This is a genomic window from Massilia sp. Root351 (genome assembly GCF_001425045.1).
Taxonomy (GTDB): Bacteria; Pseudomonadota; Gammaproteobacteria; order Burkholderiales; family Burkholderiaceae_D; genus Rugamonas.
On record NZ_LMDJ01000035.1, the window covers coordinates 169634 to 284593 of the forward strand.

The 114960-nt window shown below is 66.9% G+C and carries 95 protein-coding genes, 1 tRNA gene and 1 riboswitch (2 of these 97 only partly in view); of the genes, 52 read left to right on the forward strand and 44 right to left on the reverse strand.

Translation table 11 applies throughout. The annotated features are described in order from the left end of the window. The 6 genes in view from ASD15_RS29120 to ASD15_RS29145 are tightly spaced (at most 11 nt apart) and all read left to right on the forward strand, a layout consistent with a single transcriptional unit that may run on beyond the window. Positions 1-646, forward strand: the 3' portion of a protein-coding gene (locus ASD15_RS29120; protein WP_057158512.1) for a GNAT family N-acetyltransferase. Its footprint begins 440 nt before the window's first position; the window shows 646 of its 1086 coding nt (coding positions 441-1086); its start codon lies off the left edge, out of view; the stop codon is at positions 644-646. A gap of 3 nt (positions 647-649) precedes the next feature. Next, positions 650-898 carry an acyl carrier protein gene (locus ASD15_RS29125; RefSeq protein ID WP_057158513.1) on the forward strand — a complete coding sequence of 83 codons (249 nt, stop codon included), beginning with the start codon at positions 650-652 and terminating at the stop codon, positions 896-898. A gap of 8 nt (positions 899-906) precedes the next feature. After that, on the forward strand, positions 907-1821 hold the full coding sequence (locus ASD15_RS29130; RefSeq protein WP_082552227.1) for a hydrolase 2, exosortase A system-associated: 915 nt from the start codon (positions 907-909) through the stop codon (positions 1819-1821). Next, positions 1811-2722, forward strand: a complete 912-nt coding sequence (locus tag ASD15_RS29135; protein WP_057158514.1) for a hydrolase 1, exosortase A system-associated — start codon at positions 1811-1813, stop codon at positions 2720-2722. Before ASD15_RS29130 ends, ASD15_RS29135 begins: the two co-directional genes overlap by 11 nt. Then, positions 2716-3978, forward strand: coding sequence for a glycosyltransferase (locus ASD15_RS29140; RefSeq protein ID WP_229418380.1), 1263 nt, complete (start codon positions 2716-2718; stop codon positions 3976-3978). Before ASD15_RS29135 ends, ASD15_RS29140 begins: the two co-directional genes overlap by 7 nt. Before the next feature lie 11 nt (positions 3979-3989). Continuing rightward, a complete protein-coding gene (locus ASD15_RS29145; RefSeq protein ID WP_162249955.1) occupies positions 3990-4859 on the forward strand; it encodes a type IV pilus biogenesis/stability protein PilW in 870 nt (289 codons plus the stop codon). Here ASD15_RS29145 and ASD15_RS29150 read toward each other — a convergent pair. The 7 genes from ASD15_RS29150 to ASD15_RS29180 all read right to left on the reverse strand — a co-directional run bounded on the left by ASD15_RS29150 (position 4856) and on the right by ASD15_RS29180 (position 15233). Next, positions 4856-6175 carry a VanZ family protein gene (locus ASD15_RS29150; RefSeq protein WP_057158516.1) on the reverse strand — a complete coding sequence of 440 codons (1320 nt, stop codon included), beginning with the start codon at positions 6173-6175 and terminating at the stop codon, positions 4856-4858. The two genes, ASD15_RS29145 and ASD15_RS29150, sit on opposite strands and share 4 nt — an antisense overlap. An 8-nt stretch (positions 6176-6183) precedes the next feature. Continuing rightward, complete coding sequence (gene prsR / locus ASD15_RS29155) at positions 6184-7539, reverse strand: PEP-CTERM-box response regulator transcription factor (RefSeq protein ID WP_057158517.1); 1356 nt, start codon at positions 7537-7539, stop codon at positions 6184-6186. 40 nt (positions 7540-7579) lie between these two features. Continuing rightward, positions 7580-9667, reverse strand: a complete 2088-nt coding sequence (gene prsK, locus ASD15_RS29160) for an XrtA/PEP-CTERM system histidine kinase PrsK (RefSeq protein ID WP_057158518.1) — start codon at positions 9665-9667, stop codon at positions 7580-7582. A 13-nt stretch (positions 9668-9680) separates the two neighbouring features. Further along, positions 9681-11084 (reverse strand): TIGR03013 family XrtA/PEP-CTERM system glycosyltransferase, encoded by a 1404-nt coding sequence (locus ASD15_RS29165; protein WP_057158519.1) that lies wholly within the window; start codon positions 11082-11084, stop codon positions 9681-9683. A gap of 83 nt (positions 11085-11167) precedes the next feature. Next, on the reverse strand, positions 11168-12217 hold the full coding sequence (locus ASD15_RS29170; RefSeq protein WP_373888210.1) for an SDR family oxidoreductase: 1050 nt from the start codon (positions 12215-12217) through the stop codon (positions 11168-11170). Next, positions 12214-13503, reverse strand: coding sequence for a nucleotide sugar dehydrogenase (locus tag ASD15_RS29175; protein WP_057158521.1), 1290 nt, complete (start codon positions 13501-13503; stop codon positions 12214-12216). The genes ASD15_RS29170 and ASD15_RS29175 overlap by 4 nt, the downstream gene beginning before the upstream one ends. A gap of 293 nt (positions 13504-13796) precedes the next feature. Continuing rightward, entirely contained in the window at positions 13797-15233 is a 1437-nt protein-coding gene (locus tag ASD15_RS29180) for a UbiA family prenyltransferase (protein WP_057158522.1), read from the reverse strand. A gap of 152 nt (positions 15234-15385) precedes the next feature. Here ASD15_RS29180 and ASD15_RS29185 point away from each other — a divergent pair, with 152 nt between their 5' ends. Genes ASD15_RS29185 through ASD15_RS29195 form a run of 3 tightly spaced genes read left to right on the forward strand, consistent with a single transcriptional unit; the run spans position 15386 to position 18783 of the window. After that, the gene (locus ASD15_RS29185) at positions 15386-16045 is read left to right on the forward strand and encodes a bifunctional 2-polyprenyl-6-hydroxyphenol methylase/3-demethylubiquinol 3-O-methyltransferase UbiG (RefSeq protein ID WP_057158523.1); all 660 of its coding nucleotides are present in this window, start codon (positions 15386-15388) and stop codon (positions 16043-16045) included. 26 nt (positions 16046-16071) lie between these two features. Next, the gene (locus ASD15_RS29190) at positions 16072-17295 is read left to right on the forward strand and encodes a glycosyltransferase family 4 protein (RefSeq protein WP_057158524.1); all 1224 of its coding nucleotides are present in this window, start codon (positions 16072-16074) and stop codon (positions 17293-17295) included. A gap of 15 nt (positions 17296-17310) precedes the next feature. Beyond that, entirely contained in the window at positions 17311-18783 is a 1473-nt protein-coding gene (locus ASD15_RS29195; RefSeq protein ID WP_157201188.1) for a lipopolysaccharide biosynthesis protein, read from the forward strand. Here ASD15_RS29195 and ASD15_RS29200 read toward each other — a convergent pair. Beyond that, positions 18780-19745, reverse strand: coding sequence for a glycosyltransferase (locus ASD15_RS29200; protein WP_057158526.1), 966 nt, complete (start codon positions 19743-19745; stop codon positions 18780-18782). The genes ASD15_RS29195 and ASD15_RS29200 overlap by 4 nt on opposite strands. 166 nt (positions 19746-19911) lie before the next feature. On the opposite strand from ASD15_RS29200, the gene ASD15_RS33715 reads away from it, so the two are divergent. Both ASD15_RS33715 and galE read left to right on the forward strand, forming a co-directional pair. Next, on the forward strand, positions 19912-20862 hold the full coding sequence (locus ASD15_RS33715) for a methyltransferase domain-containing protein (RefSeq protein WP_057158527.1): 951 nt from the start codon (positions 19912-19914) through the stop codon (positions 20860-20862). A 54-nt stretch (positions 20863-20916) separates the two neighbouring features. Further along, entirely contained in the window at positions 20917-21918 is a 1002-nt protein-coding gene (gene galE, locus ASD15_RS29210) for a UDP-glucose 4-epimerase GalE (RefSeq protein ID WP_057158528.1), read from the forward strand. Positions 21919-21934: 16 nt separating this feature from the next. Here galE and ASD15_RS29215 read toward each other — a convergent pair whose 3' ends face one another. From ASD15_RS29215 to ASD15_RS29230, 4 genes are read right to left on the reverse strand one after another with little or no spacing between them, the layout of a single operon-like run. Beyond that, positions 21935-23821 (reverse strand): hypothetical protein, encoded by a 1887-nt coding sequence (locus ASD15_RS29215; protein WP_057158529.1) that lies wholly within the window; start codon positions 23819-23821, stop codon positions 21935-21937. 59 nt (positions 23822-23880) lie between these two features. Beyond that, positions 23881-26019 carry a 3-hydroxyacyl-CoA dehydrogenase NAD-binding domain-containing protein gene (locus tag ASD15_RS29220; protein WP_057158530.1) on the reverse strand — a complete coding sequence of 713 codons (2139 nt, stop codon included), beginning with the start codon at positions 26017-26019 and terminating at the stop codon, positions 23881-23883. A gap of 9 nt (positions 26020-26028) precedes the next feature. Next, complete coding sequence (locus ASD15_RS29225) at positions 26029-27234, reverse strand: acetyl-CoA C-acetyltransferase (protein ID WP_057158531.1); 1206 nt, start codon at positions 27232-27234, stop codon at positions 26029-26031. Between the two features lie 13 nt (positions 27235-27247). Further along, positions 27248-28384, reverse strand: a complete 1137-nt coding sequence (locus tag ASD15_RS29230) for an acyl-CoA dehydrogenase family protein (protein ID WP_057158532.1) — start codon at positions 28382-28384, stop codon at positions 27248-27250. A gap of 82 nt (positions 28385-28466) precedes the next feature. Between ASD15_RS29230 and ASD15_RS29235 the strand changes: the two genes are divergently transcribed. Together ASD15_RS29235 and guaD are read left to right on the forward strand one after the other, a co-directional pair. Beyond that, positions 28467-29090 carry a TetR/AcrR family transcriptional regulator gene (locus ASD15_RS29235; protein ID WP_057158533.1) on the forward strand — a complete coding sequence of 208 codons (624 nt, stop codon included), beginning with the start codon at positions 28467-28469 and terminating at the stop codon, positions 29088-29090. Between the two features lie 122 nt (positions 29091-29212). Then, positions 29213-30652, forward strand: a complete 1440-nt coding sequence (gene guaD, locus ASD15_RS29240; protein ID WP_082552229.1) for a guanine deaminase — start codon at positions 29213-29215, stop codon at positions 30650-30652. Here guaD and ASD15_RS29245 read toward each other — a convergent pair. The 3 genes from ASD15_RS29245 to ASD15_RS29255 are packed head-to-tail and all read right to left on the reverse strand — an operon-like array spanning position 30649 to position 33924. Then, positions 30649-31485: a hypothetical protein gene (locus ASD15_RS29245; RefSeq protein WP_157201189.1), complete on the reverse strand. Its 837-nt coding sequence runs from the start codon at positions 31483-31485 to the stop codon at positions 30649-30651. The two genes, guaD and ASD15_RS29245, sit on opposite strands and share 4 nt — an antisense overlap. Before the next feature lie 28 nt (positions 31486-31513). Further along, entirely contained in the window at positions 31514-32884 is a 1371-nt protein-coding gene (locus ASD15_RS29250; protein WP_057158535.1) for an MFS transporter, read from the reverse strand. Continuing rightward, positions 32884-33924 carry a LacI family DNA-binding transcriptional regulator gene (locus tag ASD15_RS29255; protein ID WP_057158536.1) on the reverse strand — a complete coding sequence of 347 codons (1041 nt, stop codon included), beginning with the start codon at positions 33922-33924 and terminating at the stop codon, positions 32884-32886. The genes ASD15_RS29250 and ASD15_RS29255 overlap by 1 nt, the downstream gene beginning before the upstream one ends. A 240-nt stretch (positions 33925-34164) precedes the next feature. Here ASD15_RS29255 and ASD15_RS29260 point away from each other — a divergent pair, with 240 nt between their 5' ends. Genes ASD15_RS29260 through ASD15_RS29280 form a run of 5 tightly spaced genes read left to right on the forward strand, consistent with a single transcriptional unit; the run spans position 34165 to position 43264 of the window. Further along, the gene (locus tag ASD15_RS29260; RefSeq protein WP_057158537.1) at positions 34165-37014 is read left to right on the forward strand and encodes a TonB-dependent receptor; all 2850 of its coding nucleotides are present in this window, start codon (positions 34165-34167) and stop codon (positions 37012-37014) included. Between the two features lie 22 nt (positions 37015-37036). Continuing rightward, positions 37037-38392: a BNR repeat-containing protein gene (locus tag ASD15_RS29265; protein WP_229418381.1), complete on the forward strand. Its 1356-nt coding sequence runs from the start codon at positions 37037-37039 to the stop codon at positions 38390-38392. A gap of 25 nt (positions 38393-38417) precedes the next feature. Beyond that, the gene (locus ASD15_RS29270) at positions 38418-39584 is read left to right on the forward strand and encodes a glycoside hydrolase family 88 protein (RefSeq protein ID WP_057158538.1); all 1167 of its coding nucleotides are present in this window, start codon (positions 38418-38420) and stop codon (positions 39582-39584) included. A gap of 3 nt (positions 39585-39587) precedes the next feature. Next, the gene (locus ASD15_RS29275; RefSeq protein ID WP_057158539.1) at positions 39588-41969 is read left to right on the forward strand and encodes a beta-galactosidase; all 2382 of its coding nucleotides are present in this window, start codon (positions 39588-39590) and stop codon (positions 41967-41969) included. 8 nt (positions 41970-41977) lie between these two features. After that, the gene (locus ASD15_RS29280; RefSeq protein ID WP_057158540.1) at positions 41978-43264 is read left to right on the forward strand and encodes a DUF2264 domain-containing protein; all 1287 of its coding nucleotides are present in this window, start codon (positions 41978-41980) and stop codon (positions 43262-43264) included. Between the two features lie 18 nt (positions 43265-43282). Here the strand turns inward: ASD15_RS29280 and ASD15_RS29285 are convergent, their stop codons facing one another. Together ASD15_RS29285 and ASD15_RS29290 are read right to left on the reverse strand one after the other, a co-directional pair. Beyond that, entirely contained in the window at positions 43283-44341 is a 1059-nt protein-coding gene (locus ASD15_RS29285) for a hypothetical protein (RefSeq protein WP_157201190.1), read from the reverse strand. Positions 44342-44405: 64 nt separating this feature from the next. Beyond that, positions 44406-45635, reverse strand: coding sequence for a sugar MFS transporter (locus ASD15_RS29290; protein WP_082552230.1), 1230 nt, complete (start codon positions 45633-45635; stop codon positions 44406-44408). 246 nt (positions 45636-45881) lie between these two features. Between ASD15_RS29290 and ASD15_RS29295 the strand changes: the two genes are divergently transcribed. After that, complete coding sequence (locus tag ASD15_RS29295) at positions 45882-46562, forward strand: hypothetical protein (RefSeq protein ID WP_057158542.1); 681 nt, start codon at positions 45882-45884, stop codon at positions 46560-46562. 5 nt (positions 46563-46567) lie between these two features. On the opposite strand, the gene ASD15_RS29300 is transcribed toward ASD15_RS29295, so the two are convergent. Together ASD15_RS29300 and ASD15_RS29305 are read right to left on the reverse strand one after the other, a co-directional pair. Beyond that, entirely contained in the window at positions 46568-48793 is a 2226-nt protein-coding gene (locus tag ASD15_RS29300) for a tetratricopeptide repeat protein (protein WP_057158543.1), read from the reverse strand. 141 nt (positions 48794-48934) lie between these two features. After that, positions 48935-49528 (reverse strand): TetR/AcrR family transcriptional regulator, encoded by a 594-nt coding sequence (locus ASD15_RS29305; RefSeq protein WP_082552231.1) that lies wholly within the window; start codon positions 49526-49528, stop codon positions 48935-48937. Positions 49529-49654: 126 nt separating this feature from the next. Here ASD15_RS29305 and ASD15_RS29310 point away from each other — a divergent pair, with 126 nt between their 5' ends. Together ASD15_RS29310 and ASD15_RS29315 are read left to right on the forward strand one after the other, a co-directional pair. Then, positions 49655-51859 (forward strand): TonB-dependent receptor, encoded by a 2205-nt coding sequence (locus ASD15_RS29310; protein WP_057158545.1) that lies wholly within the window; start codon positions 49655-49657, stop codon positions 51857-51859. 9 nt (positions 51860-51868) lie between these two features. Further along, positions 51869-53191: a M14 family zinc carboxypeptidase gene (locus ASD15_RS29315; protein WP_157201191.1), complete on the forward strand. Its 1323-nt coding sequence runs from the start codon at positions 51869-51871 to the stop codon at positions 53189-53191. A gap of 266 nt (positions 53192-53457) precedes the next feature. On the opposite strand, the gene ASD15_RS29320 is transcribed toward ASD15_RS29315, so the two are convergent. After that, positions 53458-53533 (reverse strand) — tRNA-Arg (locus ASD15_RS29320). 207 nt (positions 53534-53740) lie between these two features. On the opposite strand from ASD15_RS29320, the gene ASD15_RS29325 reads away from it, so the two are divergent. Next, entirely contained in the window at positions 53741-54301 is a 561-nt protein-coding gene (locus ASD15_RS29325) for a cytochrome c5 family protein (RefSeq protein ID WP_057158547.1), read from the forward strand. A 93-nt stretch (positions 54302-54394) separates the two neighbouring features. Here ASD15_RS29325 and ASD15_RS29330 read toward each other — a convergent pair whose 3' ends face one another. The 3 genes from ASD15_RS29330 to ASD15_RS29340 all read right to left on the reverse strand — a co-directional run bounded on the left by ASD15_RS29330 (position 54395) and on the right by ASD15_RS29340 (position 59386). After that, the gene (locus ASD15_RS29330; RefSeq protein ID WP_057158548.1) at positions 54395-56452 is read right to left on the reverse strand and encodes a M13 family metallopeptidase; all 2058 of its coding nucleotides are present in this window, start codon (positions 56450-56452) and stop codon (positions 54395-54397) included. Between the two features lie 125 nt (positions 56453-56577). Continuing rightward, on the reverse strand, positions 56578-58614 hold the full coding sequence (locus ASD15_RS29335) for a M13 family metallopeptidase (RefSeq protein WP_200954125.1): 2037 nt from the start codon (positions 58612-58614) through the stop codon (positions 56578-56580). A 187-nt stretch (positions 58615-58801) separates the two neighbouring features. Beyond that, positions 58802-59386, reverse strand: a complete 585-nt coding sequence (locus tag ASD15_RS29340; protein WP_057158550.1) for a hypothetical protein — start codon at positions 59384-59386, stop codon at positions 58802-58804. A gap of 322 nt (positions 59387-59708) precedes the next feature. On the opposite strand from ASD15_RS29340, the gene ASD15_RS29345 reads away from it, so the two are divergent. From ASD15_RS29345 to ybaL, 3 genes are all read left to right on the forward strand, one after another. Further along, positions 59709-61154 carry a S41 family peptidase gene (locus ASD15_RS29345; RefSeq protein WP_057158551.1) on the forward strand — a complete coding sequence of 482 codons (1446 nt, stop codon included), beginning with the start codon at positions 59709-59711 and terminating at the stop codon, positions 61152-61154. Between the two features lie 133 nt (positions 61155-61287). After that, positions 61288-62409, forward strand: a complete 1122-nt coding sequence (locus ASD15_RS29350; RefSeq protein ID WP_057158552.1) for a beta-ketoacyl-ACP synthase III — start codon at positions 61288-61290, stop codon at positions 62407-62409. A gap of 404 nt (positions 62410-62813) precedes the next feature. Continuing rightward, on the forward strand, positions 62814-64553 hold the full coding sequence (gene ybaL, locus ASD15_RS29355) for a YbaL family putative K(+) efflux transporter (protein ID WP_057158553.1): 1740 nt from the start codon (positions 62814-62816) through the stop codon (positions 64551-64553). A gap of 11 nt (positions 64554-64564) precedes the next feature. On the opposite strand, the gene ASD15_RS29360 is transcribed toward ybaL, so the two are convergent. Then, positions 64565-66607 carry an NADPH-dependent 2,4-dienoyl-CoA reductase gene (locus ASD15_RS29360; protein WP_057158554.1) on the reverse strand — a complete coding sequence of 681 codons (2043 nt, stop codon included), beginning with the start codon at positions 66605-66607 and terminating at the stop codon, positions 64565-64567. A 258-nt stretch (positions 66608-66865) separates the two neighbouring features. On the opposite strand from ASD15_RS29360, the gene ASD15_RS29365 reads away from it, so the two are divergent. Beyond that, positions 66866-67354: an SRPBCC family protein gene (locus ASD15_RS29365; protein ID WP_229418382.1), complete on the forward strand. Its 489-nt coding sequence runs from the start codon at positions 66866-66868 to the stop codon at positions 67352-67354. A 14-nt stretch (positions 67355-67368) separates the two neighbouring features. Here ASD15_RS29365 and ASD15_RS29370 read toward each other — a convergent pair whose 3' ends face one another. The 8 genes from ASD15_RS29370 to ASD15_RS29405 all read right to left on the reverse strand — a co-directional run bounded on the left by ASD15_RS29370 (position 67369) and on the right by ASD15_RS29405 (position 74037). Further along, the gene (locus ASD15_RS29370) at positions 67369-67821 is read right to left on the reverse strand and encodes a hypothetical protein (RefSeq protein ID WP_057158556.1); all 453 of its coding nucleotides are present in this window, start codon (positions 67819-67821) and stop codon (positions 67369-67371) included. A 15-nt stretch (positions 67822-67836) separates the two neighbouring features. Beyond that, the gene (locus tag ASD15_RS29375) at positions 67837-68283 is read right to left on the reverse strand and encodes a DUF2721 domain-containing protein (protein ID WP_057158557.1); all 447 of its coding nucleotides are present in this window, start codon (positions 68281-68283) and stop codon (positions 67837-67839) included. A 78-nt stretch (positions 68284-68361) separates the two neighbouring features. Then, positions 68362-69318, reverse strand: a complete 957-nt coding sequence (pip, locus tag ASD15_RS29380; protein ID WP_057158558.1) for a prolyl aminopeptidase — start codon at positions 69316-69318, stop codon at positions 68362-68364. A gap of 9 nt (positions 69319-69327) precedes the next feature. Beyond that, entirely contained in the window at positions 69328-70668 is a 1341-nt protein-coding gene (locus ASD15_RS29385) for an amino acid deaminase (protein WP_057158559.1), read from the reverse strand. Positions 70669-70759: 91 nt separating this feature from the next. Further along, complete coding sequence (phbB, locus tag ASD15_RS29390; RefSeq protein WP_057158560.1) at positions 70760-71500, reverse strand: acetoacetyl-CoA reductase; 741 nt, start codon at positions 71498-71500, stop codon at positions 70760-70762. Between the two features lie 74 nt (positions 71501-71574). Next, the gene (locus ASD15_RS29395) at positions 71575-72753 is read right to left on the reverse strand and encodes an acetyl-CoA C-acetyltransferase (protein ID WP_057158561.1); all 1179 of its coding nucleotides are present in this window, start codon (positions 72751-72753) and stop codon (positions 71575-71577) included. Positions 72754-72808: 55 nt separating this feature from the next. After that, positions 72809-73042, reverse strand: a complete 234-nt coding sequence (locus tag ASD15_RS29400) for a hypothetical protein (protein WP_057158562.1) — start codon at positions 73040-73042, stop codon at positions 72809-72811. Between the two features lie 86 nt (positions 73043-73128). Continuing rightward, on the reverse strand, positions 73129-74037 hold the full coding sequence (locus ASD15_RS29405; RefSeq protein ID WP_057158563.1) for a LysR family transcriptional regulator: 909 nt from the start codon (positions 74035-74037) through the stop codon (positions 73129-73131). 127 nt (positions 74038-74164) lie between these two features. Here ASD15_RS29405 and metE point away from each other — a divergent pair, with 127 nt between their 5' ends. From metE to minE, 4 genes are all read left to right on the forward strand, one after another. After that, the gene (gene metE / locus ASD15_RS29410) at positions 74165-76534 is read left to right on the forward strand and encodes a 5-methyltetrahydropteroyltriglutamate--homocysteine S-methyltransferase (protein ID WP_229418383.1); all 2370 of its coding nucleotides are present in this window, start codon (positions 74165-74167) and stop codon (positions 76532-76534) included. 202 nt (positions 76535-76736) lie between these two features. Next, a complete protein-coding gene (gene minC / locus ASD15_RS29415) occupies positions 76737-77522 on the forward strand; it encodes a septum site-determining protein MinC (protein ID WP_057158717.1) in 786 nt (261 codons plus the stop codon). A 27-nt stretch (positions 77523-77549) separates the two neighbouring features. Next, positions 77550-78365 (forward strand): septum site-determining protein MinD, encoded by an 816-nt coding sequence (gene minD, locus ASD15_RS29420; RefSeq protein ID WP_056400829.1) that lies wholly within the window; start codon positions 77550-77552, stop codon positions 78363-78365. A 1-nt stretch (position 78366) separates the two neighbouring features. Then, positions 78367-78618: a cell division topological specificity factor MinE gene (minE, locus tag ASD15_RS29425; protein ID WP_056400827.1), complete on the forward strand. Its 252-nt coding sequence runs from the start codon at positions 78367-78369 to the stop codon at positions 78616-78618. Between the two features lie 15 nt (positions 78619-78633). Here minE and ASD15_RS29430 read toward each other — a convergent pair whose 3' ends face one another. Next, complete coding sequence (locus ASD15_RS29430; protein WP_057158565.1) at positions 78634-79149, reverse strand: hypothetical protein; 516 nt, start codon at positions 79147-79149, stop codon at positions 78634-78636. A gap of 226 nt (positions 79150-79375) precedes the next feature. Between ASD15_RS29430 and ASD15_RS29435 the strand changes: the two genes are divergently transcribed. The 7 genes from ASD15_RS29435 to ASD15_RS29465 all read left to right on the forward strand — a co-directional run bounded on the left by ASD15_RS29435 (position 79376) and on the right by ASD15_RS29465 (position 86763). Beyond that, positions 79376-80065, forward strand: a complete 690-nt coding sequence (locus ASD15_RS29435) for a response regulator transcription factor (RefSeq protein WP_057158566.1) — start codon at positions 79376-79378, stop codon at positions 80063-80065. Positions 80066-80174: 109 nt separating this feature from the next. Beyond that, the gene (gene hemA, locus ASD15_RS29440; protein WP_057158567.1) at positions 80175-81449 is read left to right on the forward strand and encodes a glutamyl-tRNA reductase; all 1275 of its coding nucleotides are present in this window, start codon (positions 80175-80177) and stop codon (positions 81447-81449) included. 88 nt (positions 81450-81537) lie between these two features. Beyond that, entirely contained in the window at positions 81538-82614 is a 1077-nt protein-coding gene (prfA, locus tag ASD15_RS29445) for a peptide chain release factor 1 (protein ID WP_057158568.1), read from the forward strand. An 88-nt stretch (positions 82615-82702) separates the two neighbouring features. Beyond that, positions 82703-83176, forward strand: a complete 474-nt coding sequence (locus tag ASD15_RS29450) for a disulfide bond formation protein B (RefSeq protein ID WP_057158569.1) — start codon at positions 82703-82705, stop codon at positions 83174-83176. Continuing rightward, on the forward strand, positions 83173-84012 hold the full coding sequence (gene prmC, locus ASD15_RS29455; protein WP_057158570.1) for a peptide chain release factor N(5)-glutamine methyltransferase: 840 nt from the start codon (positions 83173-83175) through the stop codon (positions 84010-84012). Before ASD15_RS29450 ends, prmC begins: the two co-directional genes overlap by 4 nt. A gap of 99 nt (positions 84013-84111) precedes the next feature. Then, positions 84112-85704 (forward strand): glutamate--cysteine ligase, encoded by a 1593-nt coding sequence (gene gshA / locus ASD15_RS29460; RefSeq protein ID WP_057158571.1) that lies wholly within the window; start codon positions 84112-84114, stop codon positions 85702-85704. 15 nt (positions 85705-85719) lie between these two features. Further along, a complete protein-coding gene (locus ASD15_RS29465) occupies positions 85720-86763 on the forward strand; it encodes a histone deacetylase family protein (RefSeq protein ID WP_057158572.1) in 1044 nt (347 codons plus the stop codon). Here ASD15_RS29465 and ASD15_RS29470 read toward each other — a convergent pair whose 3' ends face one another. After that, positions 86764-87471 (reverse strand): transcriptional regulator, encoded by a 708-nt coding sequence (locus ASD15_RS29470; RefSeq protein ID WP_057158573.1) that lies wholly within the window; start codon positions 87469-87471, stop codon positions 86764-86766. A 99-nt stretch (positions 87472-87570) separates the two neighbouring features. Here ASD15_RS29470 and ASD15_RS29475 point away from each other — a divergent pair, with 99 nt between their 5' ends. The 3 genes from ASD15_RS29475 to ASD15_RS29485 are packed head-to-tail and all read left to right on the forward strand — an operon-like array spanning position 87571 to position 90548. Then, positions 87571-88056, forward strand: coding sequence for a RidA family protein (locus tag ASD15_RS29475; RefSeq protein WP_082552233.1), 486 nt, complete (start codon positions 87571-87573; stop codon positions 88054-88056). Then, positions 88005-89213, forward strand: coding sequence for a dipeptidase (locus ASD15_RS29480; RefSeq protein WP_082552234.1), 1209 nt, complete (start codon positions 88005-88007; stop codon positions 89211-89213). The genes ASD15_RS29475 and ASD15_RS29480 overlap by 52 nt, the downstream gene beginning before the upstream one ends. Before the next feature lie 21 nt (positions 89214-89234). Further along, positions 89235-90548, forward strand: a complete 1314-nt coding sequence (locus ASD15_RS29485; protein WP_057158574.1) for an amidohydrolase family protein — start codon at positions 89235-89237, stop codon at positions 90546-90548. Between the two features lie 21 nt (positions 90549-90569). On the opposite strand, the gene rnk is transcribed toward ASD15_RS29485, so the two are convergent. After that, entirely contained in the window at positions 90570-90977 is a 408-nt protein-coding gene (gene rnk, locus ASD15_RS29490) for a nucleoside diphosphate kinase regulator (protein WP_157201192.1), read from the reverse strand. 283 nt (positions 90978-91260) lie between these two features. After that, positions 91261-92025, reverse strand: a complete 765-nt coding sequence (locus tag ASD15_RS29495; RefSeq protein ID WP_057158575.1) for an SDR family NAD(P)-dependent oxidoreductase — start codon at positions 92023-92025, stop codon at positions 91261-91263. A 124-nt stretch (positions 92026-92149) separates the two neighbouring features. Between ASD15_RS29495 and ASD15_RS29500 the strand changes: the two genes are divergently transcribed. Continuing rightward, entirely contained in the window at positions 92150-93049 is a 900-nt protein-coding gene (locus tag ASD15_RS29500) for a LysR family transcriptional regulator (RefSeq protein ID WP_057158576.1), read from the forward strand. 52 nt (positions 93050-93101) lie between these two features. On the opposite strand, the gene ASD15_RS29505 is transcribed toward ASD15_RS29500, so the two are convergent. Further along, positions 93102-94031, reverse strand: a complete 930-nt coding sequence (locus tag ASD15_RS29505; protein ID WP_057158577.1) for a LysR family transcriptional regulator — start codon at positions 94029-94031, stop codon at positions 93102-93104. A 118-nt stretch (positions 94032-94149) separates the two neighbouring features. Here ASD15_RS29505 and ASD15_RS29510 point away from each other — a divergent pair, with 118 nt between their 5' ends. Together ASD15_RS29510 and ASD15_RS29515 are read left to right on the forward strand one after the other, a co-directional pair. Then, entirely contained in the window at positions 94150-94899 is a 750-nt protein-coding gene (locus tag ASD15_RS29510) for a 3-oxoacyl-ACP reductase family protein (protein WP_057158578.1), read from the forward strand. A 27-nt stretch (positions 94900-94926) separates the two neighbouring features. After that, entirely contained in the window at positions 94927-95526 is a 600-nt protein-coding gene (locus tag ASD15_RS29515; protein ID WP_057158579.1) for an NADPH-dependent F420 reductase, read from the forward strand. A gap of 52 nt (positions 95527-95578) precedes the next feature. On the opposite strand, the gene ASD15_RS29520 is transcribed toward ASD15_RS29515, so the two are convergent. From ASD15_RS29520 to ASD15_RS29540, 5 genes are read right to left on the reverse strand one after another with little or no spacing between them, the layout of a single operon-like run. Continuing rightward, positions 95579-97039 (reverse strand): PepSY domain-containing protein, encoded by a 1461-nt coding sequence (locus ASD15_RS29520; protein ID WP_057158725.1) that lies wholly within the window; start codon positions 97037-97039, stop codon positions 95579-95581. Between the two features lie 11 nt (positions 97040-97050). Then, the gene (locus tag ASD15_RS29525; RefSeq protein WP_057158580.1) at positions 97051-99150 is read right to left on the reverse strand and encodes a TonB-dependent siderophore receptor; all 2100 of its coding nucleotides are present in this window, start codon (positions 99148-99150) and stop codon (positions 97051-97053) included. Between the two features lie 10 nt (positions 99151-99160). Beyond that, complete coding sequence (locus ASD15_RS29530) at positions 99161-99481, reverse strand: DUF2149 domain-containing protein (protein WP_057158581.1); 321 nt, start codon at positions 99479-99481, stop codon at positions 99161-99163. Beyond that, positions 99478-99933 (reverse strand): MotA/TolQ/ExbB proton channel family protein, encoded by a 456-nt coding sequence (locus ASD15_RS29535; protein WP_057158582.1) that lies wholly within the window; start codon positions 99931-99933, stop codon positions 99478-99480. The genes ASD15_RS29530 and ASD15_RS29535 overlap by 4 nt, the downstream gene beginning before the upstream one ends. A 9-nt stretch (positions 99934-99942) precedes the next feature. After that, on the reverse strand, positions 99943-104391 hold the full coding sequence (locus tag ASD15_RS29540) for a cobaltochelatase subunit CobN (RefSeq protein WP_057158583.1): 4449 nt from the start codon (positions 104389-104391) through the stop codon (positions 99943-99945). Positions 104392-104458: 67 nt separating this feature from the next. Beyond that, positions 104459-104677: riboswitch (cobalamin riboswitch) on the reverse strand. 98 nt (positions 104678-104775) lie between these two features. Between ASD15_RS29540 and ASD15_RS29545 the strand changes: the two genes are divergently transcribed. The 6 genes from ASD15_RS29545 (at position 104776) to ASD15_RS29570 (ending at position 108632) form a co-directional block, all read left to right on the forward strand. Beyond that, the gene (locus ASD15_RS29545; protein WP_157201193.1) at positions 104776-106383 is read left to right on the forward strand and encodes a hypothetical protein; all 1608 of its coding nucleotides are present in this window, start codon (positions 104776-104778) and stop codon (positions 106381-106383) included. Then, positions 106355-106759, forward strand: a complete 405-nt coding sequence (locus ASD15_RS29550; protein WP_057158585.1) for a thiol-disulfide oxidoreductase DCC family protein — start codon at positions 106355-106357, stop codon at positions 106757-106759. The genes ASD15_RS29545 and ASD15_RS29550 overlap by 29 nt, the downstream gene beginning before the upstream one ends. Positions 106760-106914: 155 nt before the next feature. Beyond that, the gene (locus ASD15_RS29555) at positions 106915-107340 is read left to right on the forward strand and encodes an organic hydroperoxide resistance protein (protein ID WP_057158586.1); all 426 of its coding nucleotides are present in this window, start codon (positions 106915-106917) and stop codon (positions 107338-107340) included. Between the two features lie 105 nt (positions 107341-107445). Beyond that, complete coding sequence (locus ASD15_RS29560) at positions 107446-107757, forward strand: DUF4148 domain-containing protein (RefSeq protein WP_057158587.1); 312 nt, start codon at positions 107446-107448, stop codon at positions 107755-107757. A 70-nt stretch (positions 107758-107827) separates the two neighbouring features. After that, positions 107828-108139, forward strand: coding sequence for a DUF4148 domain-containing protein (locus ASD15_RS29565; RefSeq protein ID WP_057158588.1), 312 nt, complete (start codon positions 107828-107830; stop codon positions 108137-108139). A gap of 40 nt (positions 108140-108179) precedes the next feature. Next, positions 108180-108632: a GNAT family N-acetyltransferase gene (locus ASD15_RS29570; RefSeq protein ID WP_057158589.1), complete on the forward strand. Its 453-nt coding sequence runs from the start codon at positions 108180-108182 to the stop codon at positions 108630-108632. Positions 108633-108704: 72 nt separating this feature from the next. Here the strand turns inward: ASD15_RS29570 and ASD15_RS29575 are convergent, their stop codons facing one another. Both ASD15_RS29575 and ASD15_RS29580 read right to left on the reverse strand, forming a co-directional pair. Beyond that, entirely contained in the window at positions 108705-110057 is a 1353-nt protein-coding gene (locus ASD15_RS29575) for a PAS domain-containing sensor histidine kinase (protein ID WP_057158590.1), read from the reverse strand. Next, positions 110047-111468: a sigma-54 dependent transcriptional regulator gene (locus ASD15_RS29580; RefSeq protein WP_057158731.1), complete on the reverse strand. Its 1422-nt coding sequence runs from the start codon at positions 111466-111468 to the stop codon at positions 110047-110049. Before ASD15_RS29580 ends, ASD15_RS29575 begins: the two co-directional genes overlap by 11 nt. 228 nt (positions 111469-111696) lie before the next feature. Here ASD15_RS29580 and ASD15_RS29585 point away from each other — a divergent pair, with 228 nt between their 5' ends. The 3 genes in view from ASD15_RS29585 to ASD15_RS29595 are tightly spaced (at most 29 nt apart) and all read left to right on the forward strand, a layout consistent with a single transcriptional unit that may run on beyond the window. After that, complete coding sequence (locus tag ASD15_RS29585; protein WP_229418384.1) at positions 111697-112980, forward strand: efflux RND transporter periplasmic adaptor subunit; 1284 nt, start codon at positions 111697-111699, stop codon at positions 112978-112980. A 29-nt stretch (positions 112981-113009) separates the two neighbouring features. Further along, positions 113010-113690, forward strand: a complete 681-nt coding sequence (locus ASD15_RS29590) for an ABC transporter ATP-binding protein (protein ID WP_057158592.1) — start codon at positions 113010-113012, stop codon at positions 113688-113690. Beyond that, positions 113687-114960: the 5' portion of an ABC transporter permease gene (locus ASD15_RS29595; protein ID WP_057158593.1), read on the forward strand. Its footprint extends 1159 nt past the window's final position; 1274 of the gene's 2433 nt are visible here — the first part of the coding sequence; it begins with the start codon at positions 113687-113689; its stop codon lies off the right edge, out of view. Before ASD15_RS29590 ends, ASD15_RS29595 begins: the two co-directional genes overlap by 4 nt.

A 114960-nucleotide genomic window follows, 5' to 3' on the forward strand; every position in this document is an offset into this window, starting at 1 on the left:
CTTCGACGAATACTGGGCCGCGCGCGGCAAGAACCTGCGCGCCAACCTGAAAAAGCAGCGCGCCAGGCTGGCCAAGGAAGGCATCGTGGCGCGCATGGACGTGCTGCGTGCGCCGGCCGACATGGCCCAGGCCGTGGCCGACTACGGCGTGCTGGAAAGCGCCGGCTGGAAGGCCGAGCTCGGCACGGCAATCCACCCGGACAACGCCCAGGGCCGCTTCTACCGCAGCATGCTGGAGAATTTCGCCCAGCGCGGCGAAGCCAGCGTGTACCGCTACTGGTTCGACGACCGCCTGGTGGCGATGAATTTGTGCATCGAGGGCGGCGGCGCTAAGATCGTGCTGAAAACCACCTATGACGAAAGCCTGAGCAGCCACTATTCGCCGGCCTTCCTGATGCGCGAAGACACCTGCCACCAGTTGTTCGAAGACCGCCTGTTCGAGCGCCTGGAGTTCTACGGCAAGGTGATGGAGTGGCACCTGCGGTGGACTGACGAGGTGCGCAGCATGTACCATATCACCCACTACCGGTGGCCGGCCCTGAAAAGCCTGCACACCCTGGTCAAGAACCTCAAGGGCGGACGCGCGCCGGCGCAGCCCGCTGCACAGCCCGTCCCCGCCCGCCATACCGAACCATCCACGGAGTAAGCAATGTATCTGCAAGAAGTGAAGAATATCCTGGCCGACGTGCTCAGCCTGGGCGCCGCCGCCGACACGCTCACCGCGCAATCGCCGCTGCTGGGCGCCATTCCCGAACTCGATTCGATGGCCGTGGTCCAGCTGATCGCCGCCATGGAAGACCAGTTCGGCTTCAGCGTGGACGACGACGAGATCGACGCCGCCACCTTCGCCAGCGTCGGCAGCCTGACCGCCTTTGTCGAGCACAAACTGACCGCCTGAACTGAACAATGAGTCTGTTTTCCCCTGCCGCGCACGCCCAGCCCTTCTTCCTGAAGGCCGCTGCGGGGGAGCGCTACTGCCTGTTCCATCCTGCCGTCGGCGCCTGCCGCGGCGGCCTGGTGTATGTCCCGCCGTTCGGCGAGGAAATGAATAAATCGCGCCGCATGGCCGCGCTGCAAGCGCGCGCGCTGGCCGCGCAGGGCATTGCCGTGCTGCAGATCGACCTGTACGGCACCGGCGAGAGCAGCGGCGACTTCGCCGACGCGCGCTGGGAACTGTGGCTGGCCGACGTGGCGCTGGGCTGCCAGTGGCTGGCGGCCCGCCTCGGCCGCCCGGTAGGGCTGTGGGGCTTGCGCCTGGGCGCGCTGCTGGCGCTCGACTATGCGCGCGCGCAGCAGGCGCTGGGCGCGCCGGCCCCGCAGCGCATGCTGCTGTGGCAGCCGGTGCACAGCGGCAGTTCCTATTTGACCCAGTTCCTGCGCCTGCGCATGGCCAGCGACATGCTGGGCACGGACGGCAGCCAGAAGACCGGCACCGCCGCGCTGCGCGAACAGCTGCGCGAGGGCCAGGCGCTGGAAGTGGCCGGCTACGAACTGGCGCCGGAGCTGGCCGACGCGCTGGACGCGCTGGAGCTGGCGAAGATCGCGCCGCCGCCGTGCCCGCTGCACTGGCTGGACGTGGTGGCGGCTGAAGGCCGGCCGCTGACGGCGGCATCGGCCAAGCTGGTGACCGCCTGGCAACAGCAAGGCGCCGAGCTGGACGCGCAAGCGGTGGCCGGCCCGCAGTTCTGGGGCACGCAGGAAATCGCCACCTGCCCGGCGCTGCTGGAGGCCAGCAGCGCGATCTTCAGCGATGGCGCGCACCGCGCCGGCATCGACAGCAGCGGCAACGGCGACAACAGCGAGGCCATCCATGCAGTTTGAAGAACGCGCCCTGAGTTTCGACTGCGGCGGCGACTGCCTGTTCGGCGTCGCCAGCGTGCCGGCCCGGCCGGCCGAACGCGGCGTGGTGGTGGTGGTCGGCGGCCCGCAGTACCGGGGCGGCAGCCACCGCCAGTTCACCCTGCTGGCGCGCCACCTGGCCGCGCAGGGCATCGCCGTGCTGCGCTTCGACTACCGCGGCATGGGCGACGCCGAAGGCGAGCAGCGCGACTTCGAAATGGTGGGCGAGGACTTGCGCTGCGCCATCGACCGCTTCCAGGCCAGCGTGCCGGCGGTGCGCGAAGTGGTGCTGTGGGGCCTGTGCGACGGCGCCTCGGCCGCGCTGTTTTACGCCGCGCACGACGCGCGCGTGCAGGGCGTGGTGCTGCTCAACCCCTGGGTGCGCACCGAGGGCGGACTGGCCAAGGCCACGCTGAAACACTACTACCGCGACCGGCTGCTGCAGCCGGCACTGTGGAAAAAGATCTTTACCGGGCAGTTCAACTACGGCGCCGCGCTGCGCTCGTTCACCGGCCTGCTGGGCGCCGCGTCCGGCAAGGCCGCGCCCGCGGAACCCACGGCGGCGCCGTCCGCCCCCGCGGCGCCCAGCATCAGCGCCGCGCCGGTGCCGCGCATCGCCGACCCCGACCTGCCGCCGCTGCCCGGGCGCATGCACGACAGCCTGGCCGCGTTCCAGGGCAAGGTGCTGCTGATCCTCAGCGGCGCCGACCTGACGGCGCAGGAATTCCGCGACGCGGTGCAAGCTTCGCGGCCCTGGCAGCAGCTGCTGGCCGCGCCGCGCGTGACCCGATACGAATTGGCGCAAGCCGACCACACTTTCTCGCGCCGTGCCTGGCGCGACCAAGTAGCAGACTGGACCGGAGAATGGATGCGTTCATGGTAAACAAACGCGTGCTGATGATTGCCTACCACTACCCGCCGATGCGGGGCAGCAGCGGCATCCAGCGCACCCTGAAGTTTTCGCAATACCTGCCGCAGTCGGGCTGGGGGCCGGTGATGCTGTCGGCCCATCCGCGCGCCTACGCCAACCCGGGCGACGACCAGATGGGCGACATTCCCTCCAGTGTGCCGGTCACGCGCGCCTTCGCGCTCGACACCGCGCGCCACCTGGCGATCGGCGGACGCTACGCCGGCTTCATGGCGCTGCCGGACCGCTGGGCCAGCTGGTGCCTGGGCGCCATCCCGGCCGGCTGGCGGCTGATCCGCCGCCACCGTCCGGCCGTGATCTGGTCGACCTACCCGATCGCCAGCGCGCACCTGATCGGGCTGGTGCTGCGGCGCCTGACCGGCCTGCCCTGGGTGGCCGACCTGCGCGACCCGATGACCGACGTCAGCTATCCGTCCGACCCGCGCACGCGCCGCGTATTCCAGTGGATAGAACGCAAGACCATCGAGCACTGCACGGTGGCCGTGTGCACCACGCCGGGCGCTATCAAGACCTACGAGAACCGCTTCCCGGCCATCCCGCGCGACCGCTTCCGCCTGATCGAGAACGCCTACGACGAGGAGAACTTCGCCGACGCCGAGCGCGGCGGCGCGGCGGCCGCGCCGGGCGCGCACGGCGGCCCGCTGACCCTGGTGCACAGCGGCATCATCTACCCGTCCGAGCGCGACCCGGTGCCGCTGTTCCAGGCGCTGGCCGCGCTCAAGCAGCGCGGCGCCGTCAGCGGCGCCACCTTGCGCGTGGTGCTGCGCGCCACCGCGCACGACGACTACCTGGCGGGGCTGATCGCCGAGCACGGCATTGCCGACCTGGTGCAGTTGGCGCCGCACGTGCCCTACCGCACCGCGCTGGCAGAAATGCTGAGCGCGGACGGCCTGCTGATCCTGCAGGCCACCAACTGCAACCACCAGGTGCCGGCCAAGCTGTACGAATACCTGCGCGCGCGGCGCCCCATCCTGGCGCTGACCGACAGCGACGGCGACACCGCCGCCACCTTGCGCCAGGCCGGCGTCGACAGCATTGCCCCGCTGGACCAAAAAGATGCGATCATCGACGCGTTGCCGCGTTTTCTGGACCAGGTGCGCAACGGCACCGCGCCGCTGGCGTCGGCCGCCGTGATCGCCGCCCACTCGCGGCGCGCGCGCACCGAGCAGCTGGCGCAGCTGCTCGACCAGGTCGCCGCACACCACGCATGATGGAGATGGACATGAGCAAGCACACTTTGACGCACCACCGCCGCCCGCGCACCGCGCTGGCCGCCGCCCTGCTGGCCATGACGGCTGCAGCCAGCCTGGCCCTGCCCGCCCACGCGGCCCGCAAGGAGCCATACTGCGGCAACCTGGACAATGCCTACGGCCCCTATGACTACCGCAAGGGCGCCACCGAGCTGGAGTTCAACCTGAAACTGGTGGAAGGCGCCCACTTCACCGCCGACGTGGAAAACGGCATCAAGGGCCGCAGCAGCACGCTGGCCGGCGACATCGACTACACCCTGCGCGCCTTCCCCAACCACGCGGTGGCGCTCAGCACGGTGATCCGGGTAGCCTCGCGCGACAAGAAGAGCCTGTTCCTGCCGGGCGGCACGCGGCCGGTGGAATGCTACTTCGACCGCGCCGTGCGTTTCGCGCCGGACGATCCGTCCACGCACACGCTGTACGGCAGCTACCTGCTGTCGGTCGGCCGCGAGGCCGAGGCGCTGCTCAAGTACCAGACCGCAGTGCAGCTGGACCCGGACAATCCCAGCACCAACTACAACCTGGGCCTGGTCTACTACAAGAACAAGGACATGGTGAACGCCAACAAGTACGCGCAGATCGCGTATGCGCTGGAGTTCCCGCTGCCGGGCCTGAAGAACCTGCTGGTGCAGGCCGGCAAATGGGACCCGTCGGCCGCGCCGGCGCCGGAGTCGCTGAAGAAAAAGGGCAAGGGCGAGGAAGCTGCAGCGGCCGAAGAGGGCAAGGCGCCGCCGGCGCCGGACGCAGGCAAGGCCGACGCGCCGGGCCAGGCGGCGCCGGCCACGCCGGCCGCCGCGCCAGCCACTCAGCCAGCCCCGGCAGCGCCGGCCAAGACCAACTAGGCTGGCGCCCCGGCGCCCGGCGGGTGCGCCAGCACCCATTCCTCCACCAGCCACGGCGCGGCCCAGCCCGCGCAAGCCAGCAACACTTGCGTGACATCGGCCGAACGGCCGGGCACGTACAGCTGCGCCCACTCCATGCCGAACATGGCTGCCGCCAGCGCCACGCCGCCGACGGCCGCGATCGCATGGTGGCGCGCGGGCGGCGCCACCTGCCGCGCCAGCCAGGCCATGCCCATGAAGGGCCACAGGAATTCCAGGATGTTGGTAAAGCCCTGCAGGCTGCGCATGTGGCCGCGGAACGGCACCCAGTTGAAGCCGCCGCCGCGCCAGTTGCCGTGCGCCGGCGTCAGTTCGCTGGCCACCAGGGCCAGCGCCAGCAGCGCGATCGCGGCGCAGGCGGCGGCCATCGCCTGCGCGCCTTGTTCCGCATGCGTGGCCAGGTCCGGCCGCGCCGGGCGCGGCCAGCGCAGCCAGCGCAGGGAGCGCGACCATCGGGCCCACTGCGCCGCCTGCGCCGGTCCGCGCACCAGCGCCAGCACCAATGCCAGCAGCGGCAGCGACAGCAGCGCCGCGGCCACCTCCTCCAGCCGCAGCGCGTGCCCCTCGATCAGGAACTGGCCCGCCAGCACCGCCAACAGCAAGGCGCCGTGCAGGCGCCACCAGGGCTTGCCCGGCTTGATCAGCGCCCGCAGCAGCAGGCCCAGCGCGGTGAAATTGCAGGCCAGCGAGAACAGCAGGGCGGCGCTGAGCGGCGCATACCCGCGCAGCTGGAAATACACGGGCAGCAGCGCCTGCTTCCAGCGCCCCAGGCCGAACACCGGCATCAGCGGACTGGTCTGCGAGAGCAGCCACAGCGCCACCACCACCAGGCCGGTATTGGCGATGGCGCCGCGCGCGAACCAGCAGTCGCGCCAGCCCTGCAGGCGCGCCCCGCTGTGGGTGTCGCGCCGCAGCAAGCCGGCCAGCAGCGCGCCGCACAGGGTGCCCAGCAGGTTCATGGCCACGTCGGCCGCCGACGACACCCGGGCGGGCAGCCACAGCTGCACGATCTCGGCGCCCACGCTGAACAAGGTGCCGGCCGCCACCGCCAGCGGCAGCGCGGTCCAGTAGCGGTGGCGGCGCGCCCACCACACCGCGAGCAGCAGGCCGAACGGCATGTAGACCAGCACGTTCTGCACTAGGTCGACCTTGCCCAGGTAGGCGTCGCCCGGGTGCAGCAGGAAAGCGAACAGCGGCTCGGTGCGGGCCGCCCACTGGAAGGGATACAGGCTGCCGTAGAACAGCAGGAAAGCGTAGACGACAACTGCCTGGCGCATGGCGCCGGTCAGGAGCCGGATTTGATGGCGTGCCGGCTCATCAGGTCATACAGGGTGGGCCGGCTCACGCCCAGCAGCTCGGAAGCCTTGACGATGTTGCCGTCCACCCGCGCCAGCACCTTGACGATGGCCTTGTACTCGGCCTCGTCGCGCACCTGGCGCAGGTTCAGCGGCTCTTCCGGCAGCAGCGCACCGGACAGGCCCAGGTCCTCGGCCACGATGTGCGGCCCGTCGGCCATGATGACGGCGCGCTTGATGCAGTTCTCCATCTCGCGCACATTGCCCGGCCACGGATACGCTTCGATCACGTTCATCGCTTCCTGGCTGAAATGCAGCGCGGGGCGCGACTCGGCCGCGCAGAACTTGTTCTTGAAGTGGTGCGCCAGCAGCGCAGCGTCGCCCACCCGGTTGCGCAGCGGCGGAATGGTGACCACGATTTCCGACAGGCGGTAGTACAAATCCTCGCGGAAGCGGCCGGCCGTGGCCAGCTCCTTCAGGTTCTGGTGCGTGGCACAGACGATGCGCACGTCGACCGGGATTTCCTCGTGCCCGCCGATGCGCTCGATGACACGCTCCTGCAGGAAGCGCAGCAGCTTGGCCTGCAGCGCCATCGGCAAGTCGCCCACTTCGTCGAGGAAGAAGGTGCCGCCGTGCGCCAGCTCGACCTTGCCCTTGGTCTGCTTGGCCGCGCCGGTGAACGCGCCCTTCTCGTAGCCGAACAGCTCGGACTCCAGCAGGTTTTCCGGGATGGCCGCGCAGTTGATAGCCATGAAGCGCTCCTTGGAACGCGGGCTGAGCTGGTGCAGCGCGCGCGCCAGCACTTCCTTGCCGGTGCCGCTCTCGCCCAGCAGCATCACCGAGGCCGAGGTGGGCGCCACTTTTTCGATGCTGCGGCAAATCTTCTGCAAGCCGGCGTCGCGGCTGATCACGCCGGCCAGCGGCGAATCGGCCTGGGCCTGCTGCATGCGGCGGTTCTCGCGCTGCAGCGCGTGCAGGTAGAAGGCGCGCTGGATCACCAGGCCCAGCAGGTCGGGGTCGGCCGGCTTCTGGTGGAAGTCGTAGGCGCCCAGGCCGATGGCGGCCACCGCGTGCGCGTGGTCCTGGTTGCCCGTGAGCACCACCACCTTGGTTTCCGGCGCCAGCGCCAGGATTTGCTGCAAGGTGGCCAGGCCCTCGGTGGCGCCGTCCGGGTCGGGCGGCAGGCCCAGGTCGGTGATCACCACTTCCGGCTCGTGGCGGCGCACTTGCGCCAGCGCCGCCTCGCGGTCGCCCGCCACCAGCACTTCATAGGCGTCAAAGCTCCAGCGCAGCTGCTTTTGCAGGCCGGGGTCGTCTTCGATGATCAACAGCTTCGATTTGCTCACAATATTCCTTTTGCCATCCGTTTTGACGCGTCCGCCGCCATCAGGCGGCGCGCTCTGCGGACATTGCATTGTACAGCGGCAGGGTGACCTGGAAGGTCGTGCCCTGCTGCGGGCGGCTGCTCACTTCCAGCGTGCCGCCCAGCTCATGGATGTACTCGCGGCTTTCAAACGCGCCTATGCCCATGCCGGCCGGCTTGGTCGACTCGAACGGCTTGTACAGCCGGTCGCGGATGAATTCCTCCGTCATGCCGGCGCCGCTGTCGCTGATTTCCACCAGCACGCTGTCGCCGCCGGCGCCGCTGCTGCTGCGCAGCGCGATGACGACCTGGCCGTCCAGCGGCGTGGCCTCGATCGCGTTCTGGATCAGGTGTCCCAGCACCCGTTCCAGGCGCTCCCAGTCGGCCAGCACGCGCAGTCCGGGGGTTTCCACCTTCAATTGCGGACGCGGTTCGAACGCTGCCTTCAAGGATACGGCTTGTTGCAACAGTTGGTCAATAAACAATGGCGCCGGACGGGCCGGCGCGTCGTTGCGGCTCAGTTTTTGCAGCATCAGCTTCATCTTCTGCACCGAATGGGTGACCGTGTCGAGCATGTCCTGCTGGAATTCGGGGTTGTTGCGGTGCTTGTGCGCGTTCGGGATCAGCAGCGACAGCTGGGCCACCAGGTTTTTCAGGTCGTGCACCACGAAGGTCGACATGCGGTTGAACGATTCGAACTGGCGCGCCACCATCAGCGCCATGGCCGCGTCCTGCTGGGCCAGGTAGCTGGCGGCCTGGCTGCAGGCGATCTTGAGCAAGTCGATCACTTCCCAGTTCAGCTGGATGGCGCTGCGCGGCAGCTGCAGCAGCATGAAGCCGGACAGGCGGCCCTGCATCACCAGCGGCAGCACCAGCCACACGCGCGGGAAGTTGCGCACCCAGTGCGGGATCACGATGTCGTCATACAGGCTGGGGCTGCGCTCGTATTCCTGCATGTCGATCACCCACTGTTTGCTTTCCAGGAACTGGCACAGCGCCGACTCGGCCGGCTCGGTCTCGCTCACCAGCGGCATATGCCATTGCGCCACCGGCTCGAACTGGCCCGACTCGCGCCGCAGCCACAGCGCGCCGCCCGGGCTTTCCACCAGCCCGGCCACGGCCTGGATGGCGCGCTCGGCCAGGTTGGGGCCGTCCGCCGACAGCATGCGGGTAAAGCCCATCCACTCTTCGCGGTAGTCGTAGTTATAGCTGTAGAAATGCTTGCTGATGAACACCTTCAGCCAGGCGCGGAAAGAACCGGAAAACAACACCCCGGCCAGCAGCACCGTGGCGCCGAACAGGAAGGCCACCTGCATCACCGAGCCCCAGCTGCCGCCAAAGAAACGCAGGTAGTAGCCGGCCGAGCTCATCACCAGCAGGTAGGCGGCCGAACCGGCCAGCGCGGCCGAGTGGAACAGCACCCGGCGCGACACCGACAGCTCGCTCGACCAGGCCTTGCTGCGCGAGACGGCCAGCGCGATCAGCGGCATGGTCAGCGCGTGCACGAAGCCGCGCGCGGCCCAGATGTCCGGGTTGAGCTGGCGGAACAGCATGCTGTCGCTGTACAGGTAGAAATCGTAGGCGTACATGCCGCCTATGCCGAGGCAGGCGTATTTCAGCGCCCAGCGCTCCTGCAGCGGCTTGTTGCGGTACAGCTGTTCGACCAGGATCATGCCCAGCACGGCCGCGCCGGCGCGCAGCATCACCAGCGGCAGCATGCCGCCCACGCTGGCCAGCAGCGCCGGCGCCCAGTTGGCCACCGCCTCGGCCGCCAGCAGCAGCGCGTAAAAGCCGGCCACCAGGCGCAGCAGGCGGTTGTGGCGCAGCGCTTGCCAGCCGGCCCCGCGCTGGAAAAAGCCCAGCAGCGCCAGCAGGAATACCGACCAGGCCCCGTTGCGGCAGATGTCGAGCGCGTCGTTCCAGTCGGACAGGCCCGGCGCGTAGGCCGCCTCCCAGGCATTCAGGCCGGCCCACAGCGCGGTGGCCAGCGCCGCCACGGCCAGCGCGGGCGCGTGCGCGCGGCCGCGCCACACGCTCAGCTGCAGCACGAACAGCAGCGCGAAGGCCAGCGCCGCCGCGCCGTAGCTGAAGACGGCGACGCTGCTCAGCATGCCGGCCCCGCCATCAGCGGCCGCTGCCGAACAACACCACCTTGAGGGTATCGATCAGCACCAGCAGGTCCAGGAACAGGCTGTTGTTCTTCACGTAGTACAGGTCGTACTGCAGCTTTTGCACCGCGTCCTCCACCGAGGCGCCGTAGCCGTAGCGCACCTGGGCCCAGCCGGTGATGCCCGGCTTGATGCTGTGGCGCACGTTGTAGTACGGGATGTCGGCGCACAGCTGCTCGACGAAGTAGGGCCGCTCCGGGCGCGGGCCGACAAAGCTCATCTCGCCCTTGAACACGTTCCACAGCTGCGGCAGTTCGTCGACGCGCAGCTTGCGGATGATGCCGCCCACGCGCGTCACGCGCGGGTCGTTCTGCGCCGCCCACTGCGGCTTGCCGCCTTTTTCCGCGTCCGTGCCCATGCTGCGGAACTTGAGCACCTTGAAGGTGCGCCCGCCCTTGCCGACCCGCTCCTGGCTGTAGATCAGCGCGCCGCCGTCCTCCAGCTTGATGCAGATGGCGGTAAACAGCATGACCGGCAGCGCCAGCAGCAGGATGATGATGGACACGATGATGTCGAAAGTGCGCTTCATGAAGGTGCGCATGAAGCTCTGGTCGAAGCCGCCGCCGAAGACCAGCCAGCTCGGCTGCAGCGACTCGACCCGGATCTGGCAGGTCTCGCGCTCGAAGAAGGTGGCCGCGTCGGTCACCTTGACGCCGAACAGCTTACATTCCAGCAACTCACGGATGGGGAAGGTGCCGCCGCGCCGGTTCTGCACCGACACCACGATTTCGCGCACATTGTATTTCTGCGCCAGCGCCACCAGCGACATGCCCGGCTCCATGGCCAGCACCGAATTGGCGGCCACCCGCGACTCCTCTTCCGGCATGGCCACGTAGCCGGCCACGTCGTACTTGTGGTAGCTGTTCGAGTGCAGCGCCAGGTCGCCGCACTCCTTGGCCAGCGCGCCGTTGCCGAGGAAAATGATGCGCGACTCGAGGAAGCGGAACTTGGAGCTGGTGAAGAAGATGGCGCGCACCACCAGGATGCCGCCGGCCGAGATGGCGAACACCAGCAGCAGGATGCCGCGCCCGAAATACAGGTCCGGCGCCACGTAGAACACCAGCGTCAAAATGCCGAAACCCATGGCGAACGACGGCACCAGCTGCAGGAAGAAGGGATTGCGCAAGCCTTCGCTGAAATTGAGCTGGTACATGCCCAGCGCGCTCATGGAGAACACGATGGCGGCGGTAAACACGCAGGCCGACAGCAGGAAATGGTCGAGCCGCGGCAGCAGGAAGTCGTCGCCGTCGAAGAAACGGATGGCGGAGCCGGCGTAGAAGGCGCCGATCAAAATCAGGATCTCCACGAACAGCAGGCTGAACGCGACCTTGGACACGTAGTGATTGGCAATTTTTAACATATTGTTTTCCTTCCCCAGTGCGTACTACTCGCGGCGACGGATGACGGGGCGGGCCGTACGCAGGCCTTACCGTTCTATAGTGTTTACCTGGCTGTCAGGCTGCCGACATACCAATCCATCGCCACGGCCAAGCCGTCCTCTATGCGGTGCGTGGGCGCAAACCCCAGCAGTTGCACCGCCTTGCCGATGTCCGCCTGCGAGTGGCGCACATCGCCGGCCCGGAAGCCGGCATACTGCGGCCGGTGCTGGTCAAGATGCGGGCAGCGTTCCCGCAGCAGGGCCACCATCATGCCGTACAGCTGATTCAAACTGGTGCGCTGGTTCAGCGCCACGTTGTAGACCTGGTTGGCCGCGCCCGGCGCGGTGGCGGTGGCGGCCAGCACATTGGCCTGCACCACATTGTCGATAAAGCAGAAATCGCGGCTGGTTTCGCCGTCGCCGTTGATGAACAGCGGCTCGTTGCGGATCAGCGCCGCCACCCATTGCGGGATCACCGCGGCATAGGCGCCGTGCGGGTCCTGGCGCGGGCCGAACACGTTGAAATAGCGCAGGCCCACCGTCTCGGTGCCGTAACAGCGCGCGAACACGCCGGCGTACAGCTCGTTGACATACTTGGTGACCGCGTAAGGCGACAGCGGATTGCCGATGCGCTCTTCGATCTTGGGCAGGTCCGGATGGTCGCCGTAGGTGGAGCTGGAGGCGGCGTACACGAAGCGCCGCACCCCGGCGTCGCGCGCGGCGGCGATCATGTTGAGGAAACCGGTGATGTTGACGTCGTTGGTGGTCTGCGGATCGGCGATCGAGCGCGACACCGAACCGAGCGCGGCCTGGTGCAGCACGTAGTCGGCGCCCTCGCAGCCCTGCGCGCAGTCGGCCGGCACGCGGATGTCGCCGCGCAGGAAGCGGAACTGCCGCCAGGCCGCTTCGCCGACGGCGGCGCGCACCTGGTCCAGGTTGTGCTGGTGGCCGGTGGCAAAATTGTCCAGCCCGGTAACCCGCTGGCCCAGCTTGAGCAGCGCCTCGACCAGGTTGGAGCCGATGAAGCCGGCCGCGCCCGTCACCAGCCAGTGGCGCGGCTGCTCGCGCAGCTGCTGCTGCCGCTCCAGGTAGGCCGCCGGCGCCACGCTCATCATAGCCTCCACACCGCGTGGCCGGCCGCGCTGATCGGCGCCAGGTCGAAGGCCGACTTGACGTCGATAAAGCAGCCCAGCGGAGTCAGCCTGGCGCACAGCTCGCCGTGCGGAATGGCCAGCAGTTCGGCGTGCGGCACGGCGGCCACGATGGCGTCGGCGCGCGGCAGGTCGTCCCAGCGCTGCAGTTCGACGCCGTACTCATGCACCGCCTCGTCCGGTTCGGCCACCGGGTCGTGCACGTGCACTTCCACCCCGTAGCTCTTCAGTTCGGTGATGATGTCGGCCACTTTCGAGTTGCGCAGGTCGGGGCAGTTTTCCTTGAAGGTCAGGCCCAGCACGATCACGCGCGACCCCTTGACGTGGCAGCCGGCCGCGATCATGGTCTTGACCGTTTTTTCCGCCACGAACTTGGCCATGCCGTCGTTGATGCGGCGCCCGGCCAGGATCACCTGCGGGTGGTAGCCGACCATGTCGGCCTTGTGGGTCAGGTAATACGGGTCGACGCCGATGCAGTGGCCGCCCACCAGGCCCGGACGGAAGGGCAGGAAATTCCACTTGGTGCCGGCCGCCTGCAGCACTTCCAGCGTGTCGATGCCGATCTTGTCGAAGATCAGGGCCAGCTCGTTCATCAGGGCAATATTCAGGTCGCGCTGGGTGTTCTCGATCACCTTGGCGGCCTCGGCCACCTTGACGCTGGAGGCGCGGTAGACGCCGGCCGTGATCACCGATTCGTACAGCGCGGCCACCTCGTCCAGGGTGGCGGCGTCGTCGCCGGACACCACCTTCAGGATGGTGGTCAGGGTGTGCAGCTTGTCGCCCGGGTTGATGCGCTCGGGCGAGTAGCCGACATGGAAGTCCTGCTTCCACGTCAGGCCCGACTCGCGCTCCAGGATGGGCACGCACACTTCCTCGGTGGCGCCCGGGTACACGGTCGATTCGAACACCACGATGCTGCCCTTCTTCATGTGGCGCCCGACCGTGGCGCTGGCGCCGGCCAGCGGCGCGAAGTCGGGATTGTGGGCGGTGTCGACCGGGGTCGGCACGGCCACCACGATGTAGTCGGCCCGTGCCAGCTCGGCCGGATCGGTGGTCACCCGGAGCTGCGTGGCGGCCTGCAGTTCGGCCGGCGACACTTCGCCGGTCGGGTCGCAATGGCGGCGGTAGCTGTCGATCTTGCGTTCGGACAAGTCAAATCCGATGGTGGGCCGCTTCTTGCCAAACTCCACCGCCAGCGGCAGCCCCACATAGCCCAGACCGACAACCGCAACTACCTTGGCATTGTTCATTTCAAACCCATACAGAAATAAAATATCTTGCTAGAGAATAACAAGTTCGTGTTGCGGCGCGCGGGTCAGCCGGGGCGGGCATTCATTTTAGCGCTACTGCGCAGTCATGGATCATGCCGCCGCTGACGCCAGGCTGAACTGTTGGGCCAGCGCCACACAGTTCCAATGCAGAATTAACAATTGAAAACTCTACACGAACCATGTACTAGAATACAATACTTGTTGCAATTTTCATAGCGGTATTTCAATCCCGCCGCTGGCGTCAGGCTATTCCGGCAGGAAATAATTCGCATTCACAGTTGCAGGAAGCGCGCCGCCAGCGCCAGCGCCACGATGGCCAGGATGGCGGCGCGGCTGCCGCCGTCACGCACCGCGTACACCACCGGGTCGTCGTGCATCTCGCCGCGCGAGGTCTTGATCCAGAGCCGGCCCAGCCAGTAGATCATGCCGAACGCGGCCAGCCACAGCAGGTCCGGCGTGTGGTAGCGCGCCTGCGTTTCCGGCGCGCTGATGAACAGGCCCAGCACCACCACCGCGCTCAGCGCCGCGCCCACGCCCAGCGGCCACAGCACCACCAGGTCGTCGACCCGGTAGTCGCGCCCGCGCGTGACGGTGCGGCCTTCCTGCTGCAGCAGCACCAGTTCGGAGCAGCGCTTGATCAGCGCCAGGCTGAGGAAGACGAACACGGAGAAGGCCAGCAGCCAGGAGCTGTTGGTGATGCCGGTGGCCACCGCGCCGGCGTGGATGCGCAAGGTATACAGCAGCGACAGCATCAGCACGTCGACCAGCATGTATTCCTTCAGTACCCAGCTGTAGGCGCTGGTGAGCAGCAGGTACAGCAGCAGCACCAGCAGGAAGCCCTTCGACACCAGCGCCGCCAGCCCCAGCGCCACGGCCAGCGCCGCCCCGGCCACCACCAGCCCCTGCAGGATGGGCAGCTGGGCGCTGGCAAAGGGCCGCAGCTTCTTGCGCGGGTGGGCGCGGTCCGACTCCAGGTCCCACAGGTCGTTGACCACGTAGGTGGCCGAGGCTGCCAGCGAGAAGGCCACGAAGGCCAGCGCCAGGTGGCCCAGCTTGGCCAGGTCGAGGAAGGAGAAGGCGGCGAACAGCGGCACGAACAGCAGCAGGTTCTTCAGCCACTGGTGGGCCCGCAGCGCGCGCAGCCACACTTTCAGCGAGCGGCTGTGGCCGTTGAATTCGCGCTCCACCGGCACCGTGCCGCCGCGCACGATGCCGCTGGTGCGGGCGCTGGCGCCCACCAGGATGGCGCCGCGCGCGCCCTGCCACACCGGCAGGTCGGCCCGGCTGTCGCCGGCATAGACGAAGTCGGCGCCCACTTCGCGCTGGATCATGCTGAGCTTGGTGGAACCCTTCAGGTTGTCGCCGGCGCCGGTGGCCAGCACCTGGTCGAACAGGCCCAGGTGGCCGGCGACCTGGTCGGCGATGCTGCTGTGGGCGGCGGTGGCCAGCACGATGCGGCGCCCGCGCGCCTTTTCGGCACGCAGGTACTCGAGCAGCGGCTGGTGATAGGGCAGGCTGTGGGCCGTGATGCCGCAGCGCTCGGCGACGGCGCGCTTGAAGCCGGCGCGCCCGGACAGCAGCCAGAACGGCATGCGCAGCAGCGCCCCGGGCGAACTCCGGATCAGCTTGATACCGGATTCGACCAGCGTGTCGGTCGGCGTCAGCGTGCCGTCCAGATCGACGACCAGCGGGTGGTTTGCTTGTTCCATGGGAATTCCCTGCGTGTATCGCAATTTGTCATTATATTAAAGTTTCCGGGCCCGGCGGCAAGCGTCAAATAATAATAAAAAGTAATTGAAAAGTTGAGCCCGCCGCGTTTTATAATGGCCCGGGTTCTGGACGCGAAACCAGTGAGGCCGCCATGGAAACGGAAAGCTCGTCGACGCCGTATCAAGACTTTGCCCGGGTACAAATGCTGCCCTTCGTGCCGCAGCAGGCGCGCCGCGTGCTCGACGTCGGCTGCCATATGGGCGGCTTCGGCCGGGCCCTGAAGGCGCGCGGCCAGACCGAGGTGTGGGGCGTGGAGCCCAATCCGGACACGGCCAGCGTGGCGGCGCGCTCGCTGGACCGGGTGCTGACCGGCTTGTTCAGCGCCGAGCTGGCGCTGCCGGATCATTACTTCGATGCGGTGGTGTTCAACGATGTGCTGGAGCACATGCCGGACCCGTGGGCCGCGCTGAAACTGGCGGCCGGCAAGCTGGCGCCGCAGGGCAGCATCGTGGCGTCGATCCCGAACCTGCGCCACATCGACAATTTGCTGCACATCGTGCGGGACCGGGACTTCAACTACGAAGCCACCGGCATCCGCGACCGGACCCATCTGCGCTTCTACACCAGGAAGAGCTTGCCCCGCCTGTTTGAGGAAAGCGGCCTGGAGATCCTGGCGCTGGAGGGCATCAACGAGGACTGGTGGACGCCGTCGCTGCCGCGCCGGCTGGCGTTCCGGGTATTTAAGAGTTTTCTGGCGGACACCCGGCACATCCAGTATGCCGTGGTCGCCAGGCCGATTAGCGGCGCCTGAGGGCGCCCCGTTTTAAGAGGAATGGTTTGCTTAACCCACCCGAGTCACTCGAGCGCTTCGCCGAGCGCGGCGCCGCCCCGGTCTATCTGTTTGTTTTGCCCTGGTCGCTGACCGGCGTGGGCGGCGTCAACCAGGTTGTCATCAACCTGGCGCGCGAGATGCAAAAAGCGGGCCATTTCGAGCCGCTGATCCTGATCACCGACTGGGACGCGCAGTCGCCGCAAGCCGGCACCGAGTGCGGCCTGCCCACGCTGCGCTGGCGCGTGCGCGCCTACCACAGCGGCATGGGCCTGAAGGAAACGCTGGCTTACCGGCTGTGGGAGCGCGGCTTCGGGCGCGCGCTGGAACAGCTGTGCCGCACGCGCCGCGTGGCCGCCATCAATGTGCACTATCCCGGCGCCAGCGCGCTGGCCCTGCAGCGCTGCGTGGCGGCCATGGCGCGGCCGGTGCCGCTGATCCTGTCCTTCCACGGCGCCGACCTGGGTGCGCTGCGGCGCGCGCCGGCCGCCGAGCGGGCACTGTGGGCGGCCGCGCTGCCGCGCGCCAACGCGCTGGTGACCTGCTCGCGCGACCTGCGGCGCGAACTGCTGGACACCTGCGGCGCGCAGCTGAACGTGTCGGTCATCCACAACGGCCTGGACGCGGCCGGCTTTGCCGCCATGGCCGCGCCGGCCGGCGCCGCGCCGGGCGCCGGGCGCACCATCCTGAACGTGGCCAAGTTCGAGCACAAGAAGGGCCAGGACGTGCTGCTGGACGCCTTTGCCAGCCTGGCCGCCGATTTTCCCGACCTGACGCTGACCCTGGCCGGCGCCAGCGACCAGGCGCTGCCCGGCCTGGAACAGCAGGCCGCGCGGCTGGGCCTGGCAAGCCGCGTGCGCCTGCTGCGCGACGTGCCGCACGCGGCGGTCGCGCAGCTGTTCGCCAGCGCCACCGTATTCGCGCTGCCCAGCCGCCAGGAACCGTTCGGCATCGTGCTGCTGGAAGCCGGCGCATTCGGCTTGCCGGTGGTGGCCTCGGCGGTGGGCGGCGTGCCGGAAATCCTCGACGACGGCGTGACGGCCCGGCTGGTGCCGCCGGACGACGCGGCCGGCCTGGCCGAGGCGCTGCGCGCCGTGCTGCGCAACCCGGACGCCGCGCAAGCGATGGGGGCGCGCCTGCGCCAGCACGTCCAGAACCGTTTTTCCTGGCACGCCAGCAGCGCCGGCTACGCCGCGCTGCTGCCGGCGTCCTCCCTTCCTTCCCTTTCCTGACAGGCTAATCTTGTATTGCAAATTGAACTTGGGCTGCGCATGGCCACGCTGAACCGCCGCATGGCCAATGGCATCTTCTGGATGGTGGGCGCGCGCCTGATCGACCGCAGCATCGGCATCGTCAGTACGCTGATCCTGGCGCGCCTGCTGGTGCCGGGCGACTTCGGCCTGGTGGCCATGGCCACCGCCGTGGGCGGCGTGCTGGATCTGATGAGCGCCTTCAGCTTCGACCTGGCGCTGATCCAGAACGCCAACGCCACCCGCCGCCACTACGACACCGTGTGGACTTTCAACGTCATCTTCGGCCTGGTGTGCGGCAGCTTGCTGCTGGCCCTGGCCGGGCCGGCGGCCGGTTTCTACAGCGAGCCGCGCCTGGAACTGGTGATGTACGTGCTGTCGCTGTCGTATTTCGTGGGCGGCTTCGGCAACGTCGGCGTGGTGGCCTTCCGCAAGGAACTGAACTTCCGCCAGGAGTTCAACTTCGTGCTGGCGCGGCGCGTGGTGACCTTCGTGGTGACCATCGTGGCGGCCTTCACGCTGCGCTCCTATTGGGCGCTGCTGATCGGCATGACGGTGGGCCGCGTGGTGGGCGTGTGGATCAGCTACCGCATGAACGGCTACCGGCCGCGCCTGGACCTGTCGGCGGCCAAGGAACTATTCCATTTTTCCAAATGGCTGCTGGTCAACAACGTGCTGTTCTTCCTGCTGCACGACGGCTGCACCTTCATCATCGGCCGCATGTTCGGCGCCAACGAACTGGGCATTTATGCGATTTCCTACGAAATCTCCAACCTGCCGTCGACCGAGCTGGTGGCGCCCATCAACCGCGCCACGCTGCCCGGCTTCTCGAAGATGGAAAACGCGGCGGAGATCAGCCAGTCCTACCTGAAACTGCTGGGCACCATCTCGACCATCATCCTGCCGGTCGGCCTGGGCATCGCGGCGGTGGCCGAGCCGCTGGTGCTGGCCTTGCTGGGCACAAAGTGGGGCGACGCCATCCCGCTGATCCAGCTGATGGCCATCCACGGCGCCATCGGCGCCACGCAGGGCAACAACAGCACCGTCTGGATGGCGCTGGGCAAGCCACGCAACACCACGCTGCTGGCCGGCGGCTTCCTGCTGGTGCTGTTCCCGGCGCTGTACTTCCTGCTCAAGCAGTTCGGCATCGTCGGCGCCGGCTACGCGTATCTGCTGGCCACGGCGGCCACGCTGCCCTACACCATCACGGTGACCAAGCGCCTGCTGGGCTTCCGCTGGTCCGCCATGCTGGCCATGATCGCGCGCCCGGCCGCCAGCGTGGCGCTGATGTACGCCGGCGTGCAGCTGCTCGACAGCCAGCTGCACGGCGCCGCGCCGCTGCTGCGCCTGCTGGCCGACGCCGCCGCCGGCGCCGTCCTGTACGTGCTGGTGCTGCTGGGCCTGTGGCAGCTGGCGGGCCGCCCGGTGGGCGCCGAGCGCTACCTGATCGACAAGGCGCTGCGCCGCTAGCGGCCCAGCAGCTGCAGCAGCCAGCTCTTGCCGATGCCGCGCAGCGCGCGCAGCGAGGGGCCGGCGCGCAGCATGTCGCGGTAGACGGCGCGCGCGTCCGCGTAGCGCCCGGCCCGGTTCAGGCCGTAGCCCAGCGAATTGCGGTAGGACAGGATCTTCCTGCGGTAGGCCGCCATTTCCGGCGGCCGCAAGCGCTCTTGGGCGCGCAGGTAGTTGTCCTCGTGCAGCGCCACGGCATTGGCCGTCATGGCCACGTTGTCCGAACTGAGGTTGGAGCCGTGCTGGCGGTAATAGGCCAGCACCTGGTCCAGGTAGCCCAGCTGGCCCTGGAAGCCGACCCGCAGCCACAGATCCGTATCGTCCGAACCGCGGAAGCGCGCGCGGAAGCTGACCGGATCGCGCAGCAAACGGCCCGGCGCCAGGATCACCGAAATGGTGTGCATGGCGGCGTAGCGCAGCGACATGAATTCATAGAAGCGCTCGCCGCAGCCGTACCAGTCCCCGCCCAGCGGCGCCAGGTGGGCAGCGGCGATCTGCCTGAAGGCGGCGTTCGACAGGTAAGTGCCGCGGTGCGGCTGGCCGTCTTCCGCCACCAGCTGTACGTCATGGAAGGCGGCCACCCACTCCGGGTGCGCATCCATGCCCTCGCACAGCCGGGCCAGCTTGTCGGGGTGGAAGTAGTCGTCGTGGTCGAGGAAGCAGACGTAGGGCGCGCTGGCCAGCGCCAGGCCCATGTTCTTTGGCACGGTCGGGCCGCCGGACGCTTGCTCGCGCTGCACCAGGCGGATGCGCGGATCGCGCGCCGCGTAGTGCTGCAGCATGGCCGCCGTGCCGTCGGTGGAGCCGTCGTTGATGATGATGTACTCGAAATCGGCCAGCGACTGCGCCAGCACCGAATCGATGGCGGCGGCAAGGTAGCGGGTGCCATTGTAGGTGGCGGTAATGACGGTGACGCGGGGCATGGCGGGTCTTTCCTGGTGGGCGTGTGAGTTTCCTGCAAGAGCCTAGTTGATATAAAACCAAGTGTCAACGCGGGCGGAGAAATATGGCGCCGCTTTGACGCAAGCCAGAACGGCCGCCGCGCCGCCTTGCTATGGTCGTCTTCTCAGCCCACGCGAGGGAGTCGCCATGAACGACGCGGCCTGCCGTCCCACAACGTATGCCTGCCCGGTGCACAAGACCGCGCTGTCCAACCTGCATTGCGCGCACTGCGGCCGCAGCTATCCGGCCGTGCGCGGCATTCCCATCCTGCTGCACCACAGCAACAGCGTGTTCCGCGAAGCCGACTACCTGCCGCAGCAGGGCAGCCACGGCGGCTACGACGGCGCCAGCGGCTATGCCGGCAGCCTGGACCGCAGTAGCGGCCTGCGCCGCCTGTACCGGCGCGCCATGATGGTCCTGATGGACGCCGAACCGCCGCGGCGCGACTTCGGCGTGGCCGACGCGCTGGCGGCCATCCTGCGCGAGCAGCCGCAGGCCCGCATCCTGGTGATCGGCGCCGGCGAGCGCACGCTGGCGGGCGACGCGGTCTACACCGACGTGGCGTTCGGCAAGCACGTCAGCTGCATCGCCGACGCGCACGACCTGCCCTTCGAGGCGCGCAGCTTCGACGCCTGCGTGGCGTGCGCCGTGCTGGAGCATGTGCTCGACCCCTACCGCTGCGTGGAAGAAATGCGCCGCGTGCTGCGGCCAGGCGGCTTCGTGTACGCGGAAACGCCCTTCATGCAGCCGGTGCACATGCGCCAGTATGACTTCACCCGCTTCACCCACCTGGGGCACCGCCGCCTGTTCCGCCACTTCGCCGAGCTGCGCAGCGGCCCCACGGCCGGCACCGGCGTCAGCGCCGGACAGATGCTGCGCTACGCGCTGGCCGCGCTGTCGGACCGCCCCGGCGCGCGCCGCTGGCTCAAGCTGGCCGGCTTGCTGGCGGCGTGGCCGCTGCGCTGGCTGGACTACCTGGTGCACGCCAACCGCAGCAACTACGACGCCGCGTCCGGTTTCTATTTCTTCGGCCGGCTGCAGGGCGAGCCGCTGTCCGACCAGGAATTGCTGCAGGGATTCAGGGGCTCGGTTTGCTAAAAAAAGCATATCAATTTATTATCACCGTTGCACTGCACTCACTTGGGACATGTTATGAAAATTCTGGTCACCGGCGGCCTGGGCTATATCGGTTCGCACACTTGCGTCGAACTGCTGGCCGAAGGCCACGACGTCGTCGTGCTCGACAACCTGAGCAACGCGCAGCCCGCCGTGCAGCAGCGCGTCGAGCGCATTGCCGGGCGCAGTTTCCCGCTGGTGCGGGCCGACGTGCGCGAGCGCGCCGCGCTGCGCGCGGTGTTCCGCGAACACGCGATCGGCGCGGTGATCCATTTCGCCGGACTCAAGGCGGTGGGCGAATCGGTCAGCAAGCCGCTGGAGTACTACGACAACAATGTGGCGGGCAGCCTGGTGCTGTTCGAGACCATGGCCGAGTTCGACGTGCGCACCCTGGTGTTCAGCTCGTCGGCCACCGTCTACGGCGACCCGGCCAGCGTACCCATCACCGAGGACTTCCCGCTGTCGGCCACCAACCCGTACGGGCGCAGCAAGCTGATGGTGGAAGAGATGTTGCGCGACCTGTGCCGTTCCGATCCGCGCTGGCGGGTGGCCTTGCTGCGCTACTTCAATCCGGTGGGCGCCCATGAAAGCGGCCTGATCGGCGAGACGCCGAACGGCATCCCCAACAACCTGCTGCCCTACGTGGCGCAGGTGGCGGCCGGCGAGCGCCCGCTGCTGTCGGTGCATGGCAACGACTACCCGACGCCGGATGGCACCGGCGTGCGCGACTACATCCACGTGACCGACTTGGCGCTGGGCCACGTGCGTACCCTGGCGCGGCTGGCGCAGGCGCCCGGCCTGCTGACCTACAACCTGGGTACCGGGCGCGGCTACAGCGTGCTGGAAATGGTGCAGGCTTTCGCCGCCGCCAGCGGCCGGCCGGTGCCCTACCAGATCGGCCCGCGCCGGCCCGGCGACGTGGCGCAGTGCTACGCCGACCCGACCCGCGCCGAACGCGAACTGGGCTGGAAAGCCGAGCGCGCCATCGACCAGATGTGCGTGGACGCGTGGCGCTACCAGAGCGCCGGCCTGGCTTGACTGCGCAGCACCGCCGCTAGCGGCCCAGCGACACCGTAAACGACGCCGGCGGATTGCGCACCCGGATGAATGGCGGGAAGCCCGGCGCCGAGGGCGCCGGCTCCAGCACGGCGCCGTTGCTGGCGACCAGGCCCGGCAGCCAGTGGTAGCGCAGCACCAGTTCGCCGCCGGCCGCACCGGCCAGTTCCAGCCGGTTCACGCCGCGGCCGGCGATGCGGGCCTGGCCGGCCGCCACGAAGGACAGCGGCCGGTCCAGCTGGTACATGCGCACCGGGCCGATATCCGCCACCGCGCGGGCGCGCGGCAGCGCCGCCATGGCCCGCTGCAATTCCGGTGAATGCGCCGCCACCCAGCCCACGTTGTACAAGTCCAGCCCCTGCCACAGCTGCGCCGGCGTCACCTCCGCGATGGGCCGGCCGAACACGCTGCGGTCCCAGAGCGACACTTCCGGCAGCGAAAACGGATAGCCGGCGCCGATCAGTTCGCGGCCCGACTTGAGCGCCACCAGCCCGGCCACGTGGCCGCCGCCGTGCACGCGGCCCAGGGACGTTTCAAACGCGATGCGGCCCTGCGCCGTGGTGTTGGCGCGCAGCCAGTCCACCAGTTCCGCCACCGCGCGCGGCTGCCCCCCCAGCTCCGCAGCGGACGGCCCGTAATGGCCATGCGGTCCCGGCGTCGCCTCGCGCAGCGTCTCGCGGCAGGCGTACAGCAGCACCGCGCCGGCGGCCAGCGCCAGGCCGATCTTCAGGTAGCGCCCGCCCGCGCTGCGCAGCCAGGGCACGCCGGCGCCCACGCAATAGGCGCCCGCCAGCGCAATGCACAGGAAGGCCGGCGCCACGAAGCGGTTCGGCTGCGCCTGGGCCAGCCCCGGAACAGCCGCGCCGAACGACGCGAACGCCAGCAGCAGCAAGCCCCCCAGCAGCAAGGGCAGCATGCGCCGGCGCTGCGCGGCGGGCAGGAAATACGCACCGGCGGCGCAGGCCAGCAGCAACAAGGGATTGAGCGGAATGCCTTGCGAATCGGCGCCCCAGATGCCCAGTGCGGGCTTGAGCGCGAACAGCAAGCCGACCGCCTTCTGATAGGGGTGCAAGGCCAACACATTGGCCGACACGTCGCGCTGGCCCTGCAGCACCGCCAGCCAGGGCAGGTTGACCAGCAGTGCGATGGCGGCCACGGCGGCGCCGCGCAGCAGCAGGCGGGGCAGCGCCGGGCGCTCCCCGGAGCCGGCCGCATAGCCGATGAAGGCCAGCCCGGCGATCACCGGAAACAGCGGATGCAGCCAAATCCCCAAGCCTCCCAGCAGGCCGGCTCCCGCCAGGCCCGCCGCCAGCCGCGCACGCGCCATGGGCGCGCCGCACAGCTGCCAGACCCAGGCCGCATACGGCAAGCCCATGTAGCAGCAGAACACGAAGCTGACCATGCCCGCCGTGTGGTACCAGCGCAGTGCGCCCACCCACCAGAACACCAGTCCCAGCATGGAGGCCAGCGCAGCGGTACGCGCGGGCCAGCGCAACAGGCCCGCCAGCACCGCCACCGCCAGCGGGCCGCACAGCGCGCAGATCAGCACATACAGGGTGTACACCTGTCCCGCAGGCAGCGAAGACGGCAGCACGGCCGCCAGCATCACCGCGCCCCGCGCGCTGAGGTTTTCATTGGCCCCGCCCAGGTGGCCGCCGCCCAGCGTCGTGTCGTAGCCGGTCAGCCGCCCCTGCCCGAGCAATTCGCGGCCGCCCTCCAGCTGGTAGACGTGGTAGGGATTGTCGATGTAATAGCTATGCTCGCCGCTCAGCACTTTGCTGAGCGGCATGCTCACAGCCAGCAGGGCCAGCTGCACCGCCAGCAGGCAGGCGGCAATCAGCAAGAGCGCGGAACGGCGCGCGGCGTCATCGTTTGGCATGGTCATGAAGAAAAAGGCGCAAGCCGCGCCTTGCTGGCAAAATGACAATGCTACAGGATGCGGCCTCAGCCACCGTAGAATTTTTTGCCCGACGCCGCCATGCTGCACAGCAGCGCCGGCGGCGCAAAGCGCTCGCCGTGGCGCGCGGCCAGGCGTTCGCAGCGCGCCAGGAAGGCCGCCGTGCCGTCCTTGTCCACCTCGCTCAGCGGGCCGCCACGGAAAGCCGGGAAACCCCAGCCGAGGATGGCGCCCACGTCCGCGTCGCGCGCGGTGGTGAGCACGCCTTCCTCCATGCAGCGCACGGTTTCCACCGCCTGCACCGCGATCAGGCGCTCCACCAGTTCCGCCACGCCGGGCTGCGCGGCCGCGCGCGGGAAGTGTTCGGCCAGCCCCGGCCACAGGCGCTTCCTGCCGCCCTCTGGATAGTCGTAATAACCCTGCCCCGCTTTCTTGCCGATGCGCCCCAGCTGCACCATGCGCGCCGCCACCGCGTGGCCGGGACGGCCCCGGTAGGCCTCGCCCAGGTCGCGCCGCGTCTGGCGGTCGATCTTGTCGATCAGCTCGCTCGACACCTCATCCGTCAGCGCCAGCGGCCCGAGCGGCATGCCCGCCTGCAGGCCGGCGTTCTCGATCAGCGCCGGCGCAATGCCTTCGGCCAGCATGGCCAGGCCTTCCAGCACATAGGTGGAGAACACGCGGCTGGTGTAGAAGCCGCGCGCATCGTTGACGACGATGGGCGTCATGCCCAGCGCCTTGACCAGGTCCAGCGAGCGCGCCAGCGTGGCTGCGCTGGTCTGCTTGCCGACGACGACTTCCACCAGCGGCATCCTGTCCACCGGGGAAAAGAAGTGCAGGCCGATGAAGTTGGACGGGCGCGCGCTCGCCTCGGCCAGGCCGCCGATCGGCAAGGTGGAGGTGTTGGAGGCGAAGATGGCGTCCGGCGCCAGCACCGCTTCGGCCTGCGCCGTCACGGCTGCTTTCAGCGCGCGGTCCTCGAACACCGCTTCGATGACGATGTCGCTGCCGGCCAGCAGCGCGTAGTCGGTGGTGGCGGTGATGCGCGCCAGCAGTGCTTCTGCCTGCTGCGGCGTGGCCTGGCCGCGCGCCGCCTGCTTCTCGAGCAGCGCCTGCGAATAGGCCTTGCCCTTGTCGGCATCGGCTTGCGAGCGGTCGACCAGCACCACCTGCAGGCCCGCCTTGGCGGCCACGTAAGCGATACCGGCGCCCATCATGCCCGCGCCCAGCACGCCGACTTTTGCGTACTTCTGCTGCGGCACGCCGGCCGGGCGCGCGGCCAGTTTTTTCGCCTCGCCCATGCTGAAGAACAGGGTGCGTATCATGGCTTTCGCCTCCGGCGACAGCACGGTCTGCGCAAAGTAGCGCGCCTCGGTCATCAGGCCGGTGTCGATGTCCGTGATCAGCCCTTCGTAGACGCAGGACAGGATGTTCATCGGCGCCGGGTAATTGCCCCAGGTCTTGGCGTGCACCATGGCATTGGCCGCCATGATGGCCTGCTGCACCGCCGGCGCGGCCACCGCGCCGCCCGGCACCTTGTAGCCCTTGGCGTCCCACGGCTGCTGCACGCGTTCGGAAGGCGCGGCCAGCATGGCGTCCCGCAGCCAGGCGCGCGCGGCTTCCTGCTCGCCGCCCGGCGCCACCACGGCGTGCAGGATGCCGGCCTTGAGCGCGTCGGCCGCCTTCAGGCGCTTGCCCTCCAACAGCAGCGGCAGCGCTTTCTGGATGCCGATCAGGCGCGGCAAGCGCTGCGTGCCGCCGCCGCCGGGCAGCAGGCCAAGCGTCACTTCCGGCAGGCCGAAGCAGGCTTCCGGATTGTCCGCCGCCACGCGGTAGTGGCCGGCCAGCGCCACTTCCAGGCCGCCGCCCAGGGCGGAACCCGGCAACGCCATGGCCACCGGCTTGCCGCAGGTTTCCAGCTTGCGCAGCGCGCGGTGCAGCCGCATCACGCGCTCGAACAGCACGCCCGCGTCGCTGGTGTCCAATAGCCATTCCAGGTCGCCGCCGGCGATGAAGTCCGGCTTGGCGGAGGTCATCAGGACCGCCTTCACGGCGCCGTCTTCGGCCGCCTCGTCGACCAGGTCGCACAGCATCTGGCAGCTTTCCGCGTTCAGCACATTCTGGCTGCGGTCCGCCATGTCCCAGCTCAGCGTGGCGATGCCGTCAGCGTCGATATTCACATTGATCATGGCTGCTCCTCACATGCGTTCGATGATGGTGGCCGTGCCCATGCCGGCGCCCACGCACAGCGTGGCCAGGCCGGTGGACACGCCGCGGCGTTCCATTTCATCCAGCAGCGTGCCCAGGATCATGGCGCCGGTGGCGCCCAGCGGATGGCCCATGGCGATGGCGCCGCCATTCACGTTGATCCTGTCGTGCGGCACCGACAGCACTTCCATGAAGCGCAGCACCACCGAGGCGAAGGCTTCGTTCAGTTCCCACAAATCGATGTCGGCGGGCGCCATGCCGGCGCGCTTGAGCGCCTTCTCCGCCGCGTAGCTCGGGCCGGTGAGCATGATGGACGGCTCGCAGCCTATGGAGGCGAAGGAACGGATGCGCGCGCGCGGGTTCAGCCCGGCGCGTTCGCCCGCCGCGCGGTTGCCGATCAATACGGCGGCCGCGCCATCCACAATGCCGGAGCTGTTGCCGGCGTGGTGGATGTGCTGCATCTGCTCGATTTCCGGGTAGCGTATGCGGATCACGGCGTCGAACCCGAACTGCTCGCCCATGTCGGCAAAGGCCGGCTTCAGCGCGGCCAGCGAGGCGGCCGTGGTTCCCGGCTTGATGAATTCATCGCGCGCCAGGATGGTCAGGCCGTTGCGGTCAACCACCGGCACCACGCTGCCATCGAACCAGCCCTGCTGCTGCGCGTGGTGCGCGCGGCGCTGGCTTTCGGCGGCGTAGGCGTCCGCGTCGGCGCGGCTGTAGCCGTGCAGGGCGGCGATGGCGTCGGCCGATATCCCCTGCGGCACGAAGTGGGTCTTGAACGCCACTTGCGGGTCCACCGGCCAGGCCCAGCCGCTGGCGCCCATGGGCACGCGCGACATGGCTTCCACGCCGCCGCCGATGGCCATGTCGGACTGGCCGGCCATCACCTGCGCCGCCGCCATGTTGACCGCTTCCAGGCCGGAGGCGCAGAAGCGGTTGATCTGCACGCCCGCCACCGACTCCGCGTAGTCCGCCGCCAGCACCGCAATGCGGCCGATGCAGGCGCCCTGCTCGCCCACCGGCTCCACGCAGCCCAGCACCACATCGTCCACCAGCGCGGTGTCGAGCGCGTTGCGCGACGCGATGGCGCGCAGCGCCGTTTCGGCCAGCCGGATCGGCGTAACGCCGTGCAGCGAACCGTCCTTTTTTCCCTTGCCGCGCGGGGTGCGCACAGCGTCGTAGATGTATGCTTCCATGACTGACTCCAGATTAAAGGCTGCGGCTAATGAGTTCTTTCATGATCTCGCTGGTGCCGCCGTACACACGCTGCACGCGGGCGTCGGCCCAGGCGCGCGTGATCGGGTATTCCCACATGTAGCCATAGCCGCCGTGCAGCTGTACGCAGCGGTCCAGCACCTTGAACTGCATCTCAGTGGCGGCCAGCTTGGCCATCGAGGCGGTGGCCGCGTCCAGCTTTTTCTCCAGCAGCAGCCCGATGCAGCGGTCCACGAATACCCGCATGCAGGTGATTTCGGTCTTGATCTCGGCCAGCGTGTGCGCCACGGTCTGGAACTCGGCCAGCGCGCGCTTGAAAGCCTTGCGTTCGCGCGTGTATTGCAACGTCCAGTCCAGGCCCGCTTCGGCCGAGGTTACCGCCATGATGGCGATCTGCAGGCGTTCCCACGGCAGTTCCTGCATCAGGTAGGCGAAGCCGCGCCCCTCCTCGCCCAGCAAGTTGGCGGCCGGCACGCGCACGTTGTCGAAGAACAGCTCGGACGTGTCCTGCGCTTTCATGCCAGCCTTCTTCAGGCGCTTGCCTTTCGAGAAGCCGGCCATCGCGGTGTCGACCACGAACAGGCTGATGCCCTTGGCGCCCGCCGCCGGGTCGGTCTTGGCGACCACGATCACCAGGTCCGCGTGCCAGCCATTGGTGATGAAGGTCTTGGATCCGTTCAGCAGGTAATGATCGCCAGCGCGGATGGCGGTGGTCTGCACGCCCTGCAGATCCGAACCGGTGCCCGGCTCGGTCATGGCGATGGCGCCCACCATCTCGCCGCTGGCCAGCTTGGGCAGGTAATGCGACTTCAGGTGCTCGCTGCCGTAGTGCAGGATGTAGGGCGCCACGATTTCCGAGTGCAGACCGAAACCGAGGCCGGTGGCGTTGATGCGCGCCTGTTCCTCGATCAGCACCACGCTGTAGAGCTGGTCCGCGCCCGCGCCGCCGTACTGCTCCGGCATGCTGGCGCACAGGAAGCCGGCGGCGCCCGCCTTTTGCCACACTTCGCGGTCCACATAGCCCTGCTCTTCCCAGCGTTCGTGGTGCGGCAGCACCTCGGTTTCCATGAAGCGGCGCGCCGATTCGCGCAGCATGTCGTGTTCTTCGGTAAACAAAGTGCGGGGGATCATACTGGTCTCCTTGTATTTTTAGGTCATCCGACCTATTATTTGCAGGTATGTTGACCTATTTCCCGGAAAAGCGCAATCCGCCATGACCATGCCACGCAAGGAATCGCACACCACCACCAAGGGCCACGAGCGGGCCGGCGCCATCCTGTGCGTGGCGCGCGAGCTACTTGGCACCGAGGGCTACGGCGCGCTGTCGATGCGCAGCGTGGCGCAGCGGGTAGGCGTCAGCCTGTCCACCGTGCAGCATTACTATCCCAGCCGGGAGGTACTGCTGGAGGCACTGCTGAACCAGGCCTTCGACGGCTACCAGGCCGGCATCGACCAGCGCCTGGCGCAGCGCACCGGCAGCGACAGCGACAGCGGCAAGGCCGTGTTCCAGTCCATCATCGACTACTTCCTGGACGACTTGCGCGACCAGATTTCCAGCGGCCTGTTTTTCGAGATCGCCGCGCTGGCCAACCGCCATCCCTACGCCTCGAAAATGTTCGACACCATGCTGACGCGCGCGCGCCGCACCTTGCGCAACCTGATGCGCGACATCGCACCGGAACTGGCGCCTGGCCAGTGCGAAATCCGCGGTGCGCTGATCGTGTCGCAGATGATAGGCCTGATGATTTTCCTGTCGGACACCCGCCCCAAGCACGGAGAACTGGCCGCGCTGCAACAGGAAGCCACTGCCGCCATCATGCGCACCGCTTTCAGCTAAGCTGGCAAGCGCATCGGACAAATAGACACATAGCCCGTTTCATATAGTACCTACGCGGCCCTCCTTTTAGATTCTGTATCGGCATATACCTCTGCCGAAATAATTTCTATACGGAGACTTTTATGAAACTAGTAGCAGCAGTGTGCACCGCCGCGCTCGCGGCGGCCTTCCCGGCAATCGCCCAGAACCAGGATCAGAACCAGTACCAAAGCACCGCCTACCGCGGCTCGGTGCTGCACTTCGTGGCCGACCCGGCCACCAGCGAGCATCCCTACGAATACTACGAAGACGGCGTGCTGCTGGTGGGCGCGGACGGCAAGGTGAAAGCCGTCGGCCCTGCCGCGCAAGTGCTGGGCAACTACCAGCAGGTAAACGTGGTCGACTACTCCGGCAAGCTGATCATGCCCGGCTTCATCGACAGCCACGTGCACTATCCGCAGACGGAGATGATAGGCTCCTTCGGCCAGCAACTGCTGCAATGGCTGGAGACCTATACCTTCCCCACCGAGCGGCAGTTCGCCGACAAGACCTACGCCAAGGGCGTGGCCAAGGTGTTCCTGAACGAGCTGGCGCGCAACGGCACCACCACCGCGCTGGTGTTCGGCACCGTGCACCCGCAGTCGGTGGACGCGCTGTTCGAGGAAGCGCAGACGCGCAATATGCGCATCATCGCCGGCAAGGTGATGATGGACCGCAACGCGCCGAGCTGGCTGCTCGACACCCCCGCCACCTCCTACGCCGACAGCAAGGCACTGATCCAGCGCTGGCACAACAAGGGCCGCGCGCTGTACGCGGTCACGCCGCGCTTCGCGCCCACCTCCACCTCGGCGCAGCTGACCGAGGCCGGCCGCCTGCTGCAGGAGTACCCGGACGTCTACATGCACACCCACCTGTCCGAGAACAAGGGCGAAGTGGCGTGGGTGCAGGAGCTGTTCCCCGAGTCCACCGGCTACCTGGACGTGTACAACCGGCACGGCCTGTCGCGCAAGCGCTCGGTGTTTGCCCACGGCGTGCACCTGCGCGACGATGAATTTGCCTCGCTGGCGCAGACCCAGTCCGCCGTGGCCTTCTGCCCCACCTCCAACTTCTTCCTGGGCAGCGGCCTGTTCGACCTGCAGAAGGCGGAAGCCTACGGCGTGCATGTGGGCCTGGGCACCGACGTGGGGGGCGGCACCAGCTTCTCGGCGCTGCAGACCATGAACGAGGCTTACAAGGCAATCCAGCTGCACAAGGCCTTTAGCGACACGCCGGACCAGCAGCGCCCGCTCACCGCGCTGAAGGCCTACTACCTGGCCACGCTGGGCGCCGCGCGGGCGCTCGACCTGGACAGCAAGATCGGCAGCTTCAAGGCCGGCAACGAGGCCGACTTCATCGTGCTCAACCCGAACGCCACCGACCTGCTGCGCTTCCGCATGCAGCGCGCCGCCAGCATCGAGGACAAGCTGTTCGTGCTGCAAACGCTGGGCGACGACCGCGCCGTGGAAAAGACCTATCTGATGGGCAAGCGCGTCTACGTCACCACCGGGAACGCCGGCTACGACTACGGCTCCGGCTACAACTAAGCGTTGAGGTTAACCGCCTTGCACCAGTAAATCTGGCGCGCATCGACCCTTAGGTGCAAGTCCAGTTCGCCGTCCGCAATCAGCCAACCCTGGTTGCGGATCGCATCCGGATCGGCCACCAGATAGATCGCCCAGACATTGACCTGGCCCATGCTCTTCATGACGCTGCGCCGGTATACCTGCAGGTTGAACGGATACTTGACGATGCCCTTGGCCAGCAGGCGCATGGCCACCACGTCATCGCGGTCATTGCGCGCCACATAGCCGATGGGCTGCATCATGGCCGGCACGTTGCCTGCCCGCGCATGCGCCGGCAACGCCGCGACCACGTCCAGCGCCGGCGGCACGGAAGTCCAGCGCACGGCGGGCCAGCTGCGGAACACGGCCTGCACCGGCGCCGATACCATCAACTCCTTCAAGCGGGCCTGGTGCTCCTGGCCGTAGCAGAACAAGTACACCTTGTAGCCCGCCGCCCTGGCGCCGATGTCGCCCACGATGTCGGTATTGCGCGCATCGCTGCCCGAGCTAAACCGGGTGGTTTCCAGCGGCTTCTCCTGCACCACATTGTCCGGAACGGCCAGTCCCGGCAGGGGCATGCCGCGCTCCAGCACCACCATCAAGCCCTCCTCGCCCAGCAACTGGGCCATCACAAGCCTGCGGCGCTCGATGTCATACGGCGTATTGTGCTGCTCGCCGAGGAAGAACACCGCCGCGCCGGTCGCACCGGGCAACCGGCTCGCGCGGATGGCGTCGCGCACGCTGGCGACAATGGCTGCCACGTCCAGATCGACTACCCATTGGATGTCGTACGTTGACTCGATCAATACCGCCACGTTGCCTCCTATCAATGAATGCTTACGCTCAAGATGTTGACTTTAGCACAATGCATCCGCCGCATTCACGGCAGCGCAGCAAGCGCAGCAAACAGAGAATGGCCAGCAGCGCAAAGGACGCGCCGCTGAGCAGGGTGAGGCGGTAGTCGTGCCCCGAAAAATCGAGAATGGGGCCTTGCGCGCTGCTGACCAGGATGTTGCCAAACACCACCATCAAGTCCTTGGTCGAGTTGTACTGCACGAAGCGCGCGCGCGGGAACAGCGCCATCGGCATCGAGGCGGCCGCCGTGAAGTAAGCGCCGGAAATGATGATGTGCGCCATGTAGAACAGGCGGAAGCTGCCTTCATCGCGCACCGTCAGATAGCCCACGGCAGCCGCAGCGCAGTACAGCACCATGAAGATGGCCGACACGCGCACCGCGCCGTAGCGGTCGGCCAGCCAGCCCACGCCGAAGGCGGAGGCGATGGAGAACATGTAGCCGTAGGCCGTCATGCTGCCCAGCGCGGCCTTGGAAATGCCCATCGATTGCGCGTAGTACTGGCAGAAGGTGTTGAAGGGGCTGAAGGTCACGCAGGCGAACACGAAGGCCGCCACGATCCACAAATAGGGCCGGTAGCCGAAGCACTCGAGGATGTGGGCGCGCGGCACCAGCAGCGTGCAGCGCCCGCGCGGCGCGGCATGCATCTCGCCCGGCGGGCAGGCTTCCCTGACCGTGGCGCACATGACCAGGATGGCCAGCGCGAACACCACGCCGATGGCGGCCAGGATCTCGGCCAGGTAGTGGTCGGTGAGCGCGAACACCCAGGTGTGGAAGGCAATGCCCAAGCTGAGCCCGACGATGCGGAAGCCGGCGAAAAAACGCCCTAGCAGGCCGGCCGGCACCACGTCGTTGACCAGGCCGGTAAACAGCGAGGCGGCGCTGATGGCGGCGCACTCGAACACGGTCCAGAACAGGCAGAACCAGCCCAGGTTGCAGATGCGCGCACCGGGCGAAGCGGCGCCCAGCATGGCATGGGTCCACGCGCCCAGCACCGGCGAGACGGCCAGTCCCAGCATGGCGGCGCAGCCGATCGGCGCGATCACCAGCAGGAAAGGACGGCGCCGGCCCCAGGCGCTGCGGAAGCGGTCCGAATGGTAGCCGATGAAGGGCACCAGCAGCACGCTCAGCACCGCCGGCACGGTGGCCAGCAGCAGCGAGGTGGTGGTGTCGGAGGCGGCGTTGCGGCGCAGCAGTTCCAGTCCGCTGGGCAGGGCCACGCGTTCGCGCATGGCAATGCCCAGGTCGCCCAGCATCAGCCAGCAGCCGACCGCGAACAGGCCGGCTGCCGTCAGCGGCAGCGCAGCGCTGCGGCCGCGTGGGGGCGGTGCGGCGGTCAGCGCTGCGCCGTCGGCGGACATCAGGCCGCCGTGGCGACGCCGGCTGGCGCAGCGGGACCCGGGCCGGTGGAGTTGCGCACCACCAGTTCCATCGGGAAGGCCAGCTTCTTCGACGCGGCGGGCGCGCCCTGGATCATCTCCACCACCTCGCCCACCGCGCGCGCCGCCATTTCCTGCAGCGGCTGGCGCATGGTGCTCAGGGTGGGGAACTTCCCGGCGGCGGTGGGAATGTCGTCGAAGCCCATTACCGAGATGTCGCCCGGCACCTTCAGGCCCTTGCTGTGGATGGCGTCGATGGCGCCGAAGGCCATTTCATCGTTGGCGGCGAAGATGGCGGTGGGCAGCTGCGCCAGCGCCAGCAACCGTTCCGCGGCCGCGTAGCCGCCGGCCTGCACGAAGCGGCCCACTTCCATCAACTCCGGCAGCACCGGCAGGCCGGCGGCGGTGAGCGCGTCGATATAGCCTTTCTCGCGCTGCGCGCTCTGGCCGGTGCCCTTGGAGCCGGCGATGAAGGCGATGCGCCGGTGGCCCAGCCCGATCAAATGCTCGACCGCGGTGCGCGCTGCCTGGCGGTTTTCCACCGCCACCACCGGCACGCTCACGTCGCGCGCCTCGAAGCTGAAGAACACGGCGGGGATGCGCTGCTTTTCGATCACCTCCAGGTAGCCGTCTTCGGCATTGGGCAGCAGCAGCACCAGGCCGTCGCACAGCTTGCTCAGCATGTCGCAGGTGGGCGCGCGGCCGGGGCCGTCGAAACGCTCGGCGTTGAAGATCAGGATGTCGTAGCCGATGCGGCGCGCTTCCTGGCTGATGGCCTTGGTGATCTCGTGCAGCACCAGGGACCCGTAGTTGTTGACGAAGATGCCGATCAGGTTGCTCTTGTCGCCGCGCATGCGGCGCGCCAGCATGTCCGGCGTGTAGTTGAGCTGGGCCGCCGCCGCCATCACGCGCGCGCGCGCCGCCTCCGACACATAGCCGGTGCCCCTTATCGCACGCGATGCCGTGATCGGCGACACGCCGGCGGCCTTGGCCACTTCACTCAGTTTGCTCGTCTTACCCATGTTTTCTCACCGCCGCCCAGTTGTCTGTTCCGCCAATGTGGTCACGATACCACATGACCCAAATTCGTTTCAATAATAAATTCATTATAAAAATCAATCGCTTATGACAATGATCAAAAAGTTGAGCAAAACAACGGTCGTATGACGACTAGCAAGGTGGTAACGTGACCACATGGTACTGACAACAATATCAAAAGTACCTGGGGAGATGGTCTGACTGTCGTTCACTTGGAGGAGCACATGAATAAGAAGATTTTGGCCGCGCTGCTGCCGGCGGCCCTGGCCGCCGCTTACGGGGGCACTGCCATGGCGCAGGACGCCACGGCCGCACAAGCGCAGGCGCCCGCCGCCACGCCGGAAGTCGCCACGGTGGTGGTCACCGGTTTCCGTTCCAGCCTGCAAAAAGCGCTGAACCTGAAGATGCAAGCCATCGGCGTGCGCGATTCCATCGTGGCTGAAGACATCGGCAAATTCCCCGAGGCCAATGTGGCCGAATCGCTACAGCGGGTCCCGGGCGTAATCCTGAACCGCGACGAAAGCTCGGCCGAGGGCCAGCGCATTTCCATCCGCGGCCTGCCCACCGAGTACTCGGTGACCACGCTGAACGGCGCGCCGGTCAACACCACCTCCACCAGCACCATCGGTTCGGCCGCGCGCGGCTTCAACTACGACGTGTTCGCCTCCGAACTGTTCGGCCGGGTGGACTTCTACAAGTCGCCGCTGGCCGAGCTGACCGAAGGCGGCCTGGGCGGCATCGTCGACCTGCAGACGCCGCGCCCCTTCGACAATCCGAAGCGCACCGTGCGCTACGCGCTGTCCGAGTCCTACAACACCATGTCCAAGAAAGCCGACCCGAGCGGCTTCGCGCTGTATTCCAACACCTGGAACGACGTCGGCTTCCTGATCGGCGCAGCGCACTCGTCCAGCGTAAACAACCGCTCCGGCTTCGAAGCCACCGGCGGCTACAACAGCTCGGCGCGCGGCAGCCAGAGTCCGGTCAAGGGAAACTTCGCCGTCACGCTGGACTACGACGATCCGCGCGCCAACCTGGGCGGCCTGACGCGCTCCCAGGTCGACAATGCGCTGCTGCCGCGCATCTACCGCTTCTACGGTTCGGCCAACGACCGCACCCGCGACGGCCTGGTGTCGTCCCTGCAGTACAAGAGCGGCGGCCTGAACCTGAGCCTGGACACCTTGTACTCCAAGCTGAAGAATACGCGCGACGAAATGTACTTCGGCCTGCTGGTGCGCAACAGCAAGACCACCAACCGCGCCGCGCCCGCCGGCCAGGCCGGCCACAACGGCTTCGTGCCGATCAACGTGAAGGTGGACCCGGACTCGAACCTGCTGACCGGCACTTTCGGCAACACCTCGTACAGCAGCGGCGTGACCTACAGCGAAGACGAGACCAAGTTCGGCTACACCTCGCTGAACGGGCGCTGGGCCGCCAGCGACACCCTGGTGCTGAGCGGCCAGCTGAGCGTCAACAACAGCAAGGCGCTGAGCTACCAGGACACGCTGTCCGGCCAGATCTTCGGCGTGACCTCCACCATCGACTACGGTGACGACCATGTGTATCCATCGCTGTCCTCGAGCTCCAGCTACACCGACCTGAACAACTACCAGGGCTTCGACATCGGCACCGGCTGGACCCGCGAAACCGACAAGGCCAAGCAGGGCCGCCTGATCGCCGACTGGGACTACCAGCTGCCGGGCGAATGGAAGGGCCACCTGAAGGCGGGCGTCAGCTATGTCGACACCACCAAGGGCATCAACAAGCGCAACGGCACCGCGCTGGCCAAGGCCAAGATGAACCAGCTGGGCACCGCCGGCATCCGCAGCGGCATGACCACGCAGCTGCCGATCGGCAACCTGGACATGGGCGCCGGCTGGCCGAGCGCATGGGGCACGTTCACGCGCGACTACGCCTACTCCACCTTCGATCCGCTGGCCAACAACGTGGAATCGACCTTCACGCCGGCGCAAAGCTTCACTGCGGGCGAGAAAGTGACCACCGGCTTCGTGCAGTCCGACTTCGTCGGCAAGGTGATGGAGCACGAGCTGCGCTTCAACGCCGGCGTGCGCTACTCGCGCACCGAGACCCAGATCGACAACTTCAAGCAGCAGGGCGCCAGCCTGACCTATGCGCCGAACCAGGAGTCCGGCGCCTACCACAACCTGCTGCCGGCCTTCAGCGCCGCCTTCGACGTGACGGACAACCTGATGTGGCGCGCCTCCTGGGGCAAGACCATCAGCCGCGCTTCGCTGTCCATCATCGCCGCGCAGACCGTGATCCCGAATCCGTTCGACAACACGGCCACCGCCGGCAACCCCGGCCTGCGTCCGCAGCAGTCGAAGAACATGGACACCAGCCTGGAGTGGTACTTCCAGCCGGGCAGCCTGCTGTCGGCCGCCTACTTCAAGAAGGACCTGACCGACGCCACCGTGGCCAACACCAGCAACACCACCTTCGGCGCGCTGGGCTTGCCGGACACGGCGCTGGGCGCGATCTTCCAGAACGCGCAAGGCCGGGTCGACCCCAACCTGCCGATGACCTTGCGCAGCTTCACCAACGCCGGCCAGCAGACGCTGAAAGGCTACGAGCTGGCTTACCAGCAAGCCTTCACCTTCCTGCCGGAACCGTTCAAGGGCTTCGGCGCGCTGGCCAGCTACACCCACATCGATCCGTTCAACAGCGCCAAGTGGATCACCAATGCGGGCAAGGAGATCCAGGTCAACTCGGTGCCGAAGTACGCCTACAGCACCACGGCCTACTACGAAAACGGCCCGCTGGCGGTGCGCCTGTCGTACAACTACAAGGGCCGCTCGCTGCACGGCGACAACCCGCGCAACCTGGGTGACGACCTGATCCGCTGGCGCGCCGCGCGCGGCTACCTGGACGGCAACATCAGCTACAAGATCAATGACATGCTGGAACTGCGCATTGACGCGATGAACCTGTCCAACACGCTGAGCTACGATTACTTCGAAGACGCCTCCGGCCAGTTCGGCAGCGGCAAGAAGAGCCGCATGGACTACGCCAAGTACGACGGCCGCACCATCAAGATCGGCATTCGCGGCAAGCTGTAAAGAGCAGAAACGGAAACCACCCATGACCATGATCGCCCGCCTCGCCGCGTTCGCCACACTCAGCTTCGCGGCCGCCGCAGGCCAGTCGCATGCGCCGCCGGAGACCCCGGAGCGCGCGGCGGACCAGGTCCGCATCGTCGATGTGGCGCCGGGCTGGGCAGGCAACTCGGTCAATGCGGTGGTGTTCCGTAAAAACGCCCTCGTCACGCACGGCGACACGCAGTACATCGCCTTCTACGACAAGGACGCCTACGTGGTGCTGGGCAAGCGCAAGCTGGGCGGCGCCGCGTGGGAACTGCAGCGCAGCCAGTACCAGGGCAATGTGCGCGACGCCCACAACAGCATCAGCCTGATGGTGGACGGGGCCGGCTTCCTGCACCTGGCCTGGGACCTGCACAACCAGCCGCTGCGCTACGCGCGCAGCGTGCGTCCCGGCGCGCTGGCCATGTCGGACACCATGCCGATGACGGGCACGCAGGAAAAGTCGGTCTCCTACCCCGAGTTCTACCGCCAGCCGGACGGCAAGCTGCTGTTCCTGTACCGCGACGGCGGCTCCGGGCGCGGCGACCTGGTGATGAACCGCTACGATCCGGCCGCAGCCGATGGTCCCCGCTGGAGCCGGCTGCACAGCAAGCTGATCAGCGGCGAAGGCCAGCGCAGTGCCTACACGCAGGCCTTTCTCGACCACCTTGGCACGCTGCACCTGTCCTGGGTGTGGCGCGAAACGCCGGACGTGGCCAGCAACCACGACCTGGCCTACGCCCGCTCGCGCGACGGCGGCCTGACATGGGAAAAGTCGACCGGCGAGCGCTACACGCTGCCGATTACGGCAGCCACCGCCGAGTACGCAGCACGCATCCCGCAAAACAGCGAGCTGATCAACCAAACGTCGATGTCCGCCGACCGGCAGGGCAATCCCTACATCGCCACCTACTGGCGCGACGCGGCCTCGCCGGTGCCGCAGTACCGCGTGGTCTACCTGGGCGGCGGCGCCTGGCGGCGGCTGGACCTGGACTTTCGCAAGCAGCCGTTCTCGCTGAGCGGCGTGGGCACCAAGGCCATTCCCATCGCGCGCCCGCAGATCATGGTCAACATCCAGCGCGAGCAACCGTCCGGCCTGCTGATCTTCCGCGATGCCGAACGCGGCAGCAAGGTGTCGGCGGTGCGCATCGCGGACTTCGGCAAGGCGCAGTGGCGCGTACTCGACCTCGACAGCGCCTCCGTGGGCGCCTGGGAGCCCAGTTTCGACACCGAACTTTGGCAGCGCAGCGGCGAACTGAACTTGTATTTGCAAACCGTGCAGCAGATCGACGGCGAAGGCGTGGCCAAGGCCGCTCCTTCCCCGGTGCGGGTGCTGCAATGGACACCGGACTTCTGACCCCATCCACGCAAGGATCAAGAACATGATGAGAAGACGACTTTGTTTGAAGGCGGCGCTGGCCAGCGTGGCGGCGATCTCCGCAGGCTGCACCTTGGGCGGCGTGGCAAGCTCCGCCGCCGTAACCCGATCCGACGTGCTGGCTTCCCTGCGCCTGGCCAACGACTACTGGCAGCGCAGCAATTCGCCCGCGCTGTGGTCGTTCTGGGACGTGGCCGCCTACCACACCGGCAACATGGAAGCCTACTTCCTCACCGGTGACGAACGCTACCGCCAATATTCCACCGCATGGGCCGAACACAACCAGTGGAGCTCGGCGCGCTCCGACGTGAAAGCGGCGTGGAAATACACCTACGGCGAAACCAACGAGCATGTGCTGTTCGGCGACTGGCAAGTGTGCTTCCAGACCTATGTCGACCTGTACAACCTGGACCCGGCCAAAGACCCGCGCAAGATCGCCCGCGCGCGCGAGGTGATGGAATACCAGCTCAGTACGCCCAATGACGATTACTGGTGGTGGGCCGACGGCCTGTACATGGTGATGCCGGTGATGACCAAGCTGTACAAGGTGACCGGCGACCAGCGCTACCTCGACAAGCTGTACGACTACTTCCAGTTCGCCGACCAGTTGATGTACGACGCCGACGCCGGCCTGTACTACCGCGACGCCAAGTACATCTACCCCAGGCACAAGAGCAGCAACGGCGGCAAGGACTTCTGGGCGCGCGGCGACGGCTGGGTGTTCGCCGGCCTGGCCAAAGCGCTGGCCGACCTGCCCGCCGGCCACCGCTGCCGTCCGCTGTTCGTGGCGCGCTTCCAGCGCATGGCGCAGGCCCTGAAGGCGGCGCAGCGGCCGGAAGGCTACTGGACCCGCAGCCTGCTCGACCCGGCGCACGCGCCCGGCCCGGAGACCAGCGGCACCGCCTTCTTCACCTACGCCTACCTGTGGGGCATGAACCACGGCCTGCTGGAGCGGGCCGAGTATGCGCCGGTGGTCAGGCGCAGCTGGCAATTCCTGAGCAAGACCGCGCTGCAGGCGGACGGCAAGCTGGGCTATGTGCAGCCGATCGGCGAGCGCGCCATTCCCGGCCAGGTGGTGGACAAGAACTCCACCGCCTCGTTCGGCGTGGGCGCCTTCCTGCTGGCGGCCGCCGAGCTGGCGCGTTTCCTCGACCAGCACACCCTGGATTAATCGATGACGACCAAGTTCTCTCGCCGCCGGCACCTGCAAGGTGCGGCGGTTGCAGCAGCCAGCGCGCTGCTGCCTTTTTCTGCCGGCGCACAGGTCCCCGCCTCCGGGCCTGCCGCGCGCTTCGCCATCGGCCAGGACGACTTCCTGCTCGACGGCAAACCGGTCCAGATCCGCTGCGGCGAAATGCATTTCGCCCGCGTGCCGCGCGAATACTGGACGCACCGCCTGCAGGCCATCAAGGCCATGGGCTTGAACACGGTGTGCGCCTACCTGTTCTGGAACTATCACGAATGGCGCGAAGGACAATACGACTGGCGCGGCCAGCGCGACGCGGCCGAGTTCTGCCGCCTGGCGCAGCAGGCCGGGCTGTGGGTGATCCTGCGGCCCGGTCCATACGCCTGCGCCGAATGGGAAATGGGCGGCCTGCCGTGGTGGCTGCTGAAGCAGCCCGGTGACGCCTTCCTGCGCACCCGCGACGAGGCCTACGTGCAGCCGGCGCGGCGCTGGCTGCGCGAAGTCGGCCGCGTGCTGGCGCCGATGCAGGCGACGCAGGGCGGCCCCATCCTGATGGTGCAGGTGGAGAATGAATACGGTTTCTTCGGCGAAGACCTGGACTATATGCGCGCGATGCGCCAGGCCCTGCTGGAGGCGCGCTTCGACGTGCCGCTGTTCCAGTGCAATCCGACCAACGCGGTGGTGAAGTCGCACATCCCCGAGCTGTTCTCGGCGGCCAACTTCGGCAGCGATCCGGCCACCGGCTTCAAGGAACTGGCCAAGGTGCAGCGCGGCCCGCTGATGTGCGGCGAATACTATTCCGGCTGGTTCGACACCTGGGGCGCGCCGCACCGGCGCGGCTCGGCCGACAAGGCAGTGGCCGACATCCAGGCCATGCTCAAGGCCAATGGTTCCTTCAGCCTGTACATGGCGCACGGCGGCACCACCTTCGGCCTGTGGGGCGGCTGCGACCGCCCCTTCCGCCCCGACACCACCAGCTACGACTACGACGCGCCCATCGGCGAAGCCGGCTGGACCGGCGACAAGTTCAAGGCCTACCGCGACGGCATCGCGCCACTGCTGCCGGCCGGCGACCAGCTGCCGGACGCGCCGGCGCGCATGCCCGTCATCACCATCCCGCCGTTCGCCTTGCAGGAGACGGCCGCCGTGATGGCCAACCTGCCGCCGCGCACCATCGGCGACGTGTCGCCCAAGCCGATCGAGCAGTACGACATCAGCCGCGGCCTGGTGGCCTACCGCGTGACCTTGCCGGCCGGCCCGCCCGGCACGCTGGCGGCGGCCAAGGTGCGCGACCTGGCCTGGGTGTTCGTGGACGGCAAGCAAGTGGGCACCATGGACACGCGCCACCGCCGCTTCAAGGTGGCGCTGGCCGCGCGCAGCAAGCCGGTGACGGTGGACATCCTGCTGTACACCATCGCGCGCGTGAACTTCGGCGTGGAAATCCATGACCGCAAGGGCTTGCACGGCCCGGTCACCTTCACGCCGAAGGACGGCGCAGGGCCGGCCCAGGCGGTGGAAAACTGGGCCATCCGCGCCATCGACTTCGACGCCGACGGCACGCTGCCGCCGCTGCAATGGAAACGCAGCCGCGCGCAAGGCCCGGCGTTCTGGCGCGGCGGTTTCGACGCCGCGCAGACCGGCGACACCTTCCTCGACATGGCCGGCTGGGGCCAGGGCATCGTGTGGATCAACGGCCGCTGCCTGGGCCGCTACTGGAGCATCGGCCCGACGCAGACCATGTACCTGCCCGGCCCGTGGATCAAGCGCGGCCGCAACGAAGTGGTGGTGCTGGACCTGACCGGCCCGCGCAGCGCGCGCATCGCCGGCCTGGCCATGCCGGTGCTGGACCGGCTGCGCCCCGAACTCGACCTGGCGCGTCCGCCCAGCACCGCCAGGCTGCAGCTGGACGGCGTGGTGCCGGTGCACGCGGCCGAATTCGCGCCCGGCCCGGCCACCCAGGACGTGATGTTCGCCGCGCCCGCCAGCGGCCGCCAGTTCTGCCTGGAGTCGCTGAACGCCTTCGACGGCAAGCGCTACGCGGCGGTGGCCGAAATCGCCCTGCTGGACCAGGCCGGCAAGCCGCTCAACCAGTCCAGCTGGACCATCGCCTACGCCAGCAGCGAGGAAGCGCGCAAGGAAGACGGTTCGGCGCTGAACGCCATCAACGGCCAGAACACCGACTACTGGCACACCGCCTACAGCGGCGCGGCCGCCAGCCTGCCGCATCCGCACCGTATCATTATCGACCTGGGCAAGGCGGTGGAAGTGGCAGGCCTGCGCTACGTGCCGCGCCAGGGCACGGCCGAGGTGACCGGCCGCATCAAGCAATACCGTATCTATATCGGCGACCAGCTCGTCACGGGCAACTAGGAGAACACATGCAACGACGCAATTTCATGCGCACGCTGGCGGCCGGCACGGCTGGTTCGGCGATGAGCGGACTGATCACCGCCAGCGGTACGCTGGCCGCAGGCAGCGCGGCCGCCGCCACGGCAGCGGCCGCGGGCGGCGACCGCGCCTACCTGCTCGGCCTGCTGCAAAAAATGTCCGACCCGGTGCTGTCGGCTATGTCGCAGGGCCAGCTGCACAAAAAATTCGCGCTCGAGCTGAGCCCCACCTGGGACGGCCGCGACTCCAAGGTGGCTTACCTGGAGTGCTTCGGCCGCCTGATCGCCGGCGTGGCGCCGTGGCTGGCCCTGCCCGCCGACGGTACGCAGGAAGGCCGCTACCGCCAGCGCATGCAGCAAATGGCGCTGCAAAGCTACGTCCACTCGGTGGACCCGGCCAGCCCGGACTGCCTGCTGTGGAAAGGCCCCGGCCAGACGCTGGTCGATTCGGCCTACTACACCAACGCCCTGATGCGCGCGCCCAAGACCTTGTGGGAACCGCTCGACAGCACCACCAAGCAGCGCATCATCGCCGCCATCAAGGGCCTGCGCCGCATCGAGCCGCCCTACATCAACTGGATGCTGTTCGCCGCCATGAACGAAGCGTGGCTGATGTCCATCGGCGAGGAATACGACCCGATGCGCATGAACGTGGCCATCCGCAAGATCAACGAGTGGTACGTGGGCGACGGCTGGATCAAGGATGGCGAAGCGTTCCACTTCGACTACTACAATTCCTACGTGATGTACCCGATGCTGGTGGAAATCCTGGACGTGCTGGCCAAGTTCAAGGGCCCGTTCTGGAACGGCAAGCCGGAGGAACTGCAGGCGCAGGCCGTCAAGCGCATGCAGCGCTACAGCGAGCACCTGGAGCGCTTCATCGCCACCGACGGCAGCTACCCGCCCATCGGCCGCTCGCTGACCTACCGCACCGCCGCCTTCCAGCCGCTGGCCCTGCTGGCCTGGCGCAAGCAATTGCCGCCCTCGCTGCCGGAAGGCCAGGTGCGCGCCGCGCTGCACGCGGTGCACAAGGCGGTGTGGACCGCGCCAAGCAACTTCACCAAGGACGGCTACCTGACCATCGGCTTCGTCGGCCACCAGCCCGAGCTGGGCGACTGGTATTCCAACAACGGCAGCATGTACATCGCTTCCGCCACCTTGCTGCCGCTGGGCCTGCCCGAAAGCGACAGCTACTGGACCGCGCCGGCGCTGGACTGGACGCAGAAAAAAGCCTTCTCCGGGCGCAAGTTCCCCAAGGATTATCACGTCAGCTATTGAAGGCGCGCCTGTTACTGCCTAGTACTGCTCCTTGTTGATGACGAAGTACATGCGGAAGGCGGTGTCCAGCACGGTCTTGGCGGTGCCGGCCGCTTCGTCCGCAGGCATGCGCAGCTGGCGCGCATAATGCTGCGCCAGCGCGCGCTCGGCCGGCGCGTACTGGGCCCGGATGGCGGCGGCGTGCTTCTTGTTCTTCTTGCCCTGCTGCGACCAGGCCAGCAGGTTTTCGTCCACTTCTTCGCGCGTGTTGTAGGGGGTGTCCGCCACCCAGGGACGCAGGGCGGCGTTGGCCCAGGCCTGCTGCACGGCGGCGCGCACACGGGCGGTAGGCTGCCAGAAGCTTTCGCCCTTGCCGCTGCCCAGGGTCCGGTCCAGCAGCGCCGCCAGTTTCCGCACCGGCGGCGGCAACAGCTGCACCGCGTGCTTCACTTGCGGACGGAACTGGATTTCGCACGCCAGTTTCGGCGTGCCCCCGGCCGGCACGAACACCTTCCAGTTGCCCGAGAAGCCGCCCGGTTCGGCGATGTACATCATCCACAGCGCGCTGTCGCCCTTTTTCCTGAACACGAACGGCGCGCGCCAGCCGTCGCTGAACGGCTTGCCCAGCCTGGCATTGCGTTCTTCCAGGCCCGTGCCCAGGTAATCCTTGGCGGTCAGGTACTGGTCCACCACACGCACCCTGTGCATGTCGCCCTGCCAGCCGAGCGGCACTTCCTCCACCACCAGCCGCTTGCCGTTGACGGCGTCGGTCTGCCAGTAGATGCTGCGCGGCTTATATTCGGGGAGGGGCACTTGCGTGAAAACGTCGGTGTCAAACTCCAGCACGTCGCCGTGGGCGAGGCTGGTGCTCTTGGGGCCGAGCACCAGGTCGCTGGGAAAATCGTCCGGGATGGCGTACGGGTGGGTCCACGGCACGACGCTGGCCGACTTGTGGCTCAGCGTGGCCAGCCACAAGGCAGCCTGGCACTCGGCCACCTGTTTTCCATTCGTCAGCCGGGGCCAGTCCTGCGCCTGGGCCGGGGCCGCAGCCATACACAAGGCCAGTCCGACCGCACAATACAGTTTATCCAGATTCATGGCATTCCATTTGAGTCGATCGCGCGGCAACCGGCCGCGCGATTAACTATTTTACAATGGAATTTTAGGTAGCTGCGTCCGGGAAAGCATTAGTCGTGCGCGCGCCCCACAGTGCGTAGAACAGCACGTACAGTTCGCACGCGGCGGTCAGCAGGAAGGACATCTGCAGGCCGTAGATGTCGGCCAGCCAGCCCTGCACCACCACCAGCGCGCCGCCGGCAATGGCCATGATCAGCAGGCCGGCGCCTTCCTCGGTCAGCGGACCCAGGCCCTTGATGCCGAGCGTGAAAATGGTGGGGAACATGATGGAATGGAACAGGCCGACGGAGATCAGCGCCCACATGGCGGCCGGGCCGCTGCTGAAGGTGGCCACCAGCATGACGATGCAGGCGCCCACGCTGGCCGCCGCCAGCACGTGCTCGGCGGCGATCGAGCGCATTAGCACGCTGCCCACGAAGCGGCCCACCATCATGCCGCCCCACAGCAGGAACAGGTAGTGCGAGGCGCGCTCGTGGTTGACGTTGCCGATGTCCGGCTGCGACACGAAATTGATGAACAGGTTGGCCACGCCGATTTCGGCAATCAGGTAGATGAAGATGGCCGGGATGCCGAACACCAGGTTGCGGTGGCGCCACAGCGAATGCGAAGCACGCTCGGCTTTCGACACGCGGCTGTTGGCGGCGCCCATCTCCGGCAGCGGGAAGCGCGCGATGATGACCGCCAGCACGATCAGCACGCCGGCCACGATCAGGTAAGGCAGCTGCACCGCCTGCGCGTCGGCCAGGCGCTCGGCCTGGGTCAGCACATGGCCGGCGTCCGCCGTGCCGGAATTGGAGCGGCCCAGGATCAGGTAGCCGCCGAACAGCGGCGCGAACATGGTGCCCAGCGAATTGAAGGCCTGCACCAGGTTCAGGCGCGCGGACGCGGTCTGCGGCGTGCCGACCACGGCCACGTAGGGGTTGGCGGCCACCTGCAGCAAGGTGATGCCGCAGGCGATGACGAACAGCGCCACCAGGGTGACGATGTAGGACGGCAGGCGCGCGGCCGGAATCATCAGCAGCGCGCCCAGCGCCATGATGGACAAGCCCACCACCAGCGATTTCTTGTAGCCGATGCGCTCGATCAGGCGCGCCGAAGGGATAGACGCGACGAAGTAGGCGATGAACCAGACCGATTCGATCAGCGTGGTCTGCGTGTAGTTCAATTCGAACACGCTGCGCAGATGGGGCAGCAGCGTATTGTTGATGACGGTGATGAAACCCCAGGTGAAGAACAGGCTGGCCAGCAGCGACATGGCCGACTTGTAACTGGCCGTTGCGGGCGCTTGCCCTTTGGAAGAATTACTGACAGAAACAATAGGCGCAGCCACGGAACGTCCCCTGAAAATCTTATTTTGGAGCCTTCCATGCTAGAGCTTTACGCGATCCAATACCAATAACTAAATTGCAGGAATCTATACCGATTTCGGTATCACGCCTACCGTGCGCGCATTATCTATTTTGCAATTATAGAATGATGCTTTTCTTCAATGGAGATCGCGATGAGGCACTTGATCAGGCGCACAGCCGGCGCCGCAACCTGCCTGCTGGCGGTACACGCCGCCGCCCAGGCCGACGATGCGCTGTGGGCACGCTCCCAGGCGCTGCTGGTGAAAAACAAGGGCCTGATCGCGCAGAACATCGCGACCAAGGTGGACACGGGCGGCGAGCCGGCCATCGGCGAGGGTAGATATGAAACCGTGCTGCAGCGCTTCGACATCACCGGCCGGCCGGTGCGCGCCGCGAAAGACGAGGCGACCGACAACAGCAGCGACTACAAGGCATCGAAACTGGACATGGCGCTGGCCAACCACTTCGCCAACAACCCGGAACACCTGTTCGAGAACGCGTCCGACGTCACGCGCCTGGCGGACCAGCAAGTGGACGGCCAGACTCTCGCCGTGTTCGACGTGCGCGCCCAGCATGTGCTGAAGCGCACCCTGCCCGTCAGCATGCGGGTCTGGGTCAAACCGGACAGCGGCGCGCCGGTGAAGGCGGACGGCATGCTGGAGGTGCCGGCGCCGTTCGGTCCGCGCGCACCATTCAAGGTCCGCTATACGTCCGATGCGTCGGGGAAGGCCCTGCCGGCGCAGGTCTGGCTGGAGTACGACTACGTGATCATGGGCAAACGCAACCACATCAAGTTCGATCAGACCCTAAGCAACTGGAAACAGCGGCCCTGAGCCGCTCAGTTTTCCCCGTCCGGCAGCGCGGCAGCCCCGGCCAGCCTGGCCAGATCAGCGGCCACCGCATCCATCACGGGCTCCCATGCGCCGCGCTGCGGCTGGCGGTACAGGACCGCGCTCGGATACCACGGACTGGCGGCGCCCTGCTCCAGCCAGCGCCATTCGAACGGCGTCTGCAGCAATATCCAGACCGGTTTGCCCAGCGCTCCCGCCAGATGGGCCACGCTGGTATCGACCGTGACCACCACGTCCATCAGTTGGCACAGGGCGGCGGTGTCGCTGAAGTCCTGCAGCAGGCCGGCCAGCTGCCGTACCGGCGCCGTATCCAGCAGCGCCTGCTCGGCAGGCTTGACGTCCTTCTGCAGGCTGATGAATTCGCACGGCGCCGCGAACAGCCGGGCGAACACCGCCAGCGGCACGCTGCGGTTGAGGTCGTTCGGGTTGGCCGGGTGGCCGCTCCACACCACGCCGACGCGCGGCCGGGCCTTCGGGCCGAGCAGCGCCTGCCATTGCGCCACCCTGGCCGGATCGCTTGCCAGGTAGGGCGTTGCCGCCGGAACCGTGTCGAGCCGGGTGCCGAACGCCAGCGGCAAGCTCATCAGCGGGATGTGATAGTCGAACGGCGGCAGCGCCTCGCCCTTGACGACGACGCGGCTGACGCCCGCCAGGGTGCCCAGCAAGGCGGCCAGCGGCCGCTTCGCTTCCAGGATGACGGTGGCGCCGCGCCCGGCCACCAGCGCCGCGTAGCGGCAGAATTGCAGGGCGTCGCCCAGCCCCTGTTCGGCATGCAGCAGGATGGTCTTGCCCGCCAGCGCTTCGCTGCCGGTCCAGGCCGGCTGAGGGAAGTCGCGCTTGCCCTTGTACACGCCCAGCGTTTCAGCCTTCCAGCGCCACTCGTAGCCGCGCCAGCCTTGTTCATAGTCGCCGCGCCGCAAATGGACCAGCGCGCGGTTCCAGTGCGCCAGCGCGCACTGCGGATCGAGCGCGATGGCGCGTTCATAGTGCTGCATCGCCAGGCCGGCCTGGCCCACCTGGTCCAGCAGGCTGCCCAGGTTGGTGTAGGCGCCCGGATGGTGCGGCGCCAGCTGCACCGCTGTCTGGTAGCATTGCTGCGCCTCCGCGTAGCGCAGGCTGGCACGCAGGATGGCGCCACGGGTTACATGGTAGTCGGCACTCTCCGGCGCCAGCGCCAGCGCGCGGTCGATGCTCTCCAGCGCCTGCTCGCGCCGGGCCGCCGCGTTGAGCATGCGCGCATGCAGCTGCCACAGGCCGGCGTCGGACTGGTCCAGTTCCAGCGCGGCGGCGAACAGGCGCGCCGCCGATTCCGGCCGGCCCTGCTGCTGTAACTGCGCGCCCAGCTGGCGATAGGCGGCCACGCGTTCACGCCGCAGCGCTGCCGCGCCCGCACTGTCGTGCTGCGCTTCCTCGTTGCGGTTCAGTCCGCGCAGCGCTTGCGCGCGCAGGCTGTAGGCTTGCGCCAGGCCGGGATCCAAGCCGACCGCCCGGCTGCTGCACTGCAGCGCCTGCTCGAAATCCAGGCGGGACAGGCACAGGCGTGCCAGGTTGCACAGCGCGTCCACGTAGTCCGGCGCCAGCTCCAGCGCACGCCGGCAGCATGCTTCGGCCTCGGCCACCTGCCCCATCGCCAGCAGGATGGCGGCGCCGCTGTTGTAAGCCTCGGGATTGCCGGGATTGACGGCCAACGCCTGCTCCACGCTGTGCAGCGCGGGCTCCAGCTGCTGCAGTTGCCTGAGCACGCCTGCGCGGTTGGTCCAGGCCTGGTCGTCGGCCGGATTGAGCGCCAGCGCCTGGTCGTAGCTGTACAGTGCTTCCTCGTTGCGCTGCAGGGCCTGCAAGGCCACGCCACGGTTGTAACAGGTATCGGCGTCGCCGCCGGTCAGTTCGAGCGCGCGGCCGTAGCTGCGCAGCGCGTCTTCCAGGTGCTGCATCTCGCGCAGCGCGTTGCCCAGGTTGCTGTGCGCGCCGGCGTGGCCCGGATCGACGGCCAGCGCAGAGCGGATAAAACCGGCGGCGAGTTCGTAATTTCCGGTCTGGAACGCCACGATACCCACGTGGTGCAGCGCCTCGAAGTGCCGGGGCGCCAGTTTGAGCACTTGCTCATAGGTCTGCATGGCTTGGGCGAACTCACCCTGGCTGTGAAACTGCAGGCCTTGCGCGAACAGGGACTCGGCTTGCAGGGTGATGGATGGGTGACTCGGTGTGGCCATTGTCCTTGGGAGCTATGTTTGCCGTGGCCAGTTAGCATACCATTGCCTGCCCGCCTCGTGCAGCATCGGATGGATGCTGGAGTCCGCGCGCTGACACCCTTGCCGAGCAAGGGCGCGCGCCGTTACCGGCCCGGAGGGAGTTCAGCCTTTGTTGGAAACGACTGCGTTCAGAATCAGTGCCAGCGCCTTGAGATGCTCTTTGGCCGGGCGCGCGCCGCCCATCGCATGCGTGAGGATCACACCGGACAAATACGCGTCGATGGCCGTTGCCGCGCCATGCAAATCGATGTCCGGACAGGTGGCTCCCTGCTTGCGCAAGTTCTTCAAGCCTTCGTAGAACTGGTTGTAGCGATCCTTTGCCGCATTCTCCAGCTTCGCCTTGAGGCCCGCGCTGGTGGAACTGGCCAGTATCAATTCGAGCTCGATACGACTCGCCATCCGAAACTCGGCTGAAGTCAGCATTCCCACGTGCCGCTCCAGCACCGCCACCAGCGCCTCGGCGCTGTCGAACTGCAGCCGCACCAGCCCTGCCGCGCTGAACTGATCGACCACCGCCCCGAGAATCTCGTCCTTGCTTTCGAAATGCACATACAAAGCGCCCCGGCTGATCGCCGCCGCTTCGCAGATGTCGCTCAATGTCGTGTTCAGCACCCCCACGCGTGACAGGCAGGCAATCGTCGCCTCGACGATTTCGGCGCGCTTTTGCAGCATGTATTCAGGAGGGCGGCGTGGCATGCGCGCATCTTGTCACACCAGCATGCAGCCGTCAACGCGGCTCCATTTCTTGACTCCCAAAAAAAGACCTGTTAGTCTTTTTTAAAACAGACCACCCGGTCTTTTTATAAAAACCAGGAGACCAGCATGCTCACCCGCCCCATCCCCGGCCTTTGCCTGCATTCGACGGCAGCGGCCCTGCTCTGTAGTTTCGCCGGCCAGCCGGCGGCACTCGCACAGGAGGCCAAGATCCAGGTTGTCGAAGTATCGGGCAAGCGCCCGCAAGGGCTGCGCGATCTCGCCGGCACCGTCACCGCCGTCAGCGGTGGCCAGCTCGAACAGCTGAGCGCCACGGGATTCGAGGACTATTTGAAGCTGACGCCTGGCGTCCAGTTGAGCAAAGGCGAACCGGATGCCGCCGTACTGTCGATCCGCGGCATCAATACCTTCACCGACCCCACCAATGGGGTCACCCAGGGAACGGTGGGAGTCTATGTGGACGATGTGCCGTTCACCGATCCATTTGGCCGCCTCGGCCTGCCCGATCTGGCGCCCTTCGACATGGAGCGCGTCGAAGTCATGCGCGGTCCGCAAGGCGTTCTTTATGGTTCATCCTCGCTTGGCGGCGCTTTGCGCTACGTGCCGGCCAAGCCGGATTTCAGCGGCACCAGCGCCACGGCCATGGCCACCGTCGGCTCAGGCGACGGCGCCCTGGCGCGCCAGGGCTGGGTCAGCGCGAACTGGGCGGCTCCCGACGGCGCCACTGCGCTCAGGATCGGAGGCTTCGTGCGCAAGGATGGCGGCACGATCGACAACCCCATCGCAAGCAGCAGCAACGATCTGAAACAGCAGGCGCTGCGCGTCGGATGGTCCGCCAAACTGGGCGATACATTCAAGGCAACCCTGCTGGGCATGCAGCAGCGCACCGATGTCGCGGATGCCGGCTATAGCACTCTGCACAACGCGAGGCTGAAAACGAACACTCCGACGGCATCGCCGCGCACCAGCAAAAACGCCATGCTCAATCTGGTACTGGAATACGGCTTGGGAAACTACCTTGTCACCTCGTCCACTGCCACGCTGGAAAAGCGGTACGACGCCCGCAACGATGTCACGCAGCGCTTCGGCCCCGTGCTTGCCTCCCAGGCGCCCTACATGCAGTTTGCGCAGTCCTATCGATCGCGCGCCAACTCGCAGGAACTGCGGATCGCCAGCCGTGAAGCCGGTCCGGTCAGCGTTGTCGCCGGCGCCTTCTATCAGCAGTTCCGCATCGCGCTGGACGGCGGCGTGCATGCACCGGGCGCGCGCCAGTTGGCCGAGCGTGTTTACGGCGCAGGCGTCGGCGGGCTGTTTTCCACCGCCGCGCCGGACCGGATTTACCGCGAAGTGGACCAAGCGCGCGCCACCGAAGCTGCAGTTTTCGCGGAAGCGGAAACCACGCTGGGCGAGAAATTCAGCGCCGGCATCGGCGCCCGTTTCTACCGCACCTCGATGCGCTCCGCCATCAACGCCACCGGCCTGCTGGCCGGCACGCCGGACGACCCGCGCAACGACAGCACTTCCGACAGCGGATATACGCCGCGCCTCAGCTTGAAATACCGGCATGCCGCCAACCTGATGCTCTATGGGTCGATGGCCGACGGCTACCGCTTCGGCGGCAACAACATCATTGCGGCCGACCCGGTCTTTCCAACGCCCGCCAGCTTCCGCAGCGACAAGCTGCGCACGTGGGAGGCAGGGCTGCGTTACGGCTCGCCATCCGCCACCCAGTTCGACCTGGCCATGTTCCGCTCAGACTGGCGCGATGTGCAGGTCGTGCTGGTGCGCCCGACCGACCGCTTCCCTTACGTGACCAATATCGGCCGCGCCCGGGTCGACGGTGTCGAAGCGCTGCTGGCGTGGCGGCCGCTCGCCGGCCTGATGGTCCGTCCCAGCTACACCTATACCAAGGCGCACACGCTGGGCGATCTGGACACGGGGCGCGCCGCGCCGTTCGAACGATGGATCCGCAATGGCACGCCGCTGCCGGCCACGCCACGCCAACAGGCGGCGACGGAACTCAGCTACCGTTTCGACGGACCCGCCGGGGCGCGCGCCACAGCAGGCGTCGTCCACAGCTACGTCGGCCGTTCCTATAACGACCTTGAGCGCAGTGTGCAAATCGGCGGCTACAAGCAGGTCGATCTGAGCCTGCGCCTGGCCTGGCCGCTGGCAGAGCTGACCCTGTTCGTGCATAACGCGGGCGACACCATGGGCGTGGTATCCGCCGTGGGCGGCCCCCTCTCGGGCTACACCAACTACTACCTGACGAAACCGCGCTCCGCGGGCGTTTCGCTGCGTACCGATTTCTGACGGGGCATTATGGTCTCGCACATCATTTCATCGATCCCCGACTATCGCGCCCTGCCAACAGTACGCCAGATGCAGGCCCAGACCCGCGCGCTGGCGGCGCTGCAGGATCCCAACGTGCAGGTGCGCCGAATCGGCACCAGCCGCGAAGGACAGCCGATTGAGCTGATCTCGATCGGCAGCGCCCGACGCAGCGCGCTGGTGGTGGGCACGCCGCACCCGAACGAAGCCATCGGCTGCCTCACGACCGAATACCTGATTGACCGCCTGCGCCACGACGAGCGGCTGCGCAAGGACCTCGGCTACACATGGCACTTCATCCGTTCGATTGAACCGGACGGCTTGCGGCGCAACGAGGCATGGCTGGACACACCGCACGATGTCGGCGCCTATCTGCGCGGCTTTTTCCGGCCGGCCTTGCAGGAGCAGGCCGAGTACAGTTTTCCCCTGGCCGTCGACGATGTGCATTTCGAACGCTCGACGCCGGAAAACCACGCCTGGCAGGAGGCCATTGCGCTGACACGGCCTGATTTGATGGTCTCGCTGCACAACGCCGAGCATGGCGGCGCGTTTCATATCCTGTCCCATCCCCACCATGAACTGGCAGCGCAGCTCACGCGCGAAGCGGCCGACTTCGATATTCCGCTCGACACGCTGGGCGAGCTTGGTGCCGGCTTGACCGCGCTGTCTCCCGGCGTCTTCCAGACCTTCGACGTCGCGGCGATGCTGCGGAGCGTGCCGGCCGAGCGCCGCGCCGCCATATGGACAGGCGGCCAGTCGAGCTTCGGATACACCGCGCCGGGCGGCACGTTCTGCCTCACTGTGGAAGTGCCGCATTGGCGCGAAGCGCTGGTCCCGGCAAACGCAGACAGGCGCTCCGATCTGGCAGAGGCGCTTGAGCCGGCAACCGGTTGGTTCCGCACGACACTGGCGCTGCTGGAGCGTTACCTGCCGATGGTCGAACCGCGGACAGGTCCGAACAGCGAAGCGGGACGCTATCTGGAGGCGCTGCGCGAAGCGCGCACCATGGCGCAGCGCCAACTAGGCTTCCTCGCCGCACCGCCGCCACTCGCCATGTCGCACACGGAAGCGATGGCGCAGCGGCGGGCAATGCGGCTGTTTACCTTAAGGCCGGTCGCGATGATGGCCCGGCTGGCCTCCATGGTGAGCGCGCCGGCCGCCATGGCCTCCGCCTCAGGCATCCTGGAGTCGGCGCTTGCCGACAGGTCATTTACCTCAGGATTGGTGCCGGTGCCTTTGCGGACTTCCGTCGGCCTGCAGGTCCGCGCCACGCTCACCACAGCCGCAGCAATGGCGCACCGGGTACCTGGCTAAGCTCACGCGGGCCGCCAAGGCGGAGCGCACCGATAGCGACACCGCCCAGTGGCACACTGCAAACAGCTTGCGGCTTTGGCCGCCAAGCGGCTGGTGGACTTGTTTCGCCGGCCGAGGGCGCTGGACAGGCACAGCAGGAATTTCGATTGACCCAAGATGTGGCCAAGTCATCACAACATTAACGGTTTTTAACGCAGAGTGTAACCCTGGTGTAGCCCCGGCAAAAAAGATGGCGGCGGGAAAATCACCTAAGTCATTGATTTTTATGGTGCGGCTGGCGGGGATCGAACCCACAACCCTTGGCTTCGGAGGCCAATACTCTATCCATTGAGCTACAGCCGCGTAGAGGGAACTTCGGAGGTGACAGAAGGATACCGGGTTTCGTCTTGTGCGTCCATGAAAAGTGTCGCTTTTGCACCGTTCTGCATCCACAGGCAATCTTTTGAGACTATAATCGCCCGTTTGGCGAGCAAATGCGCTTCTTCACCTGCATGCAAAACCGATAACGTAACGCCGACGCAAGTTTCGAAATTTGTTATTAAGGAAATCATGAGCGACGCACACAACCACGAATCCGCCATCAGAACGCCCAAGCAGCTCGCAGCAGCAGTGATCGGCTTCTTCCTCATCACCGTGCTGGGCATCGCCCTGCTGGTGCAATTCGTTACCGCCACCAAGCTGACCGGCGCCGGCACCGAAAGCCAGTCCGCCGAGGCCATCAGCTCGCGCTTGCAGCCGGTGGCCGATGTGGGCTTCACGCTGAAGGACGCCAACGCGCCCAAGGTACTGCAATCGGGCGAAGCCATCTACACCTCGACCTGCGCGGCTTGCCATGGCGCCGGCGTGGCAGGCGCCCCGAAAGTGGGCGACAACGGCGCCTGGGGCGCCCGCCTGGCCCAGGGCTACGACACGATCATGAAACACGCTATCGAAGGCCTGCGCGCCATGCCCGCCAAGGGCGGCAACCCGGATCTGGACGACGTCGAAGTGGCACGCGCGGTGGTGTTCATGGCCAACAAATCGGGCGGCTCGCTGAAGGAACCGGCAGTACCGGCGGCGGCGCCTGCTGCTGCCCCGGCAGCGGCGCCGGCGGAGGCGCCCAAGGGCTGAGGCTGAGGTCCGGCGGGTGATGCTTAGCTAGCCCGCCCTACGCAATAAAAAAAACCGCTCAGTTTGAACTGAGCGGTTTTTTTACGTCCGTGCTTACCAGATGATGACGCGCTCTTTCGGCGCCAGATACATCTTGTCGCCTTGCTTGACCTTGAAGGCGTCGTAGAAGCCCGGCTGGTTGCGCATGGTGCCGTTGGCGCGGAACTGGCCCGGCGAGTGCGGGTCGGTCTTGATGCGGCTGATCATTTCAGGATCGCGCATCTTGCTGCGCCATACTTGCGCAAAGCCCATGAAGAAGCGCTGGTCGCCCGTCAGGCCGTCGATCACCGGCGCCGGCTTGCCCTTCAGCGACAGCTTGTAGGCCTTGTAGGCGATCGCCACGCCGGAGTTGTCGGCAATGTTCTCGCCCAGGGTCAGTTCGCCGTTCACATGGTAGCCGGGCAGCGGGCTGAAGGCGTTGTACTGCGCCACCAGGGCCTTGGTCTTGGCTTCGAAGTTCTTGTGGTCGGCGGCGCTCCACCAGTCGCGCAGGTTGCCGTCGCCGTCGTACTGGGCGCCCTGGTCGTCGAAGCCGTGGCTGATCTCGTGGCCGATGACCGCGCCGATGCCGCCGTAGTTGACGGCGTCGTCCGCGCTGGCGTCAAAGAACGGCGGCTGCAGGATGGCGGCCGGGAACACGATCTCGTTCATTTCCGGGTTGTAGTAGGCGTTTACGGTCTGCGGCGTCATGCCCCATTCGTCGCGGTCGATCGGCTTGCCCAGCTTGTTGATTTCCTTGTTGTAGTCGGCCTGGCGCGAACGCTGCACGTTGCCCACCAGGTCGTCGCGCGTGACCACCAGCGCGGAGTAGTCGCGCCATTTGTTCGGGTAGCCGATCTTGGTGGTGAACTTGGCCAGCTTGGCTTGCGCCTGCTTCTTGGTGGCCGGGCTCATCCAGTCCAGCTTGTCGATGCTTTGCTTGTACGACACCAGCAGGTTCTTCACCAGCGCTTCCATGCGCGCCTTGCGCTCGGCCGGGAAGTGTTGCTCGACGTAGACTTTGCCCACCGCCTCGCCCAGCGCGCCTTCGACCGCCACCACGCCGCGCTTCCAGCGCGGACGCTGTTCCTTGGCGCCGCTCAGCACGGTGCCGTAGAAGGCGAAGTTTTCATCGACAAAGGCCTTCGACAGGTAGGCCGCGTTGGCGCGCACCGCGTGCCACTGGAAGTAGGCTTTCCAGGTGTCCAGCGGGGTGGCCGCCAGCAGGTCGTTGAAGCCCTTCAGGTAGCTCGGCTGGCTGACGATGACATAGTTCACCTTGCCGGTGATTTTCAGCGCGTCCAGATAGGCGTTCCAGTCGTAGCCCGGGGTCAGTTCGCCCAGCTTGGCGATCTCGACCTTGTTGTAGGCTTTGACCGGGTCGCGCAGTTCGACTTTGCTCCACTGGATCTTGGCCAGTTCGGTTTCCAGCGCGACGATGGCCCTGGCCTTGGCGGCGCCGTCCTGGTCGCCCGCCAGGGTCAGCATCCTGGCGATGTGCAGCTCATACTTGGCCAGCGTGTCGGCCAGCTTGGCGTCGTCCTTTTTCAGGTAGTAGTCGCGGTCCGGCAGGCCCAGGCCGCTTTGCACGAAGTCGACCACGTACTTGGTGGAGTCCTTGTTGTCCTGGTGGATGCCCAGGTCGATCGGCGCGGCTGCGCCGGTCTGGTTGTTGCGGGCGATCAGCGCGGGCAACTGCTTCTTGTCGCTCAGCGCGGCGATGCGGGCCAGTTCAGCGCTCAGCGGCGCGGCGCCCAGCTGTTCCAGTTTGGCTTCGTCCATGTAGCTGGCGTAGAAGGCGCCGATGCGCTGCTCGTCCGCGCCGGCGTTCTGCTTGGCGGCCGCGTTCTCGATGATGGCGCGCAACTGCGGCTGGATGTCGTCGTGCAGCTTGGCGAAGCTGCCCCAGTTGGACTTGTCGGCCGGGATCTCGGTCGTGGCCAGCCACTTGCCGCTCAGGTGGGTGAAGAAGTCGTCCTGCGCGCGCACGGACGGGTCGATATATTCAACGGCGATGCCGGACGTCAGCTTGCCCCCGGTGGGGCTCTTGGCGGCGCCGGCAGCGCCGGCGTGGCCGGCCGCAGCGGTGGCCAACAGGGCCAGGGTCAAGGTACTCAACAGATGTCGTTTCACGGGCTACTTCCCTCTCATTGTTTGTCTGGTTATGTTCCGGCTCGTGGCCGGTTTTTCACTCTAGCACAGCGCCGCGGCGCTGATAACAAAAAGGCCACATGCAGTGGCCTTTTTGTCGTTTCACATTACCAGATAATCACGCGCTGTTCAGGCGCCAGATACATCGGATCGCCTGCCTTCACGCCGAAGGCATCGTAGAAGCCGGGCTGGTTCTTCATGGTGCCGTTGGCGCGGAACTGGCCCGGCGAGTGCGGGTCGGTCTTGACCTGCTTGATCTGCGCCTCTTCGCGCATCTTGCTGCGCCATACCTGGCCGAAGCCCATGTAGAAGCGCTGCTCGCCGGTCAGCTGGTCGATCACCGGCGCCGGCTTGCCGCCCAGCGACAGCTTGTAGGCCTTGTAGGCCACCGCCACGCCGGAATTGTCGGCAATGTTCTCGCCCAGGGTCAGCGCGCCGTTGACGTAGTAGCCCGGCAGCGGGCTGTAGCCGTCGTACTGCTTGGTCAGCGCGTCGGCCTTGGCCTTGAAGTTGGCGCGGTCGGCGGCGCTCCACCAGTCGCGCAGGTTGCCGTCGCCGTCGGACTGGCTGCCCTTGTCGTCGAAGCCGTGGCTGATCTCGTGGCCGATGACGGCGCCGATGCCGCCGTAGTTCACCGCGTCGTCGGCGCGCGCGTCGAAGAACGGCGGCTGCAGGATGGCGGCCGGGAACACGATCTCGTTGGTGGTGGAACGGTAGTAGGCGTTCACGGTCTGCGGCGTCATGCCCCATTCCTCGCGGTCCACCGGCGCGCCCAGCTTGGCCAGGTTGCGCTTGTAGCCGAACTCGGCGGCGCGGCGCATATTGCCGGCCAGGTCGCCGGCCACGATGGTCAGCGCGCTGTAGTCGCGCCACTTGTTCGGGTAGCCGATCTTGGTGGTGAACTTGGCCAGCTTGGCTTGCGCTTCGCGCTTGGTTTCCGGGCTCATCCAGTCCAGGGTGTCGATGCTGTCCTTATAGGCCACCATCAGGTTCTTCACCAGCGCTTCCATGCGCGCCTTGCGCTCGGCCGGGAAGTACTGCGCCACGTACAGCTTGCCCAAGCCTTCGCCGATGGCGCCTTCCACCACCCGCACGCCGCTCTTCCAGCGCGGCTCCTGCACCGTCACGCCGTTGATGACGCCGCTGTAGAAGGCGAAGTCGGCGTCGGCGAAGGCCTTGTTCAGGTAAGGCGAAGCGTCGCGCAGCAGCTGCCACTCGAAGTAGGCTTTCCAGGTGTCGAGCGCGGTTGCTTCGGCGATCTTGGCGAAGCCGGCCAGGTAGCTCGGCTGGTTGACGATGATGGTGTCGGTCTTGGTGGCGATGCCGGCCTTGCCCATGGCGTCCTGCCAGTCATAGCCCGGGGCCAGCTCGGCCAGCTTGGCGATCTCGGTCTTGTTGTAGCGCTTGACAGGGTCGCGGTTGTCCACCTTGGTCCACTGCACTTCGGCCAGCGCGGTTTCCAGCGCCATGATGGCTTTCGCGTCGGCGGCGGCGTTCTTGTGGCCGGCCATGGTCAGCGTGTGCTCGATGTGGGCCACATATTTGTCGCGCACGGCGGCCAGCTTGGCGTCGTCCTTCTTCAGGTAGTAGTCGCGGTCCGGCAGGCCCAGGCCGCTTTGCGCGATGCTGGCGGCGTGCTGGGTAGAGTTGCGCGCGTCCTGGCTGATGTAGACGCCGTACGGCACCGATACGCCGAGGCGGGTCAGGTGGGCGATCATGCCCGGCAGGGCTTTCTTGTCCTTCAGGCCGCGAATGGCGCTCAGCTCACCGGCCAGCGGCTTGGTGCCGAGCTTTTCCAGCGCCGCCTCGTTCATGTAGCTGGTGTACAGGTCGGCGATCTTCTGCGCCTCGGTGCCCTGTTTGTGCTTGGTCTTCTGGGTGTCTTCGATCAGGCCGCGCAGTTGCGGCAGCGTGTCGTCGCGCAGCTTGGCGAACGATCCCCAGCTGGCCTTGTCGTCCGGGATCTTGGTGGCTTTCAGCCAGCCGCCGTTCAGGTGGGTGAAAAAGTCGTCCTGGGCGCGCACGCTGGCATCGATGTACTGGGTGTCGATGCCGGAAATCGGCGCGGCCGCCGGCGCGGGGTGGTCACCCTCATGCGCGATTGCTTGGGTTGCCATCAGGCCGATGACCAGGGTGCTCAGCATAGTACGTTTCAACTGCTCTCTCCTTGTTAGATGTGGTTCCCAGCGGACGGCTTGCAGCTCTTGGTCTGGCTGATGCGCACCTGGTTCCAGCCGCCATTCTAAGCGGGGTGGACGCCGGCGGGCCGCGCCGGCGGGCGCTTTTTACTTTTCGATACACGGCGCAGGCACGGGCTGTGGCATGGCCGCATCAGCCGCCCCGGCCGCCGCCCATCCCGCCCATGCCGCCGCCCATGCCGCCCTTGCCCTTGTGCTCGCCGCGCCCCGGCGCGCCGCCCTCTTTCGGACGCTCGCCCCGTTCGCCAAGCGCGCCGCCTGCCACGCGCTGCATCTGCTCGGCCAGGAATACCGCCGCTTGCTTGCGCTGCGTTTCATCCAGTGCATCGTTGACATCCAGCCACCATGCGCGCAGCTGCCGTTCCTCCGCTGCCGACGCGGCCGCTTCCGCATCGAGCCCGCCCGCCAGTTCGCGCAGTTCCACGTCCTTGCGATCCAGCGCGGGGCGCAGCGCGGCCTGCATGCGCTCGCGGCGCGACTGGCGTTCGCGCAGCAGGGCGCGGGTGCGGTTCTCGGTCTGCTGCCACAGCGTGGACTGGTTGGGATTGAGGTTCAGCTCCTTGCGGAATTCCGTGGCCATGGCCAGCAGGTCTTCGGCGCGCATCTCGCTCACCGGCACGGCCAACGCGGGCGCTGCGGGCAGCAAAAAGGCCAGCGCGCTGGTCAGCAGCAGGGTGCGGGCATATGTTGAAATCAGCTTACTTGTCTCGCTTGTCATCTGGGCTCCAGGCAAAAAAAAGCCTGCGCGGGAGCGCAGGCGGAAAAAACCACTACAGGGTAGAGAAGAACTACGAATCCACTGTATACCCTGATTTTGCAGGCTTCCCGCACTCTTACAATTCCTTACTGTCGTGAACGCAAGCTTTACAGAAGCGATACAGAGGCGAAAAAACGGCAATATTGGCGGCCTAACATGCTGTGGTGTAAATCGCCGTAAAGCGCAGATAAATTACAGGCGAGCTACGCAGATTGCCGGAAATCAGGTTTATACTGAATTGGCGCGCAGTAGAGTGACTGCGGCAGCTTGACACAGGTGAAACATGGGCAAGAAACTCAAGAATACCGGGCTGGTCGGCCTGGGTGTCGTCGCCGGCATTGCCGTCTCCCTGCAGTTCTCCGCGATGGCCCAGCGCCCCGCCGATCCAGCCCTGCCGCTGGAAGAACTGCGCCAGCTGGCCGACGTATTCGGCCTCATCAAATCCGATTATGTGGAAGTGGTGGAAGACAAGAAGCTGCTGACGGAAGCCATTTCCGGCATGGTCGCTTCGCTCGATCCGCATTCGGCCTACCTCGACAAGAAAGCCTACGCCGAGCTGCGCGAAGGCTCGCAGGGCAAGTTTGTCGGCCTGGGCATCGAGATTGGCCAAAGCGAGGACGGCTACATCAAGATCGTCGCGCCGATCGAAGACTCGCCGGCCTACCGCGCCGGCATCAAGGCGGGCGACCTGATCACCCGTCTCGATTCGACCCCGGTCAAGGGCCTGAGCCTGGACGACTCCGTGAAGAAGATGCGCGGCGAGCCGCACAGCAAAGTGTCACTGACGGTGCTGCGCAAGGACGAGCCGGAACCGCTGGTGTTCCACATCACGCGCGAAGAAATCGTGCAGAAAAGCGTGAAGGCGAAAATCGTCGAGCCGGGCTACGCCTGGCTGCGCGTGGCGCAGTTCCAGGAGCCCACGGTGGACGACCTGGCCGCCAAGATCACCGAACTGTACAAGCAGGATCCCAATATCAAGGGCCTGGTACTGGACCTGCGCAACGATCCGGGCGGCGTGCTGCAAGGCGCGATCGGCGTGGCGGCGGCCTTCCTGCCGAAGGACGCGGCCATCGTCTCGACCAACGGCCAGCTGCCCGATTCGCGCCAGACCTTCTACGGCCGTCCCGAATACTACGCGCTGCGCAGCGAGGGCGACGTGCTGGCCAAGCTGCCGGCGGCGGTGAAGAAGGTGCCGATGGCGGTGCTGGTCAACACCGGTTCCGCGTCCGCCTCCGAAATCGTGGCCGGCGCGCTGCAGGACTACAAGCGCGCCACCATCATCGGCAGCCAGACCTTCGGCAAAGGCTCGGTGCAAACCATCCGCCAGCTGACCGCCGACACGGCCGTCAAACTGACCACGGCGCGCTACTACACGCCGAACGGGCGTTCGATCCAGGCCAAGGGCATTACCCCGGAACTGCTGGTGGACGAAAACGCCGACGGCGACGGCCTGAACGCGCTGCGCATGCGCGAGGCGGACCTGGTCAAGCACCTGTCCAACGACCGCGAGCAGGAAGGCGCCAAGAGCAAGCGCGACGAAGCCGAAGAGCAGCTGCGCATCCTGGCGGCCGAGCGCAAACGCAAGCCGCTGGAATACGGCAGCGGCGACGACTTCCAGCTGCAGCAGGCGCTGAACCACCTGAAAGGCTTGCCGGTGCAGCTGGCCAAGCAGGAATCGAAGCTGGTGCAGGCGGCCGATCCCGTGGCCAAGGATCCTATGCGAAAATAAAGTCGGTCAAAACGGCATTCCGGCAAGCTGCGGCGCCCTTTGTGGCGCCGTTCTTCATTTTTAGTACGAGCGTTCGTGTAGAATTTCTCCCATAAAGGCGACAGCCCTATCCACAAGAGAAAGATTGAAGAATATGAAACAAGTCGTCATCAGCGGCACCGGCCTCTTCACGCCAGCGAACTCCATCAGCAACGAAGAACTGGTGGCCTGCTTCAACACCTACGTCGAACAGTTCAACGCCGAGAACGCGGCCGGCATCGAAGCGGGCTCGGTGACGGCACTGGAACCGTCCAGCGTGGGCTTCATCGAGAAGGCGTCCGGCATCAAGTCGCGCTACGTGATGGAAAAGGAAGGCATCCTGGACCCCAAGCGCATGGTCTCGCGCATTGCCGAGCGCGCGGACGACGAGCTGTCGCTGCAGGCAGAAATCTGCGTGGCCGCCGCCCAGCAGGCGCTGGACCGCGCCGGCCGCAGCGCTGCCGACATCGACATGGTGCTGGTGGCCTGCTCCAACATGCAGCGCGCCTACCCGGCCATGGCGGTGGAAGTGCAGCAGGCGCTGAACATCGACGGCTACGGCTTCGACATGAACGTGGCCTGCTCCTCGGCCACCTTCGGCATCCAGCAGGCGGTGGCGGCGGTGCAAAGCGGCCAGGCGCGCGCGGTGCTGGTGCTGAACCCGGAGATCACCAGCGGCCACCTGAACTGGCGCGACCGCGACAGCCACTTCATCTTCGGCGACGCCTGCACCGCCATCGTGGTGGAAGCGAAGGACGCGGCGGTGTCGAAGCACCAGTGGGAAATCCTGGACACCAAGCTGAAGACCAGCTTCTCCAACAACATCCGCAACAACTTCGGCTTCCTGAACCGCTTCGACGAAGCGGGCGCGGGCCAGCCGGACAAGCTGTTCAAGCAGCAGGGCCGCAAGGTGTTCAAGGACGTGTGCCCGATGGCGGCCGAGATGATCAAGGAAAGCATCGCGCGCGCCGGACTGGAAGTGCCGCAGGTGAGCCGCTACTGGCTGCACCAGGCCAACCTGAACATGAACCTGCTGATCAGCCGCCTGATCCTGGGCCGCGACGCCGAGCCGGGCGAAGCGCCGGTGATCCTGGACACCTACGCCAACACCTCGTCGGCCGGCTCCATCATCGCCTTCCACAAGCACAACGACGACCTGCCGCAAGGCGCGCTGGGCGTCATCTGCTCCTTCGGCGCCGGCTACTCGATCGGCGCGGTGGTGGTGCGCAAGTTGTAATCCCACACCGCTAGTCCCCCTCCTACAAACGAGCTGAGCCGCATTTGCCACACTTCGGGGTCTGACCCCGGGGTTGGCAAAATGCGGCTCAGCTTGCTTCGTTTTAGCGGGCGCCGGGGGAGGATCATGAAGCAGCAGTGCCATTGGGGCGATGGTGCGCAAGTTGCGGTCTTACGCCACTAGGCCCCCTCCTACAAGTAAGCTCAGCCGCAAATTACCCGCTTCGGGGTCAGACCCCATGTGGCTGACCCCATGTGGCCTCCATCATCGCTGATCGTCCTACGATCTCTGCACATCTGCTGACAACATGTTTTGCGGGGGGCGCAAAGTCACGAAGGGGGCGCGGCGGGTTATACTGGGGTGGTTTGCTTTACAACCCGCCACCTGAGAGGAACCCCGCACGCATGCCCCACGACATTCCGCTGATTACCACCATCGCCGCCGCGCTCGGATTCGGGCTGATATTCGGCTTCATCGCCACCCGCTTGAAACTGCCCGCGCTGGTGGGCTACCTGGCGGCCGGCATCCTGATCGGCCCGGCGACACCGGGCTTTGCAGCCGATACCGTGCTGGCCGGCCAGCTGGCGGAGATCGGCGTGATGTTGATGATGTTCGGCGTGGGCCTGCATTTTTCGCTGGACGACCTGTGGGAAGTGCGGCGCATCGCATTGCCGGGGGCGATCTTGCAGATCGCGGCGGCCACCGGCATGGGCATGGCGCTGGCGCACTGGTGGGGCTGGAGCATAGGCGGCGGTCTGGTGTTCGGCCTGGCACTGTCGGTGGCCAGCACCGTGGTGCTGCTGCGCGCGCTCGAGGAGCGCGGCATCCTCGATTCCTTCAATGGCCGCATCGCAGTCGGCTGGCTGGTGGTGGAGGACCTGGTCACCGTGCTGGTGCTGGTGCTGCTGCCGCCGCTGGCGTCCTCGCTGGGCGGCGTGACGCCGGACGACGGCCACGGCGCGGCCGATGCCGCCGCAGCAGCAGCCGTCCCGCTGTGGCAGACGCTGGCCATCACGTTCGGCAAGGTGGGCGGCTTCATCGCCTTCATGCTGCTGATCGGCCGCAAGCTGTTCCCCTGGCTGCTGTGGCAGGTGGCGCGCACCAATTCGCGCGAACTGTTCACGCTATGCGTGATCGCCGCCGCGGTCGGCATCGCCTACGGCGCGACCAAACTGTTCGGCATCTCGTTCGCACTGGGCGCCTTCTTCGCTGGCATGGTGCTGCGCGAATCGGAACTGAGCCACCGCGCGGCCGAGGAATCGCTGCCGCTGCGCGACGCGTTCGCGGTGCTGTTCTTCGTCTCGGTGGGCATGCTGTTCGAGCCGACCATCGTCACCGAGCAGCCACTGAAGCTGCTGGCGGTGGTGGGCATCATCGTGTTCGGCAAATCGATCGCGGCCTATCTGCTGGTGATCGTACTGCGCTACCCGCTGCGCACCGCGCTGACGGTATCGGCCAGCCTGGCGCAGATCGGCGAGTTCTCCTTCATCCTGGCGGCGCTGGGCATTTCGCTCAAGCTGATGCCGCACGAGGGCCAGAGCCTGATCCTGGCGGGCGCCATCATTTCCATCGCGCTCAACCCGGTGGTGTTCCTCGCCGTGAAGCCGCTGGAGCGCTGGTTCGGCCGCAACACCGGCCTGGCCGCCAAATTCGACCGCAGCGCCGACCCGCTGGCCGAGCTGCCGATGACGGTGCCGCAGGAGCATCTGCATGACCAGGTGGTGCTGGTGGGCTACGGCCGCGTGGGCCGCCGCATTGCCGCCGCGCTCACCGCGCAGCGCATTCCCTTCGTGGTGGCGGAACAGAACCGCGAGGTGGTGGACCAGTTGCGCAAGGAAGGCATCCCTGCGGTGGCCGGCAATGCGGGCGAGCCTGCGGTGCTGATCCAGGCGCATATTGCGCGCGCCCGCATGCTGGTGATCGCCACGCCGGACACCTTCCACGTGCGCAGCATGGTGGAGACGGCGCGCGCGCTCAATCCCAACATCAAGACGGTGGTGCGCACGCACAGCGAAGAAGAGGCCGAGCTGCTCAGCAATGAGCGGGCCGGCAAGATCTTCATCGGCGAGCACGAGCTGGCCAACGGCATGGCCGAATTCGTGCTGGACGATTTCAGGCAGCCGCGCGCGCACAACGGCCACTGATCCTTTGGCGCCTACAAGCTGACTGCCAGTTCGGCGCCTTCCTTGATGGCGCGCTTGGCGTCCAGCTCGGAGGCCAGCGCGGCACCGCCGATTTTGTGAAAGCGCGGGGCGCCGTTTTCCGCAGCGGCGCCGGCGGGCGGCATCAGCTCGGCCAGGCTGTCCTGGCCGGCGCAGATGATGACGTTGTCCACCGCCAGCAGGCGCTCGCCGCCGTCCACCGTGATGTGCAGGCCGTGATCGTCGATCCTGTTGTACTGCACGCCCGCCAGCATCACCACGCCATTGCGCGCCAGCACCGCGCGGTGCACCCAGCCCGAGGTCTTGCCCAGTCCGGCGCCCAGCTTGGAGGTCTTGCGCTGCAGGAGGTACAGCTGGCGCACCGGTTCGTCAGCGTTCGGCGGCACCAGGCCGCCGCCGGTGGTGGCCTTCAGGTCCACGCCCCATTCCTTGGTCCAGGTATCCACCGCCAGCGGCAGCGGATGGCGCGGGTCGTGCAGCAGGTATTCGCCGACGTCGAAGCCGATGCCGCCGGCGCCGATAATCGCTACCCGCTTGCCGACCGGCTTCTTGTGCGCCAGCACATCCAGGTAGGACAGCACTTTCGGATGGTCGATGCCGTCAATCGGCGGCTTGCGCATCTTGATGCCGGTGGCGACGATCACGTCGTCATAGCCGCCGGCCAGCAGCTGCGCGCGCGTAACGCGCTGGCCCAGCTGCAGATGGACGCCGGTCAGCTCGAGCTTGCGCTTGAAGTAGCGGATGGTCTCGGCGAATTCTTCCTTGCCCGGGATCTGCATGGCGACCTTGAATTGCCCGCCCACGCTGTCGCTGGAATCGAAGAGCGTCACGTCGTGGCCGCATTCGGCGGCCACGGTGGCGGCCGACAGGCCGGCCGGGCCGGCGCCCACCACCGCCACCTTGCGGCGCTTGGCGGCGGGCTTGTAGACCAGCTCGGTCTCGTGGCAGGCGCGCGGGTTGACCAGGCAGCTGGCGCGCTTGTTGGAGAAGGTGTGGTCCAGGCAGGCCTGGTTGCAGCCGATGCAGGTGTTGATCTCGTCCACCCGTCCGGACGCCGCCTTGGCCACGAATTCGGGGTCGGCCAGGAAGGGGCGCGCCATCGACACCATGTCGGCGTCGCCGCGCGCGATGATGCCTTCCGCTTCGCCCGGCATGTTGATGCGGTTCGACGCCACCACCGGTATCGTCACTTCGCGCCGCAGCCGGCCCGCCACGCTGGCGAAAGCCGCGCGCGGCACCGAGGTGACGATGGTGGGCACGCGCGCCTCGTGCCAGCCGATGCCGGTGTTGAGGATGGTGACGCCGGCATGCTGCAGGGCCTTGGCCACGGCCAGCACGTCGTCCCAGGTGTTGCCGCCGTCGACCAGGTCCAGCAGCGAGTGGCGGTACATGATAATGAAGTCCGGTCCCACCGCGGCGCGGATGCGCTTGACGATTTCCACCGGCAGGCGCATGCGGTTTTCGATGCTGCCGCCCCAGCGGTCGGTGCGCAAATTGGTGCGCGCGCACAGGAACTGGTTCAGCAAATAGCCTTCGCTGCCCATCACTTCCACGCCGTCGTAGCCGGCCTTCCTGGCCAGTTTGGCGCAGCGCGCGTAGTCGCGGATGGTGGCCTGGATGCCGGCCTCACTCAGCGCGCGCGGCTTGAACGGCGAGATCGGCGACTTGCGGTCGGAAGCGGACACCACGAAAGGCTGGTAGCCGTAGCGGCCCGCGTGCAGGATCTGCATCAGGATCTTGCCGCCTTCCTGGTGCACCGCGCTGGTGACCTTGCGGTGGTTGGGCACGTCGCCCAGGAAATTCAGGGTGCCGCCGAAAGGCAGCAGCCAGCCGGAACGGTTGGGCGAGATGCCGCCGGTGACGATCAGCCCCACTCCGCCCTTGGCACGCTCCTTGTAGAACGCGGCCAGCTTGCCGTAATTGTAGAAGCGGTCTTCCAGGCCGGTGTGCATCGAGCCCATGATGACGCGGTTGCGCAGCGTGGTGAAGCCGAGGTCCAGGGGAGCGAGCAGGTGCGGGTAGCTTGGCGTTGTCATTTTGATTATTGGTTGCGTTGGCGGTGGCTGGCACCTCATTCCGCATTAGAGCCGTTTTCTCTAGACCAATGTTACTAAAATACCGCTAATGCTCTGTAAGCACTTAATTTGTAAGCGTATTGTGCCGTACTTGTGTTTCGACAGTTATTCCCTTACGCTGGACAGATGAAGCGATTGATTGCCATTTTGTTATTCAGCATTTCTGCGCCGCTACTCGCACAGGGGCCGAAACTTGAGCTGCCGAAACTGGAAGTTTCAGTGTCGCGGGTCACGCAGGACGCCTTGCACTTGTACGAAGTGGACGCCAGCGGCGTCGTGCAAGCACCGCTGGCCACCGTGTGGAAGACGCTCACCACCTATGAGCGCATGAACGAGTTCGTGCCGGACATGGCGTCCTGCCGGGTGCTGTCGCGCAACGGCAATGAAGTGATCATCGAACAGTTCGGCACGGCGCGCTTCCTGTTCATGTCCAAGTCCATCCACCTGGTGGTGCGCGCGACGGAAACGCCGATGCAAAGCATCGATATCGCCCTGATTTCGGGCGACATGAAGCACTACGAGTCGCGCTGGGAGTTGTTTCCGCTGCCCGAGGGCGGGACCAGAGTGGTCTACACCGGCAGGCTGGTGCCGAATTTCTACGTGCCCGGGCTGCTGGGCACCAATATCATCCGCGGCGATATCGAACGCATGATGGGCGCCGTGCTGGCGCGCATCGACCGGCCGGACAGCACCGCGGCCAGGAACTAGCCGGCTGCGTGCGCTTACTGCGCCGCGTATTCCGGCCCGCGCAACTCGGCGAACTGCTCGATGCTGCCGATCTTGATCATCACCGAGTTGAGACTGAGGTTGGCCTGCATGGCGCGCCAGGCGAACTGCCATTCGCGCTCCTGCTTCTCGGCAGCCGTCTTGGTGAAGGCGGCGCCCAGGGCGGCGCGGTGGCCGTATTCCACGGCGCCGTCGATGCCGGCCCAGCTGGGCAGCGCGCGCTGCACGGCGCGGTGGATGCGCTCGCCGAATTCTTCGGTGTTGTGGATCACCAGGCAGGCGTCGGCCGTGAACAGGTCGAACAGCTTGCGGTCCCATGCCTTGGAAAAGCTCAGCGTGAGGCAGTTGGAAGCCGGATGCAGGATGAACTGTCCCTGCGTCAGGGCCAGTTCAAGGTCGCTGCGCTCGCCGTAGCGGTACAGGGTCGGGGGGCGTTGATAGTCGTGCATGGCGCAGTGTTTCTCTTATTTCTGTAGGGGAGGGCGCACGTGGCGGTGCGCGCGCATGGCGGCGGAAGCGATGAAAATCTCCCGCAGCAGGTAGACGAAACTCATGATCAGGCCCAGCATGGCCAGCACGAACAAGCCGGCGATGTATTTGTCCAGCGTGACGTTGGTGGTGTCGCCCACGAACAGCATGGCAATCACCAGGCAAATCAGCAGGCCGCAGCCGGTCGACGAACCAATCGAGACGTTGATCAGGTGCGAACGCCGGTATAGCACGTCCAGTTCATTGAGGTAGTTGTCGTTGTAGCCAACGTCGAGCCGGTCTTCCAGCACGCGCGACCTGTCGATGATGCGCGCCAGGCGGTTGGTCAGCACCATCAAATTGGTGCAAACGCCCGTGAGCAGGAAGACCGGCGCAATCGCCAGTTGGATGATGTGTCCTATATCGCCGACTTGTATATTCATTGCGCGTTCGTGCTTGGGTACTTGCTTGTTCTTGGGCTTGCTGGGGATCCAGACCGTAGTGTAACAGGCCGCAAGGCCTTATTCGAAGCGGCGCAGGCGCTTGAACTGCTCGGTGGCCGCCACCAGCGCCGCCGAAATGCCGCGCTCCATGGCGCCGTGGCCGGCGTCCGGGATCATCTTCATCACCGAGCCGGGCCAGGCTTTGTGCAGCTTCCAGGCCGACACTGGCGGGCAGATCACGTCGTAGCGGCCCTGCACGATGACCGCCGGCAGGTGGGCGATCCTGTCCACGTTGCGCAGCAGCTGTTCGTCCTCGAAGAAGCCGAGGTTGGCCATGTAGTGCGATTCCAGGCGGCCCACGCCCAGGTCCATCGCGTCCGACGGCGCTTCCTCGGGCTGCGGCAGCAGGAACACGCGGCGGCCTTCGAAACGGCTCCAGGCGCGCGCCGCCGGCCAGTAGACGGCCGGGTCGTCGCTCATGATGCGCTTGACGTAGGCTTGCAGCAGGTCGCCGCGCTCTTGTTCCGGAATCGGCGCCACGAATTCGTCGTACACGTCCGGGTGGAACCAGCGCGAACCTTCGAGGAAGAAGTCGATCTCGGGCTGGGTGCACAGGAAGATCCCGCGCAGCACGAAGCCCAGGCAGCGTTCGGGATGCGCCTGGCCGTAGGCCAGCGCCAGCGTGGAGCCCCAGGAACCGCCGAACACCAGCCATTGCTCGATGCCGAACATGGCGCGCAGGCGCTCGATGTCGCCGATCAGCAGCTGGGTGGTGTTGTTGCGGCATTCGCCCACCGGGGTGGACTTGCCGGCGCCGCGCTGGTCGAACAGGATGACGCGGTACTGCTGCGGGTCGAAGAAGCGGCGGTGCGCCGGCGACAGGCCGGCGCCGGGGCCGCCATGCAGGAACAGCACCGGAGTGCCGTTCGGATTGCCGACCTCCTCCCAGTAGATGGTGTGCAGCGCGTCGACTTCCAGCATGCCGTGGCGCAGCGGCGCGATGGCGGGGAACAGGGACTGGTTCGAATCAGGCATGGATCGCTTTCAGAAGAAGGTATTGACGGCGTAGCGCACAGTATACGCATCGTCGGCCACCAGCAGCAGCGGCCATTTGTCGAAAGTGGTGCAGGGGTGCGAGATGCCGCAGCCGACCAGGTCGCCCACTTGCAGCGCCTTGCACAGCGCGTCGCCTTCGGGCAGGCGCAGGTACGCGTGCTGGTCGTTCATCTTTTCGACGCGGCAGCCGGGCGGCAGGTCGGTCGGTTCCGCCCTCGCGCCGTCCTGCGGCGCCGCATCGGGGCGGTGCGTGTAGAGCGGAATCGGCAGTTCCTGGTCGTATGACGCGTCGCGCTTGCCCATGCTGAGGATGGCCAGCGTGGGCTCCGGGCGCGAGGTCACCATGCTCCACACTTCCAGCGCCGGGCGCAGGCCGTCTGCGGCGTGTTCGCGCGCGGCGATGTCGTGCGTCAGGTCCTGGTAGGAGCCGTGGTCGTTGGTCAGGTAGCAGCCGCTGCGCAGCACCGGCAGCACCGGCCGCGACAGGCCAGCCAGCCCGGCAAAGCCGTGCGCCACCAGGTCGAAATAGGCCGAGCCGCCGGCCGACAGCAAGATCTGTTCGCCGCCGAACAGCTTCTTGCCGTCCGCCTGGCGCACCAGCGCGGCCAGCTGCGCCACGAAGGCGCGCACCGCTTCCACGCTGGCGGCGCGGTCGTGGCCCTGCAGCAGGCCTTCATAGCCCTCGATGCCGGCCAGTTGCAGGCCGGGCGCCTTGGCCACTTTCTGGGCCACCGCCATCGCTTCGGCCGGCGTGCGGCAGCCGGCGCGCTTGCCGGGCAGGCCGAACTCCACCAGCAGCGGCAAGGGCCGCGCCAGCCTGGCTTCGGCCGCCGCGCGCGCCAGGCGCTGCACGCCTGCGTCGGAATCGACCAGCGCGTAAAACTGGAAGCCCGGGTCGTCCTTCATCAGCGCCAGCATGGCGCGGATGTCGGCCGGGGCCACCAGCTGGTTGGCCAGCAGCACGCGGCGCACGCCGAAACGGTAGGCCACCTGCACTTGCGCGGCGGTGGCCAGGGTCATGCCCCAGGCGCCGTTGGCCAGCTGGGCGCCGAACAGCTGCGGGCTCATGGTGGTCTTGCCGTGCGGCGCCAGCACCGCGCCGTAGCGCTCGCAGAAGCGCCTCATCCAGTCCAGGTTGTGCAACAGCGCCGATTCCTTCAGCAGCGCGACCGGGAAGCCGGTGTCGGCGCGCAGCACGTTCCAGCGCTGCACGGGGATGGCGCCCTGGCGCATCGGTTCAGTCAGCGGCAGGCCTTTTACGCCAGGCTGCAGCATCTGTTCGGCCAGGCTGTCGAGCGCCAGGCCGCCTTCGGGCAAATGTCGGTCCATGATGTTTCTCCTCTGCCGCATTGTCCTACGCCGCAGGGCAAAAAAAAAGCACCGCATGCGCGGTGCTTTCGTGGCTTGCTGCAGCCCGGTCTTAGGACATGTGCTGGCCGCCGTTGATGGCGATGTTGGCGCCGGTAACGAAAGCCGCTTCTTCCGACGACAGGTAGGCGACCAGGCCGGCCACTTCTTCCGGCTTGCCCAGGCGGGCCATCGGAATTTGCGGCAGGATTTTCGAATCCAGCACTTCCTGCGGGATCTCCGTCACCATCTTGGTGCCGATGTAGCCCGGCGAGATGGTGTTGACGGTGACGCCCTTGCGCGCCACTTCCAGCGCCAGCGCCTTGGTGAAACCGTGTACGCCGGCCTTGGCGGCCGAGTAGTTGGTCTGGCCGAAAGCGCCCTTCTGGCCGTTGACGGACGAGATGTTGATGATGCGGCCCCAGCCACGGTCCACCATGCCATCCGCTACCGGCTTGGTCATGTTGAACACGGAATCCAGGTTGGTGCTCATCACCGCGTCCCAGTTCAGCTTGTCCATCTTCTTGAAGGTCATGTCGCGCGTGATGCCGGCATTGTTGACCAGTACGTCAATCGGGCCGATATCCTTCGTGATGGCGGCGACGCAGGCTTGCGCCGAGTCGTAATCCGCCACGTCGCACGGGTAAGCCTTGAAGTCAAAGCCCATGTCGCGCGTCGTGGCCAGCCATTCGTCAACTTTCTTGTTGCTCGGGGAATATGTGGTTACGACCTTATAGCCCAGCGCGGCCAGCTTGATGCACACCGCTTCGCCCAGACCACCCATACCACCTGTTACCAATGCAATTCTTGCCATTTGTCATCCCCTCTTATTGTTTCGAACACTAAAAGAACTGAACTGCCTGTTGCTGCTACGGTACTGCCTGTTTCTTATGCGCGTTCGACTGCCAGCGCTACGCCCATGCCGCCGCCGATGCACAGCGAGGCCAGGCCCTTCTTGGCGTCGCGGCGCACCATTTCGTGCAGCAGGGTGACCAGGATGCGCGCGCCGGATGCGCCGATCGGGTGGCCGATGGCGATCGCGCCGCCGTTGACGTTGATCTTGCTGGTGTCCCAGCCCATTTCCTTGTTCACGGCCAGCGCCTGGGCGGCGAAGGCTTCGTTGATTTCCATCAGGTCCAGGTCGTCCGGGGTCCAGCCGGCCTTTTTCAGGCACAGCTTGGCGGCCGAGACCGGGCCCATGCCCATGTAGGCCGGATCGATACCGGACGAGGCGTAGGCTTTCACCTTGGCCAGCGGGGTCAGGCCCAGCTCGCGCGCCTGGCTGGCGCTCATCATGATGACGGCGGCGGCGCCGTCGTTCAGGCCGGAGGCGTTACCGGCAGTGACGCTGCCTTCCTTGTTGAAGGCGGGACGCAAGCCGGCCAGCGCTTCCAGCGTGGAGCCCGGCTTGATGTATTCGTCGGCGTCGAACACGATGGTGCCCTTCTTCTGCGCGATTTCCAGCGGAATGATCTCGTCCTTGAACTTGCCTTCCTTTTGCGCCGCCTCGGCCTTCAGCTGCGACTGCAGGGCGAACTCGTCCTGCGCTGCGCGCGAGATGTCGTATTTCTTCGCCACGTTCTCGGCTGTCACGCCCATGTGGTACTGGTTGTACACGTCCCACAGGCCGTCGACGATCATGGTGTCGGTCATCTTCACGTCGCCCATGCGGAAGCCGTCGCGCGAGCCGTTCAGCACGTGCGGCGCAGCGCTCATGTTTTCCTGGCCGCCGGCAATGATGATGCTGGCGTCGCCGCACTTGATGGCCTGGGTGGCCAGATGGGTGGCTTTCAGGCCCGAACCGCACACCTTGTTGATGGTGTAGGCAGGAATGCTGGTCGGCAGGCCGGCCTTGATGACAGCCTGGCGCGCCGGGTTCTGGCCGACGCCGGCGGTCAGCACCTGGCCGAGGATGGCCTCGCTGATCAGGTTGGCGTCCAGGCCGGTCTTGGCCAGCAGGCCCTTGATGACATGGGCGCCCAGTTCGGCTGCCGGGATCTTGGCCAGGCTGCCGCCGAATTTGCCAACTGCGGTGCGGCCGGCCGCTACGATAACTACATCATCCATTTGATTCTCCAGAGTTTCCAACCGAGTGGTCAGGTGATTAAGATTAGCGGTGCATTCATTTTAACGATTTGTTGGGCACGCGGTTGAATAACCCTTGTATTTGCTCGGTTGCTTCGACGAACAGCACGCCCGTGCCATTTAAGGCATTGCACATTTGACGGGAAAAGACCGTGGAGTTGGCGAGTGCCGCATTTACAAAATCCCGCTGCAATACGGCCAGATCGGAGACGCTGCGGAGATGGTCATCTATCAGGGATTGCGCTTGCGCATACTGTGCGTGGCTAAACATGAATTCCTTATATCGACGCGGTCCTGCGGTGGAAAAAATTCGATCTTAGCGCCTTCCCGGGGCGCGGGCTTTGACATTAATCAATGCTACGACAGCAATTTGATTCCATCCAAGGTGGCCGCGCACTGCTCACGTATCACATTAACGAAGTCGACGACATACGCTTTATCACGTAATGGTTCCGGTACGGAAACAAATAAGTCGCTCCATAAACCTTGCTCGCCAACCGGGCGGGCGCTGACATAATCATAATCAACATAATTTTTTATTGCCCAATTCGGTAAAGCCGCTAAACCACGGCGGCTAGCGACTAGCTGCAAAATAGCCACAGTCAATTCCGCAGTGCGTCGCTCGAAGGCAACATTGGCTGGGCGCAGCACTTCACGGATCAGGTCGATGCGCGTTTCCGGCACCGGATAGGTGATCAGCGTTTCGCCCTCGAAGTCGGCCGCGTGCAGGCGGCGCTGCGCCTGCAGCCGGTGCTTCTGCGCCATCACCACCAGGATCTCGAAGCGGAACAGCGGGAAGGTGGCGAAGTCGGCGCTGTAGTCCGAGCCGATCACCAGGTCGGCGCTGCCGGCGCGCAGCAGGTCGGCCGGTTCGCTGTGGAAGCCCGACACCAGGTCGATTTCCACGTCCGGCCAGCGCTTGCGGAACTCATCCATCACCGGCATCAGCCAGTCGAAGCAAGTGTGGCACTCCAGCGCCACCCGCAGCTGGCCCTGGTCGCCCTGCGACAGGCGCGCCACGTCGCGCTCGGCCTGCTCGATTTCCGGCAGCAGCGTGTCGGCCAGGCGCAGCAGGCGCGCGCCGGTGGCGGTGAAGCCGATCGGCACCGATTTCCGTTCGAACAGCGGGCTGCCATAGCGGTCTTCCAGCAATTTGATCTGGTGCGACAGGGCGGACTGGGTCAGGTTCAGCAGTTGCGCGGCGCGCACCAGGCTGCCGGCTGAACGCAGGGCGCTGAGGGTGCGGAGGTGACGGATTTCCAGCATGGCGGGCCTTGTGTTTATCTTTTGTATGAAATTCATTCAAGTTGAAACGCAAAATCTTTCGTTTTGATTATAAACGCGTTTGCCGCACACTTTACCTCACCAATATTTAATGCGGATGACAACTTTCATGAAACCAATTCAGACACATATCCCCGGCTTTCCACGCATCGGCGCGGCGCGCGAACTGAAGTTCGCGCTGGAAAAACACTGGCGCGGCGACAGCGGCGAAGCCGAACTGGAAGCCACCGCTGCGGCCCTGCGCGCGCGCCACTGGGCCCAGCAGCGCGACGCCGGGCTGGACCTGGTGTCGGTGGGCGACTTCGCCTTTTACGACCAGGTGGCCAACCATATCCAGCTGCTGGGCTGCGAGCCGGCCCGCTTCGGCTTCACCGCCGAGCAGAGCCAGCTGGCACGCTATTTCGCGATGGCGCGCGGCGTGTCGCACGGCCGGCATGAGCACCATGAAGGCTGCAGCCACCATCACCAGGACGCCCACGCGCTGGAAATGACCAAGTGGTTCGACACCAATTACCACTACCTGGTGCCGGAGTTCTCGCCGGAAACCGCATTTTCACTGGCGTGCGAGCGCCTGTTTGCGGAGGTGGCCGAAGCCCAGGCGCTGGGCCACGCGGTGAAGGCCGTGCTGATCGGGCCGCTGACCTTCCTGTGGCTGGGCAAGGAGCGCGCGGCCGGTTTCGACCGCTTGAGCCTGCTGGAAAAACTGCTGCCGGTGTACGGCGCGGTGCTGGACCGCCTGAAGCGGCAAGGCGTGCACTGGGTCCAGGTCGACGAACCCATCCTCGGCCTGGACCTGCCCCCTGCATGGCGCAACGCGTTCGAGCACACGTACTGGCAACTGGCCCAGGTGGGCGTGCCGCTGCTGCTGGCGACCTACTTCTCGCCGCTGGAGGAAAACGTGAGCCTGGCCTGCCGCCTGCCGGTGGCCGGCCTGCACGTGGACGGCGTGCGCGCCGCGCATGAGCTGACCAGCGTGGCCGACTGGCTGCCGGTGCACAAGGTGCTGTCGGTGGGCATCGTGGACGGGCGCAACATCTGGCGCACCGATCTCGACCTGGCGCTGGCGCAGCTGGCGCCCATCGCCGCCAAGCGCGGCGGCAAGCTGTGGCTGTCCACCTCGTGCTCGCTGCTGCACACGCCGTTCAGCCTGGAGCAGGAAACCGCGCTGGACCCCGAGATCAAGAACTGGCTGGCCTTTGCCGGCGAAAAGCTGGGCGAACTGGCGCTGCTGAAAGCCGCGCTGCTGCGCACCGGCGCCGATGACGCGCAAGGTGCAGGCCTGGCGGCCTTCGGCAGCGCCGCCGACAGCGCCGCCTTCGACGCCGCCTGGAGCACGGCCCGCGCCGCGTGCGCCAGCCGCCGCGCCAGCCCGCGCGTGCATAACCCGGCGCTCGCCGCGCGCATCGCCGCGCTGCCGCAGGACGCCGACCGCCGCGCCTCGCCCTTCCCTGCCCGCCAGGCGCTGCAGCGCGCGCGCTTCCAGCTGCCGTCCTTTCCCACCACCACCATCGGCTCCTTCCCGCAAACGCACGCCATCCGCTCGGCGCGCGCCAGCTTCAAGCGCGGCGAGATCGGCGCGGCGGCCTACCGGCAAAGCATGCGCGAGGAAATCGCCTACGCCATCGCGCGCCAGGAGGAGCTGGGCCTGGACGTGCTGGTGCACGGCGAAGCGGAGCGCAACGACATGGTGGAATACTTCGGCGAGCAGCTGGACGGCTTCACCTTCACGCAGCTGGGCTGGGTGCAATCCTACGGCTCGCGCTGCGTGAAACCGCCAGTAATCTACGGCGACGTGGCGCGCCCGCGAGCCATGACGGTGGACTGGGCCGTGCACGCGCAGTCGCTGACCGGCAAACCGGTGAAAGGCATGCTCACCGGCCCGGTCACCATCCTGCAGTGGTCGTTCGTGCGCGACGACCAGCCGCGCGCGCAGACCACGCTGCAGATCGCGCTGGCCATCCGCGACGAGGTGGCCGACCTGGAGCAGGCCGGCATCGGCATCATCCAGATCGACGAGCCGGCCGTGCGCGAAGGCTTGCCGCTGCGCCGCAGCCGCTGGGGCGAATACCTGGACTGGGCCACGCGCGCCTTCCGCGTGTCGGCCAGCGTGGCCGCGGACGCGACCCAGATCCATACCCATATGTGCTACGCCGAGTTCAACGACATCCTGCCGCAGATCGCCGCCATGGATGCGGACGTGATCACGATAGAAACCAGCCGCTCGGCCATGGAGCTGCTGACCGGCTTCGGCGCCTTCCGCTACCCGAACGAGATCGGCCCGGGCGTGTACGACATCCACTCGCCGCGCGTGCCGGACACGGCGGAGATGGTGCGCCTGCTGAAGAAGGCCAGCGCCGTGATCCCGGCGGCGCAGCTATGGGTCAACCCGGATTGCGGCCTGAAAACGCGCGGCTGGCCGGAAACCGAGAGCGCGCTGCGCAATATGGTGGCGGCGGCGCGCGAACTGCGCGCGGCGTAGGACGCCGTCCCCTTCCCCCGGCGGCGCTGGCCGCTCCCGCCGCGGGAGTGGCCAGCGCCGCATGCCGCATGCCGCCTGCCTCTCCCGCCGTTTGATTAACAGAACGGCACTCCCATTTCCGGCATAACCACAGTAAAATGCTTGAGCCTTTGGCAAATCCTGGCCGATGGGCCGCCAAGCCGACTCCTTTACTGATCGTTTTATGTCCAAAAGCTCGTTCCAAAAGCCCATCGAAATCAAGATTTCCACTGTAGTCGCTGTTTCCGCCATCCTGTACACCTCGGATGGCGTCGCACTCGACGCTGCGCTCAACGAAATGACCGGCGGCACGCCCGATTTCTTCGAGGGCGACCTGGCCGTGATCGACGTCGGCTCGCTGGCGCCCGGCTGCGAACGCATCGACTGGGCAAGCACTATTGCCCTCCTGAAAAAATACCGCTTGAACCCGGTGGCAGTCCGCAATGCCGCGCCGGACATGGTGGACGAGATCGTGGCCCACGGCCTGTCGCTGGACAGCGGCAAGCGCGACGAGCCGGCCCCGGCCAAGCCGCCCCGGCCGGCCAAGGTGGAAGCCCCGGTGCCGACCCCGACTGCGGCATCCGGCACCGCCGCGCCCACCCTGGCGCCCGGCAACGCCCCCGCCGGCACCATGATCATCGACACCCCGGTACGCGCCGGCCAGCGCATCTACGCGCGCGGCGGCGACCTGATCGTCACGGCCGTGGTCAACAACGGCGCCGAGATCATTGCCGACGGCAGCATACATGTTTACAACACCCTCAACGGCCGCGCGCTGGCGGGCGCTTCCGGCAATGCCGAGGCGCGCATCTTCGCTATGTCGATGTCGCCGGAGTTGGTGTCGATTGCCGGCGTGTACAGCACTTTTGAAGACGGTTTCCCCGCCGAGCACGCACGCAAGCCGACACAAATCAGCCTGGTGGGGGACCGAATCGATATACTATCTGTCAATTCACCTACTCGCGCTTAAAGCATCAGCTTTGTAAAGGACTCTTTCGTGGCAAGAATTATCGTTGTAACGTCCGGTAAGGGCGGTGTCGGCAAGACCACTTCCAGCGCCAGCTTCTCTTCCGGCCTGGCCCTGCGCGGACACAAAACCGTGGTGATCGACTTCGACGTCGGCCTGCGTAACCTGGACCTGATCATGGGCTGCGAACGCCGCGTGGTGTACGACCTGATCAACGTCATCAACAAAGAAGCGTCGCTGACCCAGGCGCTGATCAAGGACAAGCACTGCGACAACCTGTTCATCCTGCCCGCTTCGCAGACGCGCGACAAGGACGCGCTGTCGGAAGAAGGCGTGGAAGCGGTGCTGCACGAGCTGATCAACATGGGCTTCGAATACATCATCTGCGATTCGCCGGCCGGCATCGAGCACGGCGCGCTGATGGCGCTGACCTTCGCCGACGAGGCGCTGGTGGTGACCAATCCGGAGGTGTCGTCGGTGCGCGACTCGGACCGCATCCTCGGCATCATCCAGGCCAAGTCGCGCCGCGCGCAATCGGGCGGCGAGCCGGTCAAGGAACACCTGCTGATCACCCGCTACTCGCCCAAGCGCGTGGAAGCGGACGAAATGCTGTCTTACCAGGACGTGCAGGAAATCCTGCGCATTCCGCTGATCGGCATCATTCCGGAATCGGAATCGGTGCTGCACGCGTCGAACCAGGGGAATCCGGCCATCCATTTCAAGGGCACCGATGTGGCCGACGCCTACGAAGATGTGGTGTCGCGCTTCCTTGGCCAGGACCTGCCGCTGCGCTTTACGACCTACGAAAAGCCCGGCCTGCTGCAGCGTATTTTCGGAGGGAAGTGATATGGCCCTGCTGTCCTTCCTGTTCCCGTCCAAGCCCAAGACGGCCACTGCCGCCAAGGAACGCTTGCAAATCATCATCGCGCGCGAACGCAATGGCCGCGCCGGTCCGGATTTCCTGCCCGCCCTGCATAAGGAACTGATCGAAGTGATCTCCAAGTACACCAAGGTGAACGCGGACGACATCAAGATTTCGCTGGACCGCCAGGGCAACCTGGAGGTGCTGGATGTGAACGTGGTGCTGCCGGACGCGTAATAATCCAGCGCAAATTCAGAGAGGCGCGGCCTGCTGCTGCGCCAGCATCACTTCCTGCGCCACCTTGGCGCAGGCTTCCACGTGCTGGTAGCCGATCTGGCGGAAGGCGAAAAAGCCGATCGCCGCCGCCGTGGCCTGGCCGGCCAGCGGCACGAAACGGGTCGCCTGCCTGGCGATCAAACCGGCGCCGGCCCGCTGCAGCAGCCGCAGCACCACTTCCCTGGTCACGTACTTGCCCACCATGGTGCCGCCCACGTTGACGGCCGCCTGGTAGGCCAGCAGCCGGAAACGCGGCTGCAAACGCCCCACCTGTTCCGGCGTCAGGCCGAACTCACGGTTGACGTCCTCGATCAGCTCGGAAAACAGGCGCAGGTCGGACACCACGTCCAGGCCCGGGATCGGTACCGCCGAGATCCCGGCCGACACCGCCGCGCGCCGCTGCACCAGGCGCCGGCAGCGCGCGCGCACTTCTTCCAGCTCCCGGTCGGAGGCTGGAATCAATGTCCATTTGGCATCTTTTTTCGTAAACATAGTGACTTTTCGTGTTACGCAATTGTACCAAAGGACATTGAAAAGCCCGTTTTTACCGTGTACCGTGTAATCATACGACGAGTTTGCATAAGAACATCAGTGATTCCTATTGGAAAAATCCCGTGGAAATCATCAATTTATGAAGTAATTAACACTCTGTCGCAAAAGCATGACTATAATTTAACTAACGGCAGCTGCACTGCCGGCTTCGACCCGCCCTATCATCATGAGAATCGTAGTTCTAGACAATGACCGTAGCCAAGCCGACGTGATCTGCCAGGTGCTGACCTCGGCCGGTCATATCTGCCATGGCTTCCAGACCGGCAAGGACCTGCTCGGCCACTTGCGCAAGGACAGCTACGATATGCTGATCCTGGACTGGCAGGTGGCCGACATGGGCGGCGCCGAAGTGGTGCGCCGCGCCCGCGAAAAAATGCCGGAACAGGCACCCGTGCTGTTCCTCACCACCGCCTCCGGCGAGGATGACATCGTGGCCGGCCTGGCCGCCGGCAGCGACGACTATATGATCAAGCCGCTGCGCCGCAGCGAACTGGTGGCGCGCGTGCAAGCGCTGCTGCGCCGCGCCTATCCCACCCAGAACGGCGCCGAACAGCTGCAATTCGGCCAGTACGTCTTCGAAACCCGTCCGGGCCGCCTGCTGATGGACGGCGCCGTGCTGGACGTGACGCACAAGGAGTTCTACCTGGCGCTGCTGTTTTTCCGCAACATCGGCCGGCCGCTGTCGCGCGCCTACATCCACGAGGCGGTCTGGATACGGGAAACCGCCGTACCGTCGCGCACCATGGACACCCACGTCTCGCGGGTGCGCAACAAGCTGCAGCTGAAGCCGGAAAACGGCTTCCGCCTGGTGCCGGTGTACAGCTACGGTTACCGCCTGGAAAAGCTCGGCGCCTAATGCCGCCGGCCGCCGCATAGGGGCTATACGGCCCGGGCTGCCGGTCAGGCTGGACACATCACGGTATAATGACCGGTAACGTTCCTATCCCGTCCGCACACTGTCTAAAATGCAACTGCTTGCCGTCGGCCTCAACCACACCACCGCTCCAGTGTCGCTGCGCGAACAACTGGCGTTCGCCCCTGAGCAATTGGGCCAGGCGGTGACGGCTGCGCGCGCGTGGTTCGAGCGCATCGACCCGGTGGGCAGCGACGAAGCAGCCATCCTGTCCACCTGCAACCGCACCGAGCTGTACGCGGCCAGCCACGTGGCCAATCCGCTCGACGCGGGCGGCCACTTCCTGGCCGACTTCCACCAGCTCAATTACAGCGAACTGCGGCCGCATCTGTACATGCTGCCCCAGCACCAGGCGGTGCGCCACACCTTCCGCGTGGCCTCCGGGCTGGACTCGATGGTGCTGGGCGAAACCCAGATCCTGGGCCAGATCAAGGACGCCATCCGCACCGCCGAAGAAGCCGGCGGCCTGGGCACCTATCTGCACCAGCTGTTCCAGCGCAGCTTCTCGGTGGCCAAGGAAGTGCGCAGCACCACCGAGATCGGCGCCCACAGCGTGTCCATGGCGGCCGCCGCCGTGCGCCTGTCGCAGCGCATCTTCGACAAGATCTCCGAGCAGAACGTGCTGTTCATCGGCGCCGGCGAAATGATCGAGCTGTGCGCCACGCACTTTGCGGCGCAGAATCCGAAAAGCATCACCATCGCCAACCGCACCATGGAGCGCGGCGAGCAGCTGGCGCACCGCTTCGGCGCCAAGGCCATGCGCCTGGCCGACCTGCAGGACCGCCTGCAGCACTACGACATCGTGATTTCCTGCACCGCCTCCTCGCTGCCGCTGATCGGCCTGGGCATGGTGGAGCGGGCCATCAAGGCGCGCCGCCACAAACCCATGTTCATGGTCGACCTGGCCGTGCCGCGCGACATCGAGCCCGAAGTGGGCCGCTTGAGCGACGTGTTCCTGTACACCGTGGACGACCTCGGCAAAGTGGTGCAAACCGGCATGGAAAACCGCCAGGCGGCGGTGGCGCAGGCCGAAGCCATCATTGAAACCCGGGTGCAGTCCTTCATGCACTGGGTGGACGACCGCGCCGTGGTGCCGGTGATCCAGACCCTGCAGGAAAGCGGCGAAGCGATGCGCCAGGCGGAACTGGAACGGGCGCGCAAGATGCTGGCCAAGGGCGAGGACATCGACGCGGTGCTGGAAGCCCTGTCCAAGGGCCTGACGGCCAAATTCATGCACGGGCCGCAGCAGGCGCTGCACCGGGCCCAGGGCGACGAGCGCGCCCAGCTGGCCACCCTGCTGCCCCAGATGTTCCGCGGCCGCCGTTAGCGCTGCCCGCACCCGGCGTCCGCGCCACCTTCCGTTTAGCCGGCGCCGTGCGCGCCACTCCATCCAATACCCGTATTAAAGAGCACCCATGAAACCATCGATGCTGGCCAAGCTGGACCAATTGGCAAACCGACTCGCCGAACTGGACGAACTGCTGATGTCCGAAGGCGCCACCGCCAACATGGACAGCTACCGCAAAATGACGCGCGAGCACGCCGAACTCGGCCCGCTGGTGGCGCTGTACAAGGAATACCAGGGCGCGCTGGGCGACATCGCCGAGGCGCAGGCCATGCTGGCCGATCCGGAAATGAAGGAATTCGCGCAGGAAGAAATCGAGGCGGGCAAAGAGCGCCTGGCCGCGCTGGAACTGGCGCTGCAGAAAATGCTGCTGCCCAAGGATGCCAACGACGAGCGCAACATCTTCCTGGAAATCCGCGCCGGCACCGGCGGCGACGAGTCGGCCCTGTTCGCCGGCGACCTGCTGCGCATGTACACCCGCTTCGCCGAGCGCAACCGCTGGCAGGTGGAGATGGTGTCCGAATCGCCGTCCGACCTGGGCGGCTACCGCGAGGTGATCGTGCGCCTGGTGGGCAACGGCGTGTACTCGAAACTGAAATTCGAGTCCGGCGGCCACCGCGTGCAGCGCGTGCCGGCCACCGAGACCCAGGGCCGCATCCACACCTCGGCCTGCACCGTGGCGGTGATGCCGGAAGCGGACGAAGTGGAGGACGTGCACATCAACCCGGCCGACCTGCGCATCGACACGTTCCGCGCCTCGGGCGCGGGCGGCCAGCACATCAACAAGACCGACTCGGCCGTGCGCCTGACCCACTTGCCCACCGGGATCGTGGTGGAGTGCCAGGACGACCGCTCGCAGCACAAGAACAAGGCGCAGGCGCTGAAGGTGCTGGCGGCGCGCATCAAGGACGTGCAGCTGCGCGAGCAGCAGTCGAAGGAGGCGGCCACCCGCAAGAGCCTGATCGGCTCGGGCGACCGCAGCGAACGCATCCGCACCTACAACTATCCGCAGGGCCGCATGACGGACCACCGCATCAACCTCACCTTGTACAAGCTGGACTTCATCATGGACGGCGACCTGGCTGAGCTGACCAACGCGCTGGCCGCCGAACACCAGGCCGAGCTGCTGGCCGCGCTGGGCGATTGATCGCGGATTGACCTTGATTAATTGAGGCTTAAGGCGCGGGCGCGCCGGTTTGTGCGAGAATTGGCCCGCCTATAATCTTTCCATTGTCATGATGAATCCACGTTCCCTGCTCCTGTCCATCGCCCTCGCCTGTTTCGGCCTGATCGGCGTCGCCCTGTATCTGCAGCACGTGGTGGATCTGCTGCCCTGCCCGCTGTGCGTGATCCAGCGCTACCTGTTCCTGCTGATCGGCTTCGCCTGCCTGGCCGGCTACTTCATGAAGCACACCGCCATCGGCACCGGCATCGGCCTGCTGGGCGCGCTGGGCGGCCTGGGCGTGGCCGGCAAGCACCTGTACGTGCTGGCACACCCCGGCTTGTCCTGCGGTATCGATCCGATGGAAACCATGCTCAACAAGATTCCCACCGCCACCTACCTGCCCTTCCTGTTCGAAGCGGACGGCCTGTGCGAGAACGCCACCGACGGCATCCTGGGCATGTCGATTCCGCAGTGGGCCTTCGTCTGGTTCGGCCTGTTTGCCGTGGCGCTGGGCTGGTCCCTGCTGCGCCGCCGGGCGCGATGATCGCAGCCGGCACCACCGTCGCCGCGCTGCAGGCGCAAACCGGCTACCCGGAACGCCTGGACCCGCTGGATAACCGCATCCTGGTCTGCCATGCGCTGGGCCTCACGCGCGTGGGCCTGATCACCCAGTCCGAACGCGTCATCACCGAAGACGAAGCGGCGCGCCTGTCCGCGCTGTTGCAGCGCCGCCTGGACGGCGAGCCGATCGCCTACATCGTCGGCCAGCGCGAATTCTTCGGCCTGCCGTTCAACGTCAGCCCGGCCGTGCTGATTCCGCGCCCGGACACCGAGCTGCTGGTGGAGCTGGCCATCGAGCGCCTGCCGCCGTCCGGCCGCGTGCTGGACATGGGCACCGGCAGCGGCGCCATCGCCGTGGCGCTGGCCCACGCCCGGCGCGACGCGGCCGTCACCGCGCTCGACGTCAGCCCAGCCGCGCTGGAGGTAGCGCGCGGCAACGCCGCCCTGAACCAGGCCGCCGTGCGCTTCCTGGAAAGCGACTGGTACAGCGCCGCCGCCGGCGAACGCTTCGACCTGATCGTCTCCAATCCCCCCTACATCGCCAGCGGCGACCGCCACCTGTCCGAGGGCGATTTGCGCTTCGAACCGAGCGGCGCGCTGACCGACCACGCGGACGGCCTGAGCGCGCTGCGCACCATCGCCGCCGGCGCCCCGCAGCATCTGGCGCCGGGCTGCTGGCTGCTGATGGAACACGGCTACGACCAGGCTGAGTCCGTGCGCGCCCTGCTGGCCGCGCAGGGGTACACTGAGGTGCAAAGCTGGCGCGACCTGGCGGGCATCGAACGCGTCACCGGCGGGGTCGTCGGCGCAGTTTGTTAATATAGCAATCCGAGCTTTTTGGACCATCTCCGACGCAGTTGGCGGATTTCGGTTAATCTCGCACCAATCTTAGTTGCTGCACCAGAAAGGAAGCTCAAATTGTCCAACCTATTGACGCGCCGCCTGGCCATCCTGGCCGATGAAAAGCACCGCGCGGTGCTGGGCGGCGGCTTGCGCGGCATTGAACGAGAAACCCTGCGCGTGGACCCCACCGGCCACCTGGCGGCAACCCCGCACCCGGCGGCCCTGGGCTCGGCGCTGACACATCCTGAAATCACCACCGATTACGCGGAAACCCTGCTGGAGTTCATCACCCCGGCCGAGCACGACATCGCCATCACGCTGGACAAGCTGGACGCCATCCACCGCTTCAGCTACACCAAGCTGGGCAGCGAAATGCTGTGGAGCCAATCCATGCCCTGCCAGCTGCCGGCCGAGGAAGACATCGAGATCGCCTGGTACGGCAAATCCAATATGGGCATGCTCAAGCATGTGTACCGGCGCGGCCTGGCGCTGCGCTACGGCAAGGCCATGCAATGCATCGCGGGCATCCACTACAACTACTCGCTGGACGAGCGGCTGTGGCGCCTGCTGGACGAGAGCGAGAACACGGAACGCAAGCAGTCGGCCAAGGCCTACCAGTCGGAAAGCTACTTCGCCACCATCCGCAATTTCCGCCGCTACAGCTGGCTGCTGATGTACTTGTTCGGCGCCTCGCCGGCGCTGTCGTCGAGCTTCCTGCGCGGCCGTCCGCACAAGCTCGAGCAGCTGTCGGACGACACCCTCTACCTGCCCTACGCCACCAGCCTGCGCATGAGCGACCTGGGCTACCAGAACGACGCCCAGTCCGGCCTCAGCCCGCACGAGAACTGCCTGGACAGCTACGTCGCCACGCTCACCAAGGCGGTGAACCAGCCGTACGCGCCGTACGCCGAAATCGGCACCAAGAAGGACGGCGAATGGGTGCAGCTGTCCACCAATGTGATCCAGATCGAGAACGAGTACTACTCGACGATACGCCCCAAGCGCGTCATCCGCAGCGGCGAACGCCCGATCCAGGCGCTGTGCTCGCGCGGCGTGCAGTACATCGAAGTGCGCTGCATGGACGTGGACCCGTTCGAGCCGATCGGCATCAGCCTGCAAACCGGCCGCTTCCTGGACGCCTTCCTGCTGTTCTGCGCGCTGGAGGCAAGCCCGGTGATCTCCGAAGAGCAGGGCCGCATCTACACCGAAAATTTTGCGCGCACCGTCAAGGAAGGCCGCCGCCCGGGCCTGACCTTGCAAAACAACGGCGCCGAAGTGGCACTGCCGGTGTGGGGCCGCGAACTGCTGGAGCGCATCCGCCCGGTGGCCGAGTTGCTCGACCGCCAGCGCGGCGACAGCGCGCACGCCGATGCGATGGCGGTGCAAGCGGCCAAGCTGGATGATCCGGACCGCACGCCGTCGGCCCACGTGCTGCGCGAACTGCGCGCCAACGGCGGCTCCTTCGCCGCCTTCGGCCTGCGGCAGAGCGAGCGCCACGCGGCCTACTTCCGCAGCCATCCGCCCACCGCCGAGGAAAACGCCTACTTCGAAGCGCAGGCCGCCGCCTCGCTGGCGGAGCAAGCCGGGATGGAAGCGGCCAACACCGGCAGCTTCGACGATTTCGTAGCGGCCTACCGCAACAGCAATCTGTGCAAGAACGTCGGTTGAGCGCAGGCTAGCACCGTGCTCACCTTCTACAACGAGCAGCACGGCCAGCACCACGGGCGCTTTGAAATCTTCCGCGGCGAGATGGTGCCCTGCTTCGAGAAACCGGAGCGGGCCGACTCCGTGCTGGCCGAGCTGGGCCGGCGCGGCCTGGGCCAGATCGTCACGCCGCACGGCGTGCCGCTGATGACGCTGGAACGCGTGCACGCGCCGCGCTACCTGCACTTCCTGCGCGGCGCCTGGAACGCATGGCTGGCGCTCGATCCGGCCAACGCCGGCAAGGACGCCTTCCCCGCCGTGTGGCCGGTGCGCTCGCTGCGCTCGGACGTTGAGCCCGACAATTTCTGCGCCAAGCTGGGCCTGTACTCGATGGACAGCGGCACGCCCATCACGGCCGGCACCTGGACCGCCGCCAAGACCGGCGCCGACTGCGCGGTGAACGCGGCGCATGCGCTGCGCCTGGGCGAGCGCAGCACTTTCGCCTTGACGCGCCCGCCGGGCCACCACGCCGGGGCCGATTTCTACGGCGGCTACTGCTTCCTGAACAACGCCGCCCTGGCGGCCCAGCACCTGCTCGACGACGGCGCGCGCAAGGTCGCCATCCTCGACATCGACTACCACCACGGCAACGGCACGCAGAGCATCTTCTACGACCGCAACGACGTGCTGTTCGTTTCCATCCACGCCGACCCGCGCCAGGAGTATCCGTTCTACCTCGGCCACGCCGACGAGACCGGCGCCGGGGCGGGACTGGGCTTCAACGTCAACCTGCCGCTGGCGCATGGCAGCAGCACGCAGGCGTGGTTCGCCGCGCTGGAGACGGCCTGTTTGCGCTTGCAGATGTACGCGCCGGAAGCGCTGGTGGTGTCGCTGGGCGTGGACACCTTCGCCGGCGATCCGCTGTCGCACTTCGCGCTGCAAAGCGCGGACTACCTGCGCATTGGCGAACGCCTGGCATGGCTGGGCGTGCCCACCGCCTTCGTGTTCGAAGGCGGCTACGCGGTCAAGGAACTGGGCGTGAACGTGGTCAACGTGCTGGAAGGGTACGAGACGGCCTTGTAGTTACTGCACGCCCTCGCGGCGGCGCAGCTCTTCCATGTAGTTGTAGATCGTGAAGCGCGATACCTGCAGCGCCGCAGCGGCGCGCTGCACGCCGCCCTTCACGATGAACAGGCCGCGCCGCTGCATCTCGCGCACCGCCTGGATTTTCTCCTCCTTGCTCATCTTCGCCAACTGTACCGCGTCGCCGATAATTTCCCGCATCAGCGCGTCCATCTGCGGTGCCGCCGTTGCCGGTACGAAGGGTTTGGCCTCCGCCTCGGCTTGCCGGAACGGCTGCAGCATCTGCCCCAGCCAGGCATGCGTGGCCTGGAACACCGACACGTCCGCATTCAGGCACAGGGTTGCGAAGGGCACGCCGCTGGCGTCACGGAAAATCGCCGAGGCCGATTTGAGCGTGCGGCCGTCCGCCGTCACCGTGGTGTAGTCGTCCACCACGCTGTGCACCGCGCCCCTGGTGGAGATCACCCGCGTGGCGGCGGCAAAGCCCTTGTCGCCGTGCGGCCCCTCCAGCACCGAGCTGCCGACGGCGCGCCCCGAGATGTGGCCGTTGGCGATAGCCACCACCGAGTTCTGCGGGCGGCTCACGTCGTGCAGCACCACTTCCAGGTGCGTGCCCGCCATGGCCGCCAGCATGGGCACCACGGGGCGCAGGGCATTGATGACGGCGTCCCGTTCGGCCTGGATTGCGGGGGAGGGTTTGATTTTCATGGCGCAGAGATTCAACAAAGTGTTGAAGTATTCTAACCGAACCATCATTTTCAACATAATGTTTACCGCGCGAGGCACACCCGTGCCTATAATTTCCGCATGAAACGCAGACACTACAAAAAACTTGCCAGCGCCATGGCCGTGGCGCTGCCAGGCCTGGCCTACAGTGCCGCCCCCGTGCCGCAATTGGGCTACTACAATGAAGGCAACCCCGCTTCGCGGCCGTTCACGCTGGCGGTGCGGGCGGGCGACTACATCCACCTGTCCGGCCAGATGGGCACCGACGCCAACGGCCTGGTGCCGGGCGGCTTCGAAGCCCAGGCGCGCAAGACGATGGACAATATCCAGGACATCCTCAAGGGCATGAACCTGAGCATGGACCACATCGTCAAATGCACGGTGATGATCGCGGACATGGGCAAGTGGGGCGACTTCAACAAGATCTACGTGGACTACTTTACACCCGGCCGTCTGCCGGCGCGCAGCGCCTTCGGCGTAAACGCCCTGGCGCTGGGCGGCCAGATCGAGGTTGAATGTCTGGCCTACGCGCCGCCGGCGCCGGCGCACAAGCGGGGCGCGCGGTGAAGGAAGCGGCCGGCACCCGCCGCGCTTTCCTTCAGCAGGCGGCTGCGCTCGGCTTTGGCGCCAGCCTGCCTTCATTGGCAGAAGCGGCCGCAACGGCCGATGCAGCCGATGCCCGCGTGCGCCGTCCCATCATCATCGACGCGCTGGGCGGCATCGACAACCCGAATCGCCCGCAAGCGGATCAGGACGCCCCGAACGCCATCGCCATCGATGCGCGTTCGCTGCAGGACGCCAGGACCGCAGGCCTGAGCGCCTTCAACATGACCATCGGCTTCGTGTTCGGCAAGCACGATCCATACGAACAAAGCGTGCGCGAAGTGGCGGCCTGGGACGCCTTCCTCCGGCGCAACGGCGCGCTGCTGAAAGTGCACGGCGCAGCCGACATCCGCCGCGCGCACCAGCAGGGCCGCACCGGCGTGATCCTCGGCTTCCAGAACGCCGCCATGATGGGCAAGGACGCGCGCCGCGTGGAGACCTTCGCCAACCTCGGCGTGCGCGTGATCCAGCTGACCTACAACGGCCCGAACCAGCTCGGCGACGGCGCCATGGCGCCGGAGAACCGCGGCCTGACGCCGTTCGGCCGCGAAGTGGTGCAGGCGCTGAACCGGCACCGCGTGCTGGTGGACCTGAGCCACAGCGGCGAGCGCATCTGCCTGGACGCCATCGCCGCCTCCAGCCAGCCGGTCGCCATCACGCACACCGGCTGCCGCGCCGTGGCCGACCTGCCGCGCAACAAGACCGACCGCGAACTGCGCATGGTGGCCGACAAGGGCGGTTTCGTCGGCATCTACTTCATGCCCTTCCTCGCCATCGGCCGGCAGCCCATGGCGGCCGACCTGGTGGCGCACCTGGAACACGCCATCAACGTGTGCGGCGAAGACCATGTGGGCATCGGCACGGACGGCAACGTCAGCGGCATCGACGACATGCCGGCCTACATGCGCGGGCTGGAAAAGGAAGTGGCGCAACGGCGCGCCAGCGGCATCGGCGCCACCGGCGAACGCGCCGACATCGTGACCTTCCTGCCCGACCTGCAAGGACCGGATAAGTTCTGGAAACTGGCGGACCTGCTGGCCAAACGCGGCCACAGCGCCAGCCGCATCGACAAAATCCTGGGCCTCAATTTCCTGCGCACCGCCGGCGGCGTGTGGGGCTGATCCACCTTTAGCAAAGCATCCATGCTCCACATCACCCGCATCCTCCGCAAGCCCGTCGCGGCTGCCATCGCCCTGCTGTGCGCAGGCGCCGCCCACGCAGCAGCCACGCAGACCATTTACCGAGGCGCCACACTGATCGACGGCACCGCCGCCGCGCCGCGCGCCGGCATGGCGATTGTCGTGGAAGGCGAACGCATCAAAGCCATCCTCCCCTCAGCGCAGGTGCCGGCGGACAGCGGCGCCACCGAGTACGACGCGCAAGGCATGTACGTGGTGCCCGGCCTGATCGACTCGCATGTGCACTACGCCACCAACCCGGACCGGCCCTATGCCGAAGCGGAACTGAAGCGCAACCTGTACGGCGGCGTGACCGGCGTGCGCGACATGGCGGGCGATGCGCGCGAACTGGCTTCGCTGTCGCGCGATGCGCTGCTGAACCGCATCCCGTCGCCGGACATCTACTACTCGGCACTGGTGGCCGGCCCCAGCTTCTTCAAAGACCCGCGCACCGTCGCCGCCGCGCAAGGCACGGTGCCGGGACAGGTGCCCTGGCTGTACTCGGTGGACGACAAGACCGACATCGCGCTGGCCATCGCGCAAGCGCGCGGCACCGGCGCCGCCGGCCTGAAAATCTACGCCAACCTGCCGGGCCCGCTGGTGGCGAAGCTGATCAAGGAAGGCAAGCGCCAGGGCTTCCCGGTATGGACGCACCAGCAGGTCTATCCGTCCACGCCGTACGACACGCTGGGCGCCACCTCGGTGTCGCACGCGTGCATGGTGGCGCGCTACGTGCGCGAGGCCGGCAAGGCCGCCTATGGGCACAGCGGCGAGCCTTCCTACGCGGGCCTGTCGGCGGCCGATCCCGGCATCCGCAAATACATCGCTGCGCTGGCCAAATCCGGCTCGCTGCTGGACGCCACGCTAAGCGTGTACGCGCCCACGGGCACGCCGCGCTGCCGGATCGAACTGGCGGGCGACATCACCCGCGCCGCGCACCGGGCGGGCGTGAAGATCATCGCCGGCACCGACACCGACGGGCAAGGCGACGATCCCTACCCCATCCTGGACCGCGAGCTGGAACGGCTGGTGCAGTACGCGGGGCTGACGCCGAACGAAGCCATCATCGCCGCCACCGCCAACGCCGCCATCGCGGTCGGCAAGCAGCGCGACATCGGCACGCTGGAAGCGGGCAAGTTCGCCAACATGGTGTTCCTGAAAAAAGACCCGCTGCAGGACATCGCCAACCTGCGCTCGGTGGTGCTGACCGTGAAACGCGGCCAGCAGTTCGCGCGCAGCGACTACCAGTTCACGCCCATTCCCGAACACAAGGACTGAGCGGGCCGCCGCCGCGCCGTCCTAGCGGTGCAGCTCGCCGGCGCGTTCCGGCTGGTACAGCACGTCCAGCACGGTGAGGTTGAAAGCGGCGCCGTCGGGACGGGTCCAGTCTATGCTGTCGCCGCAGGCCAGGCCGAGCAGCGCGTTGCCCACCGGCGTGAGCACCGAGATGCGCTCGTCGCCGGGCTGCATGTCCCTGGGATAGGCCAGCGTCAGCGTGAACTCCTCGGCGGGCCGGTCGAGCGCGAAGCGCACGCGCGAATTCATGGTGACGACGTCGGGCGGCATGTCCGCCGGCTCCAGCATGTCGGCGCGCGCCAGTTCTTCCAGCAGCGCATGCTGGGCGGCTGATTGCGCCGCAGGCAGCGAATCGATCAGCGCTTCAAGACGTTCCATGTCGATGGACGACACAACGATATTGGGTCTCATGATGTAACTCCACAAATGTCAGGAAAAAGGCAAGGCAGATGGAGAGCGGCCCGGAGGGAGGGAAGACGGTGTCTTCCCGGCGTTCCCGCCGGGCCTCAGGAAAGGCCGGCGAGATCGCGCGCGTGCGCGCGCCAGCCTTCGCCACAATGGGGCGAAACGGCGCAATACGGACGGTTACTCGGCAGGGTCATGAGGAATCAGGTGTCGGGACTGTGCCGAGTATAACCGCTTTACTCAGGAGTTGGCATGCACGGCCATGCCGCGCAGGCGGTCATGGCGCGCCTCAGATCTGCGCGATGCCGCCGTCGACGAACAGTTCGATGCCGTTGATGAAGGTGCTGTCGTCCGAAGCCAGGAAGGTGACGGCCTTGGCCACTTCGGCAGGCTGGCCCAGGCGGCCGATCGGCACCAGCGTGGCCAGGTGGCCCAGCAGGCCGGACTGATGCTCCTCCGGTACCAGGCCGGCCAAGCCCGGGGTGTGCACCGGGCCGGGGCTGACGGCGTTGACGCGGATGTTGCGCGGTTTCAGGTCCAGCAGCCAGGTGCGGGCGAAGTTGCGCACGGCGGCCTTGCTGGCGCTGTAGACGCTGAAGTTTTCGGTGCCTTTCACCGAGGTGGTGGAGGCGGTCAGGATCACCGAGCTGCCGTCCTTCAGCAGGCGCAGCGCTTTTTGCACGGTGAACAGCGTGCCTTTAACGTTGGTGTCGAAGATGCGGTCGAAGTGCTCTTCGGTGACGGCGTCCAGCGGCATCATGTCGCCGCCGCCGGCGTTGGCGAACAACACGTCCAGGTGGCCGGAGCGCGCTTCGATGTCGGCGTAGATGCGGTCCAGGTCTTCCAGCCTGGCGACGTCGCCCTGGATGCCGTAGGCGGTGGCGCCGGTGGCGGTGATGGTGGCCACGGCGGCGTCCAGCTCGGCCTGGCGGCGGCCGGTGAGGTAGACGGTGGCGCCCTGCGCCGCGAAGTCCTGTGCCGAAGCCAGGCCGATGCCGGTGGTGCCGCCGGTGACCAGTGCGATTTTGCCTGCCAGTTTCAGTGCGTTGTTCATTTGATGCTCCTTCAAGAGAGTGAATGTGAATGACGACGGAAGTCACTTTACGCCCGCTCCATTGTTGAATAAAGTGTCAATAACAGAATGCTTTATTCCCTTCTGTGAATAATAAGGACAAACTATGGACCAGTTGCAAGCCATCCGGGCCTTCGCCCGCGTGGTGGAAGCGGGCAGCTTCACCAAGGCCGCCGATACGCTCGGCATGCCGAACGCCACGCTGACCAAGGCGGTGCAGGCGCTGGAGGCGCACCTGCGCATCAAGCTGCTGCAGCGCACTACGCGGCGGGTGTCGGTCACGCCCGAGGGCGGGCAGTATTACGAGAAAACGCAGCGGCTCTTGAAGGAGCTGGACGACGTCGACGCCAGCTTCAGCGCGGCGCAGTCGCGCCCGCGCGGCCACCTGCGGGTGGACCTGGGCAGCTCCACCGCCAGCCTGGTGCTGCTGCCGGCGCTGCCGGCCTTTCTGGCGCGCTATCCGGACATCCGCATCGACCTGGGCGTATCGGACAAGCACGTGAACCTGATCGGCGACAACGTCGACTGCGTGATTCGGGGCGGGGAATTGACGGACCTGTCGCTGATCGGGCGCCAGGTGGGCAGCACCTCCTGGGTCACCTGCGCCACGCCGGCCTACCTGCGCGACCACGGCACGCCACGGCATCCGGCGGAACTGGAACAGGGCCACGTGGTGGTGCATTACCTGTCCACCCGCACCGGCCGCGGCATGCCGCTCAATTTCGCCAAACAGGGGGAAAGGCTGGAGATCCTGGGCGAGCGCTCGGTGGGCGTCAACGAGAGCAACGCCCACGTGGCCGCCGGGCTGGCCGGCCTGGGCGTGATGCAGACCTTCCGCCACGCGGCCGCGCCGCACATCGCCAGCGGCGCGCTGGTGCCCATCCTGGACGACTGGCAGCCGGCCCGCTATCCGTTCTACGTGGTGTACCCGTCCAAGCGCTACGTGAGCAGCCGGCTGCGGGTCTTTATCGACTGGACGGCGGACTTGTTCGCAGCGCTGGAGTAAGCCCGGCGCGGTGCGGGCCGGCCTGCCGCAGCCGTCTGCCTGACGCGGGAGCCTACTGCGCGGAGAAGCGCCGGGCCAGGCCCTGCTCGCGAAAGGACTCGGTGACGACGTCGACGAAGGCGCGGGTCTTGGCAGGCAGCAGCTTATGGCTGGCGAAGTACAGCGAGACAGGGCCGGCGTCGGCGTACCAGTCCGGCAGCAGGCGCACCAGTTCGCCGCGCTCGATGTGCTCGACCACGTCGGCCAGCGCCAGCATGGCCACGCCCATGCCCATCAGCGCGGCGGCGCAGATCGCGTCGGGGTCGTTCACCAGCAGCACGGGCCGCAACTCGGCCGCCATCTCCATGCCTTTGCGGTTGCGCATTTCCCATACCCGCACCCGGCGCGTCTGCGGCGAACGCATGGCCACGCCGTCCAGGCCCGCCAGGTCGGCCGGGGTGCGCGGCAGCGGCGTGCCGGCGCGCCGCACGTAATCGGGCGAGGCCACCGCCACCACGTGCGCGCGCGCCAGTTCGCGCGCCACCACGCCCGGCGTGAGCTCGAAGCCGCCGCCGATGGCAACGTCGATGCGCTCGGCGATCAGGTCCACCTGGCGGTTGTCGAAACTGCAGTCCAGCGTGACGGCCGGGTAGCGCCGTGCGTAGGTCTGCAGCAGCGGCAGCAGGTGCAGGCGCCCGAAACGCGGCGGCATCGACAGGGTCAGCACGCCGGCCGGCTCGCCCTTGTTGGCGGTGGCTTCGGCGATGGCGCCCTGGATGCTGTCCAGGCCCCCGCTGACGGCCTGCAGGAAGCGCTCGCCCTCCTCCGTCAGCTTCAACCCGCGCGTACTGCGCTGGAACAGGCGCACGCCCAGGTTGCGCTCCAGCTGCGCCACGTTGCGGCTCACCGCCGCCGGCGTGAGCGCAAGCTGGCGCGCGGCCGCCGAGAAGCTGGCCGACTCCGCGCTGCGCACAAAGGACGCCAGGTTGGACAGGGTTTCCACGCTTCGCCTTTCAAGTATTCGTTGAAACTGATTATAGCCAGTCCCGACTACTGCTGTTGGCTGGCCGGAACCATACTGTGTCCGTCGTCCCCCACTTTTCACCTCAACGGAGCACACCATGACCAGCACCCTGAAACTGCAAGACAAAGTCGCCATCGTCACCGGCGCATCGCGCTCGATCGGCGCCGCCATCGCCAAGCGCCTGGCCGCCGACGGCGCCACCGTCGCCATCACCTACAACGCTTCGCCGGAGAAGGCGCAGGCGGTAGTGGCGTCGATCGAGGCGGCAGGCGGCCGCGCCATCGCCATCCAGGCCGACGCCGGCGCGCCGCAAGCGGTGCGCGAGGCGGTGGCGCAGGTTGCCGCCACATTCGGCAAGATCGACATCCTGGTCAACAACGCCGGCATCAGCGTGCTGGGCGCGCCGGAAGAGATCAAGTTCGAAGACTTCGAGCGCATCCTGGCCGTGAACGTCACCGGCGCCGTGGTGGCCACGCAGGAAGCGCTGCGCCACATGGGCCAGGGCGGCCGCATCATCCACATCGGCAGCTCGATGACCCAATACGCAGCCTTCCCGACCGCCGCGGCCTACACCTTGACCAAGGGCGCGCTGTCCGGCTACACGCGCGGCCTGGTGCGCGACCTGGGCCCGCGCGGCATCACCGTCAACGTTGTCCACCCCGGACCGACCGACAGCGACATGAATCCGGCCGACGGTCCGGTCGCCGACTTCGTCAAGCCTGGCATCGCAGTGGGCCGCTACGGCGTGGGCGACGACATCGCCGGCGCCGTGTCCTACCTGGCCAGCGCGGAAGCGTCCTTCGTCACCGGCCTGGAGATGCTGGTCGACGGCGGCTTCACCGCGTAATCCCCACTGGTTGAAAGGAGCATCATCATGAAAATCGGCATCATCGGCGCCGGTGAGATCGGCTCGGCCATCGCCCGCATCCTGACCCGTGCCGGCATCCCGGCCGCCATCGCCAACAGCCGCGGCCCCGCCTCGCTGGCCGCGTTGACCGACGAACTCGGCCCCACCTTGACCGCCGTCAGCGCCGCCGAGGCGGCACAGGCAGACCTGGTATTCCTGGCCGTCCCCTGGTCCAGGATCCCGGCGGCCGTGGCTGGCCTGGGTCCGTGGACCAAGCGCATCGTGGTCGACACCAGCAACCCGATCGAGGCGCCGCTGTTCCAGCCGGCTGATCTGAACGGCAAGGCGTCCAGCTCGGTGGTGCAGGACCTGGTGCCGGGGGCGCACGTGGTCAAGGCCTTCAACCACCTGCAACCGGGCCTGCTGGCCGCCAGTCCTGCCGCGCAGGGCGGCAAGCGGGTGCTGTTCGTTTCGGGCGACCACGCCGCCTCCAAGCACGCCGTGATGGCGCTGATCCAGCAGCTCGGCTTCGCCGGCATCGACCTGGGCACGCTGGATGGCGGCGGCCGCCTGGCGCAGTTCCCGGGCGGGCCGCTGCCCAGCCTGAACCTGGTGAAGTTCGGCTGACCGCGCGCGGTGCTTTAACTGCGGCTGCGGCTGCGGCGCACGCGCAACGCTTTTACCTGCGCAGGCGGCGCCAGCCCAGCACCACGCCGGTCAGGCTGAGCGCGGCGCCGAGCAGGCACAGTGACACCACCAGCACGTCCCACGCGGGGCGCGCGCGGACGGCGGCGGCAAAGTCCAGCTGGTGCAGGCCGTTGAACAGCCAGCGGTTCCATTTGCTGTTGCTGTCGGCGTACCCGGCCAGCTTGCCCTGCACCGGGTCGGCGTAGAAAGTGGTTGCGCCGGGATCGGCGAACTGCACGCGCAGCACGGGGAAGGCGGCCTGGCTGTGGTGGCTGTAGTAGTAGTGGTCGCCGGCGGTGAGCATGACGGCTTGCCGCACCGGTACGCCGGGCCGCACGGCCTGCACCGCGCGCAGCAGCGCGTCCGCTTTCAGCGCGCCCACCGCTTCGCCGCAGTGCGCGTCGAGCAGCTGGCGCCCGGAGCGTTCCAGCGCGGCCAGGTACAGGTGGCCGCCGACGCGCCGCCATTCGAGTTCCAGCACGCCGGGATAAGTGCGCACCGCGTCCGCCACGGCCACGGTGAGGTCGTCGCGCGCCAGCGGGCCGCCGGCGAAAGCCCGCTTGTCCTGCGCGGTGATGCCGGGCGAGGACAGCCAGCCGAACGGCGTGACGGAGAGCCAGCCGCTGAACAGCCAGGTAAGCGTGAGCGTGCCGAGGGTAAGGCCGAGCCAGTGGTGCCAGGCTTGCCAGCCCTTGTAGGGTGAGCGCGCGCCGCTGGCGTAGCGGCGGCGCAGGCGCAGGCGCTGGATGCCGAGCACCATGCCGGTCATGGCCAGCAACAGCGCCACGGCCGAGGTCCACATCACCACTTGCCGCCACGCTTCGCCATGCTTGCGCAGCGGCATGACGTAGACCCAGTGGATCACCGAACCGGCCCAGTTCCAGGCACGCTCGCTGCGCGTGGTGTCGCGCACCAGCTCACCGGTGCGGCCGGACACGTACAGCACGCTGCCGGCGGTGTCGCCCGCGTCCACGCGGTACAGCGGGCGATGCGCGGCCACGCGGCCGAAAGTCCACTGGTCCAATTCCATCTGCTGCACGGACGGCGAGGATGCGCCGCGCGCACCGGGCGCCATGGCTGGCGCGGCAGCGGCGATGGCCATGGCGTCCGTCATGCGCAGCAGGGCGCCGGTATCGGCCCATACCGAATGCAGGCCGCGCGCGGACTGGAAATGGTAGGCGGGCCGGCCGGCCACGGTGTTCAGGCGCACCGCATCCGGCATGCCGGGCTGCGTGTCTTGCTGCGCGATTGCTTGCCACGCATCCCAGGCGCTGAGCCGCACTTGCGCCGCGTCCAGCGGGGACTGCCAGGCCATGCGTTCCTGCTCGGTGAGCGCAGGGTAAGGCACGTACATCATGACAATGCCGGAGCCGAACCACAGCAGCACCAGCAGGCCGATGACGATGCCCAGCCAGCGGTGCCACAGGTGCAGCTGGCGCTTCCAGTTAACCATGGCCTGGCTGATCAGTAGCGCCACTGCACGGTCAGCTCGGCATGGCGGCGGTCGCCCAGCAAGTACTGGCTGTCGCTGTAGGACGTGCTGGCATACAGCTTGTCGCCCAGGTTGCGCAGGTTCAGCTGCACCAGCACGTTGCGGTTGACGTTCCAGCCCAGCGTGGCGTCCAGCACCGTGTAGGCAGGCAGCGCCTGGGTGTTGCCGTTGTCGATGTAGCGCTTGCCGACGTAGCGCGCGCCGGCGCCGGCGCGCCAGGCATCGGCCTTGTAGGTGAGCCACAGGTTGGCCGAGGTTTCCGGCACATCCGTGGGGCGCTTGCCGGCGCGCGAGATGTTGCCGCCTTCGATCAGGCTGTCGAACTGCGCGTCGGTGTAGGCCAGGTTGGCGTCCACGCGCCAGGCCGCGGCCAGGCTGGCGCTGGCACTGAACTCGGCGCCCTGCGAAGACTGCGAACCGCCCTGGATCGACAGCGCCGGATTGGATGGGTCGCGCGTGATGATGTCGTCCTTGCGGATGCGGTACAGCGCGGCGGTCCACTCGGCCTTGCCGTTGGCCAGCGACTGCTTGACGCCGCCCTCCACCTGGCGCGAGCGGGTCAGCTTGTAGCGCGCATTGGCCAGGTTCAGCGACAGCAGGCTGGTGAGCGGGTCGCTGCCGGTGCTGTACTGGCCGTACAGCGACGTGCTCGGCCCCAGCTTCCAGGTGAGGCCCAGGCGCGCGGAATTCGAGATCAGCGTGGCACTGAAGCCGGCGGCGCCCAGCAGGCTGACACGATCCACTTCATAGCGGTCATGCCGTACGCCGGCCAACAGCAGCAGGCTTCCGTTCAGGCTGTAGGCGTCTTCGATGTAGAGCGCGTTAGTGGCGGTATCCGTGGCGAAGTTCGGGCGCAGCGGATCGGGGCTGTCGAACACGCCAGGGTCAAAGCCGGTGGGCGCCACGGTGGAGCTGCCGCCGTAGGGCGAATTATTCGTGTGCAGGAAGTTGACGGTGGCCGCTTCCCAGCCCGCCACCAGCTTGTTGGCGCCCGCGTTCCAGCGCGCCTCGAGCCGGTTGGCGGTCTGCTCCTGGTCATGCTGGATGGCGATGTAGTCGCTGCGCTCGACCGCGTTGGCAACCGGGTTGTAGACGTAGTACTCGGCGTTGCGCCAGTTGCGGCGCGCCTTCATGTAGGCCAGTTCGTTGCTGATGGCGAGCGCCGGCGACACGCGCCAGGTGAGGCGCGCGACGGCCTTGTCGTCCACGTACTCGATGTCGGCGTCGCCCACGTTGTAGTTCTCGTTGCGCAGGTGGCCGGCCAGCCGGCCGTTCACCAGCGGCGTGCCGAAGTAGCGGCGCGGCTTTTGCTCGGCGTGGTCCAGCTGTGCGTCCAGGTCCAGGTCGGGCGTGAGCGCGTAAGTCAGGCTGGTGAGCAGCTTGCCGTTGCGCGCGTCGCCACGGTCGACGAAGCCGTCGCTGCGGCCGGCGTAGGCGTCGACGCGGAAGGCGCCCTTCCCGCCCAGCGCGCCGGTGCCGCCCAGCCCGGCGCGCAACGCCTTGCCACCGCCGATGCCGGCCATGGCTTCCAGCGACGCGGCGCGCTGCGGCGCCTTGCGCACGGCGTTAATGGTGGCGCCGGTGCTGCCGCTGCCGTAGACCACCGAGCCGGGCCCGCGCAGCACTTCGATATATTCATAGCCCCACGGATCGGCCGGGGAGGTGGCGGTGCCGGAGCCCACCAGCAGGCGCTGGCCGTGCTCCAGCATGGCGATGGCGTTGTTGCCGCTGAAGCCGCGCGCGGAGTAGGCGATGCCGTTGCCGGGGGAGCTGGTGTCGGTCAGGCCGGTGCTGCGGGTGATGGCGTCTTTGACTTGCAGATCGCCGCGCGCCTGCATGGTGGCGGCACTCAGCGACTCGACGCTGGCGGGCATGTCCTGCGCACTCAGGTCCAGGCGGCTGGCGGTGCCATTCTCGCGCGCCAGGCCCAGGCCTTCCTGCACGGCTGCGCCAAGGACGGTCACGGTGGGCAGGGTGTCGGCGTGCTGCGCGGCTGCCGTGGCCGAGCACAGCAATGCGATGGCGGCGGCGATGGGGCGGATGGTGTGGCGATTTTTATTCTTGAGCTTCATGAAAACAGTCTTATTTTTTCTTGGGGGGTTCGATCAATACCAGCTGGCCGGTCTTGGGGTCGCGGAAGACTTCGCCGACGCGGTCGTAACCGCTGCCGTTCTGGCTCACGCCGTCGGCGGGCCGTTCGATCTGGCGGCCCTTCTCCACCGGCTTGGGCGCCTTCAACGCGCGCTGCGAACCGGCGATGGCGGCGATCAGGCCGCAGGCGAAGACCAGCATCACGTCGACCAGGTTGACCAGGCTGGCGCGCGGGTCTTCATCGCTGTCGTCGAAGCGGGCGTCGAGGCGGGAGTAGAGGCGCATGCGCTGGCGCGCGGGCTGGGTGCTCATGCTGCTTGCCCCATCGATTGCTCCATCGCTTCCAGCGTTTCTTCGTACCAGCGGCGGCGCAGCTTGCCGATTACCAGGCCGCCGATGCCGGCCACCAGGCCGAGCACCGTGGCGTCGAAGGCGACGGTGACGGCGCTTGCCAACTGGGCGGGGTCGCCCTGGCCGAGCGCGGCCAGGCCGGGCCCGAGGGGGATGATGGTGGCCATCAGGCCCAGCATAGGCGGGATGCGCGCCAGCAGGTCGGCGCGCTCCAGGCGGTGGCGGGCAATGGCCTGCACCTGCGCCAGGTTGCCCCCTGCGGCCAGCTTGGCCAGGCCGTGGAAGCGTTCGCCGACGGCGATGCCCGCTTCCACCACCGCAATGGCGCAGCCGAGCAGCAGCGTGGCCAGCGCGGGCGCCAGCAGCCAGCTGACCGCATCGTGCAGCCAGGCGTAGGACATGGTTTCGATCATGGGGACTCCTTACAGGTTGAGAGGTTTGAGTACATTGGGCACGCGACGGCCGCGCCACAGGCCCAGCGCGAACAGCGCCAGGAAAGCGGCCAGTGCGCCGAGCAGCTTGGCGGCGCGCACGGCGGGGGCATCGGGCGGCACGGCTTTCTGGTGCAATTCGTAGACGCGCGGGGCCGGCTCGGCCGGCGCCTCGGCGCTGGCTGGCGGTTCGGCGCGCTTGGCGGCGCTGTCTTTCGCGGCGGCCGCCGGCGCGGCGGCGCCAGAAGCAGCAGCTGCGGCCGTATCAGCTGCGGGCGGCAGGCTGGCCACGCCGCCAAAATTGGCAGGTTCGGCGGGCAGCAGTTCGCCGCGCGCCTTGGCCAGCGTGACGCCCAGCGCGGCCGCGTCGGCGCTGTCGAGCTGCGGCGCCAGCCAGTCCCACATCGGATGGTTGGGCGCCGCGTGGCCGCTTCCCGGCAAGCCGTTCGTCGCCACCAGCTGCGCCAGTTCGCCGCCCATCTGCTTGATGGTGGCGGGGTCGGTTTTCCAGTAGCCCTTTTCGGCGGCCACCATGAAGATGGCCAGCATGTGCGCCTTGACGTGCGCGTTGTGCTGCCGGCCCAGGAACTGCGGCAGGCCCAGTTTGTGCGCGTCGTCGAAGTACACGGACTTCACCTCGTCCCAGGCCCAGTTCTTCACCAGGTCCGGCCGCGTGACTTGCCAGCCCCACAGGTTCTCCAGGAATTCCTGTCCCATGGTGCGCGCGCCGGCGTAGCCGTGGCCCATCAGCGGCTTGAGCCAGGCGGGATTGAGGAAGCGCCCGCGCAGCTCGCCCAGCAAGGCCGACGCCAGCGGTTCCACGTCGGCGCGGCCTGGCTGCGCATGCTGCAGGATAAAGGCCTGCGGCACGCGGCCGGTGCGGCCCTCGATCGCCAGCGAGAGGCCGCCCAGGTAGTCGAAGGCGTCGTTGTTGTCGAGCAGGCCGTACAGATTGCTGGCGCGGCCGTGATAGGTGCGCTCGATGCCGTCCAGCGCCACGTCGAACGCGGCGTGGGTGGCCTCGCCGCTGGCGTCCAGCCCGTAGGCGTGGCCCATGCGGTTGCGGTAGGCGCGGCCGATTTCCTCGCGTTCGCGCCAGGCGCCGGAACGCTCGGTCAGGCGATTGACGCCGGTGCCGTACGCGCCGGGCGCATCGCCGAATACGCGCTGCGCGGCGGCGCGGCCAGCTTCGGCCGGCGGCATGCCGGCGGAGGCCAGCGTACGCTGGCGCACCAGCCATTCGCGCGCCACGCGATTCTGCGCCGGCGGTTCGCTGCCCCAGGCCACGCCCGGCAGCGGCGCAAGCGCCGCCTGCAAGGCTTCTTTCAGCGCCGGGTCACGCTCGGCCAGCGTCGCGGCCGACGCCGCCAGCGCCATGCGCCCGGCACGGTCGATCAGGCGGATCAGGTTCGGATACAGGTCGCGGAACAGGCCCGAGGTGGTCACCAGCGCGTCGCGCCGCACGGCGCCCGGCTTGAGCTTCACGTCGGTGACGATACCGCGCGCGTTCCACACCGGCTCGGCGCCCATCATGGCCAGCGCGAACGCCACCATCACGCCCTCGTCGCGCACCGCGTCGGAGGCCCACAGGATGATGCCTTCGCTGCCCTTGGCGGAAGTGTCTGCGCCTTTGCCCGTGTTGGCCTTGGCAGCCATGCGCTCGCCCAGCTGGTAGCCCAGGCGGGTCGGCAGGATGTCCCCGTCCACCGCGTGGAAATTGCGGCCGGTGGGCAGCGCTTCGGGCGAGCGCAGCGGGTCGTTGCCCTTGCCCGGTTCGATGTATTCGCCATCCAGCCCGGCCAGCAGCGCCCGCATCTCGCGGCGCGGCGAATCGGCCAGCTGTTCGGCAATCTCCGGGCCGTCGATGCCACCCTTCTTCATCGAATCGAGCATCAGGTCGATCGACTCCTGCTTCCACGGGCGGCCGAAAACGTGCAGGCCGTGCGGCATGAATTTTTCCTGCAGCTTGGTCAGGTAGTGGCCCACCTCATGCGCCAGCAAGTCGTCGTCGGCTGCGTCGAAGCCGATGCCGCGCACGGCCAGCACGTCGGCCATGGATGCTTCCAGCTCAGCCTTCAGGTTGAGCGCGTTGACGCGTTCGCGCATCAACGCGGCGGCCTGCGTCTTGAGCGACTCCGAACTGGCGGCCTCGAAGCTCTCCACCACCTGGCGCAGGGCCAGCAGATCGTCGTACAGCGGCGTGGATGCCAACGGCGGCGTCAGGTGGTCGACGATGACGGCCAGCCCGCGCCGCTTGGCCTGCGTGCCCTCGCCCACGCCATCGACGATGTAGGGGTAGATGCCGGGCAGGTCGCCGGCGATCAGGCTGGGATAGTCGTCGGAACTCAGGCCGACCGCTTTGCCGGGCAAGAACTCATAGGTGGAATGGCGACCCACGTGCACCAGCGCGTCGGCTTTGAAGCGGTCGCGCAGCCAGTGGTAGTAGCCCAGGTACTGGTGCGGCGGCGTGATGCTGGTGTTCGCGTGCAGCAGCTCCTCATCCACTTCCCAGCCGCGCGGCGGCTGCGGACCGATGAACACATTACCGAACACCAGGCCGGGCACCAGCAGTTTGCCGCTGTCGACCATGATCTTGCCGGGCGCAGCGCCCCAGCCTTTCAAGCCTTCGATGCCGTAGCCGGACAGCCGCTTGCTAAGTGGCGCCAAGGCCGCGCAGCCGGTGCCCGCGCCCTTGGCCCGCGCCTTTGCACCGCGCGGGCTGGTAGCACCCACGTCCAGGCAGGCGTGATAGCCCTCGGCCAGCGCCGCCAGGTCGCGGATCGCCGCGTCGCGCTGCGGGTGGTCGGCGCCTTCCACCAGGTGCTGCAATTCCTTGATGATGACTTCGGCCTGCTTGCGGCCCAGCGCGCGTTCGCCGGCGGCTTCCGCTTCCAGCACGTCGGCGTGCAGGCGGCCCAGCAGGCCGCTGGTCATCTCGCCCTGCACGCGCGGCGGCAGGGTGCCGAACCAGCGCGCATAGTCCGCAGCGCTGACGCTGTTTACCGTGCCGCTCAGCTCCCGCAGCGCGGCGCGGTCCTCCGGCAGGTTCACGCCGTGCGCCATGATCATGTCCAGCAGCGCTTGCGGCGAGCCGGGCAGCGTGCCCACCATGTAGCCGGCGTTCTTCATCGCATGCAGCATGTCGAACAGCGAGGCCGGCACGTCCAGGTTGTCGGCGCCGATGTTCTGGCGGCCCGGCGGATGGTTGTAATAGATCAGCGCCACGCGCTTATCGCCATTGGCCTTGCCGCGCAGCGCCAGCCAGCGGCTCACGCGCGCGGACAACCGGTCGGCCTCCTCGGGCAGCAGCACCGGCGGACGGTTCTCGATGCCGGTGCGGCGGTCCAGCTGCGCCTGGCCCAGCGCGGCCACCACGATGGGCTGGCCGATACCCTGCAGTTCGGGCAGCGCCACGCGGTATTGCACCGAGTCCGGCGGCAGGCCGTCCGGCGACAGGCGCCACTGCACGGCGGTGCGGTCGGACAGGCGGATGGCCTTGAACACCGGGACATTGAGCCGCTTGAACGCTTCGGTGACCGCTTCGCGCCCCTCGGCCGCGCCCACCACGAAGTCCTGCAGCACCACCAGCGCCGCCGGCTGCGCCGGCGCGATCAGCTCGGGCAGGCGCTCCAGCGCCTCGCGCGAAGCCCCGCCCCAGCGCGTGAGCACCTGCACGCAGGGCTGGCCGCGCTGTTCGATGCGCTGGCACACGGCGGCGGGAACCGCGCTATCCATATTGGACAGATCCAGTACCACCACGGTGGGCCGCGGCTTCAGACCCAGTTGCGCGGCCTTGCCCCAAGCGGCCGCGTCGGTCAGTTCGCGCTGGCCCACGCGCAGGCGCAGCGTCGGTTCCGGCTGCGGGCCGGCCAGCGCCACGGACGGATTGAGCAAATGCGCGAACAGCGCCGCCGTATTGTCGGCGCCGCCGGCCTGCCACACGCGGCGCGCGGCCAGCCAGCGGCTGGCGGCGGGGTTGGCCTGGGCCGCCTTCAGGGCCGCTGCGGGCGGCGCCTCGGACGACAGTTCGCGCAGCGTGTCCGGCGAGAAGTCGTGCAGCCTGGCGTGCGGATCACGGCTCATCAGGCTGAGACTGGCTTCGCCATTGAAGGCCAGCACCGGCGTTTGCGGCCTGGCGTGGCGCGGCAACACCTCTTTCAGGCGGCGCGCCGGATCGCCGAACAGGGACACCGCCAGCACCGTGTCGGCCTGCCTGAGCAAGAGGCCGGCTTCGCGCTCGCTGGCGGCCATCCACTGGGCGGGCGTGCGCAGCACGATGCGGTCCTGCGGATGGCTGGCCAGGTGGCGGTGCGCAGCCTCGATGGCGGCCGGCGCGGCGCGCTCGGTGACGATGGCGAACAGGGTGGCGGCCGGCGCGTGCGCACAGGCGCAGGCGCACAACAGCGCTGCGGCCAGCCGCAGGAGTATGGAGGTGCTCAATTTGAACTTTAACCAGTAGCTGCGCGCCGGGCGCGCAGGAAAACAGGCAAAGCCACACCCCGGGCCTTGCGCAATCTTCGTGACTGGCCGGTCTTCTGGCTGGCCTTCATCCTTCCTCAACCCTGCCTTCCCGTGCGGTGCACAGTGGCGTTCGATCGAAGTCGTCAGGCTTACAGCAGCGGGGGCTGCGCCGGACTGGCGCGAGATGAAAATCCCGCGCGTCACCGGCTTCCCGTTTCACCCTCCAGCCGGCAAGCGGGAGGGCACCAATCACGTTAATGCCGCGATTCTACCGTATTGAGCTTGGTCATGAAACCTGTTCGTTGCGGTGGACGGGCGGCGCGGCCGGCGGTTAGTGTTGAATGTCACGGACAAAGGAAGCCCATGGAACCGTCAGCTTATGGTGCGGCAAAACCGTCCGGCATGCCGCTAGCGCCGGCGGCCGACGCATTCGTCATCGCCAGCGTTGCCGTGCTCTCGGCAGCCGTGTTCCAGGCCTATTGGCTGCTGGAGGACGTGCTGCGCTGGTACCCGTCCACCACGCTGCCGGCGCTGATAGCCGTGGCGGCCGCCTGCCTCGCCGCCTCCGGCGTCAGCTACGCTTCCGTGCCGCGCCCGCTCGCCACGCTGATGCGCGGCGTGGGCATGGCGTGCGGCGTGTACAGCCTGCTGCTCTACCCTTCGCTGCCCGCCGTCGCGCACGATTTCAAGGGCTGGAGCCAGTCCATTCTCAACCTGGCATGGCTGATGGCCGCAATGGCGGCGCTGCTGTCCATGCGGCGCCCGGCCTGGCTGCTGTACTGCGGCTTCTACATTTACTGGATCAAGCACGCCGCCGGCTACATCACCGGCTTCTCCTTCCACACCCTGCTCGACGTCAATCCGATGATACAGCTGCCGGTCTACCTGTCGTTGTCGGTGCTCACGCTGGAACTGGCGAAGCGGCGCTGGCCGGCGACCTGGCCCCGCATCGGCGGCAGCGCGCCTTACTGGACCATACTGTTCATCGCCATCGCCATGCAGGCGGCAAACTATTTCCATTCATCGCTGGCCAAGGGCGGCCTGGACGGCGGCGTGCTGGACTGGGCGCTCAATAACGAGAACCGCAACATCTACCACGTCGCGCTGCACAACAAGCAGCTGCTGTGGGGCGACTGGAGCGCGCTGACCGGCGCGGTGTCGGCGCTGCTGCAGGTGGCGGGACGGCCGTTCGCAATAGGCGTGTTCCTGATCCAGCTGGCGGCAATACTGGTGTTCGCCAACCGGCGCTTGCTGCTGGTGCTGTTTGCCTTGTTCGACCTGATGCACATCGGAATCTTTGTGCTGGTGGGCGCCAATTTCTGGACCTGGTTCATGGTGAACCTGTCCATCATCGCGGCGGTATCGCAACTGCCCCGCGACGCCTTCAACTGGCGGACCGGCGCGGCGGGCGCGCTCGCCATTCTGCTGTCGCCGCTGTTCGCCAACGTCGCCAAGCTGGGCTGGTATGACAGCCTGGCGGTCAACACAGTCCATTTCGACGTGGAACTGGCGGACGGCAAAACCGAGCGCATGCCGTCCACCGCGTTCGGCTTTTACTCCTACCCGATCTCCCACATGAGCTTCGGCCTGCCACCCGGGAAATACCTGCCCACCGCGACCAACGGCGGCACGTTCTCGTCCGCCATCCGGCGCCAGTCCTACCGCTGCGCTTTCGCCAGCGCGGCCCCGGCCACCGGTGTTGTATGGGACGGTGCAAGCGTGTCCGCCTTCATCCGGGCTTACCATCGGCAGGTATTGAACAAGGCGGGGGCCGGCGGGCGCTGGTCGAACACGGCCTACCCGCACCACTTCTGGAGCGCGCCATCGGTGGAGAAGGCGTTTGCCGGGGTGGACATGCGCCGCGTGCGCGCCTACCGCATGGTGATCGACTCGGTGTGCCTGGACCCGGACACCGGCGCAGTGAAAAGAAAGGTCTACCGCAATGAATACCGAATCGACCTTGCAGGCTGAGTTCCCCGGCGGCCTGGTGATCGTCTACGACGGCGAGTGCCCGTTCTGCTCCAACTACGTGCAGGTGCTGGCGCTGCGCGAGGCAGCCGGCCCGGTGCGACTGGTCGACGCCCGCAGCGACGCCGCGCTCGCCGCCCGGCTGCGGCGCGGCGGCTACGACCTGAACGAGGGCATGGTGGCCCTGTACGGCGGCGGCGTCTACTACGGCGCGGACTGCGTGCACCTGCTTGCGTTGTTGAGCACGTCCCCCGGCGTGTTCAACCGCGTCAACAGCGCGGTGTTCCGCTCGCGCACGCTGTCGCGCCTGCTCTATCCCGTGCTGCGCTGCGGCCGCAACCTCACCCTCAAACTGCTGGGACGCCGCAAGCTGCCCTAAAGATTTTTCAAAAATATTTAAAATATCGCTTGCTATTACATAGCGCACGATATAAAGTAAGCACATCGGCGCTGCAAACACAGCGCGACGCAGCAAAAAGTAGGGCACGATTTAATAGATAGCAATCTAACTTAACCCACAGCAAAGGAAACATCATGTCGATCAAACAAGTCCTGTACCGCGCAACTTCCAAAGCAACCGGTGGCCGTGAAGGCCGTGCGGTCTCCTCCGACGGCGTGCTGGACGTCAAGCTGACCACCCCGAAAGAACTGGGCGGCGCAGGCGCAGTCGGCACCAACCCTGAACAACTGTTCGCTGCCGGCTACTCGGCGTGCTTCCTGGGCGCCATGAAATTCGTCGGCGGCCGCGACAAGATCGCCGTGCCGGCGGACGTGTCGGTGGAAGGCACCGTGGGAATCGGCGCCATCGAAACCGGCTTCGGCATCGAAGCGGAACTGAAAATCTCGCTGCCAGGCCTGGACCGCGAAACCGCTGAAAAGCTGGTCGCCGCAGCCCACATCGTCTGCCCGTACTCGAACGCCACCCGCGGCAACATCGACGTCACGCTGACCATCGTATAAAGCAAGCCTTGCTGCTACCGCCAAGGCGGTGGCAGCGGCCTGGAAGGCGCTGAAATAAGTAGCGCACAATTAAATAGATACCAATTTAAACTTAGGAGAAATACCATGAAAGCATCCATCCTGTCCGCCGCTGCCGCCATCCTGACCCTGAGCGCCGGCGCCTATGCCGCCGAACCCGTCAACAGCGGCGAAGGCTATCAGGGCTACACCAGCGCTGTGTCGTCGGTCTCGACCCGCACCCGCGCCGAAGTGAAAGCGGAAACCATTGCCGCCCTGCGCGACGGCCTGATCCTCAGCGGTGAGGCCTATCCGGGCACACTGACCGCCCCAGCCAAGGTACCGGGCAAAACCCGCCAGGAAGTGCGCGCTGAACTGGCCCTTGCCATCCAGACCGGCACCCTGCCACGTTACGAGTAAGCCCGCATAGGCAGCGCAGCCAATAAGTAGTTAGCGATTTAATCGAACACAATTAATTAGGAGCATTATCATGAAAGCATCTATCCTGTCCGCCGCCGCCGTCATCATCGCCCTGACCTCGAGCGCTTATGCAGCCGAACCCGTCAACAGCGGCGAAGGCTACCAGGGCTACACCAGCGACGTATCGTCCACCTCGACCCGCACCCGCGCCGAAGTGAAAGCCGAGACCATCGCCGCCCTGCGCGACGGCCTGATCCTGAGCGGCGAAACCTACCCCGCCAGCATCACCGCACCATCCCAGGCGCAGGGCAAGACCCGCCAGGAAGTGCGCGCCGAACTGGCCCAGGCGATCAAGGCCGGCACGCTGCCACGCTATGAGTAAAGCCCCTTACAATGGTTGCTTCTTTCCCGCAGAGGCAACCATGATTGAGTGGCAATGGCTTGAGTTTGAACACATTCCGCGCGGCGACCTGTATGAAGTGCTGCGCCAGCGGCAAGAGGTCTTCGTGCTGGAACAGAAATGCCTGTATCCCGATATCGACGGATACGACCAGGCGGCGCATCATCTGATGGCCTGGCACGTCGTTGACGGCAAACGCCAGCTGGCAGCCTATCTGCGCTGCATCGCTCCCGGCGTGAAATTCCCTGAAATGTCTTTGGGCCGTGTCTTGACGGCGTCGTCCGCGCGCGGCAGCGGCATTGGCCGCCAGTTGCTGGAAGAAGGCATCCGCCGCGCAGAAGCGCTGCATCCCGGCCACCGCTTCCGCATCGGCGCCCAGCTCTACCTCGAAAAATTCTACGGCAGCTTCGGCTTCGCGCGCGCCAGCGAACCGTATGACGAAGACGGCATCATGCACATTGACATGCTGCGCTAGCCACCGCCCCCCTACTGCGTTCAACTTGCGTTCAACTTCTCATCACGTTCGCGTTACGTGAAATGACCCGCGTTAAAACGTGATGACGAAGCGCGCGCCGGCGCCTACCGGTTTGGCGTAGCGCACCATGCCGCCGTTGGCGTGCACCAGGTGGCGCACCATGGCCAGGCCGATGCCGCGCCCCTGCTTCTTGGTCGAGAAAAACGGCGTGAACACTTGCGCGGCCAGCTCCTGCGGCACGCCGGGGCCGTTGTCGGCCACTTCGATGCGCAACCGCCCACCACGGCTCAGGCGCGCGCTGACCTGCACTTGCGGCTGCGGCGTGGCGGCGGTGGCTTCGGCCGCGTTCTTCAGCAAATTGATCAGTGCCTGCTCCAGCTGGCCGGGGTCCATCATCACGTCCAGCGAGGCCGGTTCCACCGAAAAATCGGCGCGGCCGCCGCGCGCCAGCCACTGCGGCGCCATCAGCATGGACAGGCGCGCGAACAGCTCGCCCAGGTGCACGCGTTCAGGCTGCGCCTGCGGCACGCTGGACAGGCTGCGGTAGCTGGCCACGAACTCCACCAGGCTGGCGGCGCGGCGCGCGATGGCGTCCAGCGCCGTGCCCAGGTCGCCGCTCACGTCCGGCGCCAGGTCGGCCCTGGCTTCCTCCAGCAGGTCGCAGGCGGTGCGCGACAGCGAGGCCACCGGGGTGAGCGAATTCATGATCTCGTGCGTGAGCACCTGCACCAGCTGGCGCCAGGCGTTCATCGCTTCGGCTTCCAGCTCGCTCTCGACCGGCATCAGCGCGGCCAGGCGCTGGCCGGCGCCTTGCAAGGTCAGCGCCGTGACGGCGGCCAGCGCGCGCTCGGTGCCGCGCTCCGATTCAAAGCTCACCAGCTCGCGGCGCTCGGCCGTTTGCGCGGCCAGCAGCTGCGCCAGCTGCGCCGGATCGCTGGCGCGGCCGGGGGCGAGCAGGCGCCGCGCGCTGGCGTTCAGTGGCGTCAGCGCGCCCGGTCCGTTCAGGTGGGCGATGGAGAACAGCGCGATCGGCGCATGCTCCAGGCGCGCCTCCAGCGCCTGCGCCGCATCGAGCAGCGCGCGCCGGTCTGGCGTGAGTCCCCACGCGCCATCCGTGGCTGTGGCCGTGGCGTGGGCTGTGGCCGTGGCGTGGGCCGTAGCCGTGGCGTTGGCGTTGACCGTAGCCGGTGCCGATCCCGATGCCAACAGGAGAGAGAACGCCGGCGCTGCGCCTCGCGCCACCGGGGCGGCACGCAGGCGGCGGTGGAGCAGGCAGGCGGGGACAATGGCGGCGAGCCCGCACAGCACTTGCATGCGCGGCGAGCCGGCGTATCCGGCGGCGGCGTAGCTTAGCGCCATCAACGCGGCGGCGCTGCCGTAGCCGGCGGCCCAGCTGGCGAACTTGCCCGGCCGCTCAGATGCCATGCTTGCCCAGCTTGCGGTAGAGCGCGGCGCGGCTGACTCCCAGCATGCGGGCGGTGTGACTGATGTTGCCATTGGCGGCGGCCAGCGCGGCGGCGATGGCGTCGCGCTCAAGGGCGCTCAGGGTCAGGTCGTCGCCCGCAGCGGACGGTGCGGCGTCGAGGCGGATGGGGGCGTTGGCGATAGTGTTGCCGGGAGCGTTGGCGGGAGCGCTCGCGGCGATGCTGGCGGAGGCCGGGCCGGTGAGGCCGAAGTCGTCGGCCAGGTATTCGCTGTCGCGGCCCAGGATGACGGCGCGTTCGCAGGCGTGGCGCAGCGCGCGCACGTTGCCGGGCCAGGGGTGCGCAACCAGCCAGGCCAGCGCCGCGGCCGACAGCGCCCGCGCCGGACGCTGGTACTGGCGCTCATAGGCGTCCAGGTAGTGGCGCAGCAAGCCGGGGATGTCTTCGCTCCGTTCGCGCAGCGGCGGCACGCGGATGACGATGGTGTTGAGCCGGAACAGCAGGTCGGGCCGGAATTCGGCCGGGTCGAACAGCCGCACTTCATCCAGGTTGGTGGCGCTGATGATGCGCACGTCGATGGCTTCCGGCTTGTCTGCGCCGATCGGCGTCACTTCGCGGCGCTCCAGCACCGTCAGCAGCTTGGCCTGCGCGGCCAGCGGCATATTGCCGATTTCGTCGAGGAACAGCGAGCCGCCGCGCGCGGCCTGGAAGCGCCCGGCGCGGTCGGCCTTGGCGTCGGTGAAGGAACCCTTGCGGTGGCCGAACAATTCGCTCTCGAAGGTGGATTCGGGCAAGGCGCCCATGTCCACCGCGAGGAAGGTGCCATCGGCGCGCTGCGAGGACAGGTGGATGGCGCGCGCCACCAGTTCTTTGCCGACGCCGTTTTCGCCCAGCACCATCACGTTGGCGCCGGTGGGGCCGACGCTGGCGATCATCGCTTTCACGCTGCGCATGGCGGGCGAGTCGCCCATCAGGGCGGCGCTGGCGTCGTCGGCGTTGCCGGCCGCAAGCCGCGCGGGCAACTCGGCGGCGCGGCGCGCCAGCGCGGCATCGACCGCGGCCACCAGGCGCGCGTTGTCCCATGGCTTGGTGATGAAGTCGCAGGCGCCGCGCTTCAGCGCTTCCACCGCCAGCGGCACGTCGGCATAGGCGGTGAGCGCGATCACGGCGCAGCGCTGCGCACGCAGCTTGTCCAGCAATGCCAGGCCTTCGGCGCCGTCGATGCGGCCGGGGGTGAAATTGAAATCGAGCAGGACCACGTCGGGCACGCCGCGCGCGAGGAAGGCCGGCAGCTGCGCCGGGTCGTTCAGGGTGGCGACGGTGCCGTAACGCCGCCGCAGCAGCATCTGCGCGGCACAGGCCACGTCGGTGTCGTCGTCGAGTATCAGGATGTGTGCTGTGGTGTCGGCCATGTGGCGCATTCTAGCAGCCTGGATCGCCTTGCGGAGCAAGGCTTTCCGCGCATTTCGACGCATTTCCGCAACCCGGAAGCGCACTGTCCGTTTCCGAACACCCGGCACTGTCCGCATGCGGACAAGGGCCGGCCGCATGCGCCGCGAAACCGGGTGGATACGCCATTTTCGGCAGCTGGCACAGGCCTTGCAAAGGCTCAGTCCATCGTCACCTGTTTGCGAAAAAAAATGAACACTCCCCAGCCTAAACTCGTCACCGGCGCCGCCATGGATACCATCGTGCCCAAGCGGCGCGGCAAGGCGATTGCGCTCGCCGCCGCAGGCGCGGCAATGGTGGCCGCGCTGGCCTTCGCGCTGTGGCACTGGATGCCGCGCGGCCTGCAGGTGACTGCGGGCGAGTTGCGCATCGCCGCCGTGGAGCGCGGCGTGTTCCGCGACGATATCGTGGTGCGCGCCACCGCGCAGCCGCTGCAGTCGGTAATGCTCGACTCGGTGGAGTCCGGCCGCATCGAGGAGGTGCATGCGCGCGACGGCGACCTGGTGAAACAGGGCCAGCTGCTGTTCCGCATCTCCAACCCGCAGCGCAACCTGGAGCTGCTGGCGCGCCAGGCCGAACACGCGCAGCAGATTTCCAACCTGTCCAATCTGCGCGTGGCGCAGGAAGCCAGCCGCAGCGACCACCAGCGCCGCCTGGACGATCTCACCTTCGCCATGGAGCAGGCGCAAAAGCGCCATGCGCGCGAAGAGAAACTGGCGGCGCAGGGCTTCCTGTCTCCGGTGGCGCTGGAGGAATCGGCGGACCGCCTGGCGCAGCAGTGGCGCGTGCTGGCGCAGGCGCAGGCCAGCGACGATACCGACCGGCGCGTGCGCGGCACCGCGCTGGCGCAGCTGGACAAGGCGCTGGACGGCTTGCAGTCCGGCCTGAAACTGGTGAGCGCCACGGTGGAGGCGCTGGCGGTGCGCGCCCCCAGCGCCGGCAGGCTGACCGACTTCCGCCTGCAGGTGGGCGAGTCCATCGCCACTGGCAAGCACGTGGGCCGCATCGACGACCCGGCGCGCTTCAAGCTGTCGGCCGAAGTGGACGAGTACTACCTGAAGCGCGTGGCCGTGGGGCGCCACGGCAGCGTGCAGATGGACGGCCGCAGCTACGCGGTGGATGTCTCCACCATCTACCCGCAGATCAAGGAAGGCCGCTTCACCGTGGAACTGACGTTCAAGGCCGCGCAGCCGGAAGCCCTCAGCCCCGGCCAGAGCGTGGACGCGACCATCACGCTGGGCGAGCCGGCGCCCGCGCTGCTGCTGCCGAACGGCGCCTTCCTCAACGACAGCGGCGGCACCTGGGTCTTCGTCGTGACGCAGGATGGCGGCGTGGCCGAGCGGCGCGCCATCCGCAGCGGGCGCCGCAACAACGGCCAGCTCGAAGTGCTGTCCGGCCTGGCCGTGGGCGAGCGCGTGATCGTGTCCGGCTATACGGCCTATGGCGATTCACCCAGGCTGCAAATTTCCAAGTAAGCTCTTCACCAACGAAAAAAGGAACTCCCATGCTCAAGCTTTCAGGCGTCAGCAAAACCCACCTGGCGGGTGAAATCCAGACTACCGCGCTGGACCGCATCGACCTGCAGATCGACGCCGGCGAATACGTGGCCATCACCGGTCCTTCCGGCTGCGGCAAGTCCACTTTGCTGAGCCTTCTCGGCCTGCTCGATGTGCCCAGCAGCGGCGAGTACTGGTTCGAGGGCAAGAACGTGGCGGGCTGGAGCGAGGGCAAGCTGAACGAACTGCGGCGCGGCCGCATCGGCTTCATCTTCCAGAGCTTCAACCTGATCGAGGAGCTGAGCGTATTCGAGAACGTGGAACTGGCGCTGGAGTACACCGGCATGGCCAAGGCCGAGCGCAAGGCCAAGGTGACGGCCATGCTGAACAAGCTGGGCGTGCTGCACCGCGCCGGGCACCGCCCGTCGCAGCTGTCCGGCGGCCAGCAGCAGCGCGTGGCGATCGCGCGCGCGCTGGTGTCCGGCCCGGCGCTGCTGCTGGCAGATGAACCGACCGGCAACCTGGATACGGCGCACGGCGACGAGGTGATGCGCCTGCTGCGCACCATCAACGCCGAGGGCACCACGGTGGTGATGGTGACCCACTCGCCGGCGCACGCTGCGCAGGCCTCGCGCACGCTGAACCTGCTGGACGGCCGCATCATGGTTGACGCGCTGCGCGCCGCATGAAAGCCTCCGACTTCCGCATCGGCTGGCGCCTGCTGCTGCAGGAGCGCGGCTATTCGGCGGTGACCATCCTCGGCCTGGCGCTGGGCTTCGCGGCCTGTTTCCTGCTGATGGCCTACGTACAGTTCAGCTTCAGCTACGACAGCCACGTGCCGCTGGCCGAACGCGTTTACGTGGCGAAGAACCGCCTCAACATCCTGGAGCGCGGGGGCTGGTTCGAGAACACGCCGATCAACCTGCTGGCCGTGGCCGAAGGCAGCCCGCTGGTGGAGGCCGCCGCCGTGGCGCTGACCGGCTCGGCCACACTACGCCAGGACGGCATGCTGGCCAACCTGGACTTCGTGCTGGTGAGCACCGCCATGCCGAAAGTGCTCGGCCTGCGCGCGCTGGAAGGCGACCTGGATGCCGCGCTGCAGCGGCCCGACAGCGTTGCCCTCACCGAGAGCAAGGCGCGCCAGCTGCTTGGCGCCACGCGCGGCGTGGTGGGCAGGACACTGGCCATCGAGAACCTGCAGTACAGGGTGGCCGCCATTGTGGCCGATCCGCCGGCCGCCACCACCCTGCCCTACGCGGCGCTGATGGGCACCGCCAGCCAGCTGCTGCCCGAAGCCATGCACAAGCGCCTGGACAAACGCCAGCCATCCAACTGGGGCGGCATCATCTCCCGCCTGTATGTCCGCCTGGCGCCGGGCGCCACGCCGCAGGCCTTGCAGCGCGTGATGCAGGACGCGTCTAGCCGCTCGCCGTTCGCCAGCTCGCTGGCGCCGGACGTACTACAGCGCCTGAAAGGGCGCCCGCCATCCGACATCGGCCTGGTCTCGCTGCGCGGCTGGTACTTCGACCCCGACCTGGCAGGCAGCGGCAGCGCCCGCCATGGCGACGCCAAGCTGGTGCTGGGCGTCGCTGCCGTCGGCGCGCTGGTGCTGCTGCTGGCTGCCATCAACTACGTCAACCTGGCCACCGTGCGCGTGATACGGCGGCGCGCGGAAATCGCCATGCGCAAGGTGCTGGGCGCCAGCCATGCGCGGGTGGCGGCCATGCTGATGGCCGAATCGCTGCTGGCCAGCATCCTGGCGGCCGCCATGGGCCTGCTGCTGGCCTGGCTGCTGCTGCCCGGCTGCGCGCAGCTGCTGAACCGGCCGCTGGCTACTGTGATGGGGCTCGGCGCGGTGCTGGCGGCGCTGGCCGTGGGCGCGGCCACCGGCGTGCTGGCCGGCCTGCATCCGGCCTGGCTGGCGCTGCGCGTGCGGCCGGCCCAGGCCTTGGCCGCGCG

What these genes read in the sequence shown, in the direction of transcription:
- prmC (WP_057158570.1), top strand. Translation starts at nt 83,173, where the DNA reads ATGATCGCAGCCGGCACCACCGTCGCCGCGCTGCAGGCGCAAACCGGC.
- ASD15_RS29220 (WP_057158530.1), bottom strand. Translation starts at nt 26,019, where the DNA reads ATGATCAATGTGAATATCGACGCTGACGGCATCGCCACGCTGAGCTGG.
- ybaL (WP_057158553.1), top strand. Translation starts at nt 62,814, where the DNA reads ATGCCCCACGACATTCCGCTGATTACCACCATCGCCGCCGCGCTCGGA.
- ASD15_RS29405 (WP_057158563.1), bottom strand. Translation starts at nt 74,037, where the DNA reads ATGCTGGAAATCCGTCACCTCCGCACCCTCAGCGCCCTGCGTTCAGCC.
- ASD15_RS29230 (WP_057158532.1), bottom strand. Translation starts at nt 28,384, where the DNA reads ATGATCCCCCGCACTTTGTTTACCGAAGAACACGACATGCTGCGCGAA.
- ASD15_RS29535 (WP_057158582.1), bottom strand. Translation starts at nt 99,933, where the DNA reads ATGATCGAAACCATGTCCTACGCCTGGCTGCACGATGCGGTCAGCTGG.
- ASD15_RS29360 (WP_057158554.1), bottom strand. Translation starts at nt 66,607, where the DNA reads ATGACAACGCCAAGCTACCCGCACCTGCTCGCTCCCCTGGACCTCGGC.
- ASD15_RS29395 (WP_057158561.1), bottom strand. Translation starts at nt 72,753, where the DNA reads ATGGATGATGTAGTTATCGTAGCGGCCGGCCGCACCGCAGTTGGCAAA.
- ASD15_RS29130 (WP_082552227.1), top strand. Translation starts at nt 907, where the DNA reads ATGAGTCTGTTTTCCCCTGCCGCGCACGCCCAGCCCTTCTTCCTGAAG.
- ASD15_RS29565 (WP_057158588.1), top strand. Translation starts at nt 107,828, where the DNA reads ATGAAAGCATCTATCCTGTCCGCCGCCGCCGTCATCATCGCCCTGACC.
- ASD15_RS29470 (WP_057158573.1), bottom strand. Translation starts at nt 87,471, where the DNA reads ATGAAAATCAAACCCTCCCCCGCAATCCAGGCCGAACGGGACGCCGTC.
- ASD15_RS29530 (WP_057158581.1), bottom strand. Translation starts at nt 99,481, where the DNA reads ATGAGCACCCAGCCCGCGCGCCAGCGCATGCGCCTCTACTCCCGCCTC.
- ASD15_RS29370 (WP_057158556.1), bottom strand. Translation starts at nt 67,821, where the DNA reads ATGCACGACTATCAACGCCCCCCGACCCTGTACCGCTACGGCGAGCGC.
- ASD15_RS29590 (WP_057158592.1), top strand. Translation starts at nt 113,010, where the DNA reads ATGCTCAAGCTTTCAGGCGTCAGCAAAACCCACCTGGCGGGTGAAATC.
- ASD15_RS29580 (WP_057158731.1), bottom strand. Translation starts at nt 111,468, where the DNA reads ATGGCCGACACCACAGCACACATCCTGATACTCGACGACGACACCGAC.
- ASD15_RS29520 (WP_057158725.1), bottom strand. Translation starts at nt 97,039, where the DNA reads ATGGTTAACTGGAAGCGCCAGCTGCACCTGTGGCACCGCTGGCTGGGC.
- ASD15_RS29550 (WP_057158585.1), top strand. Translation starts at nt 106,355, where the DNA reads ATGAATACCGAATCGACCTTGCAGGCTGAGTTCCCCGGCGGCCTGGTG.
- ASD15_RS29335 (WP_200954125.1), bottom strand. Translation starts at nt 58,614, where the DNA reads ATGCTGAGCACCCTGGTCATCGGCCTGATGGCAACCCAAGCAATCGCG.
- ASD15_RS29260 (WP_057158537.1), top strand. Translation starts at nt 34,165, where the DNA reads ATGAATAAGAAGATTTTGGCCGCGCTGCTGCCGGCGGCCCTGGCCGCC.
- ASD15_RS29485 (WP_057158574.1), top strand. Translation starts at nt 89,235, where the DNA reads ATGCTCCACATCACCCGCATCCTCCGCAAGCCCGTCGCGGCTGCCATC.
- ASD15_RS29295 (WP_057158542.1), top strand. Translation starts at nt 45,882, where the DNA reads ATGAGGCACTTGATCAGGCGCACAGCCGGCGCCGCAACCTGCCTGCTG.
- ASD15_RS29280 (WP_057158540.1), top strand. Translation starts at nt 41,978, where the DNA reads ATGCAACGACGCAATTTCATGCGCACGCTGGCGGCCGGCACGGCTGGT.
- ASD15_RS29310 (WP_057158545.1), top strand. Translation starts at nt 49,655, where the DNA reads ATGCTCACCCGCCCCATCCCCGGCCTTTGCCTGCATTCGACGGCAGCG.
- ASD15_RS29180 (WP_057158522.1), bottom strand. Translation starts at nt 15,233, where the DNA reads ATGGAACAAGCAAACCACCCGCTGGTCGTCGATCTGGACGGCACGCTG.
- ASD15_RS29345 (WP_057158551.1), top strand. Translation starts at nt 59,709, where the DNA reads ATGGGCAAGAAACTCAAGAATACCGGGCTGGTCGGCCTGGGTGTCGTC.
- ASD15_RS29495 (WP_057158575.1), bottom strand. Translation starts at nt 92,025, where the DNA reads ATGAACAACGCACTGAAACTGGCAGGCAAAATCGCACTGGTCACCGGC.
- ASD15_RS29140 (WP_229418380.1), top strand. Translation starts at nt 2,716, where the DNA reads ATGGTAAACAAACGCGTGCTGATGATTGCCTACCACTACCCGCCGATG.
- ASD15_RS29350 (WP_057158552.1), top strand. Translation starts at nt 61,288, where the DNA reads ATGAAACAAGTCGTCATCAGCGGCACCGGCCTCTTCACGCCAGCGAAC.
- ASD15_RS29250 (WP_057158535.1), bottom strand. Translation starts at nt 32,884, where the DNA reads ATGTCCGCCGACGGCGCAGCGCTGACCGCCGCACCGCCCCCACGCGGC.
- ASD15_RS29325 (WP_057158547.1), top strand. Translation starts at nt 53,741, where the DNA reads ATGAGCGACGCACACAACCACGAATCCGCCATCAGAACGCCCAAGCAG.
- ASD15_RS29145 (WP_162249955.1), top strand. Translation starts at nt 3,990, where the DNA reads ATGAGCAAGCACACTTTGACGCACCACCGCCGCCCGCGCACCGCGCTG.
- ASD15_RS29135 (WP_057158514.1), top strand. Translation starts at nt 1,811, where the DNA reads ATGCAGTTTGAAGAACGCGCCCTGAGTTTCGACTGCGGCGGCGACTGC.
- ASD15_RS29340 (WP_057158550.1), bottom strand. Translation starts at nt 59,386, where the DNA reads ATGACAAGCGAGACAAGTAAGCTGATTTCAACATATGCCCGCACCCTG.
- ASD15_RS29555 (WP_057158586.1), top strand. Translation starts at nt 106,915, where the DNA reads ATGTCGATCAAACAAGTCCTGTACCGCGCAACTTCCAAAGCAACCGGT.
- ASD15_RS29400 (WP_057158562.1), bottom strand. Translation starts at nt 73,042, where the DNA reads ATGTTTAGCCACGCACAGTATGCGCAAGCGCAATCCCTGATAGATGAC.
- ASD15_RS29285 (WP_157201190.1), bottom strand. Translation starts at nt 44,341, where the DNA reads ATGAATCTGGATAAACTGTATTGTGCGGTCGGACTGGCCTTGTGTATG.
- ASD15_RS29500 (WP_057158576.1), top strand. Translation starts at nt 92,150, where the DNA reads ATGGACCAGTTGCAAGCCATCCGGGCCTTCGCCCGCGTGGTGGAAGCG.
- prsK (WP_057158518.1), bottom strand. Translation starts at nt 9,667, where the DNA reads ATGCTGAGCAGCGTCGCCGTCTTCAGCTACGGCGCGGCGGCGCTGGCC.
- ASD15_RS29510 (WP_057158578.1), top strand. Translation starts at nt 94,150, where the DNA reads ATGACCAGCACCCTGAAACTGCAAGACAAAGTCGCCATCGTCACCGGC.
- ASD15_RS29150 (WP_057158516.1), bottom strand. Translation starts at nt 6,175, where the DNA reads ATGCGCCAGGCAGTTGTCGTCTACGCTTTCCTGCTGTTCTACGGCAGC.
- minE (WP_056400827.1), top strand. Translation starts at nt 78,367, where the DNA reads ATGGCCCTGCTGTCCTTCCTGTTCCCGTCCAAGCCCAAGACGGCCACT.
- hemA (WP_057158567.1), top strand. Translation starts at nt 80,175, where the DNA reads ATGCAACTGCTTGCCGTCGGCCTCAACCACACCACCGCTCCAGTGTCG.
- ASD15_RS29125 (WP_057158513.1), top strand. Translation starts at nt 650, where the DNA reads ATGTATCTGCAAGAAGTGAAGAATATCCTGGCCGACGTGCTCAGCCTG.
- ASD15_RS29545 (WP_157201193.1), top strand. Translation starts at nt 104,776, where the DNA reads ATGGAACCGTCAGCTTATGGTGCGGCAAAACCGTCCGGCATGCCGCTA.
- ASD15_RS29385 (WP_057158559.1), bottom strand. Translation starts at nt 70,668, where the DNA reads ATGGACCGACATTTGCCCGAAGGCGGCCTGGCGCTCGACAGCCTGGCC.
- ASD15_RS29165 (WP_057158519.1), bottom strand. Translation starts at nt 11,084, where the DNA reads ATGTTAAAAATTGCCAATCACTACGTGTCCAAGGTCGCGTTCAGCCTG.
- ASD15_RS29185 (WP_057158523.1), top strand. Translation starts at nt 15,386, where the DNA reads ATGGAAACGGAAAGCTCGTCGACGCCGTATCAAGACTTTGCCCGGGTA.
- ASD15_RS29290 (WP_082552230.1), bottom strand. Translation starts at nt 45,635, where the DNA reads ATGTCGCTGCTGGCCAGCCTGTTCTTCACCTGGGGTTTCATCACCGTC.
- ASD15_RS29215 (WP_057158529.1), bottom strand. Translation starts at nt 23,821, where the DNA reads ATGACCATGCCAAACGATGACGCCGCGCGCCGTTCCGCGCTCTTGCTG.
- ASD15_RS29225 (WP_057158531.1), bottom strand. Translation starts at nt 27,234, where the DNA reads ATGGAAGCATACATCTACGACGCTGTGCGCACCCCGCGCGGCAAGGGA.
- ASD15_RS29255 (WP_057158536.1), bottom strand. Translation starts at nt 33,924, where the DNA reads ATGGGTAAGACGAGCAAACTGAGTGAAGTGGCCAAGGCCGCCGGCGTG.
- ASD15_RS29305 (WP_082552231.1), bottom strand. Translation starts at nt 49,528, where the DNA reads ATGCCACGCCGCCCTCCTGAATACATGCTGCAAAAGCGCGCCGAAATC.
- prfA (WP_057158568.1), top strand. Translation starts at nt 81,538, where the DNA reads ATGAAACCATCGATGCTGGCCAAGCTGGACCAATTGGCAAACCGACTC.
- pip (WP_057158558.1), bottom strand. Translation starts at nt 69,318, where the DNA reads ATGCCTGATTCGAACCAGTCCCTGTTCCCCGCCATCGCGCCGCTGCGC.
- ASD15_RS29475 (WP_082552233.1), top strand. Translation starts at nt 87,571, where the DNA reads ATGAAACGCAGACACTACAAAAAACTTGCCAGCGCCATGGCCGTGGCG.
- ASD15_RS29575 (WP_057158590.1), bottom strand. Translation starts at nt 110,057, where the DNA reads ATGGCATCTGAGCGGCCGGGCAAGTTCGCCAGCTGGGCCGCCGGCTAC.
- ASD15_RS29265 (WP_229418381.1), top strand. Translation starts at nt 37,037, where the DNA reads ATGACCATGATCGCCCGCCTCGCCGCGTTCGCCACACTCAGCTTCGCG.
- ASD15_RS29275 (WP_057158539.1), top strand. Translation starts at nt 39,588, where the DNA reads ATGACGACCAAGTTCTCTCGCCGCCGGCACCTGCAAGGTGCGGCGGTT.
- ASD15_RS29480 (WP_082552234.1), top strand. Translation starts at nt 88,005, where the DNA reads ATGTCTGGCCTACGCGCCGCCGGCGCCGGCGCACAAGCGGGGCGCGCG.
- ASD15_RS29435 (WP_057158566.1), top strand. Translation starts at nt 79,376, where the DNA reads ATGAGAATCGTAGTTCTAGACAATGACCGTAGCCAAGCCGACGTGATC.
- ASD15_RS29235 (WP_057158533.1), top strand. Translation starts at nt 28,467, where the DNA reads ATGACCATGCCACGCAAGGAATCGCACACCACCACCAAGGGCCACGAG.
- ASD15_RS29300 (WP_057158543.1), bottom strand. Translation starts at nt 48,793, where the DNA reads ATGGCCACACCGAGTCACCCATCCATCACCCTGCAAGCCGAGTCCCTG.
- metE (WP_229418383.1), top strand. Translation starts at nt 74,165, where the DNA reads ATGAAACCAATTCAGACACATATCCCCGGCTTTCCACGCATCGGCGCG.
- ASD15_RS29270 (WP_057158538.1), top strand. Translation starts at nt 38,418, where the DNA reads ATGATGAGAAGACGACTTTGTTTGAAGGCGGCGCTGGCCAGCGTGGCG.
- ASD15_RS29515 (WP_057158579.1), top strand. Translation starts at nt 94,927, where the DNA reads ATGAAAATCGGCATCATCGGCGCCGGTGAGATCGGCTCGGCCATCGCC.
- ASD15_RS29560 (WP_057158587.1), top strand. Translation starts at nt 107,446, where the DNA reads ATGAAAGCATCCATCCTGTCCGCCGCTGCCGCCATCCTGACCCTGAGC.
- ASD15_RS29585 (WP_229418384.1), top strand. Translation starts at nt 111,697, where the DNA reads ATGAACACTCCCCAGCCTAAACTCGTCACCGGCGCCGCCATGGATACC.
- ASD15_RS29525 (WP_057158580.1), bottom strand. Translation starts at nt 99,150, where the DNA reads ATGAAGCTCAAGAATAAAAATCGCCACACCATCCGCCCCATCGCCGCC.
- rnk (WP_157201192.1), bottom strand. Translation starts at nt 90,977, where the DNA reads ATGAGACCCAATATCGTTGTGTCGTCCATCGACATGGAACGTCTTGAA.
- minC (WP_057158717.1), top strand. Translation starts at nt 76,737, where the DNA reads ATGTCCAAAAGCTCGTTCCAAAAGCCCATCGAAATCAAGATTTCCACT.
- guaD (WP_082552229.1), top strand. Translation starts at nt 29,213, where the DNA reads ATGAAACTAGTAGCAGCAGTGTGCACCGCCGCGCTCGCGGCGGCCTTC.
- ASD15_RS29315 (WP_157201191.1), top strand. Translation starts at nt 51,869, where the DNA reads ATGGTCTCGCACATCATTTCATCGATCCCCGACTATCGCGCCCTGCCA.
- ASD15_RS29375 (WP_057158557.1), bottom strand. Translation starts at nt 68,283, where the DNA reads ATGAATATACAAGTCGGCGATATAGGACACATCATCCAACTGGCGATT.
- ASD15_RS33715 (WP_057158527.1), top strand. Translation starts at nt 19,912, where the DNA reads ATGAACGACGCGGCCTGCCGTCCCACAACGTATGCCTGCCCGGTGCAC.
- ASD15_RS29570 (WP_057158589.1), top strand. Translation starts at nt 108,180, where the DNA reads ATGATTGAGTGGCAATGGCTTGAGTTTGAACACATTCCGCGCGGCGAC.
- phbB (WP_057158560.1), bottom strand. Translation starts at nt 71,500, where the DNA reads ATGGCAAGAATTGCATTGGTAACAGGTGGTATGGGTGGTCTGGGCGAA.
- ASD15_RS29170 (WP_373888210.1), bottom strand. Translation starts at nt 12,217, where the DNA reads ATGATGAGCGTGGCGCCGGCGGCCTACCTGGAGCGGCAGCAGCAGCTG.
- ASD15_RS29175 (WP_057158521.1), bottom strand. Translation starts at nt 13,503, where the DNA reads ATGAACAATGCCAAGGTAGTTGCGGTTGTCGGTCTGGGCTATGTGGGG.
- ASD15_RS29430 (WP_057158565.1), bottom strand. Translation starts at nt 79,149, where the DNA reads ATGTTTACGAAAAAAGATGCCAAATGGACATTGATTCCAGCCTCCGAC.
- ASD15_RS29200 (WP_057158526.1), bottom strand. Translation starts at nt 19,745, where the DNA reads ATGCCCCGCGTCACCGTCATTACCGCCACCTACAATGGCACCCGCTAC.
- galE (WP_057158528.1), top strand. Translation starts at nt 20,917, where the DNA reads ATGAAAATTCTGGTCACCGGCGGCCTGGGCTATATCGGTTCGCACACT.
- ASD15_RS29450 (WP_057158569.1), top strand. Translation starts at nt 82,703, where the DNA reads ATGATGAATCCACGTTCCCTGCTCCTGTCCATCGCCCTCGCCTGTTTC.